General features: G+C 39.5%; 79 protein-coding genes. 52 read left to right on the top strand and 27 right to left on the bottom strand.

Going from position 1 to position 82,243, the window contains the following annotated elements:
* The first annotated feature begins 523 nt into the window (after positions 1-523).
* From C9J46_RS15830 to C9J46_RS15815, 4 genes are all read left to right on the top strand, one after another.
* Positions 524-931 carry a NirD/YgiW/YdeI family stress tolerance protein gene (locus C9J46_RS15830; RefSeq protein WP_146144072.1) on the top strand — a complete coding sequence of 136 codons (408 nt, stop codon included), beginning with the start codon at positions 524-526 and terminating at the stop codon, positions 929-931.
* A gap of 74 nt (positions 932-1,005) precedes the next feature.
* Positions 1,006-1,647 (top strand): AcfA family outer membrane beta-barrel protein, encoded by a 642-nt coding sequence (locus C9J46_RS15825; protein ID WP_107291183.1) that lies wholly within the window; start codon positions 1,006-1,008, stop codon positions 1,645-1,647.
* 136 nt (positions 1,648-1,783) lie between these two features.
* Entirely contained in the window at positions 1,784-2,467 is a 684-nt protein-coding gene (locus C9J46_RS15820) for a response regulator transcription factor (RefSeq protein WP_107208631.1), read from the top strand.
* On the top strand, positions 2,464-3,657 hold the full coding sequence (locus C9J46_RS15815; RefSeq protein ID WP_199188121.1) for a cell wall metabolism sensor histidine kinase WalK: 1,194 nt from the start codon (positions 2,464-2,466) through the stop codon (positions 3,655-3,657). The genes C9J46_RS15820 and C9J46_RS15815 overlap by 4 nt, the downstream gene beginning before the upstream one ends.
* A gap of 217 nt (positions 3,658-3,874) precedes the next feature.
* On the opposite strand, the gene C9J46_RS15810 is transcribed toward C9J46_RS15815, so the two are convergent.
* Together C9J46_RS15810 and C9J46_RS15805 are read right to left on the bottom strand one after the other, a co-directional pair.
* The gene (locus C9J46_RS15810; protein WP_107208630.1) at positions 3,875-4,288 is read right to left on the bottom strand and encodes a hypothetical protein; all 414 of its coding nucleotides are present in this window, start codon (positions 4,286-4,288) and stop codon (positions 3,875-3,877) included.
* 165 nt (positions 4,289-4,453) lie between these two features.
* Positions 4,454-4,891 carry a hypothetical protein gene (locus tag C9J46_RS15805; RefSeq protein ID WP_107291182.1) on the bottom strand — a complete coding sequence of 146 codons (438 nt, stop codon included), beginning with the start codon at positions 4,889-4,891 and terminating at the stop codon, positions 4,454-4,456.
* A 151-nt stretch (positions 4,892-5,042) separates the two neighbouring features.
* Between C9J46_RS15805 and C9J46_RS15800 the strand changes: the two genes are divergently transcribed.
* Positions 5,043-5,216: a hypothetical protein gene (locus C9J46_RS15800; RefSeq protein ID WP_233217788.1), complete on the top strand. Its 174-nt coding sequence runs from the start codon at positions 5,043-5,045 to the stop codon at positions 5,214-5,216.
* 119 nt (positions 5,217-5,335) lie between these two features.
* Here C9J46_RS15800 and C9J46_RS15795 read toward each other — a convergent pair whose 3' ends face one another.
* Positions 5,336-5,650, bottom strand: coding sequence for a helix-turn-helix transcriptional regulator (locus tag C9J46_RS15795; RefSeq protein WP_107208628.1), 315 nt, complete (start codon positions 5,648-5,650; stop codon positions 5,336-5,338).
* A gap of 904 nt (positions 5,651-6,554) precedes the next feature.
* On the opposite strand from C9J46_RS15795, the gene phnC reads away from it, so the two are divergent.
* The 13 genes from phnC (at position 6,555) to phnP (ending at position 17,135) form a co-directional block, all read left to right on the top strand.
* A complete protein-coding gene (gene phnC / locus C9J46_RS15790) occupies positions 6,555-7,388 on the top strand; it encodes a phosphonate ABC transporter ATP-binding protein (RefSeq protein ID WP_107291181.1) in 834 nt (277 codons plus the stop codon).
* A gap of 19 nt (positions 7,389-7,407) precedes the next feature.
* Entirely contained in the window at positions 7,408-8,403 is a 996-nt protein-coding gene (phnD, locus tag C9J46_RS15785; RefSeq protein WP_107247564.1) for a phosphonate ABC transporter substrate-binding protein, read from the top strand.
* Positions 8,404-8,472: 69 nt separating this feature from the next.
* Complete coding sequence (gene phnE / locus C9J46_RS15780; RefSeq protein ID WP_199189217.1) at positions 8,473-9,261, top strand: phosphonate ABC transporter, permease protein PhnE; 789 nt, start codon at positions 8,473-8,475, stop codon at positions 9,259-9,261.
* A gap of 52 nt (positions 9,262-9,313) precedes the next feature.
* Complete coding sequence (gene phnF / locus C9J46_RS15775; RefSeq protein ID WP_107287312.1) at positions 9,314-10,009, top strand: phosphonate metabolism transcriptional regulator PhnF; 696 nt, start codon at positions 9,314-9,316, stop codon at positions 10,007-10,009.
* Complete coding sequence (gene phnG / locus C9J46_RS15770) at positions 10,010-10,462, top strand: phosphonate C-P lyase system protein PhnG (protein ID WP_107291180.1); 453 nt, start codon at positions 10,010-10,012, stop codon at positions 10,460-10,462.
* Positions 10,459-11,076, top strand: coding sequence for a phosphonate C-P lyase system protein PhnH (gene phnH, locus C9J46_RS15765; protein WP_107291179.1), 618 nt, complete (start codon positions 10,459-10,461; stop codon positions 11,074-11,076). Before phnG ends, phnH begins: the two co-directional genes overlap by 4 nt.
* Positions 11,061-12,194, top strand: a complete 1,134-nt coding sequence (locus tag C9J46_RS15760) for a carbon-phosphorus lyase complex subunit PhnI (protein WP_107291178.1) — start codon at positions 11,061-11,063, stop codon at positions 12,192-12,194. The genes phnH and C9J46_RS15760 overlap by 16 nt, the downstream gene beginning before the upstream one ends.
* On the top strand, positions 12,184-13,062 hold the full coding sequence (locus C9J46_RS15755; protein ID WP_199190643.1) for an alpha-D-ribose 1-methylphosphonate 5-phosphate C-P-lyase PhnJ: 879 nt from the start codon (positions 12,184-12,186) through the stop codon (positions 13,060-13,062). Before C9J46_RS15760 ends, C9J46_RS15755 begins: the two co-directional genes overlap by 11 nt.
* Positions 13,062-13,886, top strand: coding sequence for a phosphonate C-P lyase system protein PhnK (gene phnK / locus C9J46_RS15750; RefSeq protein ID WP_107291177.1), 825 nt, complete (start codon positions 13,062-13,064; stop codon positions 13,884-13,886). The genes C9J46_RS15755 and phnK overlap by 1 nt, the downstream gene beginning before the upstream one ends.
* A gap of 5 nt (positions 13,887-13,891) precedes the next feature.
* Positions 13,892-14,626, top strand: a complete 735-nt coding sequence (phnL, locus tag C9J46_RS15745; protein WP_107208620.1) for a phosphonate C-P lyase system protein PhnL — start codon at positions 13,892-13,894, stop codon at positions 14,624-14,626.
* Between the two features lie 13 nt (positions 14,627-14,639).
* Entirely contained in the window at positions 14,640-15,776 is a 1,137-nt protein-coding gene (phnM, locus tag C9J46_RS15740) for an alpha-D-ribose 1-methylphosphonate 5-triphosphate diphosphatase (RefSeq protein WP_107291176.1), read from the top strand.
* 13 nt (positions 15,777-15,789) lie between these two features.
* Complete coding sequence (gene phnN, locus C9J46_RS15735) at positions 15,790-16,344, top strand: ribose 1,5-bisphosphokinase (protein ID WP_107247604.1); 555 nt, start codon at positions 15,790-15,792, stop codon at positions 16,342-16,344.
* A gap of 23 nt (positions 16,345-16,367) precedes the next feature.
* A complete protein-coding gene (gene phnP / locus C9J46_RS15730) occupies positions 16,368-17,135 on the top strand; it encodes a phosphonate metabolism protein PhnP (protein ID WP_107291175.1) in 768 nt (255 codons plus the stop codon).
* A gap of 217 nt (positions 17,136-17,352) precedes the next feature.
* Here the strand turns inward: phnP and tpx are convergent, their stop codons facing one another.
* Entirely contained in the window at positions 17,353-17,856 is a 504-nt protein-coding gene (gene tpx / locus C9J46_RS15725) for a thiol peroxidase (RefSeq protein WP_107208617.1), read from the bottom strand.
* A 466-nt stretch (positions 17,857-18,322) separates the two neighbouring features.
* Here tpx and C9J46_RS15720 point away from each other — a divergent pair, with 466 nt between their 5' ends.
* The 3 genes from C9J46_RS15720 to C9J46_RS15710 all read left to right on the top strand — a co-directional run bounded on the left by C9J46_RS15720 (position 18,323) and on the right by C9J46_RS15710 (position 22,357).
* On the top strand, positions 18,323-19,849 hold the full coding sequence (locus C9J46_RS15720) for a methyl-accepting chemotaxis protein (RefSeq protein WP_199190644.1): 1,527 nt from the start codon (positions 18,323-18,325) through the stop codon (positions 19,847-19,849).
* A 219-nt stretch (positions 19,850-20,068) separates the two neighbouring features.
* Positions 20,069-21,793 (top strand): class I SAM-dependent methyltransferase, encoded by a 1,725-nt coding sequence (locus C9J46_RS15715; protein ID WP_107291173.1) that lies wholly within the window; start codon positions 20,069-20,071, stop codon positions 21,791-21,793.
* A 129-nt stretch (positions 21,794-21,922) separates the two neighbouring features.
* Positions 21,923-22,357 (top strand): hypothetical protein, encoded by a 435-nt coding sequence (locus C9J46_RS15710; protein WP_107208614.1) that lies wholly within the window; start codon positions 21,923-21,925, stop codon positions 22,355-22,357.
* A gap of 147 nt (positions 22,358-22,504) precedes the next feature.
* On the opposite strand, the gene C9J46_RS15705 is transcribed toward C9J46_RS15710, so the two are convergent.
* The 3 genes from C9J46_RS15705 to C9J46_RS15695 form a co-directional block, all read right to left on the bottom strand.
* Positions 22,505-22,783: a hypothetical protein gene (locus C9J46_RS15705; protein WP_107208613.1), complete on the bottom strand. Its 279-nt coding sequence runs from the start codon at positions 22,781-22,783 to the stop codon at positions 22,505-22,507.
* Positions 22,784-22,873: 90 nt separating this feature from the next.
* A complete protein-coding gene (locus C9J46_RS15700) occupies positions 22,874-23,179 on the bottom strand; it encodes a hypothetical protein (protein WP_107208612.1) in 306 nt (101 codons plus the stop codon).
* Positions 23,180-23,291: 112 nt separating this feature from the next.
* Positions 23,292-23,498 carry a hypothetical protein gene (locus C9J46_RS15695; RefSeq protein WP_369917488.1) on the bottom strand — a complete coding sequence of 69 codons (207 nt, stop codon included), beginning with the start codon at positions 23,496-23,498 and terminating at the stop codon, positions 23,292-23,294.
* Between the two features lie 463 nt (positions 23,499-23,961).
* Between C9J46_RS15695 and C9J46_RS15690 the strand changes: the two genes are divergently transcribed.
* The gene (locus C9J46_RS15690) at positions 23,962-24,174 is read left to right on the top strand and encodes a cold-shock protein (RefSeq protein ID WP_005363823.1); all 213 of its coding nucleotides are present in this window, start codon (positions 23,962-23,964) and stop codon (positions 24,172-24,174) included.
* Positions 24,175-24,333: 159 nt separating this feature from the next.
* Positions 24,334-24,537, top strand: a complete 204-nt coding sequence (locus C9J46_RS15685; protein ID WP_107208610.1) for a hypothetical protein — start codon at positions 24,334-24,336, stop codon at positions 24,535-24,537.
* Between the two features lie 331 nt (positions 24,538-24,868).
* Here the strand turns inward: C9J46_RS15685 and C9J46_RS15680 are convergent, their stop codons facing one another.
* The 4 genes from C9J46_RS15680 to C9J46_RS15665 form a co-directional block, all read right to left on the bottom strand.
* The gene (locus tag C9J46_RS15680) at positions 24,869-26,317 is read right to left on the bottom strand and encodes a hypothetical protein (RefSeq protein WP_107291172.1); all 1,449 of its coding nucleotides are present in this window, start codon (positions 26,315-26,317) and stop codon (positions 24,869-24,871) included.
* Positions 26,318-26,684: 367 nt separating this feature from the next.
* Positions 26,685-27,410: a two-component system response regulator BtsR gene (gene btsR, locus C9J46_RS15675; protein ID WP_107291171.1), complete on the bottom strand. Its 726-nt coding sequence runs from the start codon at positions 27,408-27,410 to the stop codon at positions 26,685-26,687.
* A gap of 31 nt (positions 27,411-27,441) precedes the next feature.
* Positions 27,442-29,112 (bottom strand): sensor histidine kinase, encoded by a 1,671-nt coding sequence (locus C9J46_RS15670; RefSeq protein WP_107208607.1) that lies wholly within the window; start codon positions 29,110-29,112, stop codon positions 27,442-27,444.
* 104 nt (positions 29,113-29,216) lie between these two features.
* Entirely contained in the window at positions 29,217-30,701 is a 1,485-nt protein-coding gene (locus C9J46_RS15665; protein ID WP_107208606.1) for a carbon starvation protein A, read from the bottom strand.
* Positions 30,702-31,281: 580 nt separating this feature from the next.
* Between C9J46_RS15665 and C9J46_RS15660 the strand changes: the two genes are divergently transcribed.
* A complete protein-coding gene (locus tag C9J46_RS15660) occupies positions 31,282-32,256 on the top strand; it encodes an OmpP1/FadL family transporter (RefSeq protein WP_107262166.1) in 975 nt (324 codons plus the stop codon).
* Positions 32,257-32,508: 252 nt separating this feature from the next.
* Complete coding sequence (locus C9J46_RS15655; protein WP_146144305.1) at positions 32,509-33,501, top strand: hypothetical protein; 993 nt, start codon at positions 32,509-32,511, stop codon at positions 33,499-33,501.
* Between the two features lie 152 nt (positions 33,502-33,653).
* Here the strand turns inward: C9J46_RS15655 and C9J46_RS15650 are convergent, their stop codons facing one another.
* The 3 genes from C9J46_RS15650 to C9J46_RS15640 all read right to left on the bottom strand — a co-directional run bounded on the left by C9J46_RS15650 (position 33,654) and on the right by C9J46_RS15640 (position 36,418).
* A complete protein-coding gene (locus C9J46_RS15650; RefSeq protein ID WP_107208748.1) occupies positions 33,654-34,397 on the bottom strand; it encodes an acetoacetate decarboxylase in 744 nt (247 codons plus the stop codon).
* Between the two features lie 19 nt (positions 34,398-34,416).
* Positions 34,417-35,541: a patatin-like phospholipase family protein gene (locus tag C9J46_RS15645; protein ID WP_107247579.1), complete on the bottom strand. Its 1,125-nt coding sequence runs from the start codon at positions 35,539-35,541 to the stop codon at positions 34,417-34,419.
* A gap of 97 nt (positions 35,542-35,638) precedes the next feature.
* On the bottom strand, positions 35,639-36,418 hold the full coding sequence (locus C9J46_RS15640; RefSeq protein WP_107208750.1) for a 3-hydroxybutyrate dehydrogenase: 780 nt from the start codon (positions 36,416-36,418) through the stop codon (positions 35,639-35,641).
* 430 nt (positions 36,419-36,848) lie between these two features.
* Here C9J46_RS15640 and C9J46_RS15635 point away from each other — a divergent pair, with 430 nt between their 5' ends.
* A complete protein-coding gene (locus tag C9J46_RS15635) occupies positions 36,849-37,349 on the top strand; it encodes a fasciclin domain-containing protein (RefSeq protein ID WP_107262159.1) in 501 nt (166 codons plus the stop codon).
* A 208-nt stretch (positions 37,350-37,557) separates the two neighbouring features.
* Here C9J46_RS15635 and C9J46_RS15630 read toward each other — a convergent pair whose 3' ends face one another.
* Together C9J46_RS15630 and C9J46_RS15625 are read right to left on the bottom strand one after the other, a co-directional pair.
* Complete coding sequence (locus C9J46_RS15630) at positions 37,558-38,082, bottom strand: 4Fe-4S dicluster domain-containing protein (protein WP_107208752.1); 525 nt, start codon at positions 38,080-38,082, stop codon at positions 37,558-37,560.
* Complete coding sequence (locus tag C9J46_RS15625; protein WP_107208753.1) at positions 38,082-38,666, bottom strand: molecular chaperone TorD family protein; 585 nt, start codon at positions 38,664-38,666, stop codon at positions 38,082-38,084. The genes C9J46_RS15630 and C9J46_RS15625 overlap by 1 nt, the downstream gene beginning before the upstream one ends.
* A 311-nt stretch (positions 38,667-38,977) precedes the next feature.
* Between C9J46_RS15625 and C9J46_RS15620 the strand changes: the two genes are divergently transcribed.
* The 3 genes from C9J46_RS15620 to C9J46_RS15610 are packed head-to-tail and all read left to right on the top strand — an operon-like array spanning position 38,978 to position 42,896.
* A complete protein-coding gene (locus tag C9J46_RS15620) occupies positions 38,978-41,422 on the top strand; it encodes a DmsA/YnfE/YnfF family dimethyl sulfoxide reductase (RefSeq protein ID WP_107208754.1) in 2,445 nt (814 codons plus the stop codon).
* A gap of 9 nt (positions 41,423-41,431) precedes the next feature.
* A complete protein-coding gene (locus C9J46_RS15615; protein ID WP_107208755.1) occupies positions 41,432-42,049 on the top strand; it encodes a DMSO/selenate family reductase complex B subunit in 618 nt (205 codons plus the stop codon).
* Position 42,050: 1 nt separating this feature from the next.
* Complete coding sequence (locus C9J46_RS15610) at positions 42,051-42,896, top strand: DmsC/YnfH family molybdoenzyme membrane anchor subunit (RefSeq protein WP_107208756.1); 846 nt, start codon at positions 42,051-42,053, stop codon at positions 42,894-42,896.
* Positions 42,897-43,011: 115 nt separating this feature from the next.
* Here the strand turns inward: C9J46_RS15610 and C9J46_RS15605 are convergent, their stop codons facing one another.
* Positions 43,012-43,665, bottom strand: a complete 654-nt coding sequence (locus C9J46_RS15605) for a toxin-antitoxin system YwqK family antitoxin (protein ID WP_107208757.1) — start codon at positions 43,663-43,665, stop codon at positions 43,012-43,014.
* Between the two features lie 283 nt (positions 43,666-43,948).
* Between C9J46_RS15605 and C9J46_RS21550 the strand changes: the two genes are divergently transcribed.
* Positions 43,949-44,104, top strand: coding sequence for a hypothetical protein (locus tag C9J46_RS21550; protein WP_158259614.1), 156 nt, complete (start codon positions 43,949-43,951; stop codon positions 44,102-44,104).
* A gap of 1,232 nt (positions 44,105-45,336) precedes the next feature.
* Here the strand turns inward: C9J46_RS21550 and C9J46_RS15590 are convergent.
* Positions 45,337-45,690, bottom strand: a complete 354-nt coding sequence (locus tag C9J46_RS15590) for a phytase (RefSeq protein ID WP_255418778.1) — start codon at positions 45,688-45,690, stop codon at positions 45,337-45,339.
* A 27-nt stretch (positions 45,691-45,717) separates the two neighbouring features.
* Here C9J46_RS15590 and C9J46_RS15585 point away from each other — a divergent pair, with 27 nt between their 5' ends.
* From C9J46_RS15585 to C9J46_RS15560, 6 genes are all read left to right on the top strand, one after another.
* Entirely contained in the window at positions 45,718-46,563 is an 846-nt protein-coding gene (locus C9J46_RS15585) for a diguanylate cyclase domain-containing protein (protein ID WP_107291168.1), read from the top strand.
* Complete coding sequence (locus C9J46_RS15580; RefSeq protein WP_107291167.1) at positions 46,560-47,579, top strand: AraC family transcriptional regulator ligand-binding domain-containing protein; 1,020 nt, start codon at positions 46,560-46,562, stop codon at positions 47,577-47,579. Before C9J46_RS15585 ends, C9J46_RS15580 begins: the two co-directional genes overlap by 4 nt.
* Positions 47,580-47,952: 373 nt before the next feature.
* On the top strand, positions 47,953-48,843 hold the full coding sequence (locus C9J46_RS15575; protein ID WP_107287327.1) for a metal ABC transporter solute-binding protein, Zn/Mn family: 891 nt from the start codon (positions 47,953-47,955) through the stop codon (positions 48,841-48,843).
* A gap of 10 nt (positions 48,844-48,853) precedes the next feature.
* A complete protein-coding gene (locus tag C9J46_RS15570) occupies positions 48,854-49,612 on the top strand; it encodes a metal ABC transporter ATP-binding protein (protein ID WP_107208762.1) in 759 nt (252 codons plus the stop codon).
* The gene (locus C9J46_RS15565; RefSeq protein ID WP_107208763.1) at positions 49,609-50,442 is read left to right on the top strand and encodes a metal ABC transporter permease; all 834 of its coding nucleotides are present in this window, start codon (positions 49,609-49,611) and stop codon (positions 50,440-50,442) included. The genes C9J46_RS15570 and C9J46_RS15565 overlap by 4 nt, the downstream gene beginning before the upstream one ends.
* Before the next feature lie 501 nt (positions 50,443-50,943).
* A complete protein-coding gene (locus C9J46_RS15560) occupies positions 50,944-53,142 on the top strand; it encodes an immunoglobulin-like domain-containing protein (protein WP_107291166.1) in 2,199 nt (732 codons plus the stop codon).
* Between the two features lie 216 nt (positions 53,143-53,358).
* On the opposite strand, the gene C9J46_RS15555 is transcribed toward C9J46_RS15560, so the two are convergent.
* The 6 genes from C9J46_RS15555 to C9J46_RS15530 form a co-directional block, all read right to left on the bottom strand.
* A complete protein-coding gene (locus C9J46_RS15555; RefSeq protein ID WP_107291165.1) occupies positions 53,359-55,707 on the bottom strand; it encodes a hypothetical protein in 2,349 nt (782 codons plus the stop codon).
* 434 nt (positions 55,708-56,141) lie between these two features.
* The gene (locus tag C9J46_RS15550; protein ID WP_107291164.1) at positions 56,142-57,632 is read right to left on the bottom strand and encodes a DUF4041 domain-containing protein; all 1,491 of its coding nucleotides are present in this window, start codon (positions 57,630-57,632) and stop codon (positions 56,142-56,144) included.
* A 565-nt stretch (positions 57,633-58,197) separates the two neighbouring features.
* A complete protein-coding gene (locus tag C9J46_RS15545) occupies positions 58,198-58,854 on the bottom strand; it encodes a DUF2268 domain-containing putative Zn-dependent protease (protein ID WP_107291163.1) in 657 nt (218 codons plus the stop codon).
* A 455-nt stretch (positions 58,855-59,309) separates the two neighbouring features.
* Complete coding sequence (locus C9J46_RS15540) at positions 59,310-60,134, bottom strand: hypothetical protein (protein ID WP_107259947.1); 825 nt, start codon at positions 60,132-60,134, stop codon at positions 59,310-59,312.
* A 408-nt stretch (positions 60,135-60,542) separates the two neighbouring features.
* Positions 60,543-60,923, bottom strand: coding sequence for a hypothetical protein (locus tag C9J46_RS15535; protein WP_107291162.1), 381 nt, complete (start codon positions 60,921-60,923; stop codon positions 60,543-60,545).
* 339 nt (positions 60,924-61,262) lie between these two features.
* The gene (locus tag C9J46_RS15530) at positions 61,263-62,147 is read right to left on the bottom strand and encodes a glycosyltransferase family 9 protein (protein WP_158259275.1); all 885 of its coding nucleotides are present in this window, start codon (positions 62,145-62,147) and stop codon (positions 61,263-61,265) included.
* A 769-nt stretch (positions 62,148-62,916) separates the two neighbouring features.
* Between C9J46_RS15530 and glpT the strand changes: the two genes are divergently transcribed.
* Together glpT and glpQ are read left to right on the top strand one after the other, a co-directional pair.
* Positions 62,917-64,284 (top strand): glycerol-3-phosphate transporter, encoded by a 1,368-nt coding sequence (gene glpT, locus C9J46_RS15520; RefSeq protein WP_107207103.1) that lies wholly within the window; start codon positions 62,917-62,919, stop codon positions 64,282-64,284.
* 47 nt (positions 64,285-64,331) lie between these two features.
* Positions 64,332-65,393 carry a glycerophosphodiester phosphodiesterase gene (gene glpQ / locus C9J46_RS15515; RefSeq protein ID WP_107291160.1) on the top strand — a complete coding sequence of 354 codons (1,062 nt, stop codon included), beginning with the start codon at positions 64,332-64,334 and terminating at the stop codon, positions 65,391-65,393.
* 51 nt (positions 65,394-65,444) lie between these two features.
* Here glpQ and C9J46_RS15510 read toward each other — a convergent pair whose 3' ends face one another.
* Positions 65,445-66,341, bottom strand: coding sequence for a LysR family transcriptional regulator ArgP (locus tag C9J46_RS15510; RefSeq protein ID WP_107207101.1), 897 nt, complete (start codon positions 66,339-66,341; stop codon positions 65,445-65,447).
* Between the two features lie 180 nt (positions 66,342-66,521).
* Between C9J46_RS15510 and C9J46_RS15505 the strand changes: the two genes are divergently transcribed.
* The 8 genes from C9J46_RS15505 (at position 66,522) to C9J46_RS15470 (ending at position 72,815) form a co-directional block, all read left to right on the top strand.
* Positions 66,522-67,145 (top strand): LysE/ArgO family amino acid transporter, encoded by a 624-nt coding sequence (locus tag C9J46_RS15505; RefSeq protein ID WP_107291159.1) that lies wholly within the window; start codon positions 66,522-66,524, stop codon positions 67,143-67,145.
* Positions 67,146-67,172: 27 nt separating this feature from the next.
* Positions 67,173-67,655, top strand: coding sequence for a YbaK/EbsC family protein (locus C9J46_RS15500; RefSeq protein ID WP_107291158.1), 483 nt, complete (start codon positions 67,173-67,175; stop codon positions 67,653-67,655).
* 538 nt (positions 67,656-68,193) lie between these two features.
* A complete protein-coding gene (locus tag C9J46_RS15495; RefSeq protein ID WP_107291157.1) occupies positions 68,194-69,129 on the top strand; it encodes a porin in 936 nt (311 codons plus the stop codon).
* Positions 69,130-69,145: 16 nt separating this feature from the next.
* Positions 69,146-70,300, top strand: a complete 1,155-nt coding sequence (locus C9J46_RS15490; protein ID WP_107207097.1) for an ABC transporter substrate-binding protein — start codon at positions 69,146-69,148, stop codon at positions 70,298-70,300.
* Positions 70,301-70,920: 620 nt separating this feature from the next.
* A complete protein-coding gene (locus C9J46_RS15485; RefSeq protein ID WP_233217786.1) occupies positions 70,921-71,472 on the top strand; it encodes a hypothetical protein in 552 nt (183 codons plus the stop codon).
* Between the two features lie 174 nt (positions 71,473-71,646).
* Positions 71,647-72,039 carry a hypothetical protein gene (locus tag C9J46_RS15480; RefSeq protein ID WP_107207095.1) on the top strand — a complete coding sequence of 131 codons (393 nt, stop codon included), beginning with the start codon at positions 71,647-71,649 and terminating at the stop codon, positions 72,037-72,039.
* Between the two features lie 102 nt (positions 72,040-72,141).
* A complete protein-coding gene (locus C9J46_RS15475; protein WP_107207094.1) occupies positions 72,142-72,501 on the top strand; it encodes a hypothetical protein in 360 nt (119 codons plus the stop codon).
* Positions 72,498-72,815, top strand: coding sequence for a hypothetical protein (locus tag C9J46_RS15470; protein ID WP_233217785.1), 318 nt, complete (start codon positions 72,498-72,500; stop codon positions 72,813-72,815). The genes C9J46_RS15475 and C9J46_RS15470 overlap by 4 nt, the downstream gene beginning before the upstream one ends.
* Before the next feature lie 63 nt (positions 72,816-72,878).
* On the opposite strand, the gene C9J46_RS15465 is transcribed toward C9J46_RS15470, so the two are convergent.
* Positions 72,879-73,733, bottom strand: coding sequence for a hypothetical protein (locus tag C9J46_RS15465; RefSeq protein ID WP_107291156.1), 855 nt, complete (start codon positions 73,731-73,733; stop codon positions 72,879-72,881).
* A 674-nt stretch (positions 73,734-74,407) separates the two neighbouring features.
* Between C9J46_RS15465 and rbsD the strand changes: the two genes are divergently transcribed.
* The 6 genes from rbsD to C9J46_RS15435 all read left to right on the top strand — a co-directional run bounded on the left by rbsD (position 74,408) and on the right by C9J46_RS15435 (position 80,438).
* Entirely contained in the window at positions 74,408-74,827 is a 420-nt protein-coding gene (gene rbsD / locus C9J46_RS15460) for a D-ribose pyranase (RefSeq protein ID WP_107259977.1), read from the top strand.
* A gap of 25 nt (positions 74,828-74,852) precedes the next feature.
* Entirely contained in the window at positions 74,853-76,358 is a 1,506-nt protein-coding gene (gene rbsA, locus C9J46_RS15455; protein ID WP_107207092.1) for a ribose ABC transporter ATP-binding protein RbsA, read from the top strand.
* Positions 76,355-77,338: a ribose ABC transporter permease gene (gene rbsC / locus C9J46_RS15450; protein WP_107287338.1), complete on the top strand. Its 984-nt coding sequence runs from the start codon at positions 76,355-76,357 to the stop codon at positions 77,336-77,338. Before rbsA ends, rbsC begins: the two co-directional genes overlap by 4 nt.
* A 76-nt stretch (positions 77,339-77,414) precedes the next feature.
* The gene (gene rbsB, locus C9J46_RS15445; RefSeq protein WP_107291155.1) at positions 77,415-78,293 is read left to right on the top strand and encodes a ribose ABC transporter substrate-binding protein RbsB; all 879 of its coding nucleotides are present in this window, start codon (positions 77,415-77,417) and stop codon (positions 78,291-78,293) included.
* 192 nt (positions 78,294-78,485) lie between these two features.
* Entirely contained in the window at positions 78,486-79,406 is a 921-nt protein-coding gene (gene rbsK / locus C9J46_RS15440; RefSeq protein WP_107287339.1) for a ribokinase, read from the top strand.
* Positions 79,407-79,421: 15 nt separating this feature from the next.
* Positions 79,422-80,438, top strand: a complete 1,017-nt coding sequence (locus tag C9J46_RS15435; RefSeq protein ID WP_107291154.1) for a substrate-binding domain-containing protein — start codon at positions 79,422-79,424, stop codon at positions 80,436-80,438.
* Between the two features lie 66 nt (positions 80,439-80,504).
* Here C9J46_RS15435 and dcuC read toward each other — a convergent pair whose 3' ends face one another.
* Positions 80,505-81,884 (bottom strand): C4-dicarboxylate transporter DcuC, encoded by a 1,380-nt coding sequence (gene dcuC, locus C9J46_RS15430; protein ID WP_105061771.1) that lies wholly within the window; start codon positions 81,882-81,884, stop codon positions 80,505-80,507.
* Positions 81,885-82,243 lie beyond the last annotated feature (359 nt).

Below are 82,243 nucleotides of genomic sequence, written 5' to 3'. Positions count from 1 at the left end.
TGCTGCCTCTAATTTAAATTCAGCACTAAATAATCGTCTTGTTCGTTTTGTCATGATGTCACCTATCCATGTTAAGAGGTGATGATATCACCTCTGAGTAGGTGGCCAAATTTAATGTACCACTACAAACATTAACTATTGACGCTAAAGTCTCTTACTATATAAGTGTTAATGTATTGGTTTAAATTCAACATTCTACTTCCACAGATGTGTACTTCATCCCCAAATTCGATACTCGCTACTTGACCTGCACAGTTAAGAGAGTGCTGGCATGACGATGAATGAGCCACTTTCTTTATAATGACAAGACAGTTTCTCCTCTAATCGAATCGTCGTTATCCATTCCTTAAGTCTTTTTAAAACATTATCCGCTTGATAAGCAACAACTCCTGATTAGTCAAAACATTCTTTACCTTGTGTACGGTGCTATTGCGAACCTTACAAAAATGTAAAGTTCATGACAGGTTGGTGTATAGAACCTTATGTATTCTTTCAGCATCAAAACAAACATAAGGTTTTCAACATGTCTATTAAACGTATTTCTTTATTCCTTTTACCAGCAGCATTGTTATCAACATCAGTTTTAGCTGAAATGCCAACTCAAGGTTTTATACCGTCAATGGCAGTACAAACTCAACAACAAGGATTTACTGGACCAAGTTACGGCTTAAACACAGTGAAGGCTGTGCTTGATGCTGGCATGTTCAGTGATGATACACCGGTGGCACTGACAGGAAATATTACCCGCTCTTTAGGTGGTGAGCATTACACATTTACTGATGGTACTGGCTCTGTCACGATTGAGATTGATCATGACAAGTGGTTCGGCATCCAAGTTACACCGGAAACGAAAATAACGATCTCTGGCGAAATTGATAAAGAATTTAATCATACTGCTATTGATGTAGATTATATTCGAATTGCGAGTTAATGCTCTCTAGATATCACGATAATTTCACAATTGTTGAAATAGTATAATCTCCTCATTAGTTACAGATAGATAAAATGAAAAAGTCAGTATTGCTTTCGTTAGCCTTCCTAAGTGGTAGTGCAGTGGCTACGCCTTATATGGGTTTGGAATATGGTGCAGCATCAGTAAAACACGATTACCAAACACACTTTCTCGCTGATAATAAAACGGTTGTAGCTAGTGATTCTAGCTCTGTGTTCGGTGGTTTTATTGGCTATAAAACAGAAAACAATTATGGTCTTGAACTTAGCTATAAACAGTTTGATTTAGACGGGGATAGCAGTCAGTTACTTCTGTCTGATAAACCTGGATTTATTTTAGAGCGCGAGTGGGAGTCGGATTTATCGGTTAAACAAATTAGCCTAAAGCCTGTGATGTTTTACTCATTATCTGAAAACATACAGCTTAAAGGCGGTCTTGGTTTAACGTATAGCCATTATAAATACACCTCATCATCTCATGATGAATATGAGCACGTATTAAATGATGACATTGAGATAAATCTACCTCGCTCTGGTGGTGAGAATAAAAAAGACAGTGCGTTAGGTATTGTTGCAAGTGTTGGCGTTGATTATAACCTTTACCGAAATATTCACATTGGTGCGGCAATGGAATACTATGTAGATAGCATCGCGAATGGTGGCAATATTACGGTAAATACGTCGTACTTTTTCTGAGTATAAGCCTACCTCTAAAATAATTGCAGTGAGCGATGTTGTTAAAGCGCTCACTGCTTTTCTGTATTGATCTAGTTCATTTATTTTTATTGGACAGCACGTTTAGTGAGTCTGATTATATTACCGAGCGATTATTATGCGTATCTTGCTTGTTGAAGACGATATCAGTTTAAGCCGTTATGTTGAGAAAGGCCTCCAAGAAGCCGGACATAATATTTTATGTGTTGATGATGGGAGACATGCATTATCGATATGTCTCACGGAACAATTTGATATCGCGATTGTAGATCGAATGTTGCCAGGCTTAGATGGACTCGCGCTTGTTAAGGCATTACGAGCATCAAAAATAACCATGCCCGTATTATTTTTAACCTCGCTGGGGGGGATAGATGATCGCGTTGATGGATTAGAGGCAGGAGGCGATGATTATTTAACTAAGCCATTTGCTTTTTCAGAGTTATTGGCACGCTTGTCTGCGTTATCTCGTCGTTCACATCAGTTGCTAGAAAAAGCCACTAACGAATTGCACTATGCTGATGTTTCACTGAATTTATTTGATCATACCGCATGTCGCCAAGGGCAAAACTTACAGTTACAGCAGAAAGAGTTTCGTATTTTGGAGCTTTTTCTTCGTCATCCAGGCCGTGTGATCACACGAACTATGTTACTTGAGCATGTATGGGGATTGTATTTTGAGCCTCAGACCAGTGTAGTAGAAACACATATCAGTCGCTTGCGTAATAAATTAGAAAAACCGTTTGGCGATCAGTTGATCCATACCGTACGTGGGGCGGGTTACAAATTAGAGTGCAAAAAATGAGAAGCGCAATACTGCCGTTAATGGTCGAACGCATAAAGACATTTTGCGCTTCGCATCCTTGGTTACGTCATTCTGCGATTCAACAAGGAGTAATGTTTGTTACCGTCTCTATAGTGAGCTTGCTACTGATATCAAGTATCACGATTTCGTATGTTGATTATCATTTAGATGAATTAAATGACGAGATTGAGCAAAACATTGAAGCCTTTATGTATGGAATGACAACTGAAATAGACAAAGAACCTATTGATGAAGATGATGTTATCGATGTTTTAGTCACAGGCTTTACCTTATCTGGGATACTCGTTGTGCTACTGAGTGGCGTAATCGTCACTTACATGAGTAAACGTAACCAAGAAAAAATTGATCGTATTGAACATGTGCTAAAAATGGCATCAGAAGGCAATTTATCGGCAAGAACCACCGTTTCTCGGCAAGATAATGATCTGGATCGTATCAGTTATTCGGTGGATGAAATGCTCTCTCACTTACAAAGTGTTGTGGCGGCAATGAGCGATATTTCTGCCAATATTGCTCATGAATTGAAAACACCTATCACACGTTTGCAGTATCATTTACTGACTCTCGATGAAATGCTGGTTCAACAAAATACAGTTGATAGCCATCATTTATCTGAGCAGTTAGCATTAGCTGTCAAAGAATCTACTCGTTTGGCTGATATTTTTGATGCGCTATTGCGGATTTCACAAATTGAGTCAGGTCAACGTCGTCAACGATTTGAAACTGTAGATATTGTTGATGTAGTCAATATTATTGCGGATATCTATGTCGATGTAGCAGATGATGCAGGGATGGTCTTAAACGTTCATACGCCAAAGTCTCCGCTTGTTATTCAGGGTGATCGTGAATTGTTGATCCAGCAACTGGCTAATTTGGTGGAAAACGCATTGCGTTATTGCCCTAAAGGAAGTGAGCTTTCTCTGATTTGCCGACAAGAAAATGAATCCGTGATGATCGCGATGAAAGATAATGGCCCTGGTATTCCTGAATGCGAAAAAGAGCGAGTGTTTGAACGATTATACCGGATCAATAAAGCACGAAATGATGGTGGTTTAGGCATAGGGTTATCTTTAGTTAAAGCGGTAGCTGAATTACATAAAGGTGACGTAAAACTTTATGACTGTCATCCTGGGCTCGGTGTTGATATTCATTACCCTAAAGAAGAGTAATTTCCATTCACTGTATGATATTCAAAAAGGCCGATAAATATCGGTCTTTTTTGTATCAAACATTTAGGCTAGGTATAAAGATGATTAAAAATCAGAAATAAAGATGTAATTTTTCACATTCTTTTTAATTATTTTATCACTAAGTATAAATAGCCGTATTTTATGTATCATATAAATAATTTTAAACCTGATTAAATTTGTATTTGCCATTATTCAGTTATTGATGCTCTACATCTTTAGGTATGTTAGGCTCTTGATAGTCTCCCCTAATATCAGCAGACACTATTTTAGCGTTCCACTTATTATTAATCTGCTTTGCTACAATAGCGAATTGACCATATGTGGTACCGAATGAATGGTACTCTAGAGGGATGTCCATACCGTCTATATGAAGTGTTCCTTTGATGTCCGTTAGCAGGCAATTACTCCTGTCATAAGGGGGCTGTTCCTGCTTTAACGATTGGGGACCTATATTATAAATATAATTAGGACTACATTCTGAAATTATTTGATAAAAAGTAAGTTTATTAATAGTGCCTAGTGTACTGTTTAAAACCGTATATTTTGGATAGGCGAAGGATGGAGCTGAAAATAGTAAAAAAGGGAGTATTGCTAAAAGAAGTTTTTTCATCACGTAGTATCCTTAACATCGACTATAGAATAAGTGATACGCGCTATGTATTTGTAAAAAGTATATCTCTCAAGTGATCTGGTCGCTTATAAGTACATATATAAAGCCGCCAAAGAGCGGCTTTTTATTTTCCATTTGTCGTTATTTAGTTATTGAGGATTACCCTTACACCGAGGGAGTATCATCATATTTCGGGGTATCATCATATTGAGGGGTATCATCACAATTGTTATAGTTACCCAAAATATCGGCGGATACTATTTTTGCTGTTACCTTATTATCAACACGCTTCGATACAATAACGAATTGGCCATATGACGTACCTGATGAATGATATTCCAATGGTATATCTTCGCCATCAATGTGAAGTATTCCTTGGATACTCTTAAGCAGGCAAGCTCCCCTGCCATCAGAATCAGGCGTTAATGACCAGGGTGTTAGATTATCAATATAGTGCTCACCACAAAAAAGTCCGCTCATTTGTTTAAAGATAAGGTAGTCAACAGTACCTGAAGTACTGTTTAAAACCGTATATTTTGTATAGGCGAATGATGGTGTTGAAAAGAGTACAAAAGGGAGTACAGCTAAAAGAAGTTTTTTCATTAACTAGTGTCCTTTATATCGATTGCAAAATGAACGATACACGTAAAGCATGTGCAAAAGGAATACTATTTAGATGATTAAAAAATAACTGTTTAAAATTAATTTCTGTATCGAGCTTGAGACACCTAATCTTAGATTTTTGAACCAATCTATGTTTTTTGTTGATATAGCCAAAGCGATGGGTATCGACACGGCAGCAATGACACAAGAGCAAGCAGTGAATGTAGCCCTTGAAGTCATTGATGTGCTATCTGAAAAGGTAGGGAGGAAACAACGCCTAGCAGATTTGGGTGTAACTGAAGACAAGCTAGCGTTCATGGCGTAAACGATGCGTGTTGTTTGGCCACCCCATACAAAGTGAGCTTCGAGGAAATCGTAGAAATCTTTAAAGCATGGATGTCATTAGCAATACCCTCCCAAAAGGTTGCTATTTCCCAGGCTTTTTTATTCCGGTTGAGCCGTCGCCTCTTCAGTCCTGTCAGTGGAAAGCGTCACATAGCGTTGTTGCAGCTCCGCCAGTAACTCCAAGGTGTCAAACTCATCTAAAGAAGGACGATCACCAGCAAAGAACATAATGCTTTTATTAAACATCTTTGATAATTCTAAAAGTGTATCTAAGCGTGGTTGTGTTCGACCATTCTCTAAGTCTAAGTAGGTTTGTCTTGCTATCTTAAGGTGTTTTGCAGCATCGACTTGGGTCATGCCATGCTCTTCACGGGCTTGTTTTAGCCGGTGGTGAAAGATTAGGAGCTCATTCATTCTTTTATTCTTCTAAATTTAAAACGCCAAGATTGTATAGATAAACGATAAGTTGAAAAATAGGTGAAAGTGATTTTTGTGTCATTCAAAGTGAGTTTGGAAGGGGGGGCACTAATCAGAATGTAAAAGTTTCATGTTTAATCGACTGATTATGATTTTTCTTTGTAATCATCTATCGCGATTTGATTTTGACTCGTTTTTGAGGTAGGGAGTAGCCTGTTCATACCTTGAGTAGATTGTTGCTTACTCAAGGCTTTCGGAAAATGATTTAAGAAAAACGCAGTGACTTTGGATTAACGTTTCCGATTTTCTGCAATTTAACGCTTTTATCTTTTATCTTTATTTCTTTCTTCAAAAAATGCTCTAAAGTCGAATTTAGTACAATTTCCATTATCATTGTTCATTAGTGCAGGGTTACTCACGAGAACACAATGCTCATTATCGCTTACTGAGTCTTTTTCACTATGGCTACTGCAACCCATTAACACCAATATTAATGTGGTTAGCGTTATTACTTTTTTCAATTCAGACGCCTTACTTTAGATATTGCTTATTATAATAGAAATATGATCAACCTTATGATTATATAGAACTTAAATTCAAGATAATACCTAAAAAGTATATTTTGTTTATGGGTTAAATACGATGAAATCTAAAGGCTATTTTATTTTCTATTATATATAGCCGCGCTATTGATTCATTTATTAACTTTTCATTAAGGCGTTATCTAGACAAGTTAGTGCTCTCGTCTAGGTAATCTCTCTGCTCCTTTATTTTGCTTGAATCTTACCTGCTATACCTTTTTTAGATACGATTTTTTGCCACATTTCTGACATGTTTTTTTTATAAAAGCGACACAAAAAATTGCCACGCTATGAGCATTATTTAACTAGGACTCAATAGCATGGATAACATTATTGAAGTCAAAGCTCTGACAAAAACGTTTGGCAATAAAAAAGCTTTAGATGCGATCGATTTCAGTATTCAGCATCAAGAAATGACGGCGCTCTTAGGCCCTTCTGGATCAGGTAAATCGACATTAATGCGCCATTTAAGTGGCTTAGTTTATGGCGATAAAGATCAAAATAGTGAGATCTGTGTGTTAGGTGAAGTGGTCCAAGCGCATGGTCGTGCAACGGTAGATATTCGACAAAGGCGCGCCCAAGCGGGGTACATTTTTCAACAATTCAACCTTGTTAATCGCCTCACTGTTCTAACTAACGTATTAATTGGTGCCATGAGCCATACCCCGTTGTGGCGAACTTTAAGTGGTCGATTCAGTGTAGAGCAAAAACAGCAAGCATTAGCTGCTTTAGAGCGAGTTGGAATGAGTGATTTTGCCTATCAACGTGTTTCGACGCTTTCTGGTGGGCAGCAACAACGTGTAGCAATCGCTCGTGCCTTGATGCAAAAAGCGAAGATCATTTTTGCTGATGAGCCCATTGCTTCATTAGATCCAGAGTCTTCTCGTATTGTGATGGAATTACTGGCAGATATTAACCAGCGGGAAGGTATTCCTGTGGTTGTTACTTTGCACCAAGTCGAGCATGCCCTTAAATATTGTAAACATGTCATCGCGTTAAAAGAAGGCAAAGTCTTTTATCAAGGTGAAAGCACAAGCATCAGCCAACAAGAGCTTGAACAGCTTTATAGCTATCAACCCAAAGTCAATATTGATGAGAGTGAACCTTTACCACTCGCGTCAATAGAAACCCATTCCACCCCTTTACTACGTTAACACACAAAGGATATTGAAGATGTTACGAGCACTAAAGACGATGGTTTGTAGTCTTGGACTACTTACAGCTGCAACAGCGATCCCCGTTTCTGCTGAAGAGCAATTGGAATCGCTTAATTTCGGTATTATTTCGACTGAATCACAGCAAAATCTCAAAACAGTGTGGGACCCGTTCCTAAAAGATATGAGTGATAAGCTGGGCATGGAAGTGAAAGCCTATTTTGCGCCAGATTATGCAGGCATTATTCAAGGTATGCGTTTCGATAAAGTTGATGTCGCTTGGTTTGGTAACAAATCAGCGATGGAAGCGGTTGACCGAGCTGGGGGCGAGGTTTTCGCGCAAACGGTAGACTCCGAAGGTAATCCTGGTTATTGGAGTTTATTGATCACCCATAAAGACAGCCCAATTAACAGTGTTGAAGACATGATTTCTCAGCGTTCGGAGCTCGCGTTTGGTAATGGCGATCCCAATTCAACATCAGGTTTTCTTGTACCGTCATACTATGTCTTTGCAAAAAATAACATTCAACCGTCAGAGTTTAAGCGCACGTTGAATTCTAGTCATGAAGTGAATCTCTTTGCTGTTGCAAATCAGCAAGTGGATGTAGCGACGAATAATACCGAAAGCATGCGCCGTTTCGAGCTTACCAATCCAGAAAAGTTTGCCAATATCAAAGTGATTTGGCAGTCACCACTGATTCCATCCGATCCTATTGTGTGGCGTAAAAATCTCCCTGATTCAGCAAAAAATGAAATTTACAGTTTTTTCATGGATTACGGTACTTCTGGTGATGAGAAAGAGCTAGCCGTTCTAAAAGAACTCGGTTGGGCTCCTTTTAAACCATCGAGTGACTTACAGCTGCTACCTATTCGCCAGCTAGCGCTCTTTAAACAGTTAAATAGCTTGAATAAACAAACAAGTTTAACCAAAGAGCAAGCGTCAAAATTAGAATCAGCGAAGAGTAAGCTTGCTGTTCTAAACCGCCAAATGAGTGCTCTTGAAGCAATGGAATAGCGTCGCATGGGCTGGAGGCGCGAGTTTTCCAGCCCTTTGCTGCCACACAGTTTTTAATGGATAGATGCAATGAGCAGTTCAACTCAAAATATCCCAATGGGTCCCACTTCTCAATGGAAGCGCTTTGCAATCATGTTATTGGTTGCGTTTGTTCTTGCTTGGTCTTGGCAAGGTGCAGAAATGAATCCAGTTCAATTAATAAAAGATTCTGGAAACATGATTGAGCTAGGGGCGGATTTTTTCCCGCCAGATTTTACTTACTGGAAACTTTACCTCGAAGAGACCTTAATAACGATACAAATTGCATTGTGGGGGACGATATTAGCCGTCGTTATTTCCATCCCATTTGGATTGATGTGCTCAGAAAATATAGCCCCTTGGTGGATATATCAGCCAATGCGTCGCTTGATGGATTCTGCTCGAGCAATCAATGAAATGGTATTTGCAATGCTATTTGTTGTTGCTGTTGGGTTAGGACCTTTTGCCGGCGTACTTGCGTTATTTGTACATACCACAGGGGTACTTGCAAAACTGTTTTCTGAAGCGGTCGAAGCGATTGATATTGGCCCAGTAGAAGGCGTTCGTGCGACAGGTGCCAATAAAATTGAAGAGATTTTATATGGTGTTCTTCCTCAAGTATTACCGCTTTGGATTTCTTTTACGTTATATCGGCTTGAGTCGAACGTTCGTTCGGCCACTGTGGTAGGCATGGTGGGTGCTGGTGGTATAGGGGTTCTGTTATGGGAAGCGATAAGAGGTTTTCAGTTCCAACAGACCGCTTGCATTATGTTGATCGTCATTGTCACTGTGAGTTTGATTGATTTTGCCTCACAACATATCCGAAAAATGTTTATTTAATATTTTCCATAACTTGTCTAGATAAGTCACCCGTGATGCTGAGAGATTGATGATGAGAGTGTATTTGAATATTGCGAAACACTTAGAAGAGGATGTTCGCCGCTATTTTCAAGCCGGTGACTATTTACCATCAGAATCAGTACTTGCGAAACGGTTTAATGTAAATCGTCATACCGTGCGTCGTGCGATAGATGAGCTGGTGTTTAATGGGATGATCGAACGCCAACAAGGACGAGGCAATATGGTGGTTAGCCAACCATTCGAGTACCCATTACATGCCGGGGCGCATTTTACTGATAATTTGTTGGAGCAGGGCAGTTTACCAACGAGTCGAGTGATCGAACGAGGTTTAACTCGTGCAAACGACAAGGTGGCAGCTCTCTTTGGTGTCTTACCTGAGTCATCGATTATTAAACTCACCACATTAAGAAAAATTGATGGTGTACCAGCCAGTGTGATTGACCATTACCTCTCTGATGTGAACTGGTGGCCTGCTGTAAAACATTTTGAAGTGGGATCGCTTCATCACTATTTGAGAGACAAACTAGACGTTCAACTGACGAGACGTTCGACGCGGTTGAGGGCCGTTATGCCCACCAAGACGGATTGTCGTCTACTACAACTTCCTAGCAAAACGCCAGTTATGGCATTTAAAACCACCAATGCCTTAAAGGGTACTGATCGGATCGTGGAATTTTCATCTTCACATACGCGATCGGATTTGGTTGAAATTGTTTTGGAGCACTAAATGGAAACGGAACAAAGAACGCAACGACAAAAGTGGATGGCTGTGTTAGCTCGATGCGATCATCGTGCCTTAGCTAACGGTTGGCAACAACTTGGTTTAGATCCGAGTTATCACTTTGTTCGAGAACCTGAGATTGGTCTAGCCCAAGTTCGCGCAAGAATGGGTTCAACAGGGAGCCAGTTTAATATCGGTGACGTTACGATGACGCGAACAGTGATCCAACTTGATAGTGGAGAGCTAGGGTATAGCTACATCACAGGTCGTGATAAATCTCACTCTGAGATAGCGGCTGTGATTGATGCCCTAATGCAAACATCGATGCAAAGCGATCTCCATCATCGGCTCATTAACCCGTTAAATGCCGACATTGTGAAGCAAGAACAGTCTCGGGCTCAACAGGTTTCCGCCAGCAAGGTGGACTTTTTCACCATGGTGAGAGGAGAAGATGAATGAGCCAGCTAGTAAAAGGATTTGATTGTCCAGTTCATGACGCTCAGCAGACTTTTCGTTTATTAATGGACGCAATGGCAAAACCTGGTCTCGTGGTTGAATTACCAAGTGATGTACGTTTTGGTGGTGTTAGCAAAGCCGCAACACAGTTAATGCTTACTCTGGTGGATAACTCGACGCAAGTATTTATGTCTTCGCACTATTTAAATGATCCGTCTTTCATTGAGAATGTCCGTTTTCATTGTGCCGCTTCTTTAACACAAATAAGAGAGCACGCCGATTTCGGGTTGTTAGCAGGTAACGAAATAACAACGTTAAACGGTTTTTCTAAAGGCGAAGAGAATTATCCAGACAAAAGCGCCTCCCTCATTATAGAAGTGGACTCGTTACAATCTGGTATTGAGCTGTCGCTGACAGGCCCCGGTATTCAAGGAAAAAACACGGCCTATATCAATGGATTATCAAACGAATTACTTGCCGCGGTATTGAATGGGCGAGGGGTATTTCCGCATGGCGTGGATCTTTATTTAACAAGTGGTTGCCAAGTTATGGCGCTACCTAGAACAACGCAAATTCGATTAAATAATAAAGAGGATACGCTATGTACGTTGCTGTAAAAGGTGGGGAAAAAGCCATTGCCGCCGCACATCGGCTTCAAGAGAAAAAACGTCGCGGTCCAACCTCTCAACAACCTCTTGAGGTCGCTCAGATAGCTGAACAGTTAGCTGGCGCAACAGACAGAGTGATGACAGAAGGCAGTGTTTACGATAAAGAGTTGGCAGCCCTTGCCATTAAACAGGCCGGAGGCGATTTAATTGAGGCGATATTTTTACTTCGAGCTTATCGCACAACACTGCCAAGATTTGCTGTTACTGAGCCGTTACAAACGGAAAGTATGCGTATTGAGCGTCGAATTTCAGCGGCTTATAAAGATCTCCCTGGGGGGCAGATACTGGGGCCAACTTACGATTATACCCACCGTTTACTTGATTTCACGCTACTGGCAGAAGGCGGTGAACAGGCGCATATCTGTAGCGAAAGTGATGATAGAGAGCAACCACTGAATAACACTGAAACACCAGCGTTAAGCCCCCAAGTCCTGCAGATTTTAGAGAAACTAGAGCTGGCAGTACAAGAGTCAGATAACGGGGAATTACCTGAAGATATAACCGTAACCCCACCTGCTTATCCTGCTAATCGAAGCGCAAGATTACAACAATTATCACGATGCGATGAAGGGTTCTTACTTGCGCTGGGGTATTCGACACAACGCGGTTATGGACGCAATCATCCTTTCGCAGGTGAGATCCGTTCAGGCCAAGTGACATTAGAAATTATTCCTGAAGAATTAGGCTTTGCTGTCGAAATTGGCGATATCGAATTGACAGAGTGTCAAATGATAAACGCATTTACAGGGAGTAAGACTGAAAAAGCCAAATTTACCCGAGGGTATGGAATTAGCTTTGGCTTTTCAGAACGCAAAGCGATGTCGATGGCACTGGTAGATCGTTCACTACAACATAAAGAGTACGATGAAGAGCCACAAGGTCCTGCTCAGGACGAAGAATTTGTTCTGTCACATGGCGATAATGTTGAAGCCTCCGGTTTTGTTAGCCATTTGAAACTTCCTCACTATGTTGATTTTCAATCTGAGCTTGAATTGATTCGAAAACTCCAAAAAGAGCACGACGAGCAACAGAGTGAAATTATCAAAGAGGGCCTTCATGATGTTTGATTCAAACCAAACCGGTGGCTACAACTATGGCTACTTAGATGAGCAGACGAAAAGGATGATACGTCGAGCACTGCTAAAAGCGATTGCGATACCGGGTTATCAAGTTCCGTTTGGTGGCCGAGAAATGCCGATGCCTTATGGATGGGGTACGGGAGGTATTCAAATCACAGCGGCGATAATCGGACAGCAAGATGTGCTTAAAGTGATTGATCAGGGCGCTGACGATACGACCAATGCCGTTTCTATTCGTCAGTTTTTTAAAAAAGTGGCAGCGGTTAAAACGACCGAAAAAACCAGTGATGCGAGCTTGATTCAAACACGTCATCGCATTCCTGAGAAACCGTTGAATGAAGGGCAGATATTGATTTATCAAGTTCCTATTCCTGATCCATTACGTTTTATCGAGCCACGTGAAACAGAAACACGGAAAATGCATGAATTGGAAGAATATGGTGTGATGCATGTAAAACTGTATGAAGACATTGCACGATATGGCCATATTTCAACGTCTTACGCTTACCCTGTTGAAGTGAACGGTCGATATATTACTGATCCTTCTCCGATCCCCAAGTTCGATAATCCTAAAATGCATCAAATGCCTGCTCTACAACTGTTTGGGGCTGGCCGAGAAAAACGGATTTATGCCATTCCACCTTATACCGATGTGAAAAGTCTCGATTTTGATGACTACCCTTTTGAAATTCAGCAATGGGATGAACCCTGCAGTATTTGTGGCTCGACAGATAGCTTCTTAGACGAAGTCGTAACCGACGATCAAGGAGGGAGAATGTTTGTCTGTTCAGATACGGATTATTGCCGTGAACAACAAGCACTGCAAAAGAGTAAGGAGACGACATTGTGTCTTTAATGGATATTGAAAAGAGTCAGACTGAGACGGTTGTTAATCAAACCTGTGATGAATTACAACCTCTGCTTAAAGTGACGCAGCTGACGAAATTGTATCAAGCTGAGAAAGGCTGCCAAGAGATCGATTTTGAACTTTGGCCAGGTGAAGTACTGGGGATCGTTGGGGAATCAGGCTCGGGAAAAAGTACCTTACTTCGCGTTTTATCTGGCCGTGAAGTACCTGATAGTGGCGATGTTCAGTATCAAATTGACACTAATCATAGTGTTAGCCTGTTTGGTTTGTCTGAAAGTGAACGTCGTCGTTTGTTGCGCACAGAGTGGGGCGTGGTACATCAGCATCCAATGGACGGTCTTCGTTCTAGAGTGTCTGCTGGTGGCAATATTGGTGAGCGTTTAATGGCTGTTGGTAACAGACATTACGGGGATATTAGAGCACAAGCGATTGATTGGCTTGGGCAAGTTGAAATCCCCTTAGACCGAATTGATGATATGCCTATTACGTTCTCTGGCGGTATGCAACAACGGTTACAAATAGCACGAAATTTAGTGACGCATCCAAAGTTGGTATTTATGGATGAACCAACCGGTGGACTAGATGTATCGGTACAAGCCCGACTTCTTGATTTAATTAGAAATCTGGTTGTTGATTTAGGGTTGTCTGTTGTCATTGTAACGCATGATCTTGCCGTTGCTCGTTTGCTTGCTCATCGATTAATCGTGATGAAAGAAAGCCGCATTGTTGAAACGGGGTTAACGGATCAAGTGTTAGATGATCCACAGCATCCTTACACGCAATTACTCGTTTCATCGGTATTACAAGGATAAGAAGCATGATGAATACTCACAATAACAAAGTAATGCTTCGGGTTGAAAACATCAGCAAAACGTTCGTATTGCATAATCAAAGTAGCGCGCGAATATCTGTCCTTGATAACAGCAGTTTTCAGGTGGAAAGCGGCGAATGTGTGGTGTTACTTGGGCATTCAGGCTCGGGTAAAAGTACACTTCTTAAAGCGCTCTACGCCAATTATTTAGTCGATGCTGGGCACATTCTTGTTCGCAAAAATCGAAATAATAATGACTGGGTAGATCTCGCTAATACGACACCTAAATCGATTCTTGAGGTAAGAAAGCATACCGTAGGTTGGGTGAGTCAATTTTTACGGGTTATTCCTCGTATCAGTGCATTAGATGTGGTCAGCCAGCCTTTGATTGATTTAGGTGTCGATAAAGATGAGGCGCGTGAAAAAGCACAAATCCTCCTTCGTCGGTTAAATGTACCGGAAGCACTTTGGCACCTTGCTCCAGCGACGTTTTCTGGCGGAGAGCAGCAACGCGTTAATATCGCACGAGGGTTTATTGTTGAATCGCCTATTCTATTACTTGATGAACCTACCGCGTCATTGGACGAGAAAAACTGCCAAGTTGTTGTCGAGTTAATTTCAGAGGCTAAGCATCGTGGTGCCGCGATTGTTGGTATTTTCCATGATGAGTCAGTTCGTAAACGCGTAGCAGATAAGATTTACGATATGTCCACGGCACAATTGAGTGAAATTGATCATTAAAAAGGAAGTCATGATGATTATTACCAATGTACAACTGGTATTGGAAAATGAAGTTATTAATGGTTCGATTGAGATCAAGGATGGTTTGATTCGAGCAATGTCGGATTCAAGCAGCCAGCGACCAGAAGCCATTAATGCAAATCAAAGTTTTTTAATGCCGGGCCTGATTGAGCTTCATACCGATAATTTAGAAAAATACTTTACCCCAAGACCGAAAGTCAATTGGCCTGCATTGTCAGCAATGGCAGCGCATGATGCTCAGTTAATTGGCTCTGGTATTACGACTGTTTTAGATGCGATTGCGGTTGGTGATGTGCGTGATGGAGGACACCGACAGGAAAACCTCGACAAAATGATTGATACCATCATCGAAAGTGGAAAGTTGGGGTTAAATAGGGCCGAGCATTTTGTGCATATACGATGTGAGTTACCGCATTCAGCGACAGTGGAATTGGCAGAGAAATATCTCGACTTAGAACAGATCCACATGGTGTCGTTAATGGATCATTCTCCCGGCCAACGTCAGTTTGTCAATATCAACAAATACAATGAATACTACCAAGGTAAATACAACCTAAGTGATCAGCAAATGGCAGAGTTTGAGCAATATCAGCGAGCTCAGTCTCTACAGTGGTCAGGTACTAATCGAAAAGCGATAGCCAAATTGTGTCGTGAAAAACACATACCTTTAGCAAGTCATGATGATGCAACGTCGTTACATGTCGAAGAATCACATTCACTAGGAATGGTATTAGCTGAGTTTCCGACGACGATTGAAGCCGCTCAACGCTCTCATGAGCTTGGATTAAAAGTGATGATGGGAGCACCAAACGTTGTACGTGGCGGCTCGCACTCAGGAAATATTGCGGCACATGAATTAGCAACACTGGGTGTATTGGATGCGCTGTCGTCTGATTACTTTCCTAGCAGTTTGCTTGATGCTGTTTTTAAGTTAGCAAGCGATGAACGTAACGCGCTTGATTTAGCATCAGCGACGCGCCTAGCAACGGCTAATCCAGCGGCGGCACTCAACTTGACGGATAGAGGGACTATAAAAGAAGGGTTGAGAGCTGACGTAATGCTTGTTGGTCGTAAAGCCAATCAAGCCGTGATTGAACAAGTATGGCGCCAAGGCAATCGGGTTTTCTAGAGGAGAAACAGTGTTGGCTAGGTTGTTCTATATATTAGGTGCATCTGGCGCGGGTAAAGATTCTCTTATCAATGCGGTTCGAGAAAGTTTAAGTGAACGATTGATGATCGCACATCGATATATTACTCGACCTGCATTTATGGGGAACGAAAATCATATAGCGTTATCGGATACCGAATTTGATTTACGTATAAATCGTGGGCTATTTGTCATGCACTGGCAGGCGAATGGTTGTCGATATGGCGTTGGCAATGAAGTGGATGATTGGCTCAATAAGGGATTGGATGTCATGGTTAATGGCTCCAGAGCTTATTTAGAAACCGCCAAGGCTCGCTTTGGTGAGCAACTTCAAGTGGTGTGGATCTCAGTTAGCCCTGAAGCCCTAGAGCAACGGTTACAGCTTCGAGGGCGAGAAAGTGAAGAAGAGATAACACAACGGTTGGAGCGCGCAGTGGCTTATGACGCTGTAAGACCACCATGTGCAATTGTGGTTGATAATAGTGGCTCTCTTCAAAGCAGTACTGAGCAGTTTCTTGCTCAAATGAAATATGCTGTATACGAGTCTTAATCAAAAAACGTAGTGGGGTAATTATGTTATCACTGACATTACTCGGCACAGGTGCCGCTGGTGGTGTTCCCCTATATGGTTGTCATTGTTCTGCATGTGAGGCTGCAACCCATGATCATCACCTCGAAAGAAAACCCTGTTCGGCGATGATAGAGTGGGGAAATGAGCAGAATAAAAAGCGTTTGCTTATTGATGCAGGCATCATGGATCTTCATAAGCGTTTTTCTGTTGGTTCATATATTGGCTTTTTGCTCACTCATTTTCATGTAGATCATGTTCAAGGTTTGTTTCATCTGCGTTGGGGAAATGGCGCCTTAATTCCTGTCTGGTGCCCTGATGATCCTTTAGGCTGTGCTGATCTACTGAAGCATTCCGGCTGTTTAGATTTTCGTCCGTATCTTCAGCATGGAGTACCTTTTAATGTCGAAGGGTTGAAAATTACACCACTGTCGATGCAACACTCCAAACCTACGTTTGGGTATCTGTTTGAGTGTGATGGAAAGACAGTCGCTTACTTAACAGATACCGATGGTTTACCTCTGGAGACTGAGCAGTACTTATTGTCAGTAAATAAACTGGATGCATTAGTGCTAGATTGCTCTTTTCCACCGACATTAGCACGAGGTAATCATAGCGATATTGATACAGCCTTTGATGTTTATGAACGTCTACGACCCAAGCAATTTATCATTACCCATATAGGGCATGAATTAGATTGTTGGCTGCAAGATAACCAAGTCCCTAGCTCGTTAGTTATTGGTGGTGATGGGTACAAAGTGGACTTGATGTAACTGATTGATTAATAAAATATAGCATAGCTTTTCTTATTAATGTTTTGTATCAGGATTATCGAGTTAGATTATTGCTCAATGCGGTGAGAGTTCGAACAATATATAAGATGGTAGAGAAAGAAGGGGCGACTCTTTTGACCGTGAATGTTATGCATACAGAATTTGCGAAAAAGAGATAAGCGGCCCCTTAAGAGCCACTTCAATTTTTATCTTTATCTTATTTTTGTAGCGCTGCGATTGCTGCGTCGTAGTTAGGCTCATCAGTAATCTCTGCTACAAGTTCAGCATGGATCACAAGACCTTCCTCGTTTAGTACAACAACAGCACGAGTCGCTAAATCACGAAGTGCGCCTTCAGCGAGTTTAACGCCGTATGCTTCTGCAAATTCAGGGCTACGGAATAGAGAAGCCGTTTGAACGTTCTCAATACCTTCTGCTGCACAGAAACGACCAGTAGCGAAAGGCAAGTCAGCAGAGATACATAGCACAACTGTATTTTCAGTGTTTGCGGCTTTTTGATTAAATGCTTTTACACCAAGTGCACAAACCGGTGTATCGATGCTTGGGAAGATATTTAAAACAACTTTTTTACCTTTTACTGAATCAAGCGTGATGTCAGAAAGATCAGCGCCGCAAAGGGTAAATGCTGGTGCTTGAGTACCTACAACAGGGAATGTACCTGCAAGTTGAACAGGTGAGCCTTGGAATGTTACTTGAGTCATTTTTTACTTTCCTTTTATATAGCACGCAAATGGTGTGCAACTTTTTATTCACACACTATATACACAAAAGAATAAATTAATAGTGGTTTGCAGCATATTTAACCAAGGTCATACCACTAAGTGATTTTATTGTCTTTTAAGTTGCATTTACATCGAGGATAAAACTGATTATTTAATCGCCACAATTCAAAAGTAAAAACGCGATGCTGACTTAATTACTTTTTTGTAAGTGCATCAGATGTCGCGCTTTGTTGAAATTGTGATAACAGCATAAGTTTGAGCGTATTTGTTAAAGTTGTTGCGACTTTTACAGATAACGTAACTGAATGGTCACATCTTGTGTTGCGAGATGACATATTCAGTTCGAGCTATCAATGATGAGATTGACAACATTTGTTGATAGAGATTCACAACTTGCGTTGAGACAATAAGAATGAAAAAAATAATCCTATTAGCCGTTTGTGCCATGTTTGGCATTGCCGTTATGGCGAGTATGGCATCGACCTACTTTATATCTAGCCAAAAGATAGACAATATCATCCTCGATAAATCTCAAATACAGGCGGAATTCTTAGCCAAAAATGCAGGATATATTCTAGAAAATTCCGATACCCCTAAAAAAGATCTTCAAGCATTAGTCGATGATTTGAAACAACGTTCTGATGTTAGCTATGCCATTGTTATCGATAATAATGTTACAGCTGTTGCACATAGTGATAAGCAAAAGCTAAACAAAAAATATGATGATGCGTATACCGTAGACGGCGCGACAAAAGGCGTCCAACAATATTCCAAATGGTATGCCGACGTACAAAAGGTATGGGTGTTCGACATTATGGCGCCAATCTATGTGAATGGTCAGCTTTACGGCACATTTGATATTGGCATTCCCATTACCGAAGTAAGCCAAGCAACCAATGGCATTATCACTTACCAACTAGGTTCGATGATTGTGATCTTCGTACTTTGCTTAATAGTGCTATCTCTACTGCTCAATAAATTAATGCGGCCACTATCGGTACTTAAAGATGCATTGCATGATATCTCGCAAGGTGATGGTAATTTAACGGTGCGCTTACCAATAAAAGGTAATGACGAAGTTGCCCAGATCTCGTCAGCGTTTAATGTATTTGTGGAAAAAGTACATGGCATTATTTCCCAAGTGGTGAATTCTGGCGTGGAATTAAATGGTTCTGCCATCGCACTTCGTGAGCAGTCACAGCAAGCACTTGCGAGAGGACAAGAGCAAAATGAACAAACCATGCTCGTTGTGACATCAATGAATGAAATGATTGCCACGGTTAATGAAATTGCGTCTAACGCCGCGAGTGCCGCAGATGCAGCAAGCATGGCAACCAATGAAACCCAAGAAGGGTATAAAACACTACAACGAACAACAACGGCCATCTCTAACCTTGAAAATGAGATGAACAGTACTTCAAATATCATTGTTAGCTTGGCGGATAATACGCAATCTATAGGTACGATTCTTGAAGTAATACGTGGGATCTCAGAGCAAACTAATTTACTGGCATTGAATGCCGCGATTGAAGCAGCAAGGGCGGGTGATGCAGGACGCGGGTTTGCTGTTGTTGCTGATGAAGTACGTAATCTTGCAACGAAAACAGCCCAATCAACAGATGAAATTGATGCCATGATCCACCAGTTACAAACAGAAGCCCAGAGCGCGGTAGGCTCAATGAGTAACAGTAAGGCACTGATTAACGAAGGGGCAACCGAAACAGAACATGCGCGACAAGCACTTGAATCAATCTCACAGCAAGTCACCACTATTTTAGATATGAATACCCAAGTGGCGACAGCCACTGAGCAGCAATCAACAGTGGCGAATGAGATCAACTTGAATATGGACACGGTGAGTCACTTAGTTAAACTTGGTTTGAACGCCAGTGAACAATTAGAGGCATCCAGCCAGCAACTAGCAGACTTATCGCAAACGCTGGATAAGCATGTAGGGACATTCAAAATATAATAATGATGCTTGGAAAAAGGCGACGTTAGAGCTAATGCCATTTGTGAAAAGCGAATGGCATTTCTTTTTTGTAAGCTAGATATCTAATAAAACTTGCTTTTAGAATAATGCTTAAACATTATTAAAACCTTAGCAAAATTAGAATATTACTGAAATTTCAATCGTGAATATCAATAACTTACAGTATGATAAATTCACCTTGTTTTCAGAGCTATCATCATGTCTAAAACCATTGATTTTTATCACCAAAATGCACAAAGCCTGAGTGAGCAATATCAGTCGTTAACCTTTGAGCAAGTACATAAAAATTGGCAAGCGCATTGGCCTGTCAGTTCATCGAAAGATGCCTTAAAAGTGCTTGATATTGGTGCAGGGGCTGGACGTGATGCGCTATGGTTTGCGGAGCATCATTGTGATGTCTATGCAATAGAGCCAGCACAAGCATTACGAGAACAAGGTGAAAAATATACTCGGCAGTATGATGATAAAATCACTTGGCTTGATGATCAGCTACCCGAGCTACACAGTATTGTAGAGCTTGGTATGCGCTTTGATTGTATTTTGTTATCTGCGGTCTGGATGCACCTTTCTTCTTGTGCGCGTGAGCGAGCATTTCGCAAATTATCTAACCTACTGGCACCGAGTGGAAAGCTAGTGATCTCGCTGCGTTATGGTGATTTTTCTGATTCTCGCAAAGCCTATGATGTCAGTGTTGAAGAACTGGAACAATTAGCCAATAAACATGCCTTACAAGTTAACTTCATTTCTGAACATGATGCCGATGAATTAGGTCGTAACAGTGTGCAATGGCAAACCGTGGTGATGCAGTTGCCTGATGATGGTACGGGTGATCTGATCAAGGTTAGGCAAATCATTGTTAATGATGCTAAGTCTGCCACGTACAAGCTTGCGCTACTTCGTACTCTTTTACATATCGCTGACGCCCATCCCGGTGCTGTTCTCAGCCGTGAAGATAATAAAGTTCGATTGCCGTTGGGCTTAGTGGCACTTTATTGGATAAGACAATTTAAACGCTTAATCGATATTGATATTGATGGCTTTGGTATCCAACAAAGTAGCGACAGTAAAAAAGGCTTAGGCTTTGTAAAAGAGCAAGGCTGGAAAAAACTGACACACCTTAGTGCAGATGATTTATCTATTGGGGCGATGTTTACGGGTGATGAAGCTAAAGCACTCCAAACAGCGATCCGAGATAGTTTGAAAACAATTCAAGATGGCCCTGTTACGTTTATTTATCAGGGAGATAAAAATAATACGTTATTTCAAATGGAGCGTGAAAAAGTACGTACAGCAGATTGCTTTGTACTTGAACTAGAAGCGTTAGCTGAATTTGGCTATTTCGTGCTAGACGAAAGTTTGTGGGAATGTTTGCGATTATACAGTAGCTGGATAGAGCCATTAGTCGTGAATCAATGGATAGCAGAAATGCGTCGTTATAAGTTAAATGAAGCGCGAGATATTCCGCTACAAACTTATTACGACTGTCTAAAATGGATTGATGAAAGTCATGACACCCGAGGTGTACGGCAGAAGATCATTGCTTTACAGCAAAACGGTGTAGAACTGGAAAGTGTATGGAGTGGTAAACGCTTACAGCCTGATTATCAGGTAGATCATTGCTTACCGTTTGCTTATTGGCCGAATAATGATAAGTGGAATTTATTGCCTGCCAGTAAAAATGAGAATAACCAAAAAAGGGCACGAGTGCCGACAAGACGCCGTTTAATTGATTCGAGAGAGCGTATCGTTAATTGGTGGCAAGTAGCATGGCAAACAGAGCAAGAGCAAAAACGTTTTTTTGATGAAGCGGTATTATCACTGCCTCATTTACCGTTAGCGTGCCGTAACTTTGATGATGTTTTTGAAGCGATGGGTTTGCAAGTTAATGGTGTTAAAAGTCGTTTGCTGGTCGGCGAGTGGTAAAACTTATGGATATAAGTATTAACTTTGAGTTAGCTAAATGATCAATGAGCTTAATGGGAATTTTATCTAACTTACCTAGAAAAAACGTCATTTTAAATAATTGCTCTACAGCTACTTTAGGAAGATACCTTGAGAGTGAATACAGATTTATTTAGTTTATCGGCAGAAGTTCAGGCTGAAATTAATGAGCGCCACGAGTATGAACAAGAATTAAGTCGTCGACATTGCTCTTACGTTCATTTTATTGCAGAAAGCATCAATCAACCTGATTCTTACCGTTCTATTGATGATCCTGAATATCGAGAACCGACACCGAGTGAAATACGCGAGGTATTTGAACATTTAGCGCATGTGCATAGTAAAGGCATCGTGACAAAAATGCTGGGTATAAAGGGGAAATCGAACCCTATGCGAACAATTAACCGCTGGATAGATGGAGAATCGTCAATTCCTTATCCTGCTTGGCGATTACTGCTGATTCTTGATGGCAGAGTGGTTCAAACAAATAGGCTTCCTACTGAAATAGGAGAAAAGCCATGGAAGAAATACTATAAGAAAGTATGAAGATCTTTTATTTGATTTCAGCGTTTGAATATTTTAGTCGTTATATGTGTAAGAGGAATTACACATATTTATATAATTAAAACTAGTTCAATAATAAATGATTAAAAGACAAGTGATGGAAAATATTTACCCCATCACTAATGTTTATTATTGTTCTTTACTGCTTTTCTCGGCTGTTTCCATTAATTTCATCGAGTCTTTGTAATCGCCAAATTTTGTTGGCTCTGTTAATTTCAAATCTTTTTTCATTGATGTACTGAAAGTACCGTCTTTTAGGATAACAGACAGTATGCTGTAGGCTGGAATAGTGACTTTGTTCGCACCATCAAGATCTTGAAGAAAAGCACCCGATTTCGTGTAAGCGATAAATTGTTGGGTATAGTCTTCTGTGCTGCCATGCGGTAGGCGAAGGTTAATAGTGATCATAAGTGTCCTTAAATTTTACGTTATTAGGGATATGAATAAACGTAGAGATTGGCTGATTGAGTAAGGTAATGTTTAGAGATAAATTTCGCACTAGCTGTTGAAATGTCTTTCATCTGGCGACATACCAAGATTTAATGTTTGGTAGCATTTGTGTAGATTTAAAAACATACCTTCCTGCTCAATCTCTTTCGTCATTAGCTCTCGTAAGCTTTCTAACGTGTGGTTATCTTGTACTTCTATCGTGTAAATACCTGTTTCACCCATGCGCTGTTTAGCCTTTTTTGAAGGTTCATTAGCTATTTCTACTTTGTGAATTTTGACACCAAGCTTTGACAAAAAGGCTGGCATAGTCGCAGTACCGCAAATACATTCAGATCGAAAAGTCATTAGTTTCATGGTGTCGGTACTCAAAAGTAAAAGTCAGTCGAATGTTGAAACGCTGTATAGAGAGTGGATAGGAAGCTTACGGCTTTGAAAGATAGTAACAATTAAGGATAGTTAATTTTTATTATGATCCTGATTTTATACAGCGCTCTGCGCTTGCAAAAAGGTTATTACATATCGTCTGTTGTTTGTTATGTTCAGCTGTTCCTACTATTAAGGAATCCAGTACTTCTTTGGCTTTGTGGTAGTCTTCAACGATAAGAGCAAATCGATCTTCAAAAGCATTTTTTCTTATTTTTTTTCCAGGTTTCTTTCCAGATTTACGCATCATGATCTCGCTATATTAGAGGTGTAGTGCAAAGACAATCATCTAACTCAGTAATGAAGAAAAGATATTGCAGAATAGATGTGATGAATTAAATGGAAGAGAAACAGAGAAGCTTTTAATGGAATATTTAATTAATCGTTGTTTTGCATCGGCTATTGTACAGGTTATTCAAATAATAGATATAAAAATAAATTCAATAAAAAATATGTTTTAAATCAATTACTTGGTTTTCATTTTCTTATTTTGATAAAATAAACATATACAGCCTATCGATTTAGTGCTCTACTGTAATGGCTCTGTTGTTCAGAGTTATTAATGAAACATCAAGTAAAAGTAAAACCCTCAGAATATCTTCGTTATTGTTGCCATCCTCTGTGTTTCCCTTAGCTTCTTCGTCACATCGATAATTCAGACTCTTAGTACTTCGCATTTGCGATATTTTATGAATTTATTTAAGGGACACATTATGTCTAATAAAAATACTGGTTTAGTAAAATGGTTTAACGAAGATAAAGGCTTTGGTTTTATTACCCAAGACAATGGCGGTGCAGATGTATTTGTACATTTTCAAGCTATCGTTTCTGAAGGTTTTAAGACATTGATGGATGGCCAAAAGGTTTCTTTTGATGTCGAACAAGGTCAAAAAGGTCTTCAAGCTTCAAATGTCGTTGCTTTATAAGACTTTCTAAAGGGTAGCATTTTATTGCTGCCCCATTATCGAACACTTAAAAATATTGCTTTTATCATTATTCTATTTGTTTCTATTATTTCTCGATAAAGTTTAGATAATAATTAAATAATAATCATAGTAATAACTTAAAATAAATAGGAAATATAAATGTCAGTATATAATATTATGTACATTAATGATTTAGATAAAATAATTAAATCTGAAACTGTTTTTATGAAATGTTTAAGAGGTGCGAAAGTATCATCTTCTTCATATGCTCCTTTTTTCACGGTAAAAATTGAATTGAGAGATATTGTCGGAAAATTATTAGCGACTAAAGAAAATAATGCTTGGGTTAATAATGATAAATAGACAAAAAACAACCAAAAAAGAGTTAGAAAAAGCACATCACTTAGGTATGGTTAGAAGAAGAATTTAAGATGTAAGTAATATAGTGCTATTGCTTTCATGGCTCATTCCTTTGATATGTCTTTTCTAATTAAAATTTAACATTCAATATAGCTATTCCCAACGCCTAATTCGGATAAGCCATTATTTTAAATTGCTTATATTTCGCTGTAGTTTAGCGTTACTAGCCCGTTAAAATAATGACATTATATCGAGCTTGCCGACACCCATAATACCATTAAAAAATAGTGGTATTATGGGGTGTAATACCACTAGTCATCATTGTTAGAATATATCATCGAGAAAAAATACTATTAATGAGATTTATTAACCAAGTCAATAACATCATAAAATAAGATGAAACTGGGTTTGATGAAGATTCATTATTTGGATGAGATGTCGTTGTTTCACTGTTGTCGGTATCAGACGATTCGTTGATATCTTCAGTCGTATCAGGTTGTTCATCATTTGGCGTAACAGATTCACTATTGTTTTCAGGTTCAATAGGTTGATTGAAGCTCACTGATACCACAACACCGGGTCTATCACTGAATAAATAATTATATTCTTGACCCAATAAGGTAACCACCTCCCCGTTATCAATCAGTGTCCCACATCGTAGAATATCGAGTGGATCATTTTCTCCATCGAGTGAGCTACACAAATTATGTTGCCAGTTTTCGTTATCAAAGTAATAAAGTACGTTTGAATAAACTCGACCATCAACAGAAACTTCTAGATTGACCGATTCATAGGATGAAATGTCATATTGTTCGGGGCTGAATGAATTAACTTGTACCCAAGTAGTCGCCTCAGTTAAATTATTAATCTTTTCACAATTACCGCATCCTAATTCAAAATTAATTCCCTGTTTCAGTTCTTTAATCGCATTGAACTTTCCATCTGAGAAATCATTTAAATGAGTTTTTGAGATGATTTGAGATAACATAATAGCTGCATCATTTCTTTCAACTACTCGTGGCGAGTAACGTTCAAAGCCCAATAATTTTGCGGCATCAGATGCTGTAATTCTAAAATCAGGTAATGTAAACAAAGTATATTCATCATACATGCCTTTTTTCAAATAATAAGTTACTTCACCCGTGTCAGAAATATGTATTCCTGCAGTTATCCATCCCGATAATGGTTGATAGCTATTTAGAAACCTCACATCAAAGTTAACTTTTTTAGGTATTCGGACATGAAGCCTATCCTGATAAATCCAAAGCCCCGGATAATGATCTTTTAGTTGATTATTATTTAATCTCTTCACTGTTAGTCTAAATGATGTAACTTGAGAAGCCTCGCCTAAATAGAGTTGTCCATAAAAGTAAGGGTTGTCTTCTTTTACCCAAGGTTGACCATAAAAGAAAAAATCATCTTGTCCATCATCATCAGAAACAGCATATATATTGCTTTCTGCCGCTCCAGGATGTAAGGCATACCATGCCTCATTCCGATTTTTACTTGCAAACACTAACGCATGTTGTTCAGTGTTCGGAACTGTTTGAGAAACAATATATTCAGGAGCACCTCTCTGAGTGCCTGATAAACCAAAACCTTGACCAGCCCAGCCCTTAGAATATGAAAAAGAATCACCTATAAAATCTGTTGAGTAATCAACTTCTGTGATTTGTGTTCCGGCAGGTTCGTTTTTAAAAGAATCGTATGATTGAGAATAAGATAAAGAAGATAGGGCGAGTATTGGAATTGCAATGAAAGAACCACGTAAACTAAAAAGCATAATATCTCCAGCCTTAAGATAGAAAAATTAAATGCACCAAAAAATGAGACCGTAGATTTTAAAATATAATTTCAAAAATTATTAAAATTAATTATTAATCTGAAAATTGAAATGTATATTGTAATAAAATAAAGACATTAATGTAAGTGTATTAATGTTATAATTATTTCATATTTATATGGGGATTTAATCTTCATTGTTTTTTCTAATAGAAAATTGCGTCTCTTATATAAATTCTATATGTAATAAGTGTTTATTTTAAAAATATTTTTCTTAACGTTTATAAATGAAATCAAGTTATAGAAATAGCCCTATAGGTCAATTAAATTGATTTATAAGACCATTATTTTCAATAAAGCAATGTGATTTACAAAATACCAAGTAGCTTTTTAAGTGCTGAAAGGTAGCGACGGCTAACGGGAAGTTCATACCCTGTTTTTGTAATAATTTCAGCTAATCCATTTTCTAATAACTTAATTTCACTGATCATTTTGATATTCACCAGATACTGACGATGACAACGCACCAATGGCGTTTTTTCTTCCAATGTTTTTAAGGTGAGTTGTGTGCTAGCAGTTTGATCATAGGAACGTACTTGTACGCCACTGATATCGCTATAGGCACATTCCACGGTGTCGGTGGTAAGAATCACAATACGGTTATGACCAATGCAGGGGATTTGATCGAGCTTATTCGGTGCAATAGCGGAGATGGCTTGTTGAGGCGTTGATTGTTGTATCACTTTATGTAAACGACTCACTGTTTTGGTTAAACGACTTGGATTAACTGGCTTCAATAAATAATCAAAAGCATTCTCTTCAAACGCTTGAATAGCATAATAATCGTAAGCGGTTACAAACACCACATAGGGCATAGTTTCAGGATCGAGCATGCTTAATAGTTCAATACCTGTTACTTGTGGCATTTGAATATCAACAAAGACAATATCTGGCTTTAGCTCATTGATTTTCTTTAGCCCAATGATAGCGTTTGGCGCTTCACCAATCACCGTAACATAGCCTGTTTCTTCCAATAGTTCTGCCAGCTCTTCACGGGCAAATTGTTCATCATCAATGACAAGAGCAGTTAACATCCAAGCTTACCTTTTATGTGATTTGCTGTACTTATTGTGCGTTGGGGATAATAAAACTTATTTGGGTAAATTGGTGCTGTGTGCATGTGATTTTTAGCGTTGAATCACGACCAAATTGATTGGATAGGCGTTTATCTACTATCTCCATTCCCAATCCGACATGGGTATCTGCTGGTGGCTGATAACTTCCTGCATTATCTTCAACCGTGATTTCGTAGCCCAATGGGTGAGGTTGGCTATAAATCTTCACTATTCCACCTTCTAACAGTGTAGAAATACCATGTTTGATAGCGTTCTCTACCAGAGGTTGAAGCGTAAAACTGGGCAGTTTGGTATCAAGTAATTCATGTTGAATATTAATGTCGACATCAAGACGATCCGTAAAACGGGCTTTTTCTATAGTGAGGTAGGCGTTTACGTGTGCCAACTCTTCTCGTAGCGTCACGGTGTTAATATTTTGCTTTAAGTTACTACGGAAAAATTGCGATAAGTTTTGAATAAGCTTTCGGGCTTTATCTGGATCGCGTCTTGTGATGGCACTGATGGTATTAAGGGCATTAAACAAAAAGTGAGGATTCACTTGCGCATGTAGCAGTTTAATTTCGGCTTGTGATAATAAGGTTTGTTGCTGCAAGTAATCACCGTAAAGAATTTGGCTGGATAGTAGCTGTGCAATACCTTCTGCCATTGACATGTTAGCGGTTGAAAACAGTTTACGTTTTGGCTCATATAACTTAATGGTGCCGACAACTTGATTGCCTGCGCGTAGTGGAATGATAAGCGCCGAACCAAGCTTACAGTCATGGGCGAGAGAGCATTGATATGGGGATTCACGACCATCAAGGTAGATGATGTCATTTTGTTCTATCGAATCTAAGGTGCTTTGTGAAGAAATAGGGGTGTTTGGCTTATGGTGATCATCCCCGATCCCCACAAAGGCTAAAAGTTTTTCTTGGTCTGTGATCGCAACGGCACCGACCTTGGTTTCTTCATAAATAATACGGGCGATCTTATTGGCATTGTCACTGTTAAAGCCGGTACTAAGAATACCGACCGAGCGATCTGCAATGGTTAAAGCACGGCGAGAAAAGGCCGCAGAGTATTTTTCAAAGATTGTTTTACGATCTTGCAGAATACTCATAAACAGTGCCGCACCTACGGAATTGGCAATGATCATTGGAACGGCAATGGTAGAAACGAGCTCATAGGCTTGGTCAAAAGGTTTGGCGACAGTGATTAAGATGATCATCTGCACTACTTCAGCAACAAAGGTGACACCAAATACCATGCAAGGGTTAAATAACAATGCGCCTTTGTTACGTTTAAGCAGGTAAACATGGAGTAAGCCACCAATTAAGCCTTCAGCAGTGGTCGAAATGGTACAGGCAAGATCGGTAAAGCCACCAAGAGTATAGCGATGAATACCGCCCGTTAAACCAACGGCAAAACCCACCACAGGGCCACCAAAAAGCCCACCCATAACGGCACCAATAGCACGGGTGTTCGCAATTGCATCGTCGATATGTAAGCCGAAGTAGGTACCGAGAATACAAAAACCAGAAAATAGCACATAACAGATTAGCTTATGGCTTAAACGAGAAGAAATGCTCAACAAAGGCAAAATAATGGGGGTCTTACTCAGCATATAAGCCAGTACTAAGTAAACACACATTTGCTGTAGCAAAGAGACTATCAATTCCATATTGGAGCTCATGATAAAAATAATGCGCGATTGTAAGGCAAACAAAAAAAGCCTGCGGTGCGCAGGCTCTTAGATTGAGGAATCAAGCAAATTAATGTTTGTGATTATGCTATTTCTGACGTTGCTTTTATTTCTTCCTCATCGGCAAAGTCAGTATCACCTTTTCCTTTCGATATCTTTATTACGTAACCTGTTACGAATAGCGAGAATACAATACCTACGATGGTTGAGATCTGCATTGGTAAGCCGAAACCTAATGTGCTGTTATTTAAAATGAAGGTCACACATACCGTTGTCATAAAGATGGCTGGAACTGTCGTGATCCAGTGCAATTTATTATGGCGAAGCAAGTAAGCAGAAGCCGTCCAAAGCATCATTACAGCTGTGGTTTGGTTAGCAAAGCCGAAGTAACGCCAGATAATCCCGAAATCGACTTGGGTTAAAATGCCACCTAATACAAACAATGGAACAGCCATAAGTAGACGATTACGCAATGTTTTTTGCTCAACATTGAAGTACTCAGCTAAGATCAAACGGCTTGAACGAAACGCAGTATCACCAGAGGTAATAGGTAGAATCACAACACCTAAGAACGCCAAGATGCCACCAAACGTACCCAGTAAACCAAAGGATGCACTGTAAACTACGTTACCCGGACCACCACTTTTCACCGCTTCAGAAAGTGACTCAAGCGAGCCGAAGAAAGATAGGGCAATAGCACACCAAATTAGCGCAATCACACCTTCACCGATCATCGCACCGTAGAATACGAAGCGGCCATTTTTCTCATTGTGCATACAGCGCGCCATTAATGGCGATTGTGTCGCATGGAAACCAGAGATAGCACCACAAGCGATAGTAATAAACAATGCAGGCCATAGTGGCATGTCATTCGGGTTTAAGTTAGTGAACATTTCGCTCACTTTGAAATCACCCATTACAGTATGTTCACTAGAGAACGCAATGGCTGCCATTAAGCCCACAGACATGAAAATGAGAAGAGCACCAAATAATGGGTAGAAGCGACCAATGATCTTATCGACAGGCACAATCGTTGCCAGAATGTAGTAACCAAAAATAAGCACAACCATAGTAGTTACATTAACGCTTAGGCTGGTTTGGTCGTTGATAAGGTTAGTGATCATATCGGCAGGAGCAGAAACAAAGACCACACCGACAAGCAAGAGTAGAACAATGGCAAAAAGGTTCATAAAGTGTTTTGCGCCATTGCCTAAGTAACGACCTGTAATGCTCGGTACTGATGCGCCGCCATTACGGATAGATAACATACCAGAGAAGTAATCGTGAACAGCACCTGCGAAAATGCAGCCAACCACAATCCAGAGCATGGCAGCAGGGCCATACAGCGCACCCATGATAGGGCCAAAAATAGGACCAACACCGGCGATATTGAGTAGCTGGACGAGGTAGACACGCTTTGTCGACATAGGAACAAAGTCGACACCATCTGTTTTGGTATGTGCAGGGGTTTTACGGTGTTCTTTTATACCGAATACTTTCTCTACGAAAGCACCGTAAATAAAGTAGCCACCAATAAGCGCGGCAACACAGGTCAGAAACCACATCATAGCAATTGTCCTTAATATTGTAGGGGGAAGCTAGGGTGTATGGTATTTGTCTTTTTAGTTAGCTGCATTTAGTTTACAGGTGAGTGGCAGGATAGTGCGATGAGTGGTCGCTATGAAAGATAAGTGGTTTTCGTCATTGTGAAGAAGAATAGAGAGGGAATAAATGATCATTTACCTAATTGCTCTATTTAACTGTCTTAGATTAAATTCTCTCTTACCTTTAAGTCTTGATTGAATTTTGTACTTAATCATAACTGAGATCAGAATAAATCATTTATGTTAGCTTAATCTAGCCGTTAATCAGGTAACCTAATGTGATATATAGATAAGTTTTTTATATTTAATTAATTGTGCTCACTTTAAAGTGAATATCATATAGTTTTAAAAAACGTACTCCAATGCTTCACTATATTAGTTTGAATCATTTAGTGCATATTTGTATTAAAGGAATACCTTTGTCTCGCCAATTATTTCACTTATTCCGTTACTCTTTTCTTCATCAATATTTGCGACAGGATTAAGTTTTTCTGAATCATCAGCAACGAATACTGCGCTAGCTGCGGCTAACGGCGCTATTGCATTGGATGCAAGTGTACTTGCACTGGCACCTTCAAGTATCACCCAGTTGGAATCTAAAGAGTTCACCGCTGCGATTACACAATATAGCGTGACATCAGATTATGAAATATTTGGTAAGGTGTCTGAGTATAAAAAGAAACATCCAATACCATCATTCTTTATATCATCGCCATTAAGTCATAATTTTTATGCTGGAATTGGTCTTTATAGTCGAATTGCGGCTGATATTTCTGTTCCAGCCATTGGTTCGAGTTTTCTTCCATTATTTTATGAAACACGGGTTAGTCCAATTGTGTTATCTGCTGTACCGACATTAGCGTACCGCTGGGGAACATTGAGCATTGCAGCAAGTGTCGAATACATGCATGCCGAGTATGAGTTAGAGCAGAATCGTCGACAATTTGGTCGTGATAAACATAGTCGATGGGAAGGTAATGACAACGGTTGGGCAGGATCTCTGAGTCTAACTTGGAAACCAAGATCTGATTTAAGTTTTGCGGTAAAACATCAATATGGCAGTAATTTTGGCGATCATCAGGCTAACTTTGATCTCCCTGCTCAAACGCGTTTTTATTTTTCTTGGTTACCGACCGAAGCATGGACAATAAATGTTTCTGTAAGTGAAACTATGTGGGAAGGAAAAGGTATTTATTACAGTGAATACAAAGACCCTGTTGGTTTACTTGTGGGGGAGAGAAATAGCAAACGTGTCGCATTATCGAGCAGTTACCAATGGGGTAATTGGTTATTTATGGCTGGCTATAGTGAGGATGAAGTGGTTGATAGTTTAGGTGGTAAAGATAAGCGATACCGTCTTGGAACAAGCTATAAATTCAATAATAAATGGACAGTTACTGGTGCATGGCTTCAAGAGCATTACATACCGAAAGAATACTATACGGGATCTACTCGCCTTGTCTCTGTGAAAAATAACGGAACGGCGATATCGGTAGCTATAAACTGTAAGTTTAGTTAGGCGCATTTTATTATCACCACCGAAACTCAGATATTATTAATATATTCTCTGGTATCGGTGGTGATATTACTTTACATTTTTCCTTTATTTTATAAATTGATGCTAATGTATGTAATAAGACCTGTAATTCTGCGATAGAACTCCCTAAAAAAAGCTGCTGACTTCCTATTTATTTACTAATTAAATCTGCTGATGTAACTTTAAAATTCAACGTGTTTTTTTGATTTATTATATTTTAAGTATATATATTTTATGTCTAGTCAAAAATTAGAGATGATGATGCGATTTTTTTGTATTTTATTTTTATTTACTTCAACTTTTTCTTATTCTGAAAATATAAATGTAGAATATAACATCCCAATGTATCTTGGTACGGATAAATATAATGATTTCAGTGTAGTTGTTGATTATAAAGTCGTTAATGGTGCTGTAGATATAAAATCTAATAACGAGTTTAAATTTCCAGGTAAAGAGTTTTTATCTAAAACGATCAGTAATTTTAAAAATAAAGAGATGTTTTATGATTTCATCAATAAAAACAGAAAACAAAAATATTCGGATGAAATGTTTTCACTTATTTATAGAAATTCTTCTTGGTTGAGAGAGTCGAATTCAATTTTACTAGAGGGTTATAGTCAAATTGGTGACTTTGTGTTTTATGTTCTTTCTGTAGAGGGAAGTAATAAAGTTATCTCTTTAGAAAAAACGAAGCATGGTTATCAATTTCCAGATGTTAATGAAAATAAATACTCGTATATTATTCCATTGTATGCATTGATTAAAAAGCATGACAATAATTTTAAAAATAATAATATTAACAAAGATTTCAAACGAAACTGTATAGTTAAAAAAATAGAAAATAGTTGTAATCTATTTCTTATTGCTAATGTTGAAGTTTATGAGAATGAGATTAAAAGTGAATTGTTGATGAACTTCTTTGACGATGCAAGAGGGTTACAGGGTGATGATAGTATTGATAAATTATTTTCATCAGATTTTCTTAGTCATAATAAAGCATCTTATTTATCTAATTTGTTAACCTTGAATCCAATGTTATCTATTGAGTTAAGTAATAGTATTATTTTTTATTTTGGACACGTCAATTCAGAAGGAATAAAAATTTCAAAAATAGTTAAATTCAAGAAAGAAAATAACAATATTTATATTACTGATAGCAATAGGTTTAATCTAGTTGATTCCACAATCTCGGATAGTGATTTCATTCATTCACTCTTAAATAAATAATTGATTCAAGCATGAATCTTTTAAAGTAAGATAAGAAAATCATCGCATAAGCTATGTCGTTATGCCTGTTCTTATTTATGAGGATAACGATAGTATTATCTGATGATTTTCTTAGGGATAAATGTATTTATAGTAATGAATTTAGAATAAAACTATTTAAGATAATCGAACAAAACGTTACCGTATGAAAGCGTAAAGTCGACGATTTGATGCTTACCCCCAACGACTTTTTTGATAGGTAGTTGAGCAACTGGCGCTAAGGCATGTTCGAATAACTGAAGCGCTGCTGGGCCTGTCCACACGCCTTTAACGTTTACATCTGCCATGTAATATTCAATTAATTGGCAAACGTCAGTGCCTTTTCCTGTCACACTGGGGATTACCTTTAAAATATAATTAGGTGTGGTTTCGAGTGCTGATTTTGTTGCAGCAGTATCACCTTCGTAATATTTATAGCCCATTGTGCCAATAGCGACGTCGGTTTGATTGTATTTTAATCGCCCAGTGAGGGTGTCAACATCAACATCGAGTGAGGGAAAACCGTATTTTTTAGGAAAGCCCCAAATTTCTCTACCGGCTACAATAGAGGCGACATCATCAACAAACATCAGGTGACTATAAAGTCCTTTCCTACCATTGTACTCAACTTCAATCACTTGACCTGATTCTTTAAAGCTTCCGAACCCAGCTGAATCTGGCATTTTCATAAATTCAAAATGCACTACATTACTGATCACTTTTAAGGGCTCTGGTACCACTTCTTTTAATAATTCGATGTCAGTTTCATAAGAGATGATCAGATACTCTCTATTTTTAAATTTATAATCGATGAGAGGTGCCGAAGGGGTTGTGATCGGCATAGAAAAAGCATTATTTTTTATTTGTTCTATTTTCATAATTTATCTCTATCTGTTTTTAAAGAAGATCTTCATCTAGTGTATAAATATGGATATCGTTGTCATTTTCATCGATTAACCATTGTTTATGATCTTTTTGATAAAGTGCGAGAGTGTCTTTGTAACCATTATCTCGATGGCGATAATAATTTTCTTTGCTGAAGTTATAGTCTTTACTTTCAAGTTCAGCCTGTTGAGACTTATAAATTAAATGAACAATCTCGAGGCTATTGGTATGACTTAATTTTAATATTTCTTGAACTTTTGGATCTTTCTTATCTTCTTCCGATAAAAATTGCGTTAAGTAAGTAATGGCAGAACACAGATTTTTAGAGGTTGAATAAAGATAAGATGCTCTTCGAGTTCTTGAAGAAAATTGAATATCTTTCACTCTTTCAGCTAATGCATTCATGTTAGTTGGTAATTCACCTTTGGCTGAAAACAAGTCGACCATGAAGCACAGCTTATTTCGACGACCATCAGGGTTATTTAATATTCTTTCTAATATCGACATAATGGGTGTATTTGAATATAACCCACCATCGATATAATATTTTCCATCAATTTCAACAGGTGGAAAACCCGGTGGCATCGCACCACTTGCCATAATATGTTCAGCTGTGATGGTTTCATGAAAACTATCGAATGTTTTAAAATCACCACTTTCAAGATCGACCGCACAGAGACTTAATCTAATTTGCTTTTGATTTAAATAATCAAAATCGATCAGTTCATTGAGTGTTTCTTTTAACGGTGAGGTGTCATAGTAACTTAACTCTGATGTTTTATACGTTTCAAATTCGCTTGGCCATAATTTAGGTTTAAAAAATCCGGGTTGACCTTGCCATATTGCTTGTTGCGCATCTGCCCAGTTTTTCATTTTATTATCGACGTTAAAAAAGAGATTTGAAAAAGAAATAGAAGAGGTCACTCTTTCCCAAAATATCTCAAGGTTTTTCAATCTATTTTCTGGTTTATTACCCGCAATAATGGCGGCATTAATCGCGCCAATAGAAATACCGATAATAGAATCTGGGTCAAAACCTTTTTCATTTAACGCTTGAAATGCCCCTAATTGGTAAGAGCCTAACGCTCCGCCACCTTGGAAGACATAAACAATCTTTTTATTGGTTTTTTTCTGCATGGGTAATGCCTTATAGAAAATGGCTAAATACGTGTTACTGACTTTGAACCGTCAAATTAAAATTCAAAGTCAGAGGGGGATTAAACAGTGAATAGTGTTATTGCATAAACCAGCCATGGCTAACGACAAGAGACTGCCCTGTTAAGGCATTAGTTTCCCAGCTAGCAAAAACAACAGCGGCTTGCGCGATGTCTTTCATTGTTGAAAATTGGCCATCAACCGTATCTTTTAACATCACATTTTTAATTACTTCATCTTCAGTGATGCCTAATTCTTTTGCTTGCTCTGGAATTTGTTTTTCGACTAAGGGGGTTTTAACGTAACCAGGGCAAATAACATTCGCTCTCACGTTATATTCAGCGCCTTCTTTGGCAACAACTTCACATAAGCCAATCAGACCATGCTTGGCTGTAACGTATGGGGCTTTTAATTTGGAGGCTTCTTTACTATGAACTGAGCCCATATAAATAATTGAGCCTGATTTTTGTTTGTACATGTGTTTTAAACACGCTTTGGTTGTTAAGAAGGCACCATCTAAGTGTACTGAGAGTAAATCTTTCCATTGTTGATAAGTTAATTCTTCAACAGACGCGATATGTTGATATCCCGCATTAGCAACTAAAATATCGATTCGACCAAAGTTATCAATAACCGTTTGAATATCATTATTGACTTGTTCTTCATTAGTCACGTTCATTGAAATAGCGAGCGCTTCTGAACCGTTATTTTTGATTTCAGCGACCGTTTTTTCAGCAGCATCAATATTGAGATCTGCAACAATAACTTTAGCGCCTTCTTTAGCATATTCAAAAGCAATAGCGCGACCAATTCCACTTGCTGCACCTGTAATAATAGCGACTTTATTTTCTAATTTCATATATAACCCCTTTTATATTGTGTAATTTTTAAGCGGTGTTATATTTAATATACATAAGAAACAGAATTAAAAAGCGATCAAAAAAGTAATGTAAACTTTCAATTAATTAAAAGTGTAATAATTATTTTGTTTTTAATTTGTTCAACATCGATTAAGTATTAATGCGTCAGTATTAAGTGATGCCTAAATTTCAATATAAAGAAAAGTTTTTATAATAAATAACAGTGGTTGATGAAGTGGTTATTATTTTAAAGGGGTTGATTTAAGAATATAAAATATGGACTACCGTTTATTCATTTAATTATTGCTAGTTTCTTGTGATAGATTCGTTACGAAGTAAAATTTATCTCACCCGTTGTTGATCCTTCTAAAAAATGAATACGTAAATGAGATTGAACCATTTAATTTCTTAGTCGTTAGAGGGTTAACCATGTTAAAAACAGTACTTATTTCAGCATCAATTCTAGTAGGAAGTTTAGTCAGTGTTAATGCTCAAGCTGGGCATCATGGAGAGAAAGAGGATATTGTTGATATTGCCGTTGGAAATGGATCATTCAACACGCTTGTTACTGCCGTAAAAGCCGCGGGTCTGGTTGATACACTCAAGGGAACGGGGCCATTTACCGTATTAGCGCCAACAGATGAAGCATTCAGTAAACTTCCTGCTGGTACTGTTGAAACATTGTTAAAACCTGAGAATAAACAAAAGTTGATTGATATCCTCACTTACCACGTTATATCTGGAAAAGTTATGGCAGATGATGTGGTTAAATTAAATGACGCGACAACACTTGAAGGTCAGAAAGTTAATATTACTGTCGATAACGGCAACGTAATGATTAATGATGCAAAGGTTATTAACGCCGATGTGAAAGCCAGTAATGGTGTAATTCACGTAATTGATAGCGTATTAATACCGTCAAGTAACTAGATAACATATTTTAAATAATATCACTGTATTGATTCCCCTTTGATAAATGTGTTTAGCCTTAATATAAAAATGGATAGGAGCTAATGCTGCTACCCATTTTGTTATTTGATAAATAAAGTGTTTTTCTTGCAATAAATTAACTTACATTATTATCTTTTTAGAACGAATGTTACTTAGAGTAAAAGGAATATTCGAGCGCAGAATATAATTAAGACACCGCCCCGATATAACAGCTCGATAGACACTCACCGCAGCCATTACAATCATCATTTAAGATTGGCGTGCTGTTAGCGATAAGGCTGAGTGCTTGTTTGGGGCAATCATCAACACACTCTTGGCAATTATCAAAAATCTTAGCGTTACAGCTTTTACTAAAAGTTGGACGCCAGCCTGTATCTGTGGTGTTAAGGGTATTCAGTGCTTGAGTATCACAAGCATGAATACAGGCTTGGCAAAAGGTGCAATGGTTAAAACTCAGATCCATTACAGGCCCACTTGTTCCCATTGCCAAGATATTCTGTGGGCAAGCCGCGACACACTTTTCGCAGTTATTACATAAACGAGAAAATAGGCTTTCTTCGACAGCACCGAGTGGCCTTCCTGTATTAATACTGTCAGCTTTTAGGGTATCGGCAGATTGCGATACACCGCGCGACAGCGCACGAAATAAACCACGGCGACTGTGGTTTATTTCATGTTCGTTAGGCATCGATTCGGTGCTATCGGTTTTCATTATTCGCTCTCTTGCCAGTAGTTACGGTGTGATGCGATTTGTAACTGTTTCTCTTCACAATAGATGCTTAACCATGCCTGTGTATAAGCGGCCAATTGTTGGTAAAAAGCGGTTTCAGCATGTTGCTGCATGCTTTCAAGCATGAAAGGCGCAAAAGGCATTAAGTGCTCACTGAGCAACTGATTTGCTGCTGCTTGATTATCTTGCTCAAGTAATAACGATACCAGCATTAGCATTAAACCGATGTGATCTTCAGGTTCGCGCATACCCGTATCGCAGGCTAAACCTTGTTGGCGAGTAAACTCACGGTATGCCAATGTTGATGAGCCAAATAAGGCATTTTCTTTATCTAAATACGCCGATCCCCATGGTGGACATGGCATATCACCACTGCCTTGCAGTAATTGAAAGTGATCAGCTTCGAGATTTTCCGTGTTAACAACACGGGCAAGCTCTGCAATATTTTTTAATAAATCATCATCTTGATCTGTGAAGGCTTGCAAGATGGCTGTGCCATTGTTTGATGTTGGTGAGTAGAACAAAAGACCACCAAGAAGGCGAAAAAGTGTAGCTTCGTAATGCATAGAGAATACTTGATAAATTTTTGGCGGAGCATACCGAGTTCATAAGCGGAAAAAATTGCGCTTGGTCAAAAAAACAAAACAAGCAATTGCATTTAATTATGTTATTAAATGTTTGTTAAATATTGGTGAAAATTTCATGTTGTATAAATTTGTGACTAACTTCTCAGTTGTGATTTAACAATTATGGAATTTCATATTGCAAATACGATTTGTTGATTTAGCGCAATAATTCTCTCTGTAATTTCAGTGTAAAAGAACGCCCAGAAAAAGACCGCGAGAGTCTTTTCGCATTTTTTATGAGTAGTTGTCCTATGAAAAACACACTGAAAGCAATGATTTCCGGTGGCCTATCAAGACGTGATTTTATGAAAACGTCGAGTGCTGTCGGTGGATTGGCTGCGACTGCCAGCGCCATGACCCTGCCATTTAAATCAAGCCCTGTTGCTGCCGCGACAGAGCAAGCGGTGAATGAAAAAATCGTCTGGAGTGCGTGCACCGTTAACTGTGGTAGCCGTTGTCCATTACGTATGCATGTGGTTGATGGTGAAATCAAATGGGTTGAAACCGATAACACAGGTGATGATGAATACGGTAATCACCAAGTGCGTGCGTGTTTACGTGGCCGTTCAATGCGTCGCCGTGTTTACAACCCTGATCGTTTGAAGTACCCAATGAAACGTGTCGGAAATCGTGGTGAAGGTAAATTCAAACGTATTTCATGGGATGAGGCGTATGATGAAATCGCTAACAATATGAAGCGAATCATCAAAGATCACGGTAACGAAGCGATCTATCTGAACTATGGTACAGGTACGCTTGGCGGCACCGTTACTAAATCATGGCCGCCAGCAGGCTCGCTTGTGGCACGTATGATGAACCTATGTGGTGGTTACTTAAATCATTACGGCGACTACTCAACAGCACAAATCAAAGAAGGCCTTAACTACACCTATGGTGGCTGGGGGGCGGGTAACTCGTTCTCTGATCTTGAAAACACCAAGTTAATTGTACAGTTTGGTAATAACCCGGCTGAAACCCGTATGTCAGGCGGCGGTTTGATCCATCACTTAATGGAATCAAAAGAGCGTTCAAAAGCGCGCATGATCATGGTTGATCCTCGTTATACCGACACTGCGGGTGGTCGTGAAGATGAGTGGATCCCAATTCGTCCTGGTACAGACGCAGCATTTGTTGCGGCAATGGCGTATGTGATGATCAAAGAAGATTTGGTCGATCAGCCATTCTTGGATAAATACTGTGTCGGTTACGATGAGAAAACTTTACCAGCATCAGCGCCAGCGAAGAGTGACTACAAGTCTTACATCTTAGGTGAAGGCGAAGACGGTATTGTGAAAACCCCTGAGTGGGCAGCAAAAATTACCGGCATTCCGGTTGATACCATTATTAAAACCGCCCGTGAAATTGGCTCAACCAAACCTTGTGCGGTATTACAAGGCTGGGGCTTACAGCGTACTGCGAACGGTGAAATTGCCTGTCGTGCGATCGCAATGTTAGCACTGCTTACAGGTAACGTGGGTATTAACGGTGGTGGTACGGGGGCGCGTGAATCTGACTACAACATTCCGTTTGTCCGTTTCCCAACCTTAACCAATCCGATTGAAGCGTCGATCCCTATGTTCCTATGGACAGATGCGATTGTGCGCGGCACTGAAATGACCGATCTACGTGATGGTGTCCGTGGCGTTAAACAGCTCAAATCACCAATTAAAATGATTTGGAACTACGCGGGTAACTGTTTGATCAATCAGCATTCTGATATCAACAAAACCCACGAGATCTTACAAGATGACAAAGCCTGTGAGCTGATTGTGGTGATTGATAACCACATGACGTCATCGGCAAAATATGCCGATATCGTCCTGCCTGATCTTACAACCTCAGAGCAATCTGATTTCTGTATGGATACTAAAGCAGCCAACATGCCGTATTTCATTTTTGCCGATAAAGCGATTGAACCGCAGTTTGAAGCCAAAGGTATTTACGAAATGTGTTCTGAAATTTCAAAACGCATGGGCGTGGGTGAGCAGTTTACTGAAGGTCGTGATCAAGAAGGGTGGCTACGTCACTTGTATGCGTTAACTCGTGAGCAAGATCCATCACTGCCTGATTTTGAAACTATGCGTAAGCTAGGTATCTACAAGCGTCGCGATCCAAACGGCCACTTTGTTGCTTACAAAGACTTCCGTGAAGATCCAGAGAAAAACCCGTTAACCACACCATCGGGCAAGATTGAGATCTACTCTGAGCGTTTAGCACACCTAGCGGCAACATGGGAACTTCAAGAAGACGAAGTGATCCATCCACTGCCTATCTATGTGTCAACGTTTGATGGTTGGGATTCAAAACAGCGTGAGCAATTCCCACTGCAGTTAACTGGTTTCCACTACAAAGCCCGTTGTCACTCAACCTATGGCAATGTCGATGTGATCAAAGAAGCGGCACGTCAAGAAATGTGGATTAACCCGATTGATGCCCAGCAACGTGGTATCGAAAACGGCGATTTGATCCGTATTTTCAACGATCGCGGTGAAACTCAAATTCCAGCCAAAGTCACCCCACGTATTCTGCCGGGTGTGGTTGCTCTGGGTGAAGGTGCTTGGTATGCCCCTGATAAACGTAAAGTCGATAAAGGTGGCTGTATCAACGTATTAACCTCTCAGCGTCCGAGTCCGCTGGCGAAAGGTAACCCACAGCACACTAACTTAGTGGAAGTTCAACTGGTGAAAAAGGCATAAGGTTAAAGCATGAAACAATACGGCTTTTATATTGATTCAAGTAAGTGCACCGGTTGTAAAACGTGTCAGCTTGCTTGTAAAGACAACAAAGATTTAGATGTTGGGGTTAACTTCCGTCGTGTATACGAATATGCGGGTGGTAACTGGGTAGAAGATAACGGCACTTGGCGTCAAGACGTGTTTTCTTACTATGTATCGATGGCGTGTAATCACTGTACTAAACCTGCTTGTACCAAAGTTTGTCCAAGCGGCGCGATGCACAAGCGTAAAGAAGACGGCTTTGTGGTTGTCGATACTGAAAAATGTATCGGTTGTCAGTACTGTGGCATGGCATGTCCTTACGGCGCACCACAATACAATGCTGAAAAAGGTCACATGACCAAGTGTGATGGTTGTTATGAACGAGTTGGTCAAGGGCTACAGCCTATTTGTGTTGATTCTTGTCCGCTACGTGCGTTGGAGTTTGGCCCTATTGCAGAGCTACGTGCCAAATACGGCAGTCATGCAGAAGTGGCACCGCTACCAAAAGCATCATTAACGCAACCAAACATCATCATTAAACCGAACCGCCATGCGCGTCCTTGTGGAGACACCACAGGTCACTTGGCTAACCCGAAGGAAGTGTAATATGGCATGGCATGAATGGCCGCTTATCGTCTTTACGGTATTGGCACAAACATCGGTAGGTGCATTTTTAGTGTTAGCTACCATGATGTTAACAAAGCAACTGTCACTCGCTGCAGAAAAGCGTCTTCATAAAGCGATGTTCGGTTTATGGGCGATAATGGGATTGGGTTTCCTTGCATCGATTATGCACCTTGGTAGCCCACTGCGCGCAATGAATGCGTTGAATATGCTGGGTAGCTCTTGGTTATCAAATGAAATTGCAACGGGGAGTGCGTTCTTCGCTTTAGGTGGCATGTTCTGGTTATTGTCGGTATTAAACGTTGGCAGTGTAGCAATCCGCAAAGCCCTAATGATCGGTGCGATGTTGGTGGGCGTTGCCTTTATGTATGCGATGACCATGGTATACATGATTGATACTGTGCCTACGTGGTACACACCGTTAACGCCAGCAGCATTTGTGATCACTATGCTGATCAGCGGTACAGCATTGGCACAACTCCTGTTATCAGTGGCAAAACATGACAGCACAGTAGCGAACAAGCTGCTACCTGTTATGGGGTTGGTGGGGATGTTCGCGGTAGTGATGGTTGTGATGTTGCTTTCATCGCACCTAGCGAGTATTGAAACCAGTGTGACGACGGCATTAGCGGTAGTGCCACAGCACACAAGCTTACAGATAGCCCGTATTGTCTTAATCGTCGCTGCAATGGTGCTGTGGTTATTACCTGTGGTTCAGCGTAAAAATGTAACGGTACTACCGATGGCTATGGCATTTACCATGATTGTGGTAGCAGAGCTAATCGGCCGTGGCTTCTTCTATGGCATGCACTTAAGCGCTGGTATGTAATACGCTGCCATATAAGCGAAATATTGATGAAGAATAAAATGGATAGGGGCGAGAGTTCCTATCCATTTTTTATTTTGGATGATAGGAAAACTATCACGCTGCTATGAGCTATGAGCTATGGCTTATTGCTGTCAATTAATTCATCGTTCTTATAACGTAATCGACCAATTTGCTCACCTTGCTTGTTGTATATTTTTACCACCCCATTTTTTTTGCCATCAACATAATATTCCTCAACCTTTAACTGCCCATTTCTAAAGTAGCTTTTTGCTACGCCATTGAGCTTACCTCTACGGTAATTTTCTTCAAACTCTAGCGTACCGTCATCATAGTAGCCTTTTAAACTTCCCCGAGGTTTGCCATTAACATAGTTCTCTTCAAGTTTGATCCCACCATGTTGGTAGTAAGCCTTTAACAGCCCATGCGTTTGCCCATTAAGATAGTTTTCTTCGTATTTGAGTGCGCCACTTTTATAATAAATTTTGCTGGGGCCATGTGGGTAGCCGTTACGAAAATAGCCAACAAGCTGAAGTGCTCCATTGTCGTAATAGCTCTTTACCATGCCTTCGGGTTTGCCATTTTTAAAATAGCCCTCAGTTCTTAACACGCCATTTTTGTAAAAGCCTTTTCGTAGTCCTTCGAGCTTACCGTTCACATAGTTATCTAGACTTCTTAGTTCACCTGTGGGGTAGTATGTTTTGTGAATAGCAGCGGATGATAACGGCGAGAAAAGTAGCATGAATAAGGCGATCAGCGTTGTTATTTTCATGGTGCTACTCCACGTTGAACTTTGAGTTATAACGTGAGTATATGCATAGCATTTAATCTTGAGCGGTAAATAAGTAAGAGAGAAGAAAGAAATGCTTGATCTAAATAAAAGCGTTGAGGTTGGTGCGGTACGCTAATGCTGTTGTTAATATTCCGAGAACGACCACAATAAGAAGAGGGAAGTATTTAACGTGTTGATGAATAAAAACCGTAACGTTATGAGAGGCTATCCATGACGATACAGTTTTTATGATATAGGCGGTCGTTTTATCTCAGTACCGGCTATGTTAGCCCAAACAAATTGTCAGTTTGGTCATGTTACTGGCGTTGCTATATATCGCGGTATCAGACTGATCACTATTGTTATGGCATTCAAGTCTGAATCCATCTCTGATCGTTGGGTTCTCATTAATGAAAGTATTGAAAGCTTCGATGCTTGATGTCGAGCTAATGACCGAATCAATTTCTCGATGGTTTGCTCCCTGCTGAATTATACCTGTTATCTTAAATTCACGAATTTCCATTGCTAAACCTTTACAGACTTTAAAACTCATTATTATTTTAACTCATTATATATTATGGACTGGTGATAAATATATAAAGAAATGATGAAAGCGATCTGGATCTACTAATAGATATATCTGACAACAGATAAGACAAAAATAACTCATTATTTTGTTTTAGCGAGTATATGTTTCATTCGGCTAATAATAAGTGAACAATATATAGCCGTATTTTTATTAGTTTCATAGCGTTTTATTGCTACTTCTTAGTTTTTCGTAGTGTTTCTTAAAGTATAAAACGTAAATTTACGTATTTTAAATCGCATTCATGCGCTTTTTCTTAATAAAACCATATTATACTCTCGTAACAAATTTGAGCTTTGTCACAAAAAATAAAACTAAATTTAATATTATTTTTAATTAAACTTAAAAATTAAATATATGTTTAATAAGTGTCATTTTTTAATTATTTAAATAAATGGTTTTATATTTTTTATTTGTGGCTTTATTGATGTGGAAAATATAAGGTTGCGATGTTTTTACAAAATAATAATTGTAAAATAAAAGCTAATTCAATAATAAATAAAAAGACGTTTATATTGAAGAACTCATATATCGCATTAGTTATTGGACGTTTAATTTCTAGCAATGTTGCCCATGAGCAAAACCTGGTGTGCCAACTATCGAGTGGGGTGAGTATAAATATATGCTGCCTGAAATTTTCGCACTTATGCTCGCTCTTATAATGACAGTGAGCAGCGCTTTTTTGCTTGTGAACTAAGTTTTCAATAGGTTAAGTGTGAATCTTGTGACTCTTTTTTAAATAAAAATAATGCCAGAATGAAAACTTATTCGCATTAGTTAATCTAATGTTTACTTGGTGTTTTTCTCGTTTTTAAATTAAGTCTGCCTGATTATAATTCCTCACATAGCAGCAAGGTCGAAGCTTATAAAACCTGACTTTGTATGCTGTTTTAACTTTATTAACACTTGATTTTCAGAGGAATTAACCATGTCTACAATCATGAATAAAATTATCAAATTATACGTACCTGTTTTCTCACCAATGTACAAAAGCAACAACATGGTGAAATAATTTGATAGGACTATTAGTAAATAACAATACTTAAAGGGCTTTGAAGATGAATTCAAAGCCCTTTTTATATTCATTATTGTTTCAATGCGTTGGCGATGTCACGCCAGTCTGCCATTTTGAAGTTTTGATTTTGATCGTCATACGAGGCATCAACGTTATAGCCATCTTGAACAAGGAATAATCCTTGCGGGAAACGATCACTAATCGTGGCAGAAACAGCATGAATACCATCGGTTTCACTGGCACCATCTAAGCCATTATCATCATCGGCGGTGAGCGCAAAGCTGCCTTTATAGCGGTAGTTATTATCCAGATCGTAAACAGCATAAGTGTGGTTACCTTGGCTTGATACAATCAGTTCATTCACCGTACCGTCGTTGTAAATTGTTAGCCCTTCTGCGTCGGCAACAATTTGTTTGCCATCTATTTCAATATAGCGTTACTGAGTCTGATTGTGTTTAATATTACGAACGGCACGATTAAGAGCCATCAGCAAGTTAATTGGTTAGACGTTGTAGGGGAAGGCTCATCGGCAATCATGGTATTGGTGTGGCTGGTGGTGATCCTGTCCACCCGCGCACCGGGGAAAATTACTAACTATTTTGCGATGGGGTTTACCTGTATTTTTTTAGCGTTAACCCAAGATGTTATTGATGAGTTTATTCGTTTAAAAAACTACACCATGATTGGAAATACCATGGAGTACATGATCCTTGGGCTGGCCATTGTGACTTATGCCTTTTGTTTGTGGCGTAAAGAGCTTGCAGTGGTAAAAAATTATGTGATGCAACGCCAACAGTTAAATGCGCGAACGCCGCTCCATCCTGAAAATTATCGCCTCCCAGAGTTGAGTTATTTACACCGTGCACTGACAGCGCAATACGCAGAGTCGAGCAAACAAAATGATTGTTATTTGATTGCGATTAACTTACAAAACAGTTACCAACTTTTACCTCAACTTTCACCTCAAGAAGCAGAAAGACTCAGAGTCTCGATCTCTGAATTGTTGTTAATTGCATCTCGCCATAATGATTTAGTGTGCCAAGTTGCAGGGCATCACTACCTTATGTTACTGGACGGGTTAAGCAAGAAAGATGCAGTAATATATGCTCGCTATGTTGAACAGTTACTCAGCACTTACCAATTTTATTTAGATTCTAGTATTCGCATAGAGATGCAATGGCAAATAGGTACTGTTGAAGTCAAACCGTTCACTTACTCATTACCGTCATTATACAAACAGATAGATGAAGCGATAAACCTTTCACGAGAGCCCCACGTTTATAAAGGTAGCGCATGAAAGGGCATTACGCAGTGACGGCACCATGGTTGGAATGCCACGATAAAACCATTCCTGCAAGGCAACACATTGCGTTATTACTGGATTTACTCAGTAGCCGTGGTGTAAATATGCATTACGTATTACGGCATACAGGGATTTTTTATGATGATTTAATTACGCAAGATTTACAGGTAAGTCCCGTACAATTCTCTCGTTTAATTAGTAATGTAGCGAAGTTAGAGCAGTTTCCAGAATTGAGCTTTCTGTTTGGGCAGCAATTGATCCCGAGTGTATTTCCGACGACTAGCCATATATTGATCCATGCCCCGACCGTCAACACTTTGATGAATAATATAGCGCTTTACTCTGAGAGCTACTTCCCTTTATCTAAACTCACCACACAATTTGATGATTCGGGCGTTTATGTTTTCGTCGAAGATCCTTATGGGATTGAGGCTTCATTGAGTACCCGAGATCGTATTGCTTATTTTCGTTGGTTAACAGAGTATGTCTTTACTTCGGTTATATCGTTAGTTAATTGGCGAGCTGATACCCAATTACCTTGGTCTGTTATGGTGGATTGGTTATGCCCACCATGGCAAGAGCATTATCAGATGTATTGGGAGAAGGTCAATTTCAATCAGCCGATGATTGCCTTGCATTTACCCAAGCAGTATCTGGATGTCACTTTGAAAGATAGCTCTTCAACCTTGTATAAAGTGGCACGAAAGATAACACCCATTCCAAGTTGTGGTTTATTGAGCCATATTCGAAATGTGTTTCGCCAAAACCTTGTTCAAGTCCCGTCGTTAAATGCGTTATCTGAAATGATGTTAATGAGCCCTGCCACGCTAAAACGTCGATTAAAAGCACATCATCATACTTACCGTTCATTATTGGGCGAGGTTAACCAGCAGCATGCTTTATATTTACAACAGATAAAACAATGGGATGATCACCAAATTGCGCAAGAGATGCAATTTTTTGATGTCAGTAATTATCGCCGTGCAATTCGCCGTTGGAAGACAAATTAATCACGTCAATTATTCTATAATGTCTAGTAATATAGAGTAAGGTGTACTAATTTCACGACCACGTAAATTAGCACTTATTAATAACCAGCAATATCGATAATTAAGATTTCACTGATAATAAGAATAATAACGTTAAACAATGAGAGTTAACGTTTTTAATTAAATATCTTTATGATATTTAATTAAAAAATAAAAGAGGGGAAGGTTGGTTGTTATTTAATGCTATTATATTTAATGGTAGTTAATTGTTATTAATTAACTAATATTGCTTCTTTTATAAATATTCGAACTATTAAAAACAAAGAAATGTTATAACATAACAATTCTGAGTGTTTACCTCAGGATTATTCATGTCGTGATTAGGAATAGATCAATGAAAAAGAAGTCTTCATTTATAGTATTGATGACAACGCTGTGCGTCTTGTTATCAGTATCAAAAGCAATGGCTGCAGAAGCGCCAATTGATGTAACGGTAAGTATTGCCCCACAAAAGTATTTTGTGAAAGAAATTGGCGGGAATAATGTTAATGTCAATGTAATGGTACCAGCAGGCGCTGAGCCAGATGATTACGAGCCAACACCAAACCAAGTTGTGTTACTTAACAAGAGTAAACTTTACTTTTCTATCGGTGTGCCATTTGAAAAAAGCTGGTTAAACAAATTTAAAAGCTCAGCAAAAGATCTAACGATTGTTGATACCCAGCAAGGTATTGAGCGTATGCCAATGGATTATAACGACGATGGTGAGCGTATTCCTGAGGCATCAGGCATTAAAGACCCACATATTTGGTTATCACCAGCCCTTGTGCGTATTCAAGCCATGAACATTCGTGATGCATTAATTAACATTGATCCTCAGCACCAGCAAGAATATCGCGAAAATTATCTGAAATTCTCTAAAAAGATCAATCAAATTGATGATGCTTTAATTGCGATTATGGCGAAGATCCCAGCAGCACATAATCAATTTATGACGTATCACCCAGCGTGGGGTTACTTCGCGACAGATTACGGCTTACGTCAACTGCCTATTCAAAATGAAGGTAAAGAAGCCAGTGCGCAACGTCTAAAATCACTGATTGATACAGCAAAGAAACAGCACATTAAAGTTATCTTTATTGAGCCGCAGTTTTCAAAAGAACAAGCAAAAGTTATTGCGAATGCAATTGGCGGCAAAGTGGTAGCAATTAACCCACTTGCAGAAGATTGGGGTAATAACTTGCTAACGGTTGCGAACGCGTTTGAATCTAACGTGAATCATTAAGAGCGAAAAAATGAAAAAGATTGTGGATGTACAGAATGTCAGTTTTGCTTATAAGAACCATCAAGCATTAATTGACATAAACTTCGAGCTTTACGAAGGTCAACGTTGTGCATTACTTGGACCCAATGGCGGTGGTAAAACGACATTAGTCAAACTACTACTGGGCATATTATCGGGTTATCAGGGCAATCTCGCACTGTTTGGCGACCGTCCCGGTCGCCATCCAGCGCTTATTGGGTATGTTCCTCAACAATATAAATTGAATCCAATATTACCCGTCACAGTAAAAGACGTAGTATTAATGGGGGCCAATGCAGAGCAGCTAAAAGATAAGGCATCGCTGCCAGCCTTATTAACCCAAGCATTACAACAAATGCATATCGAGCATATAGAAAATACGCTGTTTAAAGACCTTTCCGGCGGGCAGCGTCAACGTGTATTAGTGGCTAGGGCGTTGATTGCCCAACCTAAGTTATTAATCCTTGATGAGCCAACCAGTAATGTCGATCCAAGCATGACGGCACAATTTTTTGCCTTGATATCAGCGCTGCCCAAAGATGTTGCAGTATTAGTGGTAAGCCATGATATGGGTATTTTAGAGTATCAGATTGATGTGATTTTAGGGCTAAACCAAACCATGAAAGTGCAGCAGAGTAAGGCATTAACGTCTGATATGTTGCAACACTTATACGGCGTGAACAGCCATTTTCTTCAAGATCTTGTTCAGCCAACTACAACCAATCACAAAACAAGTCCTGCTTTAGTATGATCGAGCTCTTACAATATAACTTTATTCAACATGCATTAATTGCAGCAGTGCTGGTTAGCATTGTTGCCGGCATTATTGGCGTATTAGTCGTGACCAATCGATTAGTATTTCTCTCTGGTGGTATTGTTCACACAGCATACGGCGGTGTGGGGTTAGCTTTCTATGCAGGCACTGCGGTAATGCCAACAACCTTGGTATTTACTTCGATTAATGCCTTGTTATTAGGGGTGCTAAGTCAGCGTAAACTAGAGCAGTTAGATATTTTTATCGGTCTGATTTGGTCGCTAGGCATGGCAATCGGCATCATCTTAATGGCGTTAACGCCGGGATATGGGGCAGATTTAAGCAGTTACCTGTTTGGTAGTATTCTCACTGTTCCAGTCTCGACGTTATATCTGATGGGGGGCAGTGTACTCATCATTGGTGCTTACACGATTTATAACTATCGTTCGCTAGTCTTAATGTCTTTTGATGCTGATTTTGCGCAGAGTAAAGGCGTTAAAGTAAAACGCATGTACTTATCATTATTAGTGCTGGTGGCAATTGCCAGCGTTATCTTAGTGAAAGTGGTGGGTATTGTATTGGTGATGGCGCTGCTAACCATGCCAGCGTACATGGCGGCGCAATATACAAAATCGATGTTATCCATGATGTGCCACAGTATTTTATGGTGCCTTGGCTTTACGTTAACGGGGTTGATTTTCTCTTACCAGATGAATCTACCGTCAGGGGCCACCATTGTTGTTACCGCGTCTATTTGTTTAGCGTTGCAACTGGGGCTTAAAGAAATCCTGAAATTCTTCAAAAAAGGCGCTGTTCAAGCCGCGTAATGGTACAGCAAGTAGAAGCGCCCCTTCTACTTGCTACCTACTTCTATACCCTCGTTATCCTCTTCCTGTTTTTCCCATGTCACCCACGCTTTTTACATTTATGATTGGTAGATTTCTGTGTAATTGCACAGTAAATGTTACAAAGTGTAACGAGTAAATATTCGCAGTGAGCATTAAGTTATTGTTTTTAATTTCTTTAGGTTATTAGTCATCAGCTGATTTGATCTTCTTGGCGTCAAAAAAGTATCGTTGGTAATCAAAAAAAATATTTTTCTGAAAGCAGGTCTAAATTTTGAACGCTGTTCTATATTGGTGTCGCCAAAAAAATAACGATAGCTATGTCACAAATTTGAACCAATCAAAGACCGATCCCGCGTGCCGTAATAATGTTCTGTTACATCTCACCACTGTGGATTCTCACAAGCTCCGTTATGCTCCACGCATCTTAGGCACTTTTATTAAAGATACATGCCTATCCAATGTCGTTTTAAGAGTAATAACATGAAAAAAACATCTCTATTTGCATTGAGTGCAGTGGCACTGTCTTGCGCAATTAGCTTTACCGCTCACGCGGGTGACAAAATGGTTAACCCTGAAGGCGGGGTTGTTGTGGGTTACTGGCATAACTGGGCTGACGGCCAAGGTTATAAAATGGGTAATGCACCTGCGATGTCACTAAAAGACATTAACCCAATGTATAACGTGGTTGATGTTTCTTTCATGAAAGTTTACGACGTGGCTGAAGGCCGTATTCCGACGTTTCATTTAGATGCGGAAACGGGTTTAACCGAGCAGCAATTCATCGACCAAATTAAAGCGCTTAACGATCAAGGTCGCTCTGTGCTTATCGCACTAGGTGGCGCTGATGCGCACGTTGAAATGAAAACAGGCGATGAGCAAGCATTCGCTGATGAAATCATTCGTCTAACAGATTTATACGGTTTCGATGGTCTAGATATCGACCTTGAGCAAGCAGCGATTGATGCGGCGGATAACCAAACCGTTATTCCAGCGGCACTGCGTATGGTTAAAGATCACTACCGTGCACAAGGTAAAAACTTCCTTATCACCATGGCGCCAGAATTCCCGTACCTAACAGAATCGGGCAAATACATTCCTTACATCACAGGTCTTGAAGGTTACTACGACTGGATCAACCCACAGTTTTACAACCAAGGTGGTGACGGCGTTTACATTGAAGGCATTGGTTGGATTGCCCAAAATAATGATGTGCTAAAAGAAGAGTTCATCTACTACATGGCTGATTCATTGATCAACGGTACTCGTGGTTTCACTAAGATCCCACACGATAAACTTGTATTTGGTATTCCAACCAACATCGATGCCGCAGCAACAGGTTACGTACAAGACCCACAAGATTTGTTTGATGCATTCAAACGCCTTGAAGCACAATCTCAGCCACTACGTGGTGTAATGACATGGTCTATCAACTGGGATATCGGCACGAATAAAGCAGGTCAAGCGTACAACAGCAGCTTTATTAACACTTACGGCCCGTTCATTCACAGCCAAGTGCCACCGGTTGTTCAACCGGGTAAACCTGTGATCATGGGTTTAACGGATGCTCGCGTTCAGCACCGCACAAACTTTGATGCAATGGCTGGCGTAACAGCAACAGACAAAGAAGACGGCACCCTAACATCAGCAATTAACGTATCTGGCTCGGTAGATACACAACGTGTAGGCGAGTATGTACTAACTTACTCAGTATCAGATTCAGACAACAATGAAACCGTATCACCACGTAAAGTAACCGTATTTAGCGCATTACCAACCTTCGCTGGTGTGGCAAATGCAGTTGTGAAAATTGGTGAAAACTTCGATGTCATGGCTGGCGTATCAGCATCGGATGCAGAAGATGGCGATCTAACAGCAAACATCACAGTATCTGGCACTGTAAACACTGCGGTTGCGGGTCAATACGAACTTGTTTACTCAATCACAGACAGCGCAAACCAGACGGTAACTGTAAAGCGTACCGTGATAGTTAACGATGGCTCTATCGTGTGTACTAATCCGTGGAAATCAGATGTTGTTTACGTTGAAGATGATGTAGTAAGCCATAACGGTAAAGATTGGTTAGCGGGTTGGTATACGAAAGGTGAAGAACCAGGCACAACGGGTGAGTGGGGTGTTTGGCGTGAAGCAGGCGATAGCGACTGTGGCGGCGTTGTACCACCACAACCAGAAGCAGATTTCACCGCATCTCTATCGGGCGTAAACAGCAGCTACAAGATCACTAACGGCACTGCGACACTGAACCTGAATTACACCGCGAACAAAGCAAGTTCTGTACAGATTGATGTGATTGACGCAATGGGTTACCCAGTAAACGGCGGTAACTTCACGGCAGATTTTGCCGCTAACAGCGCGATTAAACTGGTACTTAATAACGTAGTGGAAGGTAAACACTCACTACGCATGATCGCCCAATCAAAAGGTGAGCAAGTAGAATCACGTCACCAGTTTGTATTAGAAGATCAAGGTACGGTTGAGCCACCAGTGACCGACGTTCCTGCTTATGAAGCGGGTAAAGCGTACCAAGCGGGCGACCAAGTATTAGGTACAGACGGTAACGTATACCAATGTAAACCATGGCCTTACACGGGCTGGTGTGCAAATGCTTCATACGCACCGGGTTCAAGCCTATACTGGGCTGACGCATGGGATAAGCTATAAGCTTACCAATAGCTAAATAAACGAAAAGCCAGCATGTTAGTGCTGGCTTTTTTGTTTTAGAGAAAGCATTTAACAATATTTATGTGGATTAGCTGAGTTAACTCATTATTGGACAGAAATGTTATAGGGGCTTTGCTAAATTAGCTAGTTACAGATTAGCTACAGTATCGCAAGTTCTGCTCAACGGAAATCAGGAGCCTCAATTTTACAATCCCGTTAAAAGTATATGTGAGCGTCTATCTCTATTGTGACTGCGCCATCTTCATCTTTGAAGTTAAATTCAAATGCGTTATCTATGTGTTCACTGGTGAGCTTTGTCACTCCGTCATTATCTTGTGAGTGTAGTTTTGCTATTGGGTTGCATGAACTTGTGTCATAAATATAGAACGCATCTAGTGGAGCATTAGAGTGAACTAAAAGCCTGTTGATGTTTCTTAGCTTATCAGCGCAACTAGACTCACGGAGGGCTTGCCAGTCTTCGTGACTAATAATGATAGTGTGATTGTCTCTTATGTCGTTAAGGTTAAAGTCGCATATTGGTGACCCAACAGTAGTTATCTGTTGTACAGCAATCTCATTGTGAATGATCTCTATGATGCGGCGATTGGATAAGGCATACCCAACACCAGTATTATCAAGAAATTCTTCCCGACTATGTTTTATTGGGGGTAATTTAATTGGTTCTTTTTTTTGTTTGCAAAGAGTTACATAACTGAGTAGTGGGAACTTAGTCGCTAAGTCAGTACCTTTCATTAAAATCTTGTCAATGTGATTTTGCTTGATTTGCTCGCTGAGTGGTTGTGTCTTTCTCAGCTCTATTAGCTGTTCTTCTAAATACTTTACGACTTTATGAAGGATGGGAACTACTGAATTGTTGAATGCAGCCTCTTCATGTCTGATGTCAAAGTGAGAGCAAAATACCTCAGCATAAGTTGGAGACTGGGCGTAATATATAGATTGCTTTAGTTCACTAAGCATTCTGTTTGTAATTTGAATTGTCTTTTCACTCATGTTTATAGAGCTGGTTATGGTCTCAATACCTGTGTTTAGTTCTTTATCTAGGTTTTGGATACGCCAGCAGTAAAGGGCGTACATCACTAGAATAGGTAAGGCTCGAATGTATGCAATACCAAGCTCCTCTGAGTTTAGTGAGCTATACCCATTAGGTCTTCCAAGCTGTTGGATTACGCTGCTCAAAGAGGTGGGTAGGAGGTTTATGCCTAAACGCATAGCTTTTGAACTCGCAGGGTTGAAGCTTTCATGGCAATCTAAAATGCAGCGCCATTGGTCGTTTTGCGCTAGGGCTCTAAGTGTGTACTGAGCTGTTCTTTTGGCTGTTTGTGCTCCAACTTCCTTTATTATCTCTTCAACCATGTTTTTTCCGAACTCTGAGGCGATTTCTTTTACTTCTTTATACCTCACCGCAGACACGTCAGAGGTTAATGCGTCTTGTGTGTATTTATCTAGGAGTAAGAGAAATTTATTAATGTACTCTTGAGGATTATTATTTAGCAGTTCCTTATGAGTCTCGGTGAAGCTACTCATTTCGTCAAAGTGCTCATAATTGTTGTCACCAAAGAGGCTTGAGAGCTGATAAATCTCACCACTAAAGTAGCTCTCGTAGGAAACAAAGCTTCTGTAGTTATCTATTAATTCGGGTAATAGCTTAGGCTTTTTATCCACCAGAAAATCAATCAGGCTTCGCACATGTCTATCTATAAAGAGGATTGTTTGTGGGCTTTGTATGTCCCATGTGTGTACGCCAATTAGAAAATCAGCTCTCAAAAGCCAGTATTGGTCAGAGTTTAGTTCTTTTATGCTTTCTTCGTAGAGATTCGTACTAAGGCTTTCAAATACATCATAATTTTTAATATTTCTATCGAAGAATAATACTAAGTGCTTGCCATACTCCCTTTGTAAAAATACGTATTTATCGCGACTTCCTGTGTTTCTAGCTGACGTTAAAGTCACGGCTAATTCACCAAGTAACTTCTTTATCGTAACGTGAGAGATAGAGTTACTCTGGTTGGTGTAGGAGTGTTCAATTAGCTTGAACAGCTTTTGCTCTGTTGGTGTTTCGAAATGAGATGTTGAATTTCCAATGTTGAAGCTTGCAATTTGTACAAGCAGTTCGATTTCTATCGCATGACTTGCATCGCTGCAATCAGTCTTTGATAGCTTCGAAATAAGGTGATCTGTGACAATATTGTCTGAACGTGTGGCGAGGAAAACTATTTGTATAAATCTGAACTCTTTGATGAGCAATGTAGACGTGATGAGTAAGAATAAAGTTTCGAATAACAAAACATAATTATCAGAGAAAGTCTTCTTATCAACAGAGCTAACATAAAGTGCAAAACCAATCAGTGTAATCAGCGTGAGGATGAGTTCACGGAAAAGGAATTGAATTTTGAACCCCATTTTTTGTTCGATAGCATCCATGTAGTATGCAGACCCATAGCGGGTTTTTACACGGTTAAGAACCTCAAGGGCTATAGGCATAGTGAATGCGGAGAAAGCAGTAAGAACTGCAATCAGGTGTGTAGTAATACTCAATCTTTCCATTTAGTTTAACTGACCGTTGTTTGCTGGGTTGATTATCTGGGTATTCATAAGTGTGCGAGGTATAAAGCTCTAGGCTCTTCGCAGTTTATGTTTTGTTTATTGGCAAGTAACTTAATTTAAATCAATTACCTATCTTAGATAGGGTTGTATAGGTTGCATGAGAAAAGTGAAGAGAACTTAACATTGTTCGGAAACGTACATCGAGATAATCCATTTTGGGCTGTTCGGTTATTCTGAATAGCTTTTTGTTGTCATACTCTTGCAAGCTCCCTATTTCTTAGAACACACCACAGGTATTAGGAAAAGTAAGTTGTACTCTTGCCTAGATAAGCGATCTGTCAACGAGGTAAACTCGTATTGGGGCAGAACTGAGCTAACTGTATTAGCTAGCTCAATGATGCAGATGCTAAATATTTCTACGATGGCTCTATATTTTAAATGCACTCGGCAAATTCAGATTGCTTTGTCTTAGTTATATCTGTGATAGCACCAAGATCCATTGCTTCTTGTAACTCAGCTTGCTTACGCATTGCTTTAGTTTCATTGAAGTCCTGTGCTACAACAGTTTCAATGAATTCAGCATCATCAATATCGAAATTTTTAACAGCTTGCTTGATGTCAGACAGATCTACTTGGAAAAACTCTTTACGACGATTCACCATGTTCAGACGATTATTATCGAATATACGGTGCAACTCTTTCTCAAGAGAAGGGGCGTCATTGGTGTGAATCATGGCGTGAACATCAAAACTGAATGGTACGGAAGCGTCACCCAACTCCTTTACCCTATCCATTGGTTCAAGTCGACGGGTCATACCAATCTTATAAACATTTTCTCCAAACGAGCCAACATTACTAATAACATAAACGTGACCTTGTTTGGTTTGCTCTGCCATACTCTGTGCACGTTGATGCTTTTGCTCTGCTGCTTCAAGATCAGCCTGTAGCTGTGCGATCTGCTCTTCCAGTTTCGTGCGGGTTTCTTCATTCGCTGACTCAAGCTCTTTTCTGGCTGTCACAAGAGCTTTAGAAAAACGAGCTTCTTCTCTGATGGCTTCTTGTTCCGCTTTTTTTATCTCAGCTTCAACCTTCGCTTCTTCACGCATTTGAGCCTTAATTTCAGCCTGCTCTTCTCTCTCTCGTTGTTTCTTCTCTTTGTACTCGTGCGTCAGGCGAAGTTCTTCAATTTTAAATTGCAGATACTTATTTGAGATGATAATCGTGTTGGATTCATTCAGTTTATTTATTGCTTCAAAGGCCTTATTGATTCGAGCCTCCATCTTGTTGGCATTTTTCCATGTACAGTTGGCGATTGCGGCTTCACATTCATTGTTGAATGCGCGGGCTGTGAGCCTAATGCCTCGGTCAGTCATCTTCTTGCCTTCGACTTTTGAGTTACCTACCGTCCACTCAGTAGTACAGTAAATAGCTCCAGAAGCATCCTTCAGACGAAGAAGGTCTTTTTGACGCTCTTTGCACTCGCGGATTTTCTCTTTAAATTGTTCTGCGGTGTCAAAGTCAAAGTGTGGTTCATAGAAGCCTAGCTCCAGCAACTCAACGTCATCATCATAAATGCCTATCTGATGGATGAGTGAGTCATATATGCCTTTCTTCTCTTTGTAACTCGACTGGAGCTGTTCAATATCATTTGTGACCTTAAGAAAAACTGCATTAGCTTCATCTTGGCGTAATTTGGATGCTTGGTTTCGAATCTTGATCTCTTTATCTACGTTAATGATGCCAGAATATTTTTTCTCGTAATCAGCAAGTGCTTGAGAAGCCTTTACGGTTTCTTGTTTGGAATCTTCGAGTTCTCGCTTTGTGGATTTCAGTCGAGCAATAAAGATAAAAAGCACCACTGCTAGTAGTGCAGAAATCACTAGAAATGGTAGTGGGGGTAAATTTTCGAATGCTGATTGTGGCATTATGATTCCTGATAAGAAAAGCTAAGGCGAAGAGTAACAGGATAACTTGGTGTTATAATGTCATTTAACGCTATTGTTTTTTAATAGAAAAGTGATGAATAAACTACTCTTTCAAGGTGTTGTTTTCGAGTTACTATCATTAACAATCCACCCTTGGATAATTGCCGATGTTTTTAGCTGATAAAGCAGAATTCTCACAGTGTTTTGTCTAGAAATTTAGATATACGTCAGGTTTTATAAAACACTTGGCTATCTTATGTACCACAAGCGGTTTTAGGCTTATAAATGACGACGGTTATTACTTGTCTGGATAGTTGGAACGGAGAGCGTGGCAGGGCAATGATAAGAGAGATAAAGCCCTTATCTGAAAAGCATCATTTCACGCTATAAGAGCAAGGTAACGATTAAGTCACTAATAGCGAAATAAACAAAAAGCCAGCATGGTATATGCTGGCTTTTTGTGAGAGCAGTTTCTATATATTTTCAATCTTTGCTTACAGAGTGCTTGGGTTTATCCAACATGTCGGATAGGCATCGGCTACGCGACATAATTCTTATCTGTCGCTTAACAAGCCGCTTTCACTTTATCATTTAAAAAGTGGGATGGTTCTAGCTTTATCATTTCAGCGTCGGTTGCATTATGATTCTTCGCATATTCAGCAACTAAATTGTATCCAATCCAGTAACCTGCGTATTTCGGGAACTCATCAGGGTGTGAGCCCAAAAACAATTTATCTAATGAAAAGTCTTTTGTGTCTAATAGATGGCTCATTTGTTCTAGTCCGTTGCGCCAATCATAGTTATCGAGCTCTTTAAATAATGACGATGGCTTACCGTTGGTCACCAGATTTTCGAAATGGCACGCTAAACCTTCCATTATTAACTGCTGTGACAAGGTGCCTGTTGGCATGTGAAAACTTAATCTCACTGCATGGTGAAGTTCATGCGCTAGAACTTCAAGAAGCTCTGTCTTTATTATTTCAGCAATATCATCTCGAGAGCTGTCCACTAACAGCTCGACTCTATGCTCACTAAGAGCGTAACCGCCTAAGCCTGACGGGGATTCTTCCCCTGTTTGGAATGGAGAAACAGTAATATCAATCTTTGATAATTCAAGGAATTCACCAATTTTAATAAGGGCACATCCAATCGTGTGCTCCAATAAGTCTGAGTATTGGCTTAATTTTCCAGATGCGTTAAGTATTGTAATTTTTACTGCCAAATCATACTCCTTTGATTAGGCTGGGTTTAAACGAGGACATAACCGCTATTAATGGTGTTGTTTTTGTGTTTTACCATTAACAATTTAATCTCTGCGAATTGCTAATGTTTTAGCCGATAGCACAGACATTTCACAGTGCTTTGTCTATAACTTTAGAGATATGTCAGGTTTTATAAAAAAGAGGTTATCCAACGCGGTGGTAGCGGTTTTGACTTGTAAATCACTATTATTGACGATATGGATAGTTTAAAAAGAGATAGTGGTTAGACGATTAAAAGAGATAAATCTATGTTTTGAAAAACATTATTTCACGCGATAAGAGCAAGGTAACGATTAAGTCACCAACAGCGAAATAAACAAAAAGCCAGCATGGTATAGGCTGGCTTTTGTGAGGGTAATTTCGCTTAAATAGTAAATCTATTTATTTGAACTTACGAAGTAATCATTCAGTACGATTAATTTGTACACATATCACTATCTTTACCCACTATACGCCATACACCCCAATTAGCAGATGCCTCCGGTGTTGGTTCTTCACCTGTGGTATACCATTGGTTATGGTATGACAGGCCATCATGCATGACTTTTTCACATGGCTTATCATAGACTTTAGCTGGATCCCACTCACCTTCTGGTACCGGTGGTACTGGAACGTCTGGTGTGTAATCGCCAATAGAAATCATACAGCTATTGTTTTGGAAATTAACATTAATTTGCTGTGGATGTTCTGGATCAGCCTCGCTTGCAAGCTTAGCAAAAGCACTTTGTGCTTGCGCTGTACAATCGACGCCGCTGTCTTTCATTTGGTCGATACTTGCATCAACTGGCAGTGAAATATGGGTATTTGGTGTCATCCAGTTATTAACGATATTTGCTCCTGCTTTAGAAGCAGAAAGGAACATCTGACCCTGTATTTTTGCATCAGTATAAATCTGGATTTCACTTGTTGGATCAATAGGACCTTTATCCGTTACCGCATTAAAATCACTTCCAATCGCTTTTTCAACATTGCCAATCGCAACATCAAGTAACTGGTAAATAGCTTTACGATCAGAATCATTACTTAACGTAAATGCGTCTGTAGACTTAATGTCTAACTGCGTTAGCGCATCTTTAAATGCTTTGTCAGCTTGAGATGCCGTGACAAAAGTCAGTGCTTCTTTGTCTTTATTTGGCTTGTATGACAACTTAGTCATTGCGAATGCAAATACTCGATTAAATTGCCCTGCTAATAATGACACCTGATTATTAATATTTAATCCTGCATCTTCAAGATTCACGCCGAATAATTGGTCGATATAAAAGGAAACTTGGCGTGGGTAACGGTAATAAGTATCACCCGTTGTATCAGGTGAACCAATTGCGTCTCGGTAATCTTGTGGGCTTAAATTGTAGTTATTCCTATAGTATTTAGTAGATTGACAGACATTACGTGATTCCAGTTATCACTAACGGAAGTGAGCATTATCTGATCCTCGATTTTATATATACTCAGAAAGTTCAGCTGTTTTATGTTTTATAAGCAGCGATACCTCCATATTAAATAAAGTCAAATTAAAGGCTCGGTTTCGTATTAATATCGAAACCAAGCCTTATCAGTCCTTAAATTAAATGCTCCATTTTGTATGGGCCATTTAATTATATTTTGTGATGTTCTATTAAGCATTATTTAGTTATTAATATTTGAACTATTTAGGGGCTGGAAACCCATCCAAATCATCGAACGGCATTATTTTCCCGCTCCATTTCCCCTCTTCTTGTTTTGCGACAACAATGAACTGACCATATGTTGTACCGGGTGATCTGTATTTTAAGGGGACGACAACACCATCATCCATATGAATCGCGCCATCGATCCTTGCAAGCATGCAAATTCCTCTGGTTATATTATCCTGCCTTAATTCAGAAGGTTGTATCTCGCCGAGAAAGTGCTGTTCACAAAATGGTCCTTCTAAAACAAGGTCAACCGTACCTGGCGTACTGTTTAGCACTGTATAGTTTGTATAAGCAGCGAATGATGGAGCTGAAAATAGTAAAAAAGAGAGTGCAACAAAAAGAAGTTTTTTCATCACGTAGCATCCTTAATCAAGATTAGAGAATGGGCGACATGTGTCAAATATACGCAATAGATATAATACATAAATGGTATATAAAATATATGTTTAGGTTTTATATTTGTAGCAAAAATGAGACACCCTAAAGCAAAACGATTGATGAGTGCTATGTTGCTTAGGCTTTTGGTTGTCTTTTGATGATAAGTCGGTGGGGTTGAATCGATGAGGTTGAATCGTTTTTGATGAAAAATTCAATGCGTATTGAAGAAATGGTAAACCGATTCATAGCTTGAGAGCGCTGAATCGGTTTATAAATTACCTGCGTTATAACAAGGTTATATTGAGAAGCATAGCTTAATGAGATTGTTCATTAGTCGTGAAAATTTGACTATTAATTATATCTTCAACATTGCCGGTTAATGCTCCCACATGTTTTTTTGCACTCTGAGGATGCCAAAGCTTGCACTCAAGTTGTGACTCCTTAAATAAACCTATTGTGGGTATATTGTAAGCACTCGCTATGTGAATAATCGCGGTATCAACAGAGATCACGCCTTTTGATTGTTTAATCAAATAAATCGCGTCTTGTATAGAATCTACACAGCAAACACGAGAAACGGGCGCTAATTGGCTTTCCCATTCATCTTTATTTTTTATATAGGAAGGCAAAATAAAGACACAGTTAAATCCATCGTTTTTTAATTTTGTAAGTATATCTATGCTTTTCTTTATACTTAGTGATCTACTGTTACGAGAAGCAAATGGATTAAAAACCAAATAGTCTTTAAGGTTTTTACTATTGATCAGCATTTCCATTTTATCGTTTTCTTTAGCAAAAACCTTAAACAGAGCAGGGGGCTGAGCAAAACCATATGCGGCCATTAGTTTTGACCAGCATTCAGGCTTACTTATGTTATCGTTATTAAATTGTATCGGTGGGTTCTGTATACAATTATGCTGGTAACAATCGTGACCGATAGTTAAGTCGGGCTTTAATGTAAAACCGACGATGCTCCGATGTGGTTTTTCTATAGAAGACACTTCTATTAGTAAATCGACATTACAATTGATCTTCTCTTTTAATATCTTAGGGTATTTATACCATTCTCTTTCTTTGGGTAAGCAAATGTAATTAACCCGAGTGTCATATTTTACAACATCTTCATTTTTCTTCGTACATAAAACAACCACATTGGCTTCTGGCCACTTGGCTTTAACTGCTTCAATAATAGGTGACATTGCGAAGTAGTCGCCTATCTGAAATGTGGCATTAATAAATACATTCGGTTTTTCTGGAAGGCTATTTATTGATGATAATTTGTTTACTCTTCTATTTAGTATGCTAGATATAAGCTTTTTAAGCATAAAATGTTACCGCCCGTAGTAAATATTTATCTACTTCCATTTTGATGACTTTACCTTACTAATGTATATATTGTGCTTTGAAATTTAGGCGTATTCAAAGCGTATTACGTTTTACCAATTTGGGCTTAAATCAGCCAGCTTTTAGCAGCATACGATCATGATGGCCACGCTTTTATCTGCACTTCTAAAATACGCTATTTTAACGCTATGATTCTAAGCATAAAATCATCAATTCGCTCTAAGTATATAGATGATTTGTGATGTACTGCGAAGATTGCTGATTAAATTTGATATTAAAGTTTGTTGACACATTTATAGAGTTGTATTTTTAGACGTTTTAGCTGCATTTTTCTTTCTCTTTACTTCGTTTATTTCTTTCCTGTAATACGACTTCCATTCGATACATTTGATTGTTTTATGAGCGAAATATTTCGCTGTTAATAAAAGCATCATGATTACCTTATATGTTGAAAGCGTGATTTTGTTCTTGATAGGTATATTTTACTGGCAACATATTCCATTTATTAACACTAACTAAACCTTTGTCACAGAAATTTAATTTGATATCCATACAATCCACTTGTTTTCGCTTGTGAGCGAAAATGTTCGTTTTAAGTAATGTATGGATAACAATGAGGCTCTGATGTTTGGGATATTCAAACCGAAGGCGCATATCGCACCTTTAGAAAATAGTAAGGTCGATAGCACCTATTCTCGCCTGCGATGGCAGTTATTTTTCGGTATTTTCTTCGGCTATGCAGGTTATTACCTCGTCCGTAAGAACTTTAGTTTGGCAATGCCATATTTAATTGATGAAGGCTTCAGCCGCGGAGAGCTTGGTGTTGCTTTAGCTGCGGTGTCTATTGCTTATGGTTTATCGAAGTTCTTAATGGGGAATGTGTCAGACCGTTCTAACCCAAGATACTTTTTAACGGCGGGACTGGTTATGTCCTCGTTGGTCATGCTCTGTTTTGGCTTTATGCCATGGGCGACGGGAAGTGTGGCTGCCATGTTCATTTTATTATTCCTAAATGGTTGGTTCCAAGGAATGGGCTGGCCTGCGTGTGGACGTACCATGGTGCATTGGTGGTCTCGTAAAGAACGTGGCGAAATAGTGTCGGTGTGGAATGTTGCTCATAACGTGGGTGGCGGTTTAATCGGCCCTATGTTTATTCTTGGCCTTTGGGCATTTAATGACGACTGGCGAACTGCTTTTTATGTTCCCGCTCTTTTTGCTTTGCTGGTCGCATTTTTTGTTTGGTTAACCGTGCGTGATACGCCTCAGTCATGTGGTTTACCACCAATTGAAGAATATAAAGATGATTACCCTGATGGATATGATAAGTCGTTTGAAACGGAAATGACGGCGAAAGAAATCTTCTTTAAGTATATCTTTAATAACAAGTTACTTTGGTCAATCGCGATTGCTAATGCCTTTGTTTATCTGATCCGCTACGGGGTGTTAGATTGGGCGCCAGTATATCTAAAAGAAGCGAAAGGCTTTTCTGTCGATAAAACATCATGGGCTTACTTCTTGTATGAGTGGGCTGGTATTCCGGGCACCTTATTGTGTGGTTGGATTTCCGATAAGTTCTTTAAAGGACGTCGAGCACCAGCCGGTATTTTGTTTATGGTGCTGGTAACGCTGGCGGTATTGGTTTACTGGTTTAACCCTGCAGGTAACCCAACGGTTGATATGTTGGCGCTTATTGCTATCGGCTTCTTAATTTATGGCCCTGTTATGTTAATTGGTTTGTATGCGCTTGAGCTTGCACCGAAGAAAGCAGCAGGTACTGCGGCAGGGTTAACGGGGTTATTTGGTTACCTTGGTGGTGCGGTTGCAGCAAATGCTGTGCTTGGCTATACCGTTGATCTTTATGGTTGGGATGGCGGCTTTATTATTCTGGTTGGTTCTTGTGTGACATCTATTGTGTGCTTTGTTTATGCCCTATTAGGTGAGCGCGCACTTCATGAACGTAAAGCAAAAGAAAAAGCAGCATTAGCACAATAACCGTATTGAGGGGCGGATTGTCCCTCACTATTTATCAAGGATATATGATGAAAACAATCTCAGTTGGCTTCACTTTTTTAGTACTTAGCTTATCAGCAGGGGCGATTGCAAAGCCGCTGGTTATTGCTCACCGTGGCGCGTCAGGCTATTTACCCGAACATACACTTGAAGCGAAAGCGCTCGCTTATGCCATGAAACCTGATTTTATTGAGCAGGATGTGGTGATGACGAAAGATGATCAATTAGTGGTACTGCATGATCACTATTTGGATCGTGTGACTGATGTTGCTGAACGTTTTCCTGATCGCGCGCGTAAAGATGGACGTTATTACGCGATTGACTTTACGCTCGCTGAAATTAAATCATTAAGGGTGACTGAAGGGTTTAATATCAATGATAAAGGCGAGAAAGTCGCGGGCTTCCCACAACGATTCCCAATGTGGAAATCACACTTTACTGTCCCTACTTTTGCGGAAGAAATTGAATTAATTCAAGGCTTAAATAAGACGTTAGGTTATGACATTGGTATTTATCCTGAGATCAAAGCACCTTGGTTCCATCGCCATGAAGGGAAAGACATCTCTAAAGCGGTACTTAAAGAATTAAAACAATACGGTTATACCTCGCAAAGCGACAAAGTCTACCTGCAATGTTTTGATGCCAATGAGCTAAAGCGTATTAATGATACTTTACTGCCCGAGATGGGCATGGATTTAAAACTTATCCAATTAATGGCTTATACCGATTGGAACGAAACCATGGTTTATGACGGTGATAAAGCAACGCCGTATAGCTACGATTGGATGTTCAAACCAGATGGTATGGCAAAAGTGGCGCAATATGCGGAAGGGATTGGCCCTTGGAAACCGATGTTAGTGGATGATAAATCAACCCAATCGAACATCATTATTAAACCGTTAATGGCGCAGGCAAAAGCGGTGGGGTTAACAGTGCATCCTTATACTTTCCGTGCTGATGAAGGCCGAATTCCGTCATACGCAGAGAGCTTTAATGGCATGCTTGATGTGTTCTACAATCAGGTAAAAGTCGATGGTGTATTTACTGATTTTCCTGATAAAGCCGTGACGTTTCTTAATAATAATAACTAGTGCTACATAAGGGATTGGCCCTCTCAAATGAGAGGGCTTTTTTTGCTGATCTTATTGTGGCAAATGGCTTTGTGCGTAATGAATGATCGCTTGCGATATTTCTTTTAATACGCCCGTTTCTAATTGCCAGTGATGCCAATAAATTTGGTTAGATAAGGAAAAATTCGGTGTTATGTTCACCAGTGTGCCTTTTTCTAATTCTTCGATGATCTGTAATTTGGGGATTAAACAGTAGGCGATGCCGGCAAGAGCCATTTTGATAAAAGCTTCTGAGCTACTGATTTTATGATGGACGGTATTATCAAGATTTACATTAAAGTGCTGGGTAAGAAATTTCTGGTGTAGATCGTCAAACTGATCGTAAGACACCGCTGGTGCTTTGGCGAGTGTTTGGTTATTGACACCGTTTTTGAAGTAGCGCTGGGTAAATTCAGGGCTCGCGACACACACGTAATCAATACAACCTAAATAGTCGGCTCGACAAGACGGGATCGGTTGCGATTCGAGGCTAATTGCGCCAGCCACTTCTCCGCTTTTCAATTTCTCAATCGAGAGGTTTTCACCATAAATGCTTAATGTGATTTCAACTTGTTTTTGTTTCATCACATCTTGCAGTGACGGCAATAACCATGTCGCTAGGCTATCGGCGTTGGTCGCAAGTGAAAGTTGAATAGGGCGTGCGCTGGTATCGTTTTCTAACTCTGGCAATATTTCATGTTCAAGTAATCTAACACGACGATATAACCCCAGCAGTTTTTTGCCTATTGCTGTGGGTTTTGGCGGTTGCTCTCTTATCAGTACAGGTTGAGCTAGAAACTTTTCTAATTGTTTTACCCGTTGTGAAATGGCTGACTGTGAAATGAAGAGGTATTCAGCGGCACGTTCAAAACTCCCTTGATGAATAATCGCATCTAAGGCTTCAATCCATTTGTAATCCAATCCTCGCACTTCACTCTCCTTGCTTATGAGTCTCACCACGTTATATAGGTAACATTACGTTATATAGGTAACACCACAGTTATAAGTATCTCTAATGTTATATTAAAATCATTAATTATACTTATCCATCTAAACCTTTTATCTTCTCGGCTCTTTACGAATATTATTTTGATGCTGCTGAGGTGAATGATGAGTTTTTGGGTTTTATTACAAGGGTTTGGCTTAGGGGCATCAATGATCATCCCGATTGGCGCCCAGAATGCTTATGTTCTCAATCAAGGTATAAAGCGTAATCACCATTTAACGACAGCAACGATTTGCAGTTTGCTAGATACGCTGTTTATTTCCATCGGTATTTTTGGTGGTGGTGCCATTTTGGCGCAACATGACATGTTACTTACCGCTGTCACAGTAGGCGGTATTGCTTTTTTAACCTTCTACGGTTTGTTGTCATTAAAAAGCGCGTTTAAAAAGCACAATGCTGATGAACAAAATGGTGAAGTGGTTGCTCGCGGTCGTCGTGCTGTTATCTTAGGGGCATTGGCGGTGACGGTGTTAAATCCACATTTATACCTTGATACAGTGGTGATTCTTGGTTCATTAGGTGGTCAGTTTGAAGGCAATGACCGTATTGCTTTTGCTGTTGGTACCATCATGGCATCGTTTGTCTGGTTCTATAGCCTGTCGTTAGGCGCGGCAAAGCTTGGGCCTGTTTTATCACAGCCAAAAGTGAAAAAAGGCATTGATCTGTTAGTGGCTGCAATGATGTTTACTATTGCGATCATTCTTGCCAAAGAGCTGATGGGTAAGTAAAAGTAAAAGAAAAAGGGATAGTGATATATGCAATCATTACAAAAAATTTATGCGTTTAATACCCAACGTTTAAAGTCATTGGCTATCCCTTATCGAGAATGGGAACACGAAAGTATTCTTGATTTTGAAACTGATCAAAAAGTGGCAGCGAGACTGGGTTGGATCGGAGTACATACGAAGAGCATCTTTATGAAATTTAAAGATCATGGCTATGCGTTGTATTTGACGGATAAAGATTCGCGAATGGATTCGAAAAAAATAAAGACGTTAATCGGTAAGCGTCCCTCTATTTGTACTGGTGAAGAGATGACTGCCCAGTTAGGGTGTTTACCCGGTGCCGTTTGTCCTGTCGGGCTACCTGAACATGTCGCTATTATTATCGATTCATCCTTGTATGCGTGTGAAGAGTTACTGTATACGCCCGGTATACCGGAAATTACGTTTGGCGTGGCGGGTAAGTATTTAAAACAGTTATTAGGATCGGAATCTAATGCTATTTATGAACTGTAAATAACAGACCAAGATAAATAAATGCCAAGGGCTTTGAGTTTAATATTCAAAGCCCTTTTGCTTTATTTTAAAAAGGGAGAGTGATTGATGTTTAAGTGTGTGATTTATTTTTATATAACATCGTTAATTTCCCTAAAAGTAATACTTGGAGAGTGTATTAGCTTACTCAATATAATATTGCTTCTCATATCCTGAGCTTATGAATAATATTCTTTAGTTATTTAAAAGTGTATACCTTTTAAGCGATAAAATAGTGTCGGCAATTTAACAACGAAAGATTATGGGCTTACTTCAATATTTAAAAAAATCTCGATATTTTATTTTAGACAATCAATAACACATTGATTTTAAATGTTTTGTTTTTAAAGGCAAATGCATTGCGCAGGTACATTTCATCATTATCCCTTTTTCTTTAGGTTATATAAATTCCATTTAAGTATTTAAATGTCTTGATTATAAACATCTTAATGATTACCATTCTCATTAACGGTAAACCGTAGGTTTACCATTCTATTTTTTAAATCAAAAGTGGTCGGTAATGAAAAGGACAGCTTTATTCTATGGCGCGTTATGCGTGTCATCGTTTGCAAGTGTTGTAAATGCGGCATCCATTTACGCTGATGAGGGAACAAGTCTTGCTATTGGCGGGCGTGTTGAAGCTCGCGCTGAGCATCGTGATAGTGACATCACCGATCTTAGCCGTGCGCGAGTGAATATTAGTGGTGAAACACTGATCGGTGATGGTATTAGCGGCATTGGTTATTTCGAGCAGGAATTCAAAGCAAGTGAAAATAAAACACGCTATCTCTATGCCGGTATTAAAGCGGCGTTAGGAGAGGGAGAAGCGCAAGTCGTTTATGGTAAAACGGCGGGAGCGATGAGCCTTGTTACGGATATGACTGATATTCAGGCAGCATACGGCGCAATTGCCGCTGACAAGTTTAAAGTCGGCAAACGTATTGCGAACAGTATTGCCACTTTTTATACCAATGATTCGGGTACGTCATTAGGCATTAACTACTCGGGTAAACATACAATCAAACAAGATACCTTTAAACAGGGTTTCTCTGTTGGGGCATCCCAAGCTATTGGTGATACAGGGTTAACTTTGGCAACGGGTTATGCCGATCAAACCATGATCAAAAAAGGCAAAGAGAAAGAAAAGTCACAGTTTGATGTCGGTATGGGATACCAAATTAAGCAGTTTTATTTAGGTGCTTTATACACCAATCAAAAATTAGGCGGTAAGGATGCTGACGGTTATGACGTAGTGGCTGCTTATAAGATCAACAGTATTTATAAAGCCACGCTTGGTTTTGGTGAGTTACATGTCGAAGGTGGAGATGACACTCGAGCTGTGAATGGCGACATCACCGCCAAGTGGAATAAACATTTCAGAACCTATGCTGCGGTGAATTACGACACGGTAATTGATGATACACAAGCCATGCTTGGCGCTCGTTACGATTTCTAATCTCAAAAGGTCTAATATGAAAACGCAATTTAAACTTCTTACTCTTGCTGTTGGTGTAATGGCTTCATGCTCTGCACTTGCTGGTGATTACCCGATGACAATCACGGATGTATCAGGCCAAACAATCACGCTTGATCATCAGCCTCAACATATTGCACTTGGTACTGCTCGTAACTTCCCATTATTAGAAATCGTTTACGGAAAAAATGCTGGTAAACATGTTGTTGCTATGCGTGATGATATGAAGATTTCAGCCCCTTCTATGTATGAGTTTTATACCAATAAATACCCAAATCTTAAAACAGTGCCAGAGATTGGCAAGATCAGTAAAGGTCAGTTTGATGCTGAATCATTCATTCAAATGAAGCCTAAACCTGATGTGCTGATCATCGGTACTAGCAGTATGAACTCTGCCAAAGAGAAAGGCTTAGTGAAGAAGCTTAATGATGCCGGTATTCAGGTGATCACGGCAGATTTTCGCGAGCAAACCATCAAAAACACAATGACATCAGTAACTTCTGTAGCAAAAGCATTAGGTTATGAAGAACGCGGTAAAGCATTTGCGGATTACTACACTCAACATTTAAACGTTATTACTGATCGCATTGCTAAGGCGAAAGATTTAAAACCCAAAACCGTGTTTATGGAAACGGCGGCAGGCTACACCCTAGATTCCTGTTGCAACACTTATGCTGGTGGCAATATGGATGATTTTATCACGCTGCTAAAAGCGATAAATATTGCGACCAAACCGTTAGGTGGTGCTCATTCCGGTAATATGTCACCTGAAACTATTGTTGCGGAAAACCCTGATGTTTACATTATGCAAACGGCTGGCTGGGTTGATAAAAAAGGTCATTCTATGAAGGGTATTCCTCTAGGTTACGCGGCTAATGACGCTGCGATCAAAGCGGCAACGAAAACCTTGATGGATCGTTCTTGGTTGCAAGCGACCAACGCAAATTTAACCGGCAATGTTTTCTCTATTTATAAGCCGTTTTATAACTCGCCGTATAACCTTGTGGCGCTTGAACACTTTGCGAAGTGGATCCGACCTGAGTTATTTAAGGATTTAACCCCAGAACAAACCTTCGTTGAAATGAATAAGACTTTAGCTAACAGTAACGTAAGCGGTTTATTTGGTATTGATAACGTTGATATTATTCAATAATAAAAACAGAAGGGCGCTTATCGCCCTTCTATTTTCCGTTCAGCAATGTTTACTTTGTACTGCCACTTTTTGAACATCACCACGTAACTCTATACGATTGCATCTATTGACGATATCTCTCAGTAATTTTGTTCCTGTGACAAAGAGAAAATCTTTCTAAAAATCATTTTCAACGAGCAGTTTAAGAGAATAATAATCCTACAAAGCATTATTTTTGTTTAAATAATAAGCAATCAGTCGTAAATGAGAATAGTTATAACTTACTGTAATTCCTTATAAACCCTCTTTTTTGTAAGAGATATAGGGGCTAAATTCCACATTTACGGTTGTAAACTATAGGTTTACCCATTACCATTTGTTGCGACTATTGCGGTTTTTGATTGACAGTGTTTAGATCCAAGCGCAATTAGGCGCGATAAAATGAGCAAGGTTATTTTAGTAAACCATTGTGGTTTGATTTTTTGATTGGGGATGAAAACATCACGCTACGGATTAGCGATAAATCTATTTTTATAAGACGAACGTTAATATGAAAAGTCACAGAATAATAGTGAGATTAAAGCGAACTTTAGATGGTAAAACGAATGAGATGTTGTTCTTTTTGGCATTAGGTAAGCATTATGGCTAAGTGTAGAACAAGAGTTAAACGAACCAATGTTTATGGCCATACATGTAAAGATCCAAGGTTATGTGTGCTGTGTTCATCTGTGGTTGTTTTACCCAAAGTGTATGGCACTAAAAAACCGTTTCTAAAACGGTATAAGTCTATATTTAAACTACTTAAATTAGCCAAGGTTTTACTTTTTATTCCTGCTTTTATTGGTATTGGTGCAAGTCGAGCAGATAGCCCTAATTATAGTATTCAGTGTGTGTTTGATGGTGCGAAGAATAAAAATGGTGATTTTAGAAAGCCATTTTTTCAATCTTATAAGTTTGACGTTGATAAAGAACAAGTGATAGTGGTGGATGATTCGCATCAATCGTTAGCGCAAAAGGTTTATGGGTTTAATAACATTACGCTTTTAGAGCAAACCGCAATGGGAAATATGGTCTCAACAACTATTGTTTTTAAGAAAGAAGGGCGACAGATGGAAGCGGTACAAAGCCGACATGAAAGTCTGAATCATCACGTAATGCCTTTTCAAACATTAGGCCTTTGTGATTATGCCTAAATATATTTCTGTTAAATAGAAAGTTAATATATTAAATATTTATTATTCTTTTTATTTTTAAAAACATTATTAATTTTTGATATTAGAAATAATGTCATGCGTATCTATTTAACTTATTTATGGACTGTTATATCTGCAGGGATCGCTTTTATTACATGAAAGAGAGAAAATATAATGAAAAAATTAATTATCACCAGCCTTATCTCATCGACAATTTTATTAACTGGTTGTAACGCTATTAAAGAACAAGCGGCTGGCATGGTATTAGGTGATAAATTTGTACAAGCTAATGAGCAATTAAATCATTGTGATCTTTCTAGCTTAACGTATTTAAAAAGTGCGGCAGCTGATGATAAAAACCCGATTGTTCAAAATGCGGCTTTACTTGTTTTGGGTGCACATTTTGCTGCTGATGGGAACATGCGTGCAGTAGATACTATGGCGCAAAAGATCTCGAATATGTCAGATACAACAACGTTTGCAGAGCAGCGTAAAGCGATTATTGAAAGTGGTAAAGAAACGGCGAAAGATCGTATTGAAAATGGCTTCACTGCAAACTGTAAATAATTACCTTTCTAATTTTCTAATTTTCTAAATTTGACAGGCTCCAAGGAAGGGGCTTATTACGTCATTTAAATATTATGTTGAGTTAATTTTAAAGAGGTGTGTATGAGAAAACTGCTCATTGCTGCACTATTGGTTTCACCTATCACTCATGCTGATTCGTTAGCATTTTCTCGTCCTATTGTGACGATGCATAGCGTTGTTAATGCTGCACAGTGTGCTGATAAAATTATCGAATATCCTGAAAATGAAGTGATTGGTTTGTTTAATTTTGCTGTCGATGTCCTTGATGAAACAGCAAAACGAATTGGTTATAACAAGGTCGAAAAGTTTTATGCTGCCGCAGAGAAAAACTCAACGTTTGTTATTGATAAAGCTCACTGTGATGCGCTTATAGATAATGTAGTGATGCCTTATTTATTTAGTGCACCGATTACACTTTATCAGCAGGAGTCGGTGTCGTGAAAAACGGTTTTTTAGCGATATCAATAATATTACTGTTAGCTACGGGGTGCTCTGCCGATAACAAAGCTTATCCTAAAAATGCAGCGCCACCGATGCTTACGTTATCAGTACCACCACCGACGTTATTAGAGATGGCTCACCACCAAACCTCGGACAAGGTTTGCGCTTTAATGGGGATGGCACGTGAACAAGGGAATGATGAACTGGTGAGTCAACTAGGTTTTATTTTTTCTTCTCGTCGCGATATTTCATTGATAGATTGTATCCGCTTTGCTGATCTTGGACAGAAAGAACAACGCGCGGCTAACTTTTGAAATGAAGTGATTAAAAAAGATAACGTAAAGGGACATTTGATGTCCCATAACGGTATGCTCACACTAATCTTTTGTCATTTTTGCTATTTTTTCCGCAACAATTGAAGGGACGGATGACGGCGGCATAATAAGAAAAGAGGTATTGGCGGCAATCTGGTTAAATCGCGCTGCTTGTTGATTTTCTTCTGGTAAATGAATAGCGATGACTAATCGAGATCGGGTTGGGTATTCAAGAAGATTCTTTAATAGTTTTATGCACATTTCTGCATTGCCGTCATTGAGATCTGGCAAGGCGATAAAGCTATAAGGGCGAATATCGCGTTTTGTGTCCCCAATTAATTCCATGTAGCCGATTAATATATTGCCGATATATTCTATGGTAACGCCAGTGAGATCGGCATTATAAAATTGCTCATCAATACGGGCTAACATGGATCGTGTTTTATTATTACACTCCCACTCGAAATTTTGCTCATCTTTCAGGTTCGCATTTTCAACGTAAGATAATGCATCAACCGCTTCGACCATTCCTGTGATCAATTTTATTTGAATAGGGTTTGTCTTTTCATCATCTAATCTTTTTATGATTTCTACGGCTTTACGCGCGTTAGAAGACCATGCGTATGATAAAGGGTTAACCGGTGCATGGTTTTCTTTATCTGCGATCAAATCTAATGGTGGTACGGTTTTAAAAAAACGAGAACAAATAATTAAGTTTTCTTTAGAGACGATACCTGTGGTGACCCATTTATGGACGGCTTGTCTTGATACATCACAGTAGGTTGCCAACGCTGTTTTTGAAACACCATTAGCATTCATGTTGTAGGAAAACCAATCCATTAATTTTGTTTTTACATTTCTTTCTTTACGTTGAAGTTGTGCGTTTTTTTGCTCTGTCTTGCTATTGTCTTGGGTCATTATTGCGTAACCTGATGAGTTGACACGCTCTATTATGCAAATCTTAAGTTAAAAGCGAATTGTTGTAATAAGTATATGCTTCAGGTAACAGGTTAATAAGCTAAATATGGAAAGTCAAACCTAGGTAATTAGAAAAATAGAACAACTGAAAGGGGCTAAATAAGCCATTTTATACGCTCTTGTAATAAGTAATACATGTTAACAATTGAATGTTATTCGTTTGGATTTTGTAAGAGATTAACGCCGACTATAACCGATAGTATTGATAAACAATGCATTATCGTTTTAATGGTTGATTATTAACCTAAGGTTTCTTATTACACATTGTCACCTGAGAGTTTACTTTGGCCAAAGGCTCGATAAAAGCAAGATTTAGATATCGATGCTTTAGTTGCGTTTTAGTTAATAGAAAAGAGGGGGAATAAGTGAGTTACCCGTTTTTTTATTTTTATCGAAACGTTTCGATGGCTAAAGTGTGACCTAGTATTCTTTTTTGTCTTTATATTGATGATCAAGACCGATCATTCTCACATCTTATCGAACCGGGGATAGTCAAAAAAATTAGTCGGATTATCATGCTATCGAAACGTTTCGATGGTGTTTTCTAAAGCGGTAATTTTAACCGATTAGCAGATGCTTTTAGTAAGAAAACGTATAACCGAATGGTCGATAACATGAAAAAAAGTACCCTCATTAATTCAGAATTGTCTTACCTCGTTGCCACACTAGGACATACCGATGAAATCACTCTTTGTGATGCGGGCTTGCCTATTCCAGATCACGTTCAACGTATTGATTTAGCATTAACGCATGGTGTACCGAGCTTTTTAGAGACGGTGCGTGTGATGCTCTCTGAAATGCAAATTGAAGGGGTGATCATGGCAGAAGAGTTTGCCCAAGTGAGCCCTGAACATTACCAAGCCTTGCTGGTTGAACTTGAACTAGAGCAAGCGAAAACGGATAAAAAAATTCATATTCAATACGTTACCCACGAGCAGTTTAAACAGCGTACGGAACAAAGCCGAGCGATAGTAAGAACGGGCGAATGTACTCCGTATGCCAATGTGATTTTTCAATCCGGTGTGGTGTTTTAGTCAAGAGCGACGTTGAGGATAAATTATGACTCAGGCCATTCTACAATTGAATGATATCGAGAAAGCGTTTCCCGGTGTGAAAGCGTTAGATAGAGCCAGCCTTTCTGTGTATGCGGGTCGTGTAATGGCTCTTATGGGCGAGAACGGAGCGGGCAAATCAACCTTAATGAAGGTGCTTACTGGGATTTACCAAATGGATGCAGGAAGTATTCATTATCAAGGTCAACCTGCTGCATTTAACGGCCCACGTGATTCACAAGAAGCAGGCATTAGTATTATTCACCAAGAGTTAAACTTGATCCCTGAATTAACCATTGCCGAAAACATTTATCTTGGGCGTGAATTCACGGGCATGATGGGACGAATTCAATGGGGAAAAATGTATGATGAGGCTGATAAGCTGTTAAAACGCCTTAACGTGAAACACTCCTCAAAAACCTTACTGGGTGACTTAAGCCTTGGCGAACAACAAATGGTTGAGATTGCCAAAGCCCTTTCGTTTGAGTCTAAAGTCATCATTATGGATGAGCCAACAGACGCGCTGACTGACAAAGAAACAGAATCGTTATTCACCGTCATTAATGAACTTCGTGAGCAAGGTTGCGGCATTGTTTACATCTCTCACCGTTTAAAAGAAATTTTTGAAATCTGTGACGATATCACTGTATTGCGTGATGGGAAGTTCATTGGTGAATGCCAAGTTAAAGAAACCAATGAAGATGGGCTGATCGAGATGATGGTGGGTCGTAAGTTGGAAGAGCAGTACCCACGTATTGCCGTAAAACATGGCGAAACTTGCCTTGAAGTATCGGGACTCACAGGCTCTGGTGTTCATGATGTTAGTTTTTCTCTAAAACGTGGTGAAATTCTTGGTATCTCAGGGTTAATGGGCGCGGGGCGTACTGAATTGATGAAATTGATTTACGGCGCGCTACCTATTGAAGCTGGTGTTATTAAGCTGAATAACCAAGTTATAAAGCCTGTGACACCACAAGACGGTTTAAATAACGGTATTGCCTATATCTCTGAAGATCGAAAAGGCGATGGCCTTGTTCTGGGCTTATCTGTAAAAGAAAATATGTCTCTTTGTGCTTTGGATAAACTCACAAAAGGTGTGCAAATTCAGCATAAAGAAGAAGTGATTGCCGTTGATGACTTTATTAAAATTTTCAATATCAAGACGCCAACACACAACCAAATTATCGGTAACTTATCCGGTGGTAACCAGCAGAAAGTTGCTATCGCAAAAGGGTTAATGACCCAGCCTAAAGTTCTTATTCTTGATGAGCCAACACGTGGTGTTGATGTTGGTGCTAAGAAAGAAATCTATCAACTCATCAACAAATTTAAAAGTGAAGGTATGAGTATCATTTTAGTCTCTTCTGAGATGCCTGAAGTGCTCGGTATGAGTGATCGCATCCTTGTTATGCATGAAGGACGAATTACTGGCGAATTCGATGCTAAAGAGACGGATCAAGAAAAATTACTCGCGTGTGCCGTTGGCAAAAATATGAATGAGGAAGCAGCATGAGCACGAATACGATGAATAAACCCACTGAACAAAATCGCCAAAAGTGGTTTAGCAAAGAGTGGTTAATTGAACAAAAATCATTAATTGCATTACTTTTCTTGATTGTTGTTGTGTCCTTTTTAAACCCTAACTTTTTTACCGTCGACAATATCCTCAATATTCTTCGTCAAACCTCTGTTAACGCGATTATTGCTGTCGGTATGACGTTGGTTATTTTAACCGCAGGTATCGATCTAAGTGTCGGTTCAGTGCTCGCGCTATGTGGCGCATTGGCTGCCAGTATGATTGCTTTAGAAGTTCCTGTCTTAATTGCGGTGCCAACGGCTTTGCTTGCCGGCGCGTTATTGGGGGGGATCAGTGGGGTAATCATTGCTAAAGGTAAGGTTCAAGCCTTTATCGCAACCTTAGTGACGATGACATTACTGCGTGGTGTCACCATGGTGTATACCGATGGTCGTCCTATCTCTACAGGCTTTACTGATACTGCAGACGTGTTTGCATGGTTCGGTACAGGTTATGCGTTAGGTATTCCTGTTCCTGTATGGCTGATGGTGTTTGTCTTTGCAGGTGTTTGGTACCTTTTAAACCACACTCGTTTTGGTCGCTATATTTATGCTCTTGGGGGCAATGAATCTGCGGCTCGTCTTTCAGGTATCAATGTTGATCGTGTGAAAATTGGTGTGTATGCCATTTGCGGTATGTTAGCAGCACTTGCAGGCATTATCGTGACTTCTCGCTTATCTTCTGCGCAGCCTACGGCAGGTATGGGTTATGAATTAGATGCCATTGCAGCTGTTGTATTAGGTGGTACGAGTTTGATGGGAGGCAAGGGACGTATCATGGGTACGTTAATTGGTGCTCTTATTATTGGCTTCTTGAATAACGCACTGAACCTACTGGATGTTTCTTCTTATTATCAAATGATTGCTAAAGCTGTTGTTATCTTGCTGGCGGTGTTAGTGGATAACAAAAACAAATAATACGCTACGAATTATTACAGAAAACAAACGAGCCAGATGACGTGAACTGGCTCGCCCCTACAAAAGGACTAGAACAATGAAAAAAATCGCAACGCTTATTTCAGCTGCACTTATTTCTTCTACGGTGTCTTTCGCGGCACAAGCGCAAGAGACTATGGCTATTGTCGTATCGACGTTGAATAACCCGTTTTTTGTATCAATGAAAGATGGTGCGGAAGCTAAAGCAAAAGCGCTTGGATATAATTTGATTGTATTGGATTCACAAAACGATCCAAGTAAGGAGCTGTCGAATATCGAAGATTTAACAGTACGTGGAGTGAAAGCGATTCTGATTAATCCGACAGATTCTGATGCGGTATCAAATGCTATTCGTATTGCAAATCGCGCCAATATTCCGGTATTGACCCTTGATCGCGGTGCACGCCGTGGTGATGTTGTTAGTCATATTGCTTCTGATAACGTTGCGGGTGGTGAAATGGCAGGCCGTTTCATTATGGAAAAAGTGGGGGAGAAAGCAAAAGTTATTCAGCTTGAAGGTATTGCAGGAACATCTGCCGCGCGTGAGCGTGGTGAAGGTTTCATGAAAGCGGTAAAAGCCAACGACATGGATCTTTTAGCGAGCCAGCCTGCAGACTTTGATCGCACTAAAGGTTTGAACGTAATGGAAAACTTGCTGGCTGCAAACTCGAATGTACAAGCTGTATTTGCACAAAATGATGAGATGGCACTGGGGGCACTTCGTGCGGTTCAAGCATCAGGTAAAAATGTCCTAATTGTGGGCTTTGATGGAACTGAAGATGGTATTGCTGCTGTTAAGCGCGGTAAATTAGCGGCGACGATTGCACAACAACCTGATTTAATTGGTGCGCTTGGTGTGGAAACGGCTGATAAAGTACTGAAAGGTGAAAAGGTTGAAAAGAACATCCCTGTGCCACTTAAAGTCGTTACAGAATAAGATCTAACCCCTTTTATTGTTATTTCTTCATCACGATACAGAGTAACCCATTCTCTTGTTTGGGTTGCTCTTTCATAAAGCTAACAATGTTGCACAATAAATGACAAAGCCCTAATAGGTTTAAGTTTTTGATAGATCTTAAACCCATTACTCCTTTGACGTTAAAGGGTTAACAGAACTAAGGATTAAAGAATGAGTAAGTTAGTAGTATTAGGCAGCGTCAATGCTGATCATGTTCTTCAAGTACCTTCATTTCCTCGCCCAGGGGAAACGTTGCATGGTCGTAACTACCAAGTTATCCCAGGTGGTAAAGGGGCTAACCAAGCGGTTGCCGCTGCGCGTTTAAATGCTGATATTGGGTTTATTGCGTGCGTAGGTGATGATGCGTTTGGCATGTTGATGCACGATAATTTTATCAAAGATGGAATAGATGTGCGTGGTGTGAAAACAGAAGTGGGCACACCGACCGGTATTGCGATGATCCAAGTTTCTGACTGCGGTGAAAATAGTATTTGTCTCTCGGCTGAAGCGAATAACAAGTTAACAGAGCAAGCGATTGAATCTGATTTAGACATGATTCGTCAGGCTGAATATTTATTGATGCAATTAGAAACACCGATGTGTGGTATCGAAAAAGCAGCAAAAGTCGCGAAATTAGCAAATACGACCGTGATTTTAAATCCAGCGCCTGCCCGTGAATTATCAGATGCGTTGTTAGCGTGTGTTGATGTGATAACGCCTAATGAAACCGAAGCTGAAGTGTTAACAGGCGTGACAGTAACGGATAACCAATCAGCGCAGCAGGCGGCGGATATTCTTCATGGTAAAGGTATCAAAACCGTGATGATCACTTTAGGTGCGAAAGGGGTATGGTTAAGCCAAAACGGTTCCGGCGATATCATCTCAGGGTTTCGTGTTGAAGCAACCGATACCACAGCGGCTGGCGATACCTTTAATGGTGCGTTAGTGACTGGTTTATTAGAAGATTTGGCTTTAGAATCAGCCATTAAGTTTGCTCATGCAGCCGCGGCGATTTCTGTCACTCGTTTTGGCGCGCAAACGTCGATCCCAACGCGTGAAGAAGTGGATGTATTTTTAGCGCAACACGCCTAACTAAGGAGAAATAGCATGGCAACGATGAAAGATGTCGCGAAACTGGCTGGGGTTTCTACCTCGACAGTGAGCCATGTTATTAATAAAACCCGTTTTGTTAGCGATGAAATTGCAGAGCGGGTAAACAAGGCGGCTAAAGCACTCAATTACTATGCACCTTCTGCTTTGGCACGTAGTTTCAAAGTTAACCGTACTAAAACCATTGGTATGTTAGTGACAACCTCTACCAACCCTTTCTTTGGCGAAGTGGTTAAAGGGGTTGAGCGTCATTGTTACCATAAAGGCTACAGTTTGATTTTGTGTAATACGGAAGGGGATCACCAACGTATGCACGAATCAATCAATACTTTGCTGCAAAAGCGTGTTGATGGATTAATTTTAGTTTGTGCGTCGCTAGAGGGTGAGCGTTTCGATATTTTTGAGCACTATGCTGATATTCCTGTCGTGGTAATGGACTGGGGACCGATGCAGTTCACCAGCGATAAAATTCAGGATAACTCGCTGCGTGGTGGCTATATGGCAGCGAAACATTTGATTGATGCGGGACACAGCGATATTGGTTGTATCACAGGTCCGCTGGAGCGAAACCAAGCCAAAATGCGTTATAACGGCTATTTAGAGGCGATGGATGAAGCTAATTTTACTGTTAATCCATCATGGGTAGTGGAAGCGGATTTTGAATGTGAAGGTGGTTATAACGCCTTTATTCAATTGCATGAAAAAGGATCATTACCCAGCGCTTTAGTTGTTGCCAATGACATGATGGCAATGGGGGTGATTAATGCCGCGAATGAGCTTGGTATTCAGATCCCTGAGCAACTCTCTATTATCGGTTATGACGATATTCATATTGCGAAGTTTATCTCTCCGTCCCTTACAACCATTCACCAGCCTAAATATCGTTTAGGCCAAGCGGCTGTTGAGGCGTTACTGAAACGTTTAGATGCCCCTGATAGTTTCCCGCAAGTGATTGAGCTAGAGCCAACTTTAGTTGAGCGAAAGAGTGTGCGGAAGTTAGGTTTAGTTGATTGATTGTTTCGTCACTTTGAAAAAGAATAAAAAAACACCCAGCATAATTTATGCTGGGTGTTTTTTTATTTATGAATATTGGATAACAGCCATCACGAGTACGACAACCATACTGCTTAACATAGGCACAGATGTCCGTTTAACGACATCGATAGGTGTTAAGTCAGACATACCTGCAACGGTAATAATAACGCCAGCCACAGGTGACATGGTTCGACCGATACCAGCTGCAAATAAAATTGGAAGTAATGGTAATAGAGGGTTTACACCAAAGTTTGTCGCAATTTGCGGAACGATTGGAATAAATGCCATTACTGGTGCGTTGCCTGAACCCGTTATAAAAGCGGTTAATAAAATAAAACCAGAGAAGACAATCACAATACCTGCAGGACCAAGATCAAAAGACTTAGCATTGCTAATTAGGGCGCTAATTGCGCCAATGTTGGTTAAACCTGCAGAGAAATATTCAGCTGCGATCATTAACGTTAGCACGCTCGCAAAGATCATACCTGTTCCTTTCAACCAAGCTTCAAAGTTATTGAAAGCACGTTGAACCGAACGGAAACGAATCGCTTCAATGAGAACACAAATTGTAATTGTCGACATCATTGCGATTGGAATCGTCATCGTTATTGATTCCATCACCATACTTGAAAAGCCGAATAAAAATACGAAAGGTAATACGGGTAGTAATGCGTAAAAGCCCGGTACCACATCGGTATTATCGTGTTCTTGTTCTAGTTTCTCGAGGTATTTACCGCGATCATCTGCGGGGTTATAGCCATCCTTTCGATCACAGTATCGCTGCCAAACAATATTTACAACAGGGATAATAAGTAATAGTAACGCTTGGAAAATTGTTTGGTGGTGTACAACAAAATCCATAATTTCTACATTAATGGTGTTGGCACCAATGACGGCATTAATTTGTCCTGGGCCGTACTCCCATGCAGTTGGAATAACGATGGTCGCAACCGCTGTTTTAGCACTGACACCCGCGTTTCGTAATACAGGATATAAAGTGCCCATTAGTAGTAAAGATAGCGATGTTGCACCTGTAATAAAGACATACATGATAGAGACAAATAGCAACACAAGGATCAATAAGATATATGGGTTTTTTACAGCCATCACCGGACGAGATGTTGCTTTTACTAGGGCTTGAGATGCGCCAATATGGTTTAAGTAAGTTGAAACACCCGCGATAGAAACGAGTGTTAAACCGACTTTTCCTAGTCGAGTGTTGGTTATTTCAGTAAATTTTTGCCATAAGTCGAAGAATAGAGCACCTTGTGTTTGGCCGTCAGGAAGAACAGGGTTGATGCCTGAAAGGGAAGCATAAGCTAGAAGGAATAAACCTGCGGTGATTAATGTTGCTTGAGGGTTAAACTTTTTTAGCATTGAATAGGCAACAAGCCCAACAATTGCAATCGTAAATATATATTCCATTTTAATCTCATTGTCCGATGATAAACAGGAATATTATTGATACTTAAAGAGAATAAATATTGATCGTGAATAATTAATGCTATATCTATTACTATGCGTTATTAAAAATGGAATGATCATCACTAATCTTGTAAAAGCAGAGTATGAGATTAGATAATCTTTTGTTTTAAAAAATTATTCTGATGATTTTTATTAGGTAACTTTAAACTTTTCTATATGATTAAGGTGTAGGTGATGCTGTCTAATTATTTTTTGATCTTGATCTAAAAAACTCATTGTAGTCTTTAATATGAAAAGCCATAGAAACAGTACTATCAGTGATGTTAAGTTCACTGAATATATAGATTTAATATTGAATG

The organism is Photobacterium sp. GB-36, assembly GCF_003026135.1.
Taxonomy (GTDB): domain Bacteria; phylum Pseudomonadota; class Gammaproteobacteria; order Enterobacterales; family Vibrionaceae; genus Photobacterium.
Note: the sequence above shows the minus strand (reverse complement) of the source record. Positions and strands in the feature narration are given on the sequence as shown.

Bases quoted from the DNA above. Each gene is read 5' to 3' on its own strand.
- C9J46_RS15830 (WP_146144072.1), top strand. From the start codon at position 524: ATGTCTATTAAACGTATTTCTTTATTCCTTTTACCAGCAGCATTGTTA.
- C9J46_RS15825 (WP_107291183.1), top strand. From the start codon at position 1,006: ATGAAAAAGTCAGTATTGCTTTCGTTAGCCTTCCTAAGTGGTAGTGCA.
- C9J46_RS15820 (WP_107208631.1), top strand. From the start codon at position 1,784: ATGCGTATCTTGCTTGTTGAAGACGATATCAGTTTAAGCCGTTATGTT.
- C9J46_RS15815 (WP_199188121.1), top strand. From the start codon at position 2,464: ATGAGAAGCGCAATACTGCCGTTAATGGTCGAACGCATAAAGACATTT.
- C9J46_RS15810 (WP_107208630.1), bottom strand. From the start codon at position 4,288: ATGAAAAAACTTCTTTTAGCAATACTCCCTTTTTTACTATTTTCAGCT.
- C9J46_RS15805 (WP_107291182.1), bottom strand. From the start codon at position 4,891: ATGAAAAAACTTCTTTTAGCTGTACTCCCTTTTGTACTCTTTTCAACA.
- C9J46_RS15800 (WP_233217788.1), top strand. From the start codon at position 5,043: ATGTTTTTTGTTGATATAGCCAAAGCGATGGGTATCGACACGGCAGCA.
- C9J46_RS15795 (WP_107208628.1), bottom strand. From the start codon at position 5,650: ATGAATGAGCTCCTAATCTTTCACCACCGGCTAAAACAAGCCCGTGAA.
- phnC (WP_107291181.1), top strand. From the start codon at position 6,555: ATGGATAACATTATTGAAGTCAAAGCTCTGACAAAAACGTTTGGCAAT.
- phnD (WP_107247564.1), top strand. From the start codon at position 7,408: ATGTTACGAGCACTAAAGACGATGGTTTGTAGTCTTGGACTACTTACA.
- phnE (WP_199189217.1), top strand. From the start codon at position 8,473: ATGAGCAGTTCAACTCAAAATATCCCAATGGGTCCCACTTCTCAATGG.
- phnF (WP_107287312.1), top strand. From the start codon at position 9,314: ATGAGAGTGTATTTGAATATTGCGAAACACTTAGAAGAGGATGTTCGC.
- phnG (WP_107291180.1), top strand. From the start codon at position 10,010: ATGGAAACGGAACAAAGAACGCAACGACAAAAGTGGATGGCTGTGTTA.
- phnH (WP_107291179.1), top strand. From the start codon at position 10,459: ATGAGCCAGCTAGTAAAAGGATTTGATTGTCCAGTTCATGACGCTCAG.
- C9J46_RS15760 (WP_107291178.1), top strand. From the start codon at position 11,061: ATGTACGTTGCTGTAAAAGGTGGGGAAAAAGCCATTGCCGCCGCACAT.
- C9J46_RS15755 (WP_199190643.1), top strand. From the start codon at position 12,184: ATGATGTTTGATTCAAACCAAACCGGTGGCTACAACTATGGCTACTTA.
- phnK (WP_107291177.1), top strand. From the start codon at position 13,062: ATGGATATTGAAAAGAGTCAGACTGAGACGGTTGTTAATCAAACCTGT.
- phnL (WP_107208620.1), top strand. From the start codon at position 13,892: ATGATGAATACTCACAATAACAAAGTAATGCTTCGGGTTGAAAACATC.
- phnM (WP_107291176.1), top strand. From the start codon at position 14,640: ATGATTATTACCAATGTACAACTGGTATTGGAAAATGAAGTTATTAAT.
- phnP (WP_107291175.1), top strand. From the start codon at position 16,368: ATGTTATCACTGACATTACTCGGCACAGGTGCCGCTGGTGGTGTTCCC.
- tpx (WP_107208617.1), bottom strand. From the start codon at position 17,856: ATGACTCAAGTAACATTCCAAGGCTCACCTGTTCAACTTGCAGGTACA.
- C9J46_RS15720 (WP_199190644.1), top strand. From the start codon at position 18,323: ATGTTTGGCATTGCCGTTATGGCGAGTATGGCATCGACCTACTTTATA.
- C9J46_RS15715 (WP_107291173.1), top strand. From the start codon at position 20,069: ATGTCTAAAACCATTGATTTTTATCACCAAAATGCACAAAGCCTGAGT.
- C9J46_RS15705 (WP_107208613.1), bottom strand. From the start codon at position 22,783: ATGATCACTATTAACCTTCGCCTACCGCATGGCAGCACAGAAGACTAT.
- C9J46_RS15700 (WP_107208612.1), bottom strand. From the start codon at position 23,179: ATGAAACTAATGACTTTTCGATCTGAATGTATTTGCGGTACTGCGACT.
- C9J46_RS15695 (WP_369917488.1), bottom strand. From the start codon at position 23,498: ATGATGCGTAAATCTGGAAAGAAACCTGGAAAAAAAATAAGAAAAAAT.
- C9J46_RS15690 (WP_005363823.1), top strand. From the start codon at position 23,962: ATGTCTAATAAAAATACTGGTTTAGTAAAATGGTTTAACGAAGATAAA.
- C9J46_RS15685 (WP_107208610.1), top strand. From the start codon at position 24,334: ATGTCAGTATATAATATTATGTACATTAATGATTTAGATAAAATAATT.
- C9J46_RS15680 (WP_107291172.1), bottom strand. From the start codon at position 26,317: ATGCTTTTTAGTTTACGTGGTTCTTTCATTGCAATTCCAATACTCGCC.
- btsR (WP_107291171.1), bottom strand. From the start codon at position 27,410: ATGTTAACTGCTCTTGTCATTGATGATGAACAATTTGCCCGTGAAGAG.
- C9J46_RS15670 (WP_107208607.1), bottom strand. From the start codon at position 29,112: ATGGAATTGATAGTCTCTTTGCTACAGCAAATGTGTGTTTACTTAGTA.
- C9J46_RS15665 (WP_107208606.1), bottom strand. From the start codon at position 30,701: ATGATGTGGTTTCTGACCTGTGTTGCCGCGCTTATTGGTGGCTACTTT.
- C9J46_RS15655 (WP_146144305.1), top strand. From the start codon at position 32,509: ATGTCTAGTCAAAAATTAGAGATGATGATGCGATTTTTTTGTATTTTA.
- C9J46_RS15650 (WP_107208748.1), bottom strand. From the start codon at position 34,397: ATGAAAATAGAACAAATAAAAAATAATGCTTTTTCTATGCCGATCACA.
- C9J46_RS15645 (WP_107247579.1), bottom strand. From the start codon at position 35,541: ATGCAGAAAAAAACCAATAAAAAGATTGTTTATGTCTTCCAAGGTGGC.
- C9J46_RS15640 (WP_107208750.1), bottom strand. From the start codon at position 36,418: ATGAAATTAGAAAATAAAGTCGCTATTATTACAGGTGCAGCAAGTGGA.
- C9J46_RS15635 (WP_107262159.1), top strand. From the start codon at position 36,849: ATGTTAAAAACAGTACTTATTTCAGCATCAATTCTAGTAGGAAGTTTA.
- C9J46_RS15630 (WP_107208752.1), bottom strand. From the start codon at position 38,082: ATGAAAACCGATAGCACCGAATCGATGCCTAACGAACATGAAATAAAC.
- C9J46_RS15625 (WP_107208753.1), bottom strand. From the start codon at position 38,666: ATGCATTACGAAGCTACACTTTTTCGCCTTCTTGGTGGTCTTTTGTTC.
- C9J46_RS15620 (WP_107208754.1), top strand. From the start codon at position 38,978: ATGAAAAACACACTGAAAGCAATGATTTCCGGTGGCCTATCAAGACGT.
- C9J46_RS15615 (WP_107208755.1), top strand. From the start codon at position 41,432: ATGAAACAATACGGCTTTTATATTGATTCAAGTAAGTGCACCGGTTGT.
- C9J46_RS15610 (WP_107208756.1), top strand. From the start codon at position 42,051: ATGGCATGGCATGAATGGCCGCTTATCGTCTTTACGGTATTGGCACAA.
- C9J46_RS15605 (WP_107208757.1), bottom strand. From the start codon at position 43,665: ATGAAAATAACAACGCTGATCGCCTTATTCATGCTACTTTTCTCGCCG.
- C9J46_RS21550 (WP_158259614.1), top strand. From the start codon at position 43,949: ATGTTAGCCCAAACAAATTGTCAGTTTGGTCATGTTACTGGCGTTGCT.
- C9J46_RS15580 (WP_107291167.1), top strand. From the start codon at position 46,560: ATGAAAGGGCATTACGCAGTGACGGCACCATGGTTGGAATGCCACGAT.
- C9J46_RS15575 (WP_107287327.1), top strand. From the start codon at position 47,953: ATGAAAAAGAAGTCTTCATTTATAGTATTGATGACAACGCTGTGCGTC.
- C9J46_RS15570 (WP_107208762.1), top strand. From the start codon at position 48,854: ATGAAAAAGATTGTGGATGTACAGAATGTCAGTTTTGCTTATAAGAAC.
- C9J46_RS15565 (WP_107208763.1), top strand. From the start codon at position 49,609: ATGATCGAGCTCTTACAATATAACTTTATTCAACATGCATTAATTGCA.
- C9J46_RS15560 (WP_107291166.1), top strand. From the start codon at position 50,944: ATGAAAAAAACATCTCTATTTGCATTGAGTGCAGTGGCACTGTCTTGC.
- C9J46_RS15555 (WP_107291165.1), bottom strand. From the start codon at position 55,707: ATGGAAAGATTGAGTATTACTACACACCTGATTGCAGTTCTTACTGCT.
- C9J46_RS15550 (WP_107291164.1), bottom strand. From the start codon at position 57,632: ATGCCACAATCAGCATTCGAAAATTTACCCCCACTACCATTTCTAGTG.
- C9J46_RS15535 (WP_107291162.1), bottom strand. From the start codon at position 60,923: ATGAAAAAACTTCTTTTTGTTGCACTCTCTTTTTTACTATTTTCAGCT.
- C9J46_RS15530 (WP_158259275.1), bottom strand. From the start codon at position 62,147: ATGTCACCTATTATTGAAGCAGTTAAAGCCAAGTGGCCAGAAGCCAAT.
- glpT (WP_107207103.1), top strand. From the start codon at position 62,917: ATGTTTGGGATATTCAAACCGAAGGCGCATATCGCACCTTTAGAAAAT.
- glpQ (WP_107291160.1), top strand. From the start codon at position 64,332: ATGAAAACAATCTCAGTTGGCTTCACTTTTTTAGTACTTAGCTTATCA.
- C9J46_RS15505 (WP_107291159.1), top strand. From the start codon at position 66,522: ATGAGTTTTTGGGTTTTATTACAAGGGTTTGGCTTAGGGGCATCAATG.
- C9J46_RS15500 (WP_107291158.1), top strand. From the start codon at position 67,173: ATGCAATCATTACAAAAAATTTATGCGTTTAATACCCAACGTTTAAAG.
- C9J46_RS15495 (WP_107291157.1), top strand. From the start codon at position 68,194: ATGAAAAGGACAGCTTTATTCTATGGCGCGTTATGCGTGTCATCGTTT.
- C9J46_RS15490 (WP_107207097.1), top strand. From the start codon at position 69,146: ATGAAAACGCAATTTAAACTTCTTACTCTTGCTGTTGGTGTAATGGCT.
- C9J46_RS15485 (WP_233217786.1), top strand. From the start codon at position 70,921: ATGGCTAAGTGTAGAACAAGAGTTAAACGAACCAATGTTTATGGCCAT.
- C9J46_RS15480 (WP_107207095.1), top strand. From the start codon at position 71,647: ATGAAAAAATTAATTATCACCAGCCTTATCTCATCGACAATTTTATTA.
- C9J46_RS15475 (WP_107207094.1), top strand. From the start codon at position 72,142: ATGAGAAAACTGCTCATTGCTGCACTATTGGTTTCACCTATCACTCAT.
- C9J46_RS15465 (WP_107291156.1), bottom strand. From the start codon at position 73,733: ATGACCCAAGACAATAGCAAGACAGAGCAAAAAAACGCACAACTTCAA.
- rbsD (WP_107259977.1), top strand. From the start codon at position 74,408: ATGAAAAAAAGTACCCTCATTAATTCAGAATTGTCTTACCTCGTTGCC.
- rbsA (WP_107207092.1), top strand. From the start codon at position 74,853: ATGACTCAGGCCATTCTACAATTGAATGATATCGAGAAAGCGTTTCCC.
- rbsC (WP_107287338.1), top strand. From the start codon at position 76,355: ATGAGCACGAATACGATGAATAAACCCACTGAACAAAATCGCCAAAAG.
- rbsB (WP_107291155.1), top strand. From the start codon at position 77,415: ATGAAAAAAATCGCAACGCTTATTTCAGCTGCACTTATTTCTTCTACG.
- rbsK (WP_107287339.1), top strand. From the start codon at position 78,486: ATGAGTAAGTTAGTAGTATTAGGCAGCGTCAATGCTGATCATGTTCTT.
- C9J46_RS15435 (WP_107291154.1), top strand. From the start codon at position 79,422: ATGGCAACGATGAAAGATGTCGCGAAACTGGCTGGGGTTTCTACCTCG.
- dcuC (WP_105061771.1), bottom strand. From the start codon at position 81,884: ATGGAATATATATTTACGATTGCAATTGTTGGGCTTGTTGCCTATTCA.